Below are 115,343 nucleotides of genomic sequence, written 5' to 3' on the forward strand. Positions count from 1 at the left end.
CAAGTACGGCGTGCCGCATCAATTCTCCGATGCCGCCGCCAAGGAAGCGCAGGCGCTGCCCGACGTGGTGCGCCAGTCGGACCTCGATCACCGCATCGACTTGCGCGATGTGCCGCTGGTCACGATCGACGGCGAGGACGCGCGCGACTTCGACGATGCCGTGTACTGCGAGCCCGTGAAGATCGGTCGCACGAAGGGCTGGCGCCTGATCGTGGCCATCGCGGACGTGTCGCATTACGTGCGTCCGGGCTCGCCGCTCGATGCCGACGCGCTCGATCGCGCGACGTCGGTCTACTTCCCGCGCCGCGTGATTCCGATGCTGCCGGAGAAGCTCTCGAACGGACTGTGCTCGCTCAACCCGCAGGTGGACCGTCTGTGCATGGTCTGCGATGCGGTGATCACGAGCAAGGGCGAGGTCAAGGGCTACCAGTTCTATCCCGCCGTGATGCATTCGGCCGCGCGCCTGACCTATAACGAGGTCTGGGCCGTGCTGTCGAACACTAAGGGCCCCGAGGCCCACAAGCGTGGCGAACTCGTGCCGCATCTGCAGAACCTGTACGAACTGTTCCAGGTCCTGCTGAAGGCGCGCCGCGAGCGCGGCGCGATCGACTTCGACACGACCGAGACCTATATCGTCTGCAACGCGCAGGGCAAGATCGAGCAGATCCTGCCGCGCACGCGCAACGATGCGCACCGCCTGATCGAGGAGTGCATGCTCACGGCCAACGTGTGCGCGGCCGACTTCCTCGAGCGGTTCAAGCATCCGACGCTCTATCGCGTGCATGCGGGGCCGGGCGAGGAGAAGCTCAAGAACCTGCGCGAGTTCCTGAAGACCGCGGGCCTGTCGCTCGGCGGCGGCGACAAGCCGCAGGCGTCCGACTACGCCGAGGTCATGGACAAGATCAAGTCGCGTCCCGATGCGCCGATGCTGCAGACGATGCTGCTGCGCTCGATGCAGCAGGCCGTCTACAGTCCCGACAATATCGGCCACTTCGGCCTCGCGTACGAAGCCTACGCGCACTTCACGAGCCCGATCCGGCGCTATCCGGATCTGCTCGTGCATCGCGCGATCAAGGCGGTGCTCGCGCATACGAAGTACCAGCCGGCCTTTGCGCCGGGCACCGAGTTCAATACCTCGATCTCCCCGAAGGCCCGCCGCATGCAGGCCAAGGATGCCGAGCAGCGTGCCGAGGCCACGGCCGCGCGCGCGCGCCGCAACGAGGCCATCTGGGACGAACTGGGCTTGCACTGCTCGGCCAACGAGCGCCGTGCCGACGAGGCATCGCGCGACGTCGAGGCGTGGCTCAAGTGTTACTTCATGCGCGACAAGCTCGGCAGCGATTTCGCAGGCACGGTCAGCGCCGTCACGTCGTTCGGCATCTTCGTGCAGCTCGACGAGCTGTATGTCGAGGGCCTCGTGCACGTGACCGAACTCGGCAGCGATTACTTCCAGTTCGACGAGGCACGCAACGAGTTGCGCGGCGAACGCACGGGCATCCGTTACCGGCTGACCGATCGCGTGCGCGTGCAGGTGTCGCGCGTGGACCTCGATGCGCGCAAGATCGACTTCCGTCTGGTGCAAGAGCCGTCGGCCAAGTCGCTGCGCGCGCGCGTGCCGGGTCCCGAGGCGCAACCGCGCGTGCCGGCGGCGCATGCGGTGCCGGCGCGCAAGAAGGGGCGCCAGCTTGCGGCACTGCTCGGCGGCACGTCGAAGCCCGAGGAATCGTTCGACGAGACGCTCGATCGCGTGATCGAGGAGCAGCCGGTGTTCGAGGCCGTGATCACGCCGATGAAGCCGAACGTCGCGCATGGCGGCCATGCCACGCACAAGACGCCGGGCGGCAAGCCCGCCAAGCGCGCGGCCAAGCCCAAGCCCGCGCATCTGGAGAAGCCGCGCAAGCCGGCGACCAAGGCCCGCGGCGCCAAGACGGCGACCAAGGGCCCGCGCGCGGCACGCAAGCGCTAGCGTGAGCCCGCTGCCGCGCGGCGCCTTCCTCGAGAGGGCGCCGGCGGCAGCGCGAGTCTCCTGTTGCGGGTGGTCGTTTGCCCGCGGTTTTTTCTTGCGCCCCGGGATATCCCCTACAATCCCGCCATGGCCAAGCAAAAACTCCTGATCGGCTTTCATGCCGTCACTGCACGCCTTCGCCAGGACGCGAAGGGTGTTTCCGATGTCTATATCGAAGCCTCGCGCCGTGACCGGCGCATGCAGGACTTCGTCAAACTCGCCGAAAGCCTCGGCGTGCGGCTCCATCCCGTCGATGCCGACCGCCTGCGTGGCATGGCGGGCACCGACCGTCACCAGGGCGTGGTCGCCCGCGCGGAAGAGGTATCCCTCGCGCTGAACCTCGACGAGCTGCTCGACGGTATCGAGGGCACGCCGCTGCTGCTGATTCTCGATGGCGTGACGGACCCGCATAACCTCGGCGCCTGCCTGCGCGTGGCCGATGGCGCGGGCGCGCACGCCGTGATCGCGCCGAAGGACCGCAGCGTCGGTCTCAACGCGACCGTGGCCAAGGTGGCCAGTGGCGCTGCCGAAACCGTGCCCTATATCACCGTGACCAATCTCGCGCGCACGCTGCGCGAACTGCAGGAACGCGGCATCTGGGTGGTCGGCACCGCCGACGGCACCGACAAGTCGCTGTACGACATCGACTTCAAGGGACCGATGGCGATCGTGATGGGCGCGGAAGGCGAGGGCATGCGCCGCCTGACGCGCGAGACCTGCGACGAGCTGGTCGGCATTCCGATGGCCGGCGGTGTGGAAAGCCTCAACGTGTCCGTCGCCAGCGGCGTGTGCCTGTACGAGGCGGTGCGCCAGCGGCGCTTGCCGAAGTAAGCGTCGAGCACGCGATGGATGCCAACGCGCTGGCCGAGGCGCGCGCGCGGATCGCGCAGGCGCGCAACGTCTTCGTGCTGACCGGGGCGGGGATTTCCGCCGAGTCCGGCGTGCCGACGTTTCGCGATGCGCTGACCGGGCTCTGGGCCCGGTTCGATCCCGAGGAACTCGCTACCGAAGCCGCATACCGGCGCCAGCCGGCGCTCGTATGGCAATGGTACGAGCACCGGCGCGCGCTGGTTGCGGCGACGCATCCCAATCCGGCACACGACGCGCTGGTGTGGCTGGCCGCGCGCAAGCCGGTGACGCTGGTCACGCAGAACGTTGACGGGCTGCACCAGCGGGCCGGCAGCGAGCATGTGGTCGAGCTGCACGGCAACCTCTTCGCCAACAAGTGGCTCGACGGCTGCGGCCGGTGCGATACGGTCGAGCCCACGCCCGGCGAGCCGCCGCGCTGCGCCCTGTGCGGGGCGCTGATGCGGCCCGGCGTGGTGTGGTTCGGCGAAGATCTGCCGCGCGTGGCGCGCTATCGCGCCGAATACGCGGCCGAACACAGCGACCTGTGCCTCGTGGTGGGAACGTCGGGGATGGTTTATCCGGCGGCGGCGCTGCCGGGCGTGGCGAAGGACAACGGTGCCACGGTGATCGTCGTCAATCCGCAGCCATCGGTGCTCGATCAGACCGCGGATATCGTGCTGGCGGGCGCGGCAGGGGAGACCCTGCCGCTGCTGTGGGCGGAATAACGCGTTACTGGCGCGCCATTTCGCCGATCAATGCTTCGAGCTTGACCGCATCGGCCGCGAACAGGCGGATGCCCTCGGCGAGCTTTTCGGTGGCCATCGCATCTTCATTGAGTTGCCAGCGGAACGCGGCCTCGTCGGCGGCGATGCGCGCGATATTTGCCGCATGCGCGTGGCCGACCGAGAGCTTGCGCTCGACCGCCGGGCCTTCCACATTGAGCTGTTCGAGCAGGTCGGGGCTGATGGTCAGCAGGTCGCAGCCCGCGAGCGACAGGATCTGCGCGGTGCTGCGGAAGCTCGCGCCCATCACCTCGGTCTCGTGGCCGAACTTCTTGTAGTACTCGTAGATCTGGCGCACCGATCGCACGCCCGGGTCGTTGTCGCCGCCATTCGCCACGGCATCCCACTTGTCGCCGGCCTGCTTCTTGTACCAGTCGAGAATACGGCCGACGAACGGCGAGATCAGCTGGGCGCCGGCCTCCGCGCATGCCACCGCCTGCGCGAGCGAGAACAGCAGCGTCATGTTGCAGCGGATGCCGTCGCGCTGGAGCACCTCCGCCGCGCGGATGCCTTCCCACGTCGAGGCGATCTTGATCAGCACGCGTTCGCGCGCAATGCCGCGCTGCTCGTACAGCGTGATCAGATGGCGCGCCTTTTCCACGGTGGCGGCGGTGTCGAACGACAGCCGCGCATCGACCTCGGTGGACACGCGGCCCGGCACGATCGCGAGGATCTCGAGCCCGAACGCGATCAGCAACTGGTCCATGACGGCGTCCTTGCCCGAGCCGCCGTGATCGCGCACCGCGGCTTCGAGCAGCGGGCGGTACTCGGGCTTCTGCACGGCCTTCAGGATCAGCGACGGATTCGTCGTCGCGTCCTGCGGCTTGTACTGCTTCATCAGCTGGAAGTCGCCGGTGTCGGCCACCACCGTCGTGAACTGCCTCAGTTGTTCGAGCTGGGTCATGATCGTGCGGGATGAACTGCGGGGTAACGGGCAGGAGCGCATGCGAACCGGCTCCCGGGGAACGGCTCATTGTACCGTCGCGTGACCTCCGTCCAACAGAGGGTGCCGTCCGACACGGGCAGGACTTCGCGATCCGCTACACTACGCGTTTTCCCTCAAGCAACCGGCAGTTGTCATGACTCAGGACGAACTCAAGGCGCTGGTGGCCCAGGCCGCCGCGGATTATGTGAAGCAGGAAGTGCCCGTCGGCGCGGTACTCGGCGTCGGCACCGGTTCCACCGCGAATCTCTTCATCGACGCCGTGGCCGGGTTCAAGGAGCGTTTCTCGGGTGCCGTCTCGAGCTCCGAGGCGTCCACGCGCCGCCTGCAACAGCATGGCTTCGAGGTGCTGGACCTCAACGAGGTCGACGAGATTCCCGTCTACGTCGACGGCGCCGACGAGATCGACGCGTCGGGCGCGATGATCAAGGGCGGTGGCGGCGCGCTCACGCGCGAGAAGATCGTGGCCTCGGTGGCCGCGCGATTCGTGTGCATCGCCGATGGCAGCAAGCTCGTCGAGACGATGGGCACGTTCCCGCTGCCCGTCGAAGTGGTGCCGATGGCACGCGCGGCCGTGGCCCGCAAGCTGGCGGCGCTGGGCGGCCAGCCGCGTCTGCGCATGACCAAGGAAGGCGGCATCTACAAGACCGACAACGGCAACGTGATTCTCGACGTGTCGGGCCTGAAGATCACGCAGCCCAAGGCGCTGGAAGAGCAGATCAACCAGTTGCCCGGCGTGGTCACGGTCGGCCTGTTCGCGCTCCGCGGCGCCGATGTGCTGCTGCTCGGCACCGCGGACGGCGTGCGCCGCACCGATTACTGATCGCAACGTCCGGGTCGGCGCCGCAATCAGCGCGGGTTCAGCGCTGAATCTGCGTTCTCGCGGCGGCCCGGCCTGAAGATCCTTTCGTTTTCCGATCGGCCGAGCGTTTCGTGGCGCGCGACGCCCCGGCGCGCTGGCGATGGCATACGCCCATCTGGTCGGCGAACGACGCCGGCGCCGTCGAGCGTAGCTGATACGCCATCGTGTCGGCCGCCAGCGGCAGGAACACCTGGTCCCGCTGCGGCGTCCACCGCACCCATTGCAGTCCGTTCGCCTCGGCTGGCGCAGCGCCGCCCGGGAGACCCTGCGCGCTATCGGGCAACGTCCGCACGGGCCGGTTGAGATGCCGGTTGCGGACCGATGGTCCCGTCATATCCAGCGTCTCCGTATGCAGCGTGCCGCGATGGACCTGGCCACCGGTTTGCGGATCGAGCCGCATGTTCGGATGCTGGCACCGCCACCGGCCGTCCGGCAGCGCGGCGGGCACATGCTCCGCCGATCGCATGACGACGATGCCCGAGGCGCCATCCGTTGCCGGGAGCGTTGCGCCGTCAGGGCGACCGACATCCCCCATATAGAGCGCGAGGTCGCCGGGTTTGCCCGACACATGGAGCCGGCCCGCGGGCCTGCCGTCGGCGATGACCGTGAAGACGCCCGGCCAGCGGGTCTGGTCCGCGGGCTCCAGCTTTCGCGCGGGTTGGCTCGCCCCTGCCGCAGCCGCGAGGCAGTCCTTGCCCTGGCATTCCCAGATGGCGCCCGACCGCTCGATGCGGAGCTGGCCCGCGTCGAGGCCGCCCGGCGATGTCCGGACCGGCGCCGCCCCTTCGCGATGCCGCACGTAGTAGTAGACCCCGGCAATGGAAGCCACGGCGGGCAGTTCGGTGGCGGCCGATGCGTGCAGCACGCCCGCCAGTCGCGTCCCGCGCGATGTCGCCGTGCCGGCAGCGTCGGCATTGGGCAGGCCGGAGAGTCCGCCGCTGAGCTTGTCCGCGTCACGCGTAAAGCGGAAGGTGACGCCGCGCAGGCGCGCGGTCATGGTCTCTGGCGGCGGCGCGTCGTTGTCGGCCACGAACTGCCGGGCCGTGTATTCGCCGTGCCGGACCGTATAGCTGCCGACGATCGCGCCCCGCAGCCCGGAAGGGGCGTCTTCGAAGCGCACATGGACCTTGCCGGCGCTCGGGGCGTCCACGGTGACCACGGCGGTGCCGCCGAACGACAGCGGACCGCGATAGGTGACGGGCTTTGTTTCGGCGGCGCCCTGCGCCAGGGCAGTGCCTGCGGTGGCCACGGCCGACAGCATTCCCGCAGCGAGTTTCGAGGCTAGCGTCACGTTCGCACTCCTTCATGTGTGGAAAGGAGCGCCAGCGTAGCGAGCGTCAGAGGTTTCTGACCTTGATGTTTCTCAAGAAGCGTAAAGGTCCGGCGTGCCGTCGGAGCGCTTTCGGAAAAGGATGACTTCCGCGTAGGCGGGACATCGCGTTGCGGCCAGAAAATGGCCAAAAAAAGAGGTGTCCGAAGACACCTCTCGTCAGGCGGTGCGCCAGCGGCTTATGCCGACGGCGGCGGCACGTAGCCGACGGCCTGATCGGCGCCGTCGCCGAAGAAATACTTTTCGGTCTGCTTGAGCAGGTATTGGCGCGCGCGCACGTCCGCCATGTTCAGGCGGTTTTCGTTGATCAGCATCGTTTGATGCTTGAGCCAGCCGGCCCAGGCTTCCTTCGAGACACCTTGCCAGATCTTCTTGCCGAGTTCGCCCGGCAGCGGCGGGAAGTCGAGGCCTTCGGCTTCCTTGTTCAGCTTGATGCAATGGACCATGCGGGCCATAAGGGACTCCAGTTTTTTTCGTGTGGCGGTATTGTAGCCAAGGCGGGCGAAGACCGGTCTTGCCCCTGCGCGCCTTACAGTTTCTTCATCAGCACCATCGACTTGCGCTGCCAGTTGTACAGCTTGCGCTTGTCCTCGGGCAGGTCGTCCACGGTGGCATGGACGAAGCCACGCTTGAGGAACCAGTGTTCGGTACGCGTGGTGAGCACGAACAGGCGCTCGAGACCCAGCGCGCGGGCGCGGCGCTCGATGCGCTTGAGCAGGCGCTCGCCGTCGCCGGTGCCCTGGGCTTCGGAGGACACGGTCAGGCATGCCATCTCGCCCATGTTCTCGCGCGGGAATTCGTACAGCGCCGCGCAGCCGAACAGCACGCCATCGTGCTCGATGACCGAGAAGTTGCCGATATCGCGTTCGATCAGGTGGCGGCCGCGCGGTACCAGCGTGCCGTCCGCTTCCAGCGGCGCGATCAGTTGCAGGATGCCGCCGACGTCGTCGAGCGTCGCTTCGCGCAGGCTCTCGAGGTCGGAGTCGGAGATCATCGTGCCCACGCCGTCGTGCAGGAACAGTTCCAGCAGCACCGAGCCGTCCTGCGCGAACGGGATCAGGTGCGCGCGGGGCACGCCGCCCTTGAGCGCCTTGACCAGATGCTGGAGGTAATAGGCGACGTCGGGCGGCAGATGGTTGTTCTGGAGCCGTTCGACGGCCGTGCGCAGCGACATCTCGGGCATCAGCTTGCCGACGGGGTCGGGCACGCCGGGCACCTCGGTGATGAAGATCAGCTTGTCGGCGCGGAGCGCGCTTGCGGTGGCGCTGGCCACGTCTTCCATCGAGAGGTTGAACGCCTGGCCGGTGGGGGAGAAGCCCAGCGGGGAGAGCAGGACGACCTTGCCGTGGGACAGCGACATGCGCATCGATTCGCCGTCTACCTTGCGGACGAGGCCCGTGTGCTGGTAGTCGACGCCGTTGACGATGCCGACGGGGCGCGCGGTGATGAAGTTGCCGGAGATCACCGAGAGTTGGGCACCGGCCATCGGCGTGTTCGGCAGGCCCTGGCTGAAGGCGGCTTCGATGTCGAGCCGCAGTTCGCCGGCGGCTTCCTTCGCGCATTCGAGCGCGGCGTTGTCGGTAATGCGCACGCCATCGGCGTAGCGCGACTCTACGTGGCGCAGCGCGAGTTGCTCCTCGACCTGGGGGCGAGAGCCGAACACGAGCACGATCTGCATGCCCATGGCGTGGAGCAGGGCTACATCGTTGACGAGCGCGGTCAGCACGCCGGCCTTGACCAGTTCGCCGCTGAAGGCGATGACGAAGGTCTTGCCGCGGAACGAGTGGATGTAGGGCGCTACGGCGCGGAGCCAGTCGACGAATTGCTGGCGGTCGGGGCCGGAGGCGTCGGTATCGGCGCTGGCGGCCGATGACGGGATCGGCGTCGCGGGCGCGCTCACGGGCAATACGGGGGACAGCGCGGCGGGGGGCTCTGCGGGGGGCTCCGCTGCGTCGGGGGATGTGTCGGTTCGTGCGTTCATGCGGCGGATTATAATCCCCGCCAATGTCAGCACAACGTCCTGCCCAGCCTCCCGGCAAGCCATCGCAGCCCGGCGGCAAGCCTACTCCTCGAACGACCCGCGAATCGGTGCCCGCGCCGGGGCAAGGGAACGCGCCTCGCAATGCGCCCGAACGGCCGCCGGGGCCGTCCCGCCCGGCACAATCGCCGCCCGCCGCAGGCGCACCGCGCCCGTCCCACGACGGCGAACCCACGCGCGATGGGCAATCCGCCCGCGACGCCCGCCCGCCACGCGAAGGCCAGTCCGCGCGCGATGGGCAGTCCGCCCGCGACGCTCGCCCGCCACGCGAAGGCCAGCCCACACCCGATGGGCAGTCCGCCCACGACGGTCGTCCGCCACGAGAAGGCCAGCCTGCGCGCGATGGGCAGTCCGCCCGCGACGGTCGTCCGGCCCGAGAGGGGCAGCCCGCACGTCAGGCGCAGTCGGCTCGCGAGGGGCAGTCGGCCGATGGCGGCCGTTCGGCACGAGAGGGGCAGGCCGCGCGTGAGGCCCAGTCGGCCCGCGACGGTCGTCCGGCGCGAGACGGGCAGCCCGTGCGCGAGGGGCAGTCCGCCGATGGCGGTCGTCCGGCGCGAGACGGGCAGCCCGTGCGCGAGGGGCAGTCGGCCGATGGCGGCCGTCCGGCGCGAGAGGGGCAGGCCGCGCTAGAGGCGCAGTCCACCGACGGCGGTCGTCCGGCGCGGGACGGGCAGCCCGTGCGCGATGGGCGGTCGGCCGACGGCGGTCGTCCGGCGCGAGGCGGGCAGTTGGGGCGTGAGGCGCAGCCGGGGCGCGAGGCGCAGTCGGGGCGTGAGCCGTCGGCCGGGCGCGACGGTCGGCCCCCGCGGCCGCCGCGGATGGCGAACCCATTGCCGCCCATCACATTCCCGGAAGCGCTACCGGTTTCGGCGCGCCGCGACGAGATCGCCGCCGCGCTGCTGGCCAACCAGGTCGTGATCGTCGCCGGCGAGACCGGCTCGGGCAAGACCACACAGTTGCCCAAGATCTGCCTGTCGATCGGCCGCGGCCCCGTGCGCGCCGGCGACCCCCCGGGCAAGACCGGCGGCCTCATCGGCCACACCCAGCCCCGCCGGATCGCGGCCACCTCCACCGCCAAGCGCATCGCGCAGGAACTCGGCTCGCCAGTCGGCGAGCACGTCGGCTACCAGGTGCGCTTCAACGACACGATGTCCCCCGGCGCGTCCATCAAGCTGATGACCGACGGCATCCTGCTGGCGGAGACGCAGAACGACCCGCTGCTGCGCGCATACGACACGATCATCATCGACGAGGCCCACGAACGCAGCCTCAACATCGACTTCCTGATCGGCTACCTGCGCCAGATCCTGCCGAAGCGTCCCGACCTCAAGATCATCATCACCTCGGCGACGATCGACGCGAAACGCTTCGCCGAGCATTTCGCGCACAACGGCAAGCCCGCGCCGGTCATCGAGGTCAGCGGCCGCCTGTATCCGGTGGAGGTGCGTTACCGCCCGATCCGGGAGGACGCCGCGCCCAACGGGAGCACGCCCCCGACGCCGAAATCCGCACAGGCGAAGGAGCGCGACCTCTACGACGGCATCGTCGATGCCGTCGACGAACTGTGCCGCCTGGGCCCGGGCGACGTGCTCGTATTCCTGCCCGGCGAGCGCGAGATCCGCGAAACCGCCGAGGCGCTGCGCAAGCACCACCCGCCCCACACCGAGATCCTGCCGCTGTTTGCAAGACTGTCCGTGCAGGAGCAGGAGCGCGTGTTCAAGCCCTCGGGCGCGCGCCGCATCGTGCTGGCCACGAACGTCGCCGAGACCTCGCTCACGGTGCCCGGCATCCGCTACGTGGTGGACACGGGCCTCGCGCGCGTCAAGCGCTATTCGTACCGCAACAAGGTCGAGCAACTGCAGATCGAAGCCATCTCGCAGGCCGCGGCCAACCAGCGCGCGGGCCGCTGCGGCCGCGTGGCGGACGGCGTCTGCATCCGCCTGTACGAAGAGAGCGACTTCGCGGGCCGCCCGCGCTTCACCGATCCGGAAATCCTGCGCTCGTCGCTCGCGGCCGTCATCCTGCGCATGAAGGCGCTGCGGCTCACGGACATCGAGTCGTTCCCGTTCATCGAGCCGCCGCTGGGCCGCGCGGTGGCCGACGGCTACCAGCTGCTCCAGGAACTCGGCGCCGTCGATGACGCGAACCAGCTGACCGCCACGGGCCGCCAGCTGGCCAAGCTGCCGCTCGACCCGCGCGTGGCGCGCATGATCCTGGCCGCGCGCGAGCAGCATTGCCTGCGCGAAGTGCTGATCATCGCGAGCGCGCTGTCCGTGCAGGACCCGCGCGACCGTCCGCAGGAGGCGCAGGAAGCCGCCGATCAGGCCCACCGCAAGTTCTTCGACGACCGGTCCGACCTCCCTTCGGAATTCCTCGGCTGGGTCAAGCTGTGGAAGTGGTTCGAGGACGCCGTCGCGCACAAGAAGAGCAACAAGCAGTTGCAGGACCAGTGCCGCGCCAACTTCCTTTCGCATCTGCGGCTGCGCGAATGGCGCGACGTCCATTCGCAGCTGATGACGACGGTGACGGAGCAGGGCTGGCGCCTCAACGAGAGCGAGCCCACGTACGAGCAGGTGCACAAGGCGCTGCTGACGGGCCTGCTCGGCAATATCGGCTGCAAGCTGGACGAAGGCGATTCGCGCGGGCGCGAGTATCTTGGCGCGCGCGGCATCAAGTTCCACCTGTGGCCGGGCTCGCTGATCGCGAAGAAGGTCGGCCGCTGGATCATCGCGGCCGAGCTCGTCGAGACGAGCCGCCTGTTCGCGCGCACGCTCGCGCGCATCGAGCCCGAATGGCTGGAACAGGTGGGCAAGCATCTGCTGAAGGTCAGCTGGAGCGATCCGCACTGGGAGAAGAAGGCCGGCCAGGTGCTCGCGCTCGAGCGCGCCACGCTGTACGGACTCGTCGTCTACCAGCACCGGCGCATCCACTACGGGCCGATGAACCCGGCGGAAGCGCGCGAGCTATTTATCCGGCGCGCCCTCGTGGAAGGGGAGTTCGACACGCGGCTGCCGTTCTACGCGCATAACCAGCGGCTCGTGCGAGAGATCGAGAACCTCGAGCACAAGTCGCGCCGGCAGGACGTGCTGGTCGATGACGAACTGATCTACGCGTTCTACGACCGCGCGGTGCCGGCCGACATCTACAACCAGGTGTCGTTCGAAAAGTGGTACGAAGCCGAGTCCGGGAAGGATCGCAAGCTGCTGTACCTGAACCGCGACGAGCTGATGCGGCACGAGGCCGCCGGCATCACCACGGACCTCTTCCCGAAGACGATGGCGGTCGCGGGCGTGGACATGGGGCTCACCTACCATTTCGAGCCCGGCAGCCATCGCGACGGCGTGACGCTGACCGTGCCGCTGTACGCATTGAACCAGGTACGTCCCGAGCGCGCGGAATGGCTCGTGCCCGGCATGATCAAGGAGAAGGTGCATCTGCTGCTGAAGTCGCTGCCGCAGAAGCTGCGCCGCCATTGCGTGCCACTGCCCGACTATGCGGCGGGCTTCGTCGCGCGCCAGCCCTTCGGCGAGGGCGATCTGCTCGACGTGCTCATTGCCGATATCCGCGAACAGACGGGCACGATGATCAAGCGCGCGGACTTCAAGCTGGAAACGCTGCCCGCGCACCATGCGATGAACTTCAAGGTCATCGACGAACACGGCCGCCAGCTCGACATGGGCCGCAACCTCGCGCAATTGCGCGCGGAGTTCGGCGGGCAGGCGCAGCAGTCGTTCCAGACCATCGCGGCGCGGGATGTGCCGGCGGCCGAAGCCGGCCAGTACGAGAACCTCACGTCATGGTCGTTCGGGGAACTGCCGGAACTGCTCGAGATCCGCAAGGGCAGCCAGACGCTGTTCGGCTACCCCGCGCTCGTCGATCACGGCGATCATTGCGACGTCGAGGTTTTCGACGATCCGCAGGAGGCCGCGCGCGTTCACCATGCGGGCCTGCGCCGGCTGTTCGCGCTGCAGCTGCGCGAGCAGGTCAAGTTCATCGAGAAGAACGTCCCGAACCTGCAGCAGATGGCCATGCAGTACATGACGCTGGGCACGCAGGAACAGTTGCGCGAGCAGATCGTGCAGGTGGCGCTGGACCGCGCGTGCCTGCAGGCGCCGCTGCCGCGCAACGAGGCCGAGTTCAACACGCGCAAGGACGAGGGGCGCGCGCGGCTGTCGCTGCTCGCGCAGGAAATCGCGCGGCTCGTCGGCAGCATCCTGGCCGAGTACGCGGGCCTGCCGCGCAAGCTGCTGCAGGCCAAGCCGTATGGCGCTACCTATCAGGACATGGAGGCGCAGCTCGGGCGATTGATGCACAAATCGTTCGTCATCGATACGCCGTACACGCAGCTCGTGCACTATCCGCGCTACCTGAAAGGCATGGCGATGCGCGTTGACAAGCTCAAGGGCGATGCCGCGCGCGATGCGCAGCGGCTGCAGGAGATGACGCCGCTGATCCAGCAGTGGCAGCGCGCCGAAAAGCAGCTGCGCACGCAGGGCCGCGGCGCCGCCGACGCGCGGCTCGACGAATTCCGGTGGATGCTGGAGGAGTTGCGCATCGCACTTTTTGCGCAGGAATTGCGAACCCCTGTGCCCATGTCGGTCAAACGACTCCAGAAGGTCTGGGAGTCCATGCAGCGCTGAAGCGGCGACAGGGACACGCGATGGTAAGAAATTATGTGGCGTCATCGAAAAGTGGCGCCCAAACGTTAGAATGCGCGATTCGTCATCAGTGAACGGTCTTATGCTCGTCGGAATGCGTCGTGTGACTCGTTGGAGTCGTGGAGTGGCTGGCGCGATTGGCGCCGCGGCCCTCGGTCTGGGTTTGGGACTGGCCCTCGCCGCGCCCGCGCGGGCCGAGGTCGTCGTAGTGCTCAATTCGGGTGACGCTACCGTCACGCTGATCGACAAGGATACGCAAAAGGTCCTCGAGACCTTTCCGGTCGGCAAGGAGCCGCACCACCTGATTGCCACGCCCGACGACAAGTCGCTGATCGTGGCCAACGCGGTCGGCAACGACCTCGTGTTCGTCGATCCGGTCACGGGCAAGGTGCAGCAGCGTGTGCCCAATATCGACGACCCGTATCAGATCGGCTTCTCGCCGGACCAGAAGTGGTTCGTGGCCACGGGCAACCGGCTCGACCGCGTCGATGTCTACCGCTGGGATGGCCACGCGCTCAAGATCGCCAAGCAGTTCCCGCTCGGCCGCACGCCGAGCCATATCGCGTTCACGGCGGACAGCAAGATCGCGTTCATCACGCTGCAGGACTCGAACCAGATTGCCGCGATCGACCTGACCACGCTCAACGTGATGTGGGTCATGGAAGCGGGCTCCGCGCCCGCCGGAGTCTGGGTCACGCCGGACCAGAAATACCTGCTCGTGGGCATGACCGGGGCGGACTATGTCGCCGTCATCGACTGGCATACGCGTACCGTGGTCAAGCAGATCCAGACCGGGAAGGGCGCGCATAACTTCCGCGCGGTGGGCGACCGCCGCCATCTGTTCCTGACCAATCGCGTGTCCGGCACCATCAGCATCATCGACCAGCAGACGCTGTCGAAGGTAGGGGACATCACGGGCCTGCCGCCTGGTCCCGACGACATGGAACTGACCGCCGACGGCAAGACGCTCTGGGTATCGTGCCGCTGGGCGCGTTCGGTGGCCCTCGTCGATGTCGCCACGCGCAAGGTCGTGAAGACGATTCGCGTCGGCAAGTCTCCGCACGGTATCTATTTCCGCACGCGCGCGCCGCTCTACTGAACGAACCATCATGCGCAAGATCCTGACGGTGCTGGCTTCGGCCGTGGCGGTTGCCGCGGGTGCGGCCGCATGGATGGCGGCCGCGCCGGCCATCGCGGCCCCGGCGACAGATAACGCCGCCTGCCGCGCGGGCACGCTGTACCTGACGTTCGACACGGGCAGCATGAGCCAGGCCGAACTCATCGCGCGCACGCTGCGCAAGCACCATATCCGCGCGACGTTCTTCCTGGCCAACGAGCCCACGATCCATCGCGACAGTTCCCTCGACCCGAGCTGGGCGCCATACTGGAAGTCACTGGCGGCCGATGGGCATGTGTTCGGCACGCACACGTTCGATCACGTCTACTTTCGCGCGGTGCGCGACGGCAAGGTGATCATGCGTCCGCAGTTCGGCGCCGAAGGCGGCAGGGACGTGGCGATGACGGCCGAGACGTTCTGCGGGGAACTGCGCCGCAGCGCGCAGGCGTTGCAATCGATGACCGGTCAGCCGATGGCGCCGCTGTGGCGCGCGCCCGGCGGCCATACGTCGCAGCAGACGCTGCAGTGGGCGGAGCAGTGCGGTTTCAAACACGTGGCCTGGGCGCCGGCCGGCTTTCTCGGTGACGAGCTGTCGTCGGAACGCTTCCCGAACGACAAGCTGCTGGCCCGCGCGCTGCGCGACCTGCGCGATGGCGACATCACGATGGCGCACCTCGGTATCTGGTCGCGCAAGGACCCGTGGGCGCCGGCGGTGCTGGAGCCGCTGATCACGGGGCTCGAACAGAAGGGCTTCTGCTTTGCGACGCTGCGCGAGCATCCCGCGTACAAGGCGTGGTTCGCGCAGCAGAAGAAGGAGGGCGCACGCTGATGTGGGACGCGTTCACCAACTGGATGTCGGGCTGGATCGGCCAGATCGAGGGCTCGGTGTTCCAGAACGTCGTGCTGCCCGTGGTCTACGATCTCGGCTTCGGCGGCTACGCGGAAGAGGCGTTCACGGGCACCGAATGGCTGCTCGCGGGCATCGTGCAGATCGCGGTGATGATCCTGATCCTCGGCCCGCTCGAGAAGCTGCGGCCGGTGGAGCCGGTGACGGACCGCCCCGCGGTCCGCGTGGACATCCTGTACACGATGATCCATCGGCTCGGGCTGTTCCGGCTCGCGATGTTCTTCGTGCTCGACCCGCTCAGCGACCTGATCGAAGGGCATCTGCGGCTGCTCGGCTGGCAGCGCATCAACGTCGAGGACTGGTGGCCCGCGGTCACGTCGTCGCCCATCGTCAGCTTCCTGATCTACCTGATGCTGTTCGACCTCGTCGACTACTGGTATCACCGTTTCTCGCACACTTACCGCTGGTGGTGGAGCCTGCATGCGCTGCACCATAGCCAGCGGCAGATGACGCTCTGGAGCGACAACCGCAATCACCTGCTCGACGATATCCTGCGCGACACCGTATTCGCGGTCATCGCGCTGGCGGTCGGCGTGGAACCGTCGCAGTACATCCTGCTGGTGGCGCTGTCGCAGCTGTTGCAGAGCCTCCAGCACGCGAACCTGCGCCTGCACTTTGGCTGGCTCGGCGAGCGGCTGCTGGTGTCGCCGCGCTTCCATCGCACGCATCATGCGGTGGGGCTCGGTCACGAGACGCCGGGCAAGGGCGGCAAGCCCATGCGCCTCGGCGGCTGCAATTTCGGCGTGCTGTTTCCGTGGTGGGACATGATGTTCGGCACGGCCGTGTTCACGGACCGGTACTACCCGACCGGCGTGCGCGACCAGATGCCGCCGCCGGCGGGGAAGAACCGCGACTATGGCCGCGGTTTCCTCGCGCAGCAGTGGTATGGCGTCAAGCGGCTGCTGCGTATCAATTGAGCAGCGGCCTGTGCTAGGCTCCTTGCCATGAACGATATCCTCCGCGCTTTCGGACGCGCCCTCGTCAGTCAGTTCCACCCCCGCATGCTCGCGCTCACCGTGCTGCCGTTCGTGCTGGCCACGGTGCTCTGGGGCGGGCTGCTGTGGTGGGGGTGGGAGCCGATCATGAACACCACGCGCCTGCTGCTGGAAGGCTCGGTGTTCACGAGCTGGATCTACGCGGCGCTCGATTGGCTGAACCTGCAGTCGCTGCGTTCCGTGGTGGCGCCGCTGTTCGTGCTGATGATCGCCGTGCCGCTCGTCATCGCGTCGATGCTGGTCTTTATCAGCCTGTGCTCGGTGCCGGCCGTGGTGCGGCACCTCGAACGCAGCTATCCCGATCTTGCCAAGTCGCACGGCGGCAGTGTGTTCGGCAGCGTCGTCGCGTCGTTCGGCAATACGTTCGTGTTCCTGCTGCTCGTGATCGTCACGCTGCCGCTGTGGCTGGTACCGCCGTTTTTCGCGCTGATTCCGCCGGTGCTATGGGGCTGGCTGACCTACCGCGTGATGACCTACGACGCGCTGGCCGAGCATGCGACGGCCGAGGAGCGCAAGACGCTGATGAAGCGCCATCGCGGCGCGCTGCTGATGATCGGCATCGCCGTCGGCCTGCTGGGCTCCGCGCCCACGCTGCTGTGGGTCTGGTCGGCGATGATCATCTTCCTGTTTCCGGTCGTGCTCGTGGGGACGTTATGGCTCTACGTGCTGATCTTTATCTTCTCGGCATTGTGGTTCGGGCACTTCTGCCTGCGCGCGCTCGCACAGCTGCGCGCGGAGCGGGTGGGCGCGGCCCCGCCGGCGCCGCCGGGCGGCGACATCATCGATCTTGCGCCGTCCGATATCCGGCGCATTGAACCATCCTGAAGCGGGGGCAAACATGGGTTTCGGCCTGATCGTCATCGGTGACGAGATTCTGTCGGGGCGGCGCGAGGACAAGCACATGCGCCGTGCCATCGAGTTCCTGGGCGCGCGGGGCCTGGCGCTGGAGTGGGCCGAGTATATCGGCGACGATCGCGAGCGCATCACGGCCACGCTGCGCCGCACGCTCGCGGGCAGCGACGTGGTGTTCTGCACGGGCGGGATCGGTGCGACCCCCGACGACCATACGCGCCAGTGCGCGGCGGCGGCGCTGGGCGTGCCGCTGGCCCTGCACCCGGAGGCGCGCGAGCTGATCGCGCAACGGATCGTGGAGACGGCCAACGGCGATCCGGTCAAGGCCAACCTCGACCTTCCGGAGAACCGGCACCGGTTCAAGATGGGCGAGTTCCCGGTCGGTGCGCGGATCATCCCGAACAGCTACAACCGCATTCCGGGCTTCTCGGTGGCCGACCATCACTTCATGCCCGGCTTCCCGGTGATGGCGTGGCCGATGATGGAGTGGGTGCTCGACCACTACTACTCGCACCTGTTTCACCTCGCGCGCGAACAGTCACGCGCGTTCTACGTGTTCGAAGCGCCCGAGTCCACGCTGACGCCGCTCATGGAGCAGGTGGAATCGGCGTTCGAGGGCATTCGCGTGTTCAGCCTGCCGTCGGTCGGCGACGTCAGCCGCGGCGACCGCTTTGCGCGGCGCCATATCGACCTGGGCGTCAAGGGCCCCGAGGCACTCGTGGGCCCGGCCTACGCGATGCTGCTGGACGGCGTGCGGGCCATGGGCTTCGAGATCGTGGAGCAGGGCTGATCAGGCGCCGTGCCACGGCAGGCCGCGGAAGCACCAGCCTTCCACGGTCTTGCGGTGATAGTGGTCGTCGCGCGGACCCTCGAACCCTTCCAGCACGTCCATCGCGTATTTGAAACCGGCTTCCGTCGCCACGCGCGCGGCGTGCTTCGAGCGCGCGGCGCTGCGGCACAGAAACAGCACGGGCGTGTCCTCGCCGACGCGGGCGCGCAGTTCGGTCACGAAGTTCGGATTCTGCGTGCCGCCCGGATAAGTGGACCATTCGACATGCGCGAACTGCGCGTCGGGCAGGTCCACGCCACCCACCCAGTCCAGTTCCGCCTGCGTGCGGACGTCGACGAGCACCGCCGTCGGGTCGGCCTGCAGCAGCGCATAGGATTCCTGCGGCGTCAGGGCGCCGAAGTAGGCAAGCTGGTTTTGCTGCTGGCGCGCCTTGGCGGCCTGAAGGAGATCGTCTCGGGTGGTCATCGCGAATGTCGGTGTGGGGGATGAAAGGAAGGGGGGATGAAAGGAATGGGCGCTATTCTAGCGCTCTCGTTCCTCGAAATTGCGGCCACGCATCGTTGCGGTGCATTGGCACCAAACAAGTGCTTTCTCTTGCCTCTTGCACCATGTTGGTGTTTGATGGGTAAGGCGGCGAGACGCCGGGTAGCGGTGCATGAATCGCGCTTGCGGCACTTTGCCGATTGCATGCAATCCGGTATGGCGCGTCGCGGTGCGGGCTCGCGCGCAGGTGCACATTTTTCGGGACTTGCAGGTGCAAAGTTGGTTTTTGTTGGCATGCTTTCTGCTAACATTCCTCGTCCCTTTTGGGGCGGTTTCCACAGGGCTGGCGCGGGACCGTCTCAATAATGGCTTTCTCAGATTGCTGCTCAGATTCAGCCGAATTTCCAGGAGATAGGCATGGCCCAAAGCGTTGCAGATGTAATGAAGCTCGTGAAGGAAAACGACGTCAAGTTCGTCGATTTCCGCTTCACGGATACCAAAGGCAAGGAACAGCACGTCTCGGTGCCGACGTCGCACTTCGATGAAGACAAGTTCGAAAGCGGCCATGCATTCGACGGTTCGTCCATCGCCGGCTGGAAGGGTATCGAAGCTTCGGACATGCTGCTGATGCCGGATTCGAACACCGCTCACATCGATCCGTTCTATGAAGAGCCGACGCTGGTGCTGACCTGCGACGTGATCGAGCCGTCCGACGGCAAGGGTTACGACCGCGACCCGCGTTCGATCGCGCGCCGCGCGGAAGCCTACCTGAAGAGCTCCGGCCTGGGCGACGCCGCCTACTTCGGTCCGGAACCCGAATTCTTCATCTTCGACGGCGTGACCTGGAACGTCGATATGCAAGGCTGCTTCGTGAAGATCCAGTCCGAAGAAGCCCCGTGGTCGGCCGGCAAGGAATTCGAGCACGGCAACAGCGGTCACCGTCCGGGCAAGAAGGGCGGCTACTTCCCGGTTGCCCCGATCGACACGTTCCAGGACATGCGTTCGGAGATGTGCCTGATTCTCGAATCGCTGGGCATCCCCGTCGAAGTGCACCACCACGAAGTGGCTGGCCAGGGCCAGAACGAAATCGGCACGAAGTTCAGCACGCTGGTGCAACGCGCCGACTGGACGCAGCTGCAGAAGTACGTGATCCAGAACGTCGCGCACACCTACGGCAAGACGGCCACGTTCATGCCGAAGCCGGTCGTTGGCGACAACGGTTCGGGCATGCACGTTCACCAGTCCGTGTGGAAGGACGGCCAGAACCTGTTCGCGGGCAACGGCTACGCCGGCCTGTCGGAATTCGCGCTGTACTACATCGGCGGCATCATCAAGCACGCTCGCGCGCTGAACGCGATCACGAACCCGGGTACCAACTCGTACAAGCGTCTGGTGCCGGGCTTCGAAGCTCCGGTGAAGCTGGCCTACTCGGCACGTAACCGTTCGGCGTCGATCCGTATTCCGTATGTCGCGAACCCGAAGGGCCGTCGTATCGAGACCCGTTTCCCGGATCCGCTGTGCAACCCGTACCTGGGCTTCTCGGCGCTGCTGATGGCCGGTCTCGATGGCGTGCAGAACAAGATCCACCCGGGCGAAGCTGCCGACAAGAACCTGTACGATCTGCCGCCGGAAGAAGACGCGAAGATCCCGACCGTCTGCGCGAGCCTCGACCAGGCCCTGGAACACCTCGACAACGATCGCGAGTTCCTGACCCGCGGCGGTGTGTTCTCGAACTCGATGCTGGACGCCTACATCGAGCTCAAGATGGAAGAAGTCACGCGTTTCCGCATGACGACGCACCCGATCGAGTTCGACATGTACTACTCGCTGTAAAGCGAGATCGCTCCGGATTGTGACCTGGCTTGCCGGGTTGTGACCGGACAACAGTAGCACCAGAAAGGGGCGGCCTCGGCTGTCCCTTTTTGTTTGGCGGCGCGGGATGCTCGCTAGAATGGGGCTCTTTTCATAATAACGGGGTCAATGTCCATGAACGATATCTGGGAAGCCGCCGGCGACGACGTCGCGCACCGTGGCGCGGCGCGGTCCGGGCGCGCGGCTACGCACCATCTTCGTGTTGCTTTCCCCATTGTGGGGCTCGCGCTGGTGCTGACGATGTGGAACTCGCCGGCCGCCGCGCAGTCTTCCGACGTGTATGTGTGCACGGGCCCGAACGGCGTGCCCGAGTACCGGAACGGCAATGCGGGCAAGGGCTGCAAGAAGCTGACGCTGCCCGACGTGGTGACGGTGCCCGGTGGCGCGCGTCCGCAGACGAGCCGGGGCACGGCGGGCGCGGCGTCGCCGACGTCGTTCCCGCGCGTGGACGGTGCCACGCAGAAGAGCCGCGACGGCGAGCGCCGCGGCGTGCTGGAGCAGGAGTTGCAGAGCGAAGAGGCCAAGCTGGCGGCCCTGCGCGCCGAGTACAACAACGGCGAGCCGGAACGTCAGGGCAACGAGCGCAACTATCAGAAATATCTCGATCGCACGGCTGCGCTGCGCGACGACATCGCGCGTAGCGAAGCGAATCTCGCGTCGCTGCGCCGCGAGCTATCCAACCTGAAGGACTGATCTCATGCGTCGCCTGATTCGCGGTGTTTCACGGAAGGTAACCGGGGCCGACCGCGCCAAGAACGATCCCGCGGTACAGGATCCCGCGACACAGGCGAGCCCCGAGCAGGCGGCAAACGTGGTACCGCTGGGCGACGTGGCGTTCCACCCCGGGCTGGACGTGATTGCCAACCCGGTGCTGCTCGTGCGCGGGACGGGCCTGCATGTCGTGTACGCCAATCCCGCGTCCGAGGCCGCGTTCGCGATGTCGCGGCGCGCGATGGTCGAGCTGACGCTGCCGGACCTGTTCGGCGAGTCCGAGGAAGTGCGCAGCATGATCGAGAGCGTGACCGCGCGGCAGGTCGATGTGCGGCGCCAGGACCTGCTGCTGCGCCCGCCGTTGCAGGAGCCGCTGCACGCGCACGTGGTCATCGGCGCGATCGAGGGCCATCCGTCCACGGTGCTGGTCGAGCTCATGCACAACGAGCAGAAGCTGCGCAGCGACCGCGAGGAGCGCCTGATCGACCTGACCTCCGCGAACAAGGAACTCATCCGCAATCTCGCGCACGAGATCAAGAACCCGCTGGGCGGCATTCGCGGCGCGGCGCAGTTGCTCGAGTTCGAGCTGCCGGAGCGCTCGCTGCGCGAGTACACGCAGGTGATCATCAAGGAGTCGGACCGGCTGCAGACGCTCGTCGATCGGCTGCTGGAGCCGCATCGCCATCCGCATATCGTGTCCGAGCTCAATATCCACGAGGTGCTCGAGCGCGTGCGCTCGGTGGTGCTGGCCGAGTTTCCGAACGGGCTCGATATCGTGCGGGACTACGACGCGAGTCTGCCCGAGCTGCGTGGCGACATGGAGCAACTGATCCAGGCCGTGCTGAACATCGTTCATAACGCGGCGCAGGCGCTCCACGAGCGCATTGCGCGCGGCGATGCGCAGATCATTTTGCGAACGCGTGTGGCGCGCCAGGTCACGATTGCCAAGCGTCTGTACAAGCTGGCATTGGACTTGCATGTGACAGACAACGGCCCGGGCATCCCCGAGGACATACGCGAACGCATCTTCTATCCGCTGGTATCGGGACGGGATGGCGGCAGCGGACTCGGTCTCACACTCGCTCAAACCTTCGTGCAGCAGCACGAGGGCTTGATCGAATGCGAGAGCCGGCCGGGCTTTACCGACTTCCGTATTCTGCTGCCGCTGCATTAGTCGCCCGTTCGGCGTGTCGTGCGGGCAGAGCGGGTCCAACAACAGGGGCTCGCCAGCAGGGGCCCGCTACCAGCGGGGATACGGGGGACCACATGACACCGAGCAGACAAGCGACGCACATGAAGCCGATCTGGATAGTCGACGACGATCAATCAATCCGCTGGGTCCTGGAAAAGGCCCTTGCCCGTGAAAGCCTGCTCTCCCGCAGTTTTACCAACGTGCGCGACGTGCTCGCGGCGCTGGAGGACGACGAGCCGCAGGTCCTCATCTCCGATATCCGCATGCCGGGCGGCTCCGGCCTCGACCTGCTGCAGGCCATCAAGGCGCGTCATCCGGGCCTGCCCGTGATCGTCATGACCGCGTACTCGGATCTCGACAGCGCGGTGGCGGCGTTCCAGGGCGGCGCGTTCGAATATCTCGCGAAGCCGTTCGACGTGGACAAGGCCGTCGAGCTGATTCGCCGCGCGCTCGAAGAGAGCCTGCGCGAGGAAGAGATGGACGACCGCCTCGTCGATGCACCCGAGATCCTCGGGCAGGCACCGGCAATGCAGGACGTGTTCCGCGCGATCGGCCGTCTTTCGCAATCGAACGTCACGGTGATGATCACCGGCGAGTCGGGCACGGGTAAGGAACTCGTTGCCCGCGCGCTGCACAAGCACAGCCCGCGCGCGAGCGGTCCCTTTATCGCGCTGAACACGGCCGCGATTCCGAAGGACCTGCTCGAGTCCGAACTGTTCGGCCACGAGCGTGGCGCGTTCACGGGCGCGCAGACTATGCGCCGCGGCCGCTTCGAGCAGGCCGAGGGCGGCACGCTGTTCCTCGATGAAATCGGCGATATGCCGTTCGACCTCCAGACGCGCCTGCTGCGCGTGCTGTCGGACGGCAACTTCTATCGCGTGGGCGGCCACAACCCGCTGCGCGCGAACGTGCGCGTGATCGCGGCCACCCACCAGAACCTGGAGACGCGCGTCAAGGAAGGGCTGTTCCGCGAGGACTTGTTCCACCGCCTGAACGTGATTCGCCTGCGCCTGCCGCCGCTGCGCGAACGGCCGGAAGACATCACGCTGCTGGCGCGCCATTTCCTGCAGAAGAGCGCGAAGGAACTCGGCGTGGAGCCGAAGCGCATGTCGGACGAGGCGCTGGCCTATGTCAGCACGCTGCCGTTCCCCGGCAACGTGCGCCAGCTGGAAAACCTCTGCAACTGGCTGACCGTGATGGCGCCCGCGCAGACCATCGAGGTCAAGGACCTGCCGCGCGAGATGATCGGCGGCGGCCTGCCCGAGAGCGGCGCGCCGGCGCGCACGCCGGAGCGCGTGGGTGGGGGCGAGTACGAGGCGATCGAGTCCGGCGACTATGCCATGGGCCTGTCGGGCGACGGCGACACGATGGTGGCCACGCGTCCCGTCAATGTCATGCCGGGCCTCGTCGTGCCGGCGTCGGCCGCGGCGGTCTCGGCCAGCTGGGAAACGCTGCTGGCCGCCGAAGCCAAGGCCATGCTCGAGGCCGGCCAGCCGGACGTGATGGACGCGCTCACGCGCCGGTTCGAGAAGTCCGTACTGGAAGCCGCGCTCGGCGTCACCCGCGGCCGCCGCGTGGAAGCGGCGACGCGCCTTGGCATCGGGCGCAACACGATCACGCGCAAGCTGCAGGAACTGGGCTTCGATTGATCGCGGGCGGGAGGGCGATCGGCGGCGCGCTCAGCGTGCCGCCAGCAGCCGCTCCGCCATCTCCGCGAATCCCTCGCCGCCCGCGGCATCGGTCACGTAGGCCGGTGCGACGGGCAGCGACGGCAGGACCTCGCGCACGTTCGCCACGCCCACCGACAGCGGAAAGTGCCCGAACATCGCGGCGTCATTGGCCGAATCGCCGATGAACAGCCACTCGTCGCGGCCGTCGTCGATATCCCCGCCCAGCAATTCCCGCACGCAGGTCCGGCTCATCGACAGCTTGTCGTGCGCGCCGAACCAGCCATTCACATGGATCGAGCTGACCGTCGCGGTCATGCCGGCCTCGGTCATCATCGCCGCAATCCGGGCCACCGCCTCCGGCGGCAGCTTCGGCACGTCTTCCGCATGATCCACGGCGAGGTCCGCCGCGTGCCAGGCCTGGTCCGAGGCCAGCGCGCAGCCGGGCACCTCGCGCACGATCGCTTCCCCCAGCGCGCGGATGCGCGCGAGATTGCGCGCCCGGGTCTCGGGGTCGTCGAGATAGCGCGTGACCAGCTTGCCCGCGCGCAGATGACAGTAGAACGCGCCGTTCTCGCCGATGATCGCGTCCACGGGCCATAGCCGGGTCAGGATCTCGGCCCACGCGATACAGCGTCCCGTGACCGGAATCACGTGGAGGCCGGCCCGTTTCAGGCGGTCGAGCGCGGCGTAGGTGGCGGCGGGCAGGGCGCCATCGGTGGTCAGCGTGCCGTCGATATCGGTCAGCACGCCACGAACGCGGCGCAGGGCCGCGGCAGACAGGGAGGCGATTGGTTGCATGGCCGCGCATTGTACGCAAACCGTGCGCGCATGGCGCGACCGTTTTTCTGCGGCGTCAAGCGTGCCGTGTCGCAAAAAAGCTGCAATATTTCCGTCACAAACCGGGTTTGTCCGGTTTCCCCCGCGAGGCGACCGGCGTAACATCCCGCTGACACAAAAAATGCATAGATTCAGTCGCTTTTCGCCGATTGATGACAGCCTTAGGAGAGTCGCAGATGTCCTTCCCGCGCAATATCTTGAAGTTCGCTGCCGTGGCCGCAATGGCTGTGGCAGGCACCGCCCATGCCGCCGTGGAAATCCAGTGGTGGCACGCCATGGAGGGTGCCCTCAATGAAAAGGTGAACGATATCGCCAACAAGTTCAACGCGAGCCAGTCCGAGTACAAGGTCGTCCCTGTGAACAAGGGCAACTACGACGAGACGATGGCCGCGGGGATCGCAGCGTTCCGTGCCGGCAGCGCGCCCGCGATCCTGCAGGTGTTCGAAGTGGGCACCGCCACCATGATGAGCGCCAAGGGCGCGATCAAGCCCGTATCGGCAGTGATGAAGGATGCGGGCGAGAAGTTCGACCAGTCCGCCTACATCCCGGCCGTGGCCGGTTACTACACCTCGTCGAAGGGCGAGATGCTGTCGTTCCCGTTCAACAGCTCGACGACGGTGTTCTACTACAACAAGGACGCCTTCAAGAAGGCCGGCCTCGACCATCCGCCCAAGACGTGGCCGGAAGTCATGCAGTTCTCGGCCAAGCTCAAGGCTTCGGGCGTGAATTGCGCGTACACGACCGACTGGCAGGGCTGGGTACACCTGGAGTCGTTCTCGGCCTGGCACAACACGCTGTACGCGACCAAGAACAACGGTTTCGGTGGCACCGATGCACGCTTGGCCTTCAACAGCCCGCTGCACGTGAAGCACATCACGAACCTGCAGGACATGGTCAAGAAGGGCTACTTCAGCTACGGCGGCCGCAAGGCGGAGTCGCAGGCCAAGTTCTATAACGGCGAGTGCGCGATGTTCACGGGTTCGTCGGCATCGCTGGCCAACATCCGCCGCAACGCGAAGTTCCAGTTCGGCGTCTCCACGCTCCCGTACTACCCGGACGTCCAGGGCGCGCCGCAGAACACGATCATCGGCGGCGCCTCGCTGTGGGTGATGGGCGGCAAGAAGGCGGAAGAGTACAAGGGCGTGGCGAAGTTCTTCACGTACCTGTCGCGTCCGGAAATCCAGTCGGACTGGCACCAGGCCACGGGCTACCTGCCGGTGACGATGGCCGCCTACGAGCTGACGAAGAAGTCGGGCTTCTATGACAAGAACCCCGGTGCCGACGTGTCCGTGCAGCAGATGGTCGTGAAGACCACCGACAAGTCGCGCGGCGTGCGCCTCGGCAACCTCGTGCAGATCCGCACGGTGGTCGACGAGGAACTGGAAGCCGTCTGGGCGGGCAAGAAGGAACCGCAGGCGGCGCTCGACAATGCCGTCAAGCGCGGCAACGAGCTCCTCGAACGCTTCCAGAAGACGGTCAAGGAATAAGGTTCCCGTCGTCCTCGCTGTACGGTCGGGCCGCCTCGCGCGGCCCGATTCGCCCTGTTAGTTTCGGTTTCAGATTCAGACTCCCGATGGAAAAACGCGTCGTTTTCCGCTCGCCGTGGCTGCCGTATCTGCTGGTGTTGCCGCAGATCGCCATCACGCTGATCTTCTTCTTCCTCCCCGCCGGCCAGGCGCTGTACCAGTCCATGCTGCAGCAGGATGCCTTCGGCATCAACCTGGAGTTCGTCGGGCTCGACAACTTCATGGTGCTCTGGAACGACCCGCTCTATATCGAGTCGTTCGAGATCACCGCCGTATTCGCGATCGGCGTGACGCTGGTGGGTCTCTCCACGGCACTGCTGCTCGCGTACTTCGCCGATCGCGTGCTGCGCGGCGCCACGGCCTACAAGACACTGCTGATCTGGCCGTACGCGGTAGCCCCCGCCGTGGCCGGCGTGCTGTGGATGTTCATGTTCAACCCCACGCTCGGCATCGTGTCGTACGGCCTGCGCGCGATGGGCGTGAACTGGAACTTCCTGCTCGACGGCCATCAGGCGCTGCTGCTCGTGGTGCTCGCCGCCGCGTGGAAGCAGGTGAGCTACAACTTCCTGTTCTTCCTGGCCGGCCTGCAGAGCATTCCGCGCTCGCTGATCGAGGCGGCCGCGATCGACGGCGCCGGTCCGTGGAAGCGTTTCTGGTCCATCATCTTCCCGCTGCTCTCGCCGACCACGTTCTTCCTGCTCGTGATCAACGTCGTGTACGCGTTCTTCGACACGTTCGCGATCATCGACGCGGTCACGCACGGCGGTCCGTTCAACTCGACGAACACGCTCGTGTACAAGGTGTTCCACGACGGCTTCCGTGGCATGGACATCGGTGGCTCCGCCGCGCAGTCGGTGGTGCTGATGGTGATCGTGATCGCGCTGACGGTAGTGCAGTTCCGCTACGTCGAGCGCAAGGTTCAGTATTGAGGTCGCCATGGTAGAAAGACGCCCCATTCTCGATATCCTGACCCACGTGGTGCTGATCCTCGGCATCGCGGTGGTCGCGTTCCCGGTCTACGTGACGTTCGTCGCATCGACGCTCACGCCGGAACAGGTGCTGGACGCACCGATGACGCTGCTGCCAGGCAGCCACTTCTTCGACAACTACCGCACGGTCCTGTTCTCCGGCGTGGGCGAGTCCGCTTCGCCGGTCACGACCATGATGAAGAACAGCCTGATCATGGCGCTCGGTATCGCGCTCGGCAAGATCGCCATCTCGATCATCTCGGCGTTCGCGATCGTGTACTTCCGCTTTCCGATGCGAAAGCTGTTCTTCTGGCTCATCTTCATCACGCTGATGCTGCCGGTGGAAGTGCGGATCCTGCCGACCTACAAGGTCGTGTCGGACCTCGGCATGCTCGACAGCTACTTCGGCCTGACGATTCCGATCATCGCCTCGGCGACCGCGACGTTCCTGTTCCGCCAGTTCTTCCTGACCATTCCGGACGAGCTGGCCGAGGCCGCGCGCATCGACGGCGCGGGCCCACTGCGTTTCTTCTGGGACGTGGTGCTGCCGCTTTCGCGCACGAGCATCGCGGCGCTGTTCGTCATCCAGTTCATCTACGGCTGGAATCAGTATCTGTGGCCGCTGCTGATCACCACGCAGAAGTCGATGACGCCGGTGGTGGTGGGCGTCACGCAGATGATCTCGCGCTCGGGCGACGCGGCAACCGACTGGAATCTCGTGATGGCGACCGTGATGCTCGCCATGGTGCCGCCGGCACTGGTGGTGCTGCTGATGCAGCGCTGGTTCGTCAAGGGCCTCGTGGAAACCGAGAAATAACATCGCGGCAGGAAATTACTCATGGCAAGTCTGTCCCTTCGTAACGTTCAGAAAACCTATGCCGGCGGCACGCAGGTCGTGCATGGCATCGACATGGAAATCGCCGACGGCGAGTTCATCGTGATCGTCGGCCCGTCGGGCTGCGGCAAGTCCACGCTGCTGCGCATGGTGGCGGGGCTGGAGACGGTGACCGGTGGCGAGATCCACATCGGCAGCAAGGTCGTGAACGACCTGGAACCGGCCGAGCGCGATATCGCGATGGTGTTCCAGAACTACGCGCTGTACCCGCATATGAGCGTGTACGAGAACATGGCCTACGGCCTGCGCATCCGCAAGATGAGCCAGGCCGAGATCGACCAGCGCGTCAAGCACGCCGCGGGCATTCTCGAACTCGCGTCGCTGCTCGATCGCAAGCCGCGCCAGCTGTCCGGCGGCCAGCGCCAGCGTGTGGCGATGGGCCGCGCGATCGTGCGCGAGCCGGCCGTGTTCCTGTTCGACGAACCGCTCTCGAACCTCGATGCCAAGCTGCGCGTGCAGATGCGCCTGGAACTCAAGGACCTGCATCGCCGCCTCGGCACCACGAGCATGTACGTGACGCACGATCAGGTGGAGGCCATGACGCTGGCCGACCGCATGATGGTGCTGAGCGGCGGCAAGGTGGAGCAGATCGGTACGCCGCTCGAGGTATATGCGAAGCCGGCGAGCACGTTCGTGGCCGGCTTTATCGGTTCGCCGCCGATGAACCTGATTCCGGTCACGCGCAACGGCACGGGCGCCGGCACCGACGGCGGCGAGGCGCAGATGCGCGTCACGCCGAAGGAAGGCGCGGGGCAGGGCACGGCCACGCTGGGCCACCTGCCGATGGGCCTGCACCTGCCCGAGCAGGCGCTGATGGGCCTGCGTCCCGAGCATATCGAGCCCTGCGCGGCCCACGAGGCGATTGCCGAGGTGGACGTGCGCGTGGTGGAAGCGCTCGGTGCGGATTCGTTCGCGTACGGCTCGATTGGCGGTCAGCCGCTCGTCGTGCGGCTGGAGAGTCACATGTCCGTGCGCGCCGGCGACAAGCTGCCGATCACGGCATCGGCCGAGCATCTGCACTTCTTCGATATCGCGTCGGGCAAGCGCATCGAGGCGCTGGCATGAGCACGCCCAAGGTCGATTTCGCCAACTGGCCGTATCCGCGCCACGTCGCGCATCGCGGCGCGGGCAAGCTCGCGCCCGAGAACACGCTGGCCGCGTTTCGTCACGGCGCCTCGTTCGGCTACCGGATGTTCGAGTTCGACGTCAAGCTGTCCGGCGACGGCAAGCCCGTGCTCATGCACGACGCCACGCTGGACCGCACGACCTCGGGCCACGGCCGCGTCGATGCGCTGACGCTGGGCGAGATCGCCGCCCTGGACGCCGGCAGCTGGCACAGCCCCGCCTTCGCGGGCGAGCCCGTGCCGACGCTGGCGGCCATCGCGCGCTATACGCGCGCGAACGACCTGCTCGTGAACATCGAGATCAAGCCCGTGCCGGGTGACGAATACCGGACCGGCGCCGCCGTGGCGCTGGACGCGCTGTCCCTGTGGGCGGGCGCGGCGGTGCCGCCGCTGCTGTCCTCGTTCTCCGAAGCGGCGCTGGAAGCCGCGCGGGAGGCCGCGCCGGACCTGCCGCGCGCGCTGCTGGTCAAGACGCTGCCGACCGACTGGCTGGACCGGCTGGCGCGGCTGGGCTGCGTGGGACTCGACGCCAACCACGGCGAACTCGATGCCAACGTCATCCAACAGGCGCATACGGCCGGCTACAAGGTACTTTGCTACACGGTGAACGACCCGGCCCGGGCGGCGGAGCTGTTCGGGTGGGGGCTCGACACCCTGATCACGGACGCGGTGGACCGCATTGCACCGGCCTGATTTTGCATAACGAAAAGTACGCACTGTATGTAGGAGAACGTGCTATTCTTTCGCGAGTGAAGACTTAGGTCCTTCCCCGCACAACTTGTACAGTTGTTTGCAATCCGCTAACCGGTCAAGCCGTGTCGCGGAAGGTTGATGAACCCGCTTAACTCCGGGGTACCCGGAGAATAGTGAGCGCCCCATGATGCAGCAGTATCAGAGCAATTCGTACCTCTTCGGCGGCAACGCCCCTTACGTGGAAGAGCTGTACGAAGCCTACCTCCAGAATCCGAGTTCGGTCCCCGACAACTGGCGCGCGTACTTCGACGCGATGCAGAACGTTCCCGCAGTGGACGGTTCTAACGCCCGTGACATCCCCCACGCCCCGATCGTCGCTTCGTTTGCCGAGCGCGCCAAGCAGGGCCCGATCAAGACCATCGTTGCCTCCGCCGACTCCGACATGGGGCGCAAGCGCGTCGCTGCCACGCAGCTGATCGCCGCTTACCGCAATATCGGTACCTACTGGGCGGACCTCGATCCCCTCAAGCGCCAGGAACGTCCGCCTCTGCCGGATCTGGATCCCGCTTTCTACGGCTTCTCCGAAGCCGATCTCGACATCGTCTTCAACGCCAGCAACACGTACTTCGGCAAGGAGTCGATGAGCCTGCGCGAGCTGCTCAACAACCTGCGTGAAACGTACTGCGGCACGATCGGCGCCGAGTTCATGTACGTGAGCGACCAGGCGCAGAAGCGCTGGTGGCAGGAGCGTCTGGAAACGACGCGTTCCAAGCCCGTGTTCACGCTGGAGAAGAAGAAGCAGATCCTGGACCGCCTGACCGCGGCCGAGGGCCTCGAGCGCTTCCTCCACACCAAGTACGTCGGCCAGAAGCGCTTCTCGCTCGAAGGCGGCGAGAGCTTCATCGCGGCGATGGACGAGATGATCCAGCACTCCGGCAGCAAGGGCGTGCAGGAAATCGTGATCGGCATGGCCCACCGCGGCCGTCTGAACGTGCTGGTCAACACGCTGGGCAAGATGCCCGCCGACCTGTTCGCCGAATTCGAAGGCAAGCACGTTGACGATCTGCCCGCAGGCGACGTCAAGTACCACAAGGGCTTCTCGAGCGACGTCTCGACCGAAGGCGGCCCGGTTCACCTGTCGCTCGCGTTCAACCCGTCGCACCTGGAAATCGTGAACCCGGTGGTCGAAGGTTCGTCGAAGGCGCGCCAGGAACGCCGCGGCGAAGCCGGCCACAAGGAAGTGCTGCCGGTGCAGGTGCACGGCGACGCGGCCTTCGCGGGCCAGGGCGTCGTGATGGAAACGCTGAACCTCGCGCAGACCCGCGGCTACGGCACGGGCGGCACGATGCACATCGTGATCAACAACCAGATCGGCTTCACGACGTCCGACCCGCGCGATGCGCGTTCGACGCTGTATTGCACGGACGTGGTCAAGATGATCGAAGCGCCGGTGCTGCACGTGAACGGTGACGATCCCGAAGCCGTCGTGTACGCGATGCAGCTGGCCGTGGACTTCCGCATGGAGTTCAAGAAGGACGTCGTCGTCGACATCATCTGCTTCCGCAAGCTGGGTCACAACGAGCAGGACACCCCGGCCGTCACGCAGCCGCTGATGTACAAGAAGATTGGTCAGCACCCGGGCACGCGCAAGCTGTACGCCGACAAGCTGGCCGCGCAGAACCTCGTGCCGGCCGACTTCGGCGACGAGAAGGTGAAGGAATACCGCGCCGCGATGGATGCGGGCAAGCACACGGCCGACCCGGTCCTGTCGAACTTCAAGAACAAGTTCGCCGTGGACTGGATGCCGTTCCTGAACCGCAAGTGGACCGACACGGCCGACACCGCCGTGCCCGTCACGGAACTGAAGCGTCTGGCCGAGCGCATCACCACGGTGCCCGAGCACCTGAAGCTCCACCCGCTGGTGGAAAAGGTGGTCAAGGACCGCGCGAACATGGGTCGTGGCGACCAGCCGCTGGACTGGGGCATGGGTGAACACCTGGCCTTCGCCTCGCTGGTGGCTTCGGGCTACCCGGTCCGTATTACGGGCCAGGACGCGGGCCGCGGTACCTTCACGCACCGCCATGCCGTGCTGCACGACCAGGCGCGCGAGCGCTGGGATGCAGGCAGCTACGTGCCGCTGCAGAACGTGTCGGAAAACCAGGCACCGTTCACGGTGATCGACTCGGTGCTGTCGGAAGAAGCGGTGCTCGGTTTCGAGTACGGCTACTCGACCGCCGAGCCGAACGCGCTCGTCATCTGGGAAGCCCAGTTCGGCGACTTCGTCAACGGCGCGCAGGTCGTGATCGACCAGTTCATCTCGTCGGGCGAAGTGAAGTGGGGCCGCGCCTCGGGTCTGACGCTGATGCTGCCGCACGGCTACGAAGGCCAGGGTCCGGAACACAGCTCGGCCCGTATCGAGCGCTTCCTGCAGCTTTGCGCGGACCACAACATGCAGGTCTGCCAGCCGACCACGCCGGCCCAGATCTTCCACCTGCTGCGTCGTCAGATGATCCGTCTGTTCCGCAAGCCGCTGGTGATCATGACGCCGAAGTCGCTGCTGCGTAACAAGGACGCGGTGTCGCCGCTGTCCGATCTGGCCAAGGGTCACTTCGAGACGGTCATCCCCGATCACGAAGAACTGAACGCCAGCAAGGTCAAGCGCGTGATCATGTGCTCGGGCAAGGTCTACTACGACCTGGTCGCCACCCGCAAGGAACGCGGCGCCACCGACACGGCGATCATCCGTCTGGAACAGCTGTATCCGTTCCCGCACAAGGCCGTTGCCGCCGAACTCAAGAAGTACTCGGGCGCGACCGAAATCCTGTGGTGCCAGGACGAGCCGCAGAACCAGGGTGCCTGGTTCTTCGTGCAGCACTACATCATGGAAAACATGACGGAAGGCCAGAAGCTCGGTTATGCGGGTCGTCCCGCGTCGGCATCGCCGGCGGTGGGCTACTACGCAAAGCACAACGAGCAACAGAAGGCACTGCTGGAAGCCGCCTTCTCCAAGCTCAAGGGCTTTGTTCTGACCAAGTAATCCGCGACGGCGGCTCGCGGCGGCACAGGGTGTGCCGCCGCGACCGCCGTCCGTTCAACCCACACGCATACATCGAGGAATTTCCCAACCATGGCTATTGTTGACGTCAAGGTTCCGCAGCTGTCCGAATCGGTCGCCGAAGCGACCATGCTGAACTGGAAGAAGAAGCCTGGCGAAGCTGTCGCCCAGGACGAGATCCTGATTGAAATCGAGACCGACAAGGTCGTGCTCGAAGTGCCCGCACCGTCCGCCGGCGTGCTGTCGCAGATCGTCAAGAACGATGGCGATACCGTCGTGGCCGATGAAATCATCGCCAAGATCGACACCGCAGCCACCGCTGGCGCCGCCGCACCGGCCGCCGCCGCTCCGGCACCGGCCGCCGCTGCCCCCGCACCGGCTGCTGCCGCACCCGCGGCCGCCCCGGCCGCCGCAGGCGCCGTGGCCATGCCGTCGGCTGCCAAGCTGATGGCCGAAGGCGGCCTGTCGGCTGGCCAGGTTGCCGGTACCGGCAAGGATGGCCGCATCACCAAGGGCGACGTGCTGGCCGCCAGCTCGGCACCGGCACCGGCCGCCAAGGCTGCCCCCGCACCGGCAGCGGCCAAGCCCGCGCTGCAGCAGGTGTCGGCGCAGGTGGACTTCGCCGCGCTGGGCGACCGTCCGGAAGAGCGCGTGCCGATGAGCCGCCTGCGTGCCCGTATCGCAGAGCGTCTGGTGCAATCGCAATCGACCAACGCCATCCTCACCACGTTCAACGAAGTGAACATGAAGCCGGTGATGGATCTGCGCAACAAGTACAAGGACCGCTTCGAGAAGGAACACGGCGTGAAGCTCGGCTTCATGTCGTTCTTCGTGAAGGCCGCCGTGCACGCGCTGAAGAAGTATCCGATCATCAACGCTTCGGTCGACGGCAACGACATCGTCTACCACGGCTACTTCGACATCGGTATCGCCGTGGGCTCGCCGCGCGGTCTGGTGGTGCCTATCCTGCGCAATGCCGACCAGATGAGCCTGGCCGACATCGAGAAGAAGATCGCCGAGTTCGGCGCCAAGGCCCGTGACGGCAAGCTGTCGCTGGAAGACCTGACCGGCGGTACGTTCTCGATCTCGAACGGCGGTACGTTCGGTTCGATGCTGTCCACCCCGATCATCAACCCGCCGCAATCGGCCATCCTGGGCGTGCACGCCACCAAGGATCGCGCCGTGGTGGAAGACGGTCAGATCGTGATCCGCCCGATGAACTACCTGGCCATGTCCTATGACCACCGGATCATCGACGGCCGCGAAGCGGTGCTCGGCCTCGTCGCCATGAAGGAAGCGCTGGAAGATCCGGCCCGCCTGCTGCTCGACCTGTAAGCGTCAGTCTCTGTCTATAGCGCCCGCATGAACGCCGGCCGCCTGCACAAGGCGGCCGGGGCGGCGCGCGCAAAAGGAATTTCCATGAGCAAACAATTCGACGTGCTGGTCATTGGCGCCGGCCCTGGCGGCTATATCGCCGCGATTCGCGCTGGCCAGCTCGGTCTGAACGTGGCGTGCTGCGAAGGCAACGCCTATGACGATCCCAAGGGCGAAGCCCGCCTTGGCGGTACCTGCCTGAACGTGGGTTGCATTCCTTCGAAGGCGCTGCTGGCCTCGTCGGAAGAATTCGACAACGCGCAGCATCATCTGGCCGACCACGGCATTACCGTGGGCGACGTCAAGGTGGACGTGGCCAAGATGCTGAAGCGCAAGGACGATATCGTCGGCAAGATGACGAAGGGCATCGAGTTCCTGTTCCGCAAGAACAAGGTCTCGCTGCTCAAGGGCTACGGCAAGTTCGTCGGCAAGACCGCAGAGGGTTTCCAGGTGGAGATCGCCGGCGAAGTCGTGACGGCCAAGCAGGTCATCATCGCCACGGGTTCGAAGGCGCGTCATCTGCCGGGCATCCCCGTCGACAACAAGCTGATCAGCGACAACGAAGGCGCGCTGAAGTTTGACACCGTGCCCAAGAAGCTGGGCGTGATCGGTGCCGGCGTGATCGGCCTGGAGCTCGGCTCGGTATGGCGCCGTCTGGGTGCCGAAGTGACCGTGCTGGAAGCACTGCCGACGTTCCTGGCGGCCGCCGACGAAGGCGTGGCCAAGGAAGCGCAGAAGCTGCTGACCAAGCAGGGCCTGAAGTTCAACTTCGGCGTGAAGGTCAACGAGGTCAAGGCTGGCAAGGACAACGTCACCGTGAACTACACGGACAAGGACGGCGCCGCGCAGACGCTGGACGTCGATCGCCTGATCGTGTCGGTAGGCCGCGTGCCGAACACCGACAACCTCGGCCTCGAAGCCGTGGGCCTGGGCGTGGACCAGCGTGGCTTCATCGAGGTGGACGACCACTGCCAGACCAAGGTGCCGGGCCTGTGGGCCATCGGTGACGTGGTGCGTGGCCCGATGCTCGCGCACAAGGCCGAAGACGAAGGCGTGGCCGTGGCCGAGCGCATCGTCGGCCAGAAGCCGCATATCGATTTCAACACGGTGCCGTGGGTCATCTACACGTTCCCGGAAATCGCATGGGTCGGCAAGACCGAGCAGCAGCTCAAGGCCGAAGGCCGCGAGTACAAGTCGGGTCAGTTCCCGTTCATGGCCAACGGCCGTGCGCTGGGGATGGGCCATGCGGAAGGCTTCGTGAAGATGCTGGCCGATGCCAAGACCGACGAGATCCTCGGCGTGCATATCATCGGCGCCAACGCGTCGGACCTGATCGCCGAAGCCGTGGCCGCGATGGAATTCAAGGCTGCGAGCGAGGATATCGGCCGCGTCTGCCATCCGCACCCGTCGATGTCGGAAGTCCTGCGCGAAGCCGCGCTGGCCGTCGACAAGCGTCAGCTGAACATGTAAGGCACGCGCCTTCCATGTAAAGCCTATCCGGCGCGCCGTATCTGGGGATTCCCGGAGCGGCGCGCCGTTTTCACTTGCAGCGCCGGCACGAGAGTGCGGAGCGCGCCCCGAACAGCATGAACGTCACCGAGTATTACGAGCACGAACTTCAGCAGCGCGGCTACCAGTCGGACGAGGCGCAGCTGCGCGCGGTCGCGCGGCTGCAGCAGTGCTACGACGAATGGGTCGCCTACAAGGCGCGCCGCGGCAATGCACTGAAGAAGCTGCTCGTGCATCCCGATGTGCCCAAGGGCGTCTATCTGTGGGGCGGGGTGGGGCGCGGCAAGTCGTTCCTGATGGACAGCTTCTATACCTGCGTGCCCGTGGTGCGCAAGACGCGGCTCCATTTCCATGAATTCATGCGCGAGGTGCATCGCCAGCTCGAGGAACTGCGCGGCCGCGCCGATCCGCTCGACGAACTGGCCCGGCGCATCGCGCGCAAGTACCGGCTCATCTGCTTCGACGAGTTCCACGTCAGCGACGTGGCCGATGCGATGATGCTGCACCGCCTGCTCGACCAGCTCTTTGCGAACGGCGTGCAGTTCGTCATGACGTCGAACTACCGGCCGGATCTGCTGTATCCGGATGGACTGCATCGCGACCGCGTGCTGCCGGCCATCGCGTTGCTGGAGACGAAGCTCGACGTGCTCAATGTCGATGCCGGGATCGACTACCGCAAGCGCGCGCTCGAGCAGGTGGAGGCCTACCACACGCCGCTGGGTCGCGAAGCGAGCGCCGCGCTGCGCGATGCATTCGTAGCCATTGCGGGCACGGCCGACGAATCGCCGATCCTGCATATCGAGCATCGCGAGCTGAAGGCATTGCGCCGTGCCAACGGCGTGGTGTGGTTCGACTTCGCGACGCTGTGCGGCGGTCCGCGTTCGCAGAACGATTACCTGGAGCTCGCTTCGCAGTTCCATACGGTGATTCTTTCCGACGTGCCGAAGATGACGCCGCGCATGTCGTCGGAAGCGCGCCGGTTCACGTGGCTGATCGACGTGTTCTACGACCACAAGGTCAAGCTGCTGATGTCCGCCGAGGTCCCCGCGGACGAGCTCTATACCGAAGGCCAGATGGCCAACGAGTTCCACCGCACCGTGTCCCGCATCATCGAGATGCAGTCGCGCGAATACCTCGAATCCGCGCGCAGGACGATGGATACGTCTCTGACCTGATACTGATCGCGGAAAGACAGACGCCGATGTTTGCCGCCGGATGAGGGCACACCTCACCGTCGATTGATCTGCATCAAAGTGTGAGGGCGGGGCGCTACCTACTATTCCGTAGGTAAAAGAGCGCCCCATGTCCCTCGCATGCTTTCACTGCGGCCAGCCGGTCGGTTCCGGCGCGCCGCTGTCCCTCTCTCTCGATGGCACGCTGCGGCAATTCTGCTGTGGCGGCTGCATGACCCTTGCCCGCACGCTGCATGCGGCCGGCTTTGGACATTTCTACGCCGATACCGCGCTTGCCGCGGGGAAATTTGCCCGCCCGATCGAAGGCGATGCCCGGCGCGAGGCCGAGCTGGTCTGGGCGGCCTACGACGCGCCGGAACTGCGCGCGCAGTTCGTTCGCGATATCGGTACCGACGAAGCGGAAATCACGCTCGCTCCGGAGAATATCCGCTGCGCCGCGTGCGCATGGCTGATCGAACAGCATCTTCAGCAGTTGCCGGGCGTGGTATCGGCGGTGGCCAACGTGGCCACGCGCCGTGTGGTCGTCCGCTGGCGCGCGGGGGCGCAGCCGGTCGCCGGGCTGCTGGCCGCGCTTGCCGATATCGGCTATCTCGCCTGGCCGTTCGAGGTGGGCCGCGCCGACCGCGCGGACCGCCGCGAGCGCCGGGCGCTGCTGATGCGCATGGCGGTGGCGATGCTCGCGATGATGCAGGTCATGATGTATGCGTGGCCGGTCTACACCTACGAGGCGACCATCGACGCGGGCCTGCTGACGCTGATGCGCTGGGCGAGCTTTGCGCTGACGCTGCCGGTGGTCACCTATTCGGCGTGGCCGATCTTCGCTGGTGCATGGCGCGATCTCCGCGGGGGCCGCGCGGGGATGGACGTGCCGGTAGCGATCGGCGTGGCGGCCGGTTTTCTTGCGAGCACGGTGGCCACCGTGCGCGGCCACGGGGAGGTCTACTTCGACTCCGTCACGATGTTCGTGGCGTTCCTGTTGCTGGCCCGGTATCTGGAGCTGCGCGTACGGCAGGCCTCGCGCAGCGGCGCCGAGATGCTCGCGCGGCAACTGCCGGCTACCTGCGAGCGCGTGGCGGAAGCCGGCGCCGCGAGTGAGCGGATTCCCGTCGCGCGGCTGCGGGTGGGTGACCGCGTGCGGGTGAGAGCGGGCGACGTGGTGCCCGCCGATGGCACGATCGTGCTCGGTGCAAGCGAGTTCGACGAAGCGCTGTTGACAGGTGAGCCGCGGCCGGTGCCGCGGGGGATCGGCGGCACGGTACTCGCGGGCAGCTTCAACAGCGCGAGCCCGGTGGAGCTTCGCGTGACGCGCATCGGTGCCGCGACGCGGCTGGCCGAGATCGTCGCGGTGCTCGACCGCGCGCTGACCGACAAGCCCCGCATCGCGGCGCTCGCCGATCGCGTGGCGGCGTGGTTCGTGGGGACGTTGCTGCTGCTTGCCGCAGTCACGGGCGCGGTCTGGGCGCTGTGGATCGATCCGGCGCGCGCGTTGCCGGTGACCGTCGCGGTGCTCGTGGTGAGCTGCCCCTGCGCGCTGTCGCTGGCCGCGCCCGCGGCACTGGCGGCTGCGGGGGCCGCATTGTCCCGCTGCGGACTGCTGATGACGCGGGGCCATGCCATGGAGACGCTCGCGCGTGTCACCGACGTCGTGCTCGACAAGACCGGTACGCTGACGCAGGGGACGTTCTCGGTGGTGGATACCGACGTGCTCGGCGCGCTGGATGCCTCGCAATGCCGCGCGCTGGCCGCGGCGATGGAGCGCGACAGCGAACACCCCATCGGCCGCGCGCTGCGGGCGGACGCATCCGGCGCGAGCCTGCCCGCGGTGCATGGGCTCCGCAATGTGCCGGGGCAGGGCGTCGAGGCGACGCTGGGAGCGCGGCAACTGCGGCTGGGCCACTACGCGTTCGTGACCGCGGCCCGGGCCTGCGACGCAACGCGCGGCACGACCGGCACGCCCGACACGACCGGCACGTCCAGCACGACCGGCACGACCGGCACGACCGGCACGACCGGCACGACCGGCACGACCGGCACGTCCGGCGCGGACGCTGCGCTTGCCACCCCTATCTGGCTCGGCGACGATCAAGGTCTGCTCGCGCGCTTCGTGCTGGCCGACGTCGCGCGGCCGCAGGCCGGCCTGTTGCTGGCCCGCCTGCATCGCCTCGGCGTGCGTGTGCACCTGCTCTCGGGCGACCACCCGAACGCCGTGCAGGCATGGGCGCAGCGGCTCGATATCGCCCGCGCCGCGGGCGCGCGGACGCCCGAGGGCAAGCGCGACGACGTGGCCGCGCTCCAGCAGTCGGGTGCCGTGGTGCTCGCCGTCGGCGACGGCATCAACGACGCCCCCGTGCTCGCACAGGCCCACGTCTCCATCGCCATCGGCAGCGGTGCCCCGCTCGCCCAGGCGGGCGCCGACGCGGTGCTGATGCACGACGACATTGCCACGATCGCCACCGCGCTGACCGTCGCCCGCCGCGCGCGCCGGGTCATGCGGCAGAACCTCGGCTGGGCATTCGCCTACAACGTCATCGCCATCCCGCTCGCGGCCACCGGCCATGTCACCGCGTGGATGGCCGGCATCGGCATGTCGCTGTCCTCGCTGCTGGTCGTGCTCAACGCCTGGCGGCTGCTACGCGTACCGAAAGAGGCCTGACGATGGACATGCTCTACCTGCTGGTGCCGATGAGCCTCGTACTGGTGGCGCTGATTGCCGGCGCGCTCTGGTGGGCCATGCATGCGGGTCAGTACGACGACCTCGACCGCCCGGCGGAAGCCATCCTGCTCGACAACGACAGCGTGACGCCGCGCAACACCCTCGAAAAAAGTTCATCGCAATTTCCTCAAAGTTGATGGAGGTCAACGCCGGGTCGATGACGCTTCACTAAAGTCGGGTCGTCATCGGGGTTTTTTATCTCACTTTTGCATTGGGGGTCTGAATGGAAGTCACCACCGCTGCGTCTCGCGTGCCGGATCTCGCGAGCACGCGCGCGGATACCCGCGCAGGAACCTTCAACTACGGCGTGGTGCGGCAGTTCGCGATCATGACCGTGGTCTGGGGGATCGTTGGCATGGCTGTCGGCGTCCTGCTGGCGGCGCAACTGATCTGGCCGGATCTCAACTTCAATACACCGTGGCTGTCGTTCGGCCGGCTGCGGCCGCTCCATACCAACGCGGTGATCTTCGCGTTCGGCGGCAGCGCGCTGTTCGCGACCTCGTACTACGTGGTGCAGCGCACGTGCCAGGCTCGCCTGTTCTGCGGCCCGCTGGCCGCGTTCACGTTCTGGGGCTGGCAGGCGGTCATCGTGGCGGCCGTCATCACGCTGCCGATGGGCATCACGAGCTCGAAGGAATACGCCGAGCTCGAATGGCCGATCGACATCCTGATCACGCTGGTATGGGTCGCCTACGCAATCGTGTTCTTCGGCACCATCATCCGCCGCAAGACGCGCCATATCTACGTGGCCAACTGGTTCTTCGGCGCCTACATCCTGACCATCGCGCTGCTGCATATCGTGAACAACATCGAGATGCCGGCGTCGATGTGGAAGTCCTATTCGGCGTACGCGGGCGTGCAGGACGCGATGGTGCAATGGTGGTACGGCCACAATGCGGTCGGGTTCTTCCTCACCACGAGCTTTCTCGGGATGATGTACTACTTCATCCCCAAGCAGGCCGGCCGCCCGATCTACTCTTACCGGCTCTCGATCGTCCACTTCTGGGCGCTCAACTTCACCTACATGTGGGCCGGCCCCCACCATCTGCAATACACGGCGCTGCCCGACTGGGCCCAGTCGCTGGGCATGGTGTTCTCGCTGATCCTGCTCGCGCCGTCGTGGGGCGGCATGATCAACGGGATCATGACGCTGTCGGGCGCCTGGCACAAGCTGCGCACGGACCCGATCCTCAAGTTCCTCGTCGTCGCGCTGTCGTTCTACGGCATGGCCACGTTCGAAGGCTCGATGATGTCCATCAAGACCGTCAATGCGCTGTCGCACTACACGGACTGGACGATCGGCCACGTCCATTCGGGCGCACTGGGCTGGGTCGCGATGATCTCCGTGGGCTCGCTCTACTACCTGATTCCGCGCCTGTTCGGCGAGAAGCAGATGCACAGCGTGCGGCTGATCGAATGGCACTTCTGGATCGCGACGATCGGCGTGGTGCTTTATATCGCGTCGATGTGGATCGCGGGCGTGATGGAGGGCCTGATGTGGCGCGCCACGCAGCCCGACGGCACGCTGACCTACGCATTCGTCGAAGCGGTGAAGGCCAAGTATCCGTTCTATCTGATCCGGTTGCTGGGCGGCCTGTGCTTCCTCTCCGGGATGCTGATCATGGCCTGGAACGTGTACCGCACGATCGCCGGCAAGCGCGCGGTGGACGCGCCCATTCCGGACGGCCTGGCCCCGGCCGCCGCGCACTGATAGGGAAGGATGTCGAAGATGTCAGCACAACAACAGAAGTTCTGGTCCCACGAAACCCTCGAGAAGAACGTCGGCTGGCTGATCGTGGCCACGATCATCGTGGTCAGCATCGCCGGTCTCGTGCAAATCGTGCCGCTGTTCTTCCAGCATTCGACGACGCAGCCCGACCCCGGCATCACGCCGTACTCGCCATTGCGCCTGATGGGCCGCGATATCTATATCCGCGAAGGCTGTGTGGGCTGCCACTCGCAGCAGGTGCGCACGCTGCAGGCGGAGACCGAACGCTACGGCCACTTCTCGACGGCCGGCGAATCGGTGTTCGACCATCCGTTCCTGTGGGGCTCCAAGCGAACCGGTCCGGACCTCGCGCGCGTCGGCGGCCGCTACTCGGACGACTGGCAGCGCGTGCACCTGCGCAATCCGCGCGACGTGGTGCCCGAATCGGTCATGCCGTCATATCCGTGGCTCGAGAAGACGCCGCTCGCCACCGACAGCGTCCAGGCGCGCATGCACGCGCTCAAACGATTAGGGGTGCCTTACACCGAGGACGAGATCGCGCACGCGCCCGAGGCGCTCGCGGGCAAGACCGAGGAGGACGCGATGGTCGCGTATCTGCAGGGCCTCGGCATCAATCGCCGCAACGTGCGCATCGACGGTGCGCCGGCCAAGGAGTAAGGCCATGGCCATGCTGACCGCGATCGCCACCGTCATCTCCATGGTGGTCTTCCTCGGCATCTGCTGGTGGGCGTGGTCCGCGCACCGGCAGGCCGCCAATCTCGAGTCCGCGCTGCTGCCTTTCGCGCTGCCGGACGAAACGACAACGCGCCCCACAACGTCTCCCGACGGGGAGCTTCGATCATGAGCGATTTCACTTCCGGATTCTGGAGCTATTACATCGCCGCCATCGCACTGGTCGGTATCGTGTGGTGTGCGTGGCTGCTGCTGTCGCAACGCCGTATCGCCGCGCAGCAGACCGGCGCCGCCGCCGATACGGGTCATGTCTGGGACGGCGACCTGCGCGAACTGAACAACCCGCTGCCGCGCTGGTGGATGTGGATGTTCCTGCTGTCGTGCGTGTTCGCGCTCGCCTACCTCGTGCTGTACCCCGGGCTCGGCGCGTACCGGGGCGTGCTCGGCTTCTCGACGCAGGGCGAACTCGCGGCGCAGCGGCAGGCGGCCGAGGCGACGCAGCATGCGATCTACGCAAAGTACATGCAGATGGACGTCAAGGCGGTGGCCGCCGATCCCGAGGCGCACGAGATCGGCCAGCGGCTGTTTCTCAATTACTGCGCGCAGTGTCATGGCTCCGATGCGCGGGGCAGCCGCGGCTTTCCGAACCTGACCGATACCGACTGGCTGTATGGCGGCGATCCCGATACCATCCGCCAGACCATCACGAAGGGCCGCAACGGCAAGATGCCGTCGTTCGCTGCCGCTGTCGATGGCAAGCTCGCCGGCGACGTCGCCCAGTATGTGCGATCGCTGTCGGGACTCGCCTACGACCCGATTCGCGCATCGCGCGGCGAAGGCACGTTCAAGACCACCTGTGCGGCCTGCCACGGAAGTTCGGGCAAGGGCAATCAGGCCCTCGGCGCGCCGAATCTCTCGGACAACGTCTGGCTCTATGGCAGCTCGGAGGGCACGATCGTCGAGGCGATTCTCAAGGGTCACGACGGCCATATGCCCGCGCATGAGGAAATTCTGACGCCCGAGCGCATCCAGATGCTGACCGCCTATGTCTGGAGCCTGTCCAATACGGATGGGGCGTCGCGATGAATGACAACAGCTGGCGGCCGATGTCGATGCCCGGTGCGGAGAGTTCCGACGAGGCACTCTACGAGGTGCGGCGCAAGATCTATCCGCGCTCGGTCACCGGCGCCTTCGACCGCTGGCGTGTCTGGCTCGTGATTCTCACGCAGCTGATCTTCTATGGCACGCCATGGCTGCAGTGGAATGGCCGGCAGGCGGTGCTGTTCGATCTGGGCGCGCGCAAGTTCTATATCTTCGGGCTCGTGCTGTGGCCGCAGGACGTGATCTACCTGTCGGTGCTGCTCGTGATCTCGGCGCTCGCGCTGTTCCTGTTCACCGCGATCGCAGGGCGCCTGTTCTGCGGCTACGCGTGTCCGCAGACGGTCTACACGGAGATCTTCCTGTGGATCGAGCGCCGGATAGAAGGCGACCGTTTCGCGCGTATCCGGCTCGACGGCGATCCGTGGTCGCTGCGCAAGCTGCGGCTCAAGGCCACCAAACACGCGTTGTGGATCGTTATCGCGCTGTGGACGGGCTTCACGTTTGTCGGTTTTTTCACACCCATTCGCGCGCTGGGCGGCCAGGTCGCCAGCGCCGGGCTCGGGCCGTGGCAGACGTTCTGGATGCTGTTCTATGCGTTCGCGACGTGGGGCAACGCGGGATTCATGCGCGAGCAGGTGTGCAAGTACATGTGCCCGTACGCGCGTTTCCAGAGCGTGATGGTCGATCGCGACACGTTCGTGGTGACCTATGACGTCGGCCGCGGCGAGCCGCGCGGCAGCCGCGGCCGCAAGGCCGATTACCGTGCCGCGGGCCTCGGCGATTGCGTGAACTGCAGCATCTGCGTGCAGGTCTGCCCGACCGGTATCGATATTCGCGACGGCCTGCAGTATGAGTGCATCGGCTGCGGCGCCTGCATCGATGCCTGCAATCAGGTCATGGACAAGATGGCCTATCCGCGCGGGCTGATTCGCTATACATCCGAGAACGCAATGCGGCAGAGCCTGTCGCCGGAGGCCGCGCGCCGCCGGCTGCTGCGGCCGCGCGTGCTGATCTACTCGACCGTCTGGCTCGCGCTCGTCGCGGGACTGGCGGTATCGATCGCGCTGCGCGCGCCGCTCAAGGTCGACGTGCTGCGCGACCGCGGCGCATTGAGCCGCGAAGTCGAGGGCCGGTGGATCGAGAACGTCTACCGGCTGCAGCTGATCAATACGACCGAAGCGCCCATGCAGGTGCGCGTGCAGGCCAACGGCCACGACCTGGCCGGTATCAGCATCGAATACGACCCCACGGCGGAGGCGCTGGCGCCGGCATCGAACCGGCTCGTGCCGGTCCGCATCCGCGTGCCTATCGAGGCCGCGCGGCCGGGCACGCACAAGATCGATATCGCGGTAACGGCGGAGCAGGGCGGTCATCAGGTGGCCGATGTCCGTCAGGCCACGAGCTTTATCGTGCCGCGCAATCTCTAGGGAACAGGGAGTTCACATGCAGACGCAACAAGGTAGACCGTGGTGGAAGGAACCGTGGCCGTGGCTGCTGATGAGCGGCCCGCTGCTGGCCATGATCGGCTGCGGCGTGACGATCTGGCTCGCCGCGCAGCATGCGGACCGGCCCGTCGCCGACGCCGAGCATCGCGGCCTGGTGGTCAAGGCCGTGCCCGAAGCGAGGCATCCATGAACGGACACACACGTTGGCGCTGGCTGATGTGGGTGTTGTGGCCCGCATTCCTGGTGGCTGGCGTGGCGACGGCGGCGGTGTTCTCGCTCGTCGATCCCAGCGACCTCATGCTGTTCGGCCATCCGCTCGAGGCATCGCGCGAGGCCGTGTACACGGTGGGTTTCCTGTCGGCGTGGATGCTGTGCGCGGTGTCGAGCGGACTCACGCTCTACACGCTGCCCGCACCGCTTGCAGAGACCGACGAACTGGAATGAATGCGGAGTGAGCGACGATGCCGTCAGCAGCTGCGGCTGTAGATCTGCCTGAGACCATCGACGTCAACGAGCTTGACATGGCGCTGACGAATCTGGATGAGTCCGGCCTCGGCGAAGCGCGAGAACAGGCGGCTGACCGTCTCGAGCTTGAGCCCGAGGTAGCTGCCGATTTCCTCGCGGCTCATGCGGAGCACGAACTCGGTAGACGAGTAGCCGCGCGCGGACAGGCGTGTGGAAAGGTTGATCAGGAACGCGGCCAGTCGCTCTTCCGCGCGCATCGAACCGAGCGTCATCAACATGAGCTGGTCCTGCGAGATCTCCCGGCTCATCAGGCGCAGGAACTGCTGTTGCAGAGAAGGCAGTTCGCTGGAGAGTGCGGTGAGGTCGTTGAAGCGGACCACGCAGACTTCGGTGTCCTCGAGCGCCGAAGCATCGGACGCGTGCTGCATCTCGCTGAGGCCATCGAGGCCCACGATCTCGCCGGGCAGATGGAAGCCCGTGATCTGCGAGCGCCCGTCTTCCATCGTGACATGCGTCTTCAGCGTGCCGAAGCGCACCGCGTAGACGGCGGTCAGCGGATCTCCCATGCGATAGAGCGTCTCGCCCTTGTGCACGCGGTAGCGTTCCTGCACGAGCGTATCGATCTTCTCGAGGTCCTGCTTGTTCATGCCGACGGGCAGGCACAGTTGGCCCATCGCACACGTGGAGCAACGGGGGGACATCTCGGTGATCGGGATGGGCGTGAGCAATTGAGACCTGTCGGTGAAGCGCGCTCGCGGGGGCACGATGAATGCATTCTAGCGTGCGCGCCTAGACGAAAGCGAGGAACAGTTGATATTTGAGGTACTTTTCAGTGTCTTCCTATTAGCGTTATTGGGTGGCATTCATTGCGCGGCAATGTGCGGTGGCATTGCGATCGCCGTTTCGCCAGAAGCAAAGGCTGCGGGTTCGCCGGTGCCGCTTATCGCGCGGCAACGCATGCATGCATGGCGGCGCGCGTGGTGGCGCGACACGCTCGCGATGCATGCGGGCCGTGTGTCGACATACATGATGCTCGGCGCCGCGATGGGGGCGATTGGCGCGCTGGCGTGGATGCATGACGTGCTGCCGCTGCAGCGCTCGCTGTTCGCGCTCGGCAGTGCGATGCTGATCGTCGCGGGCGTCTGGCTGATGCGGGGCGGCGCGGTGCGCATGGCATGGCTCGAACGGGTGATGGCGCGCGTGGCCGGCGCAATGCACACAACGGGCGCAATGGGCGCGACAGGTGCGCGCGTGCATGCGATGTGGGGGCGCCTGGGTCCGGTGCCGCGACGCTACGTCACCGGTCTCGCATGGGGGCTCGTCCCGTGCGGCATGGTCTACGGCGCGCTCGGGCTCGCGTTGCTGGCGGGCAACGCCGCCTCGGGTGCGCTGGTGATGGGCGCGTTCGGTCTCGGCACGCTGCCGAATCTGCTCGCGCTGTCCGGCTTCTCGGGCTGGCTGCGGCGCCAGGCGAGGCGCCCTGCGGTGCGGACGCTGGCCGGGCTGGCGGTGGCGGGCTTTGGCGTGGCTGGCATCGCGCGTGCGGCCCTGCTGCCGGAAATGCTGGCCCGGCACGGCTTCTGTCTCGTGCTCTGAGCGCGGGGCGGAGGAAGGGAGCCGGAGGGGGGCGGGAAGGGAGTCGGGAGGGGGCGGGTTGCAGGCGCCCCCGGATATGCCATACAATCGCCGGAACCACGGTATCGCGCACGTAGTCTTTGTGGCGTCCGCGGCATCGTCAGTGTGATGCCCCCCATCAGGGGGGATATCGACGGATCCCATGCTCAGGCGTGACAGATCCACCCCCACGGTATTTCTGGTTCAAAAGATCTGGTTCAAAAGACCGGGCCGCGCCGTGGAGTGGCGATGCCGGCCCCGGGGCGCTTTCCTGCCCGGGCCCGATATCCGTTGATCTTGCCGTTGCAGCGAGCGGTTCGCGGCGACGACGTCCGCCCCTGAGGGAGAAGGCGCGACGCAAGAGGTCCATCGGTCGGCCACGCCGGACGCCGGACAATCTTCTGCCGGAATGACCGGCAAATCGATGCATCAAAACGAAGTGCACGGCTTGAGTGCGACACGCATGCGAGTTGGCTGCGCGACGAGATGGCGGTGGTAATCGGCCGCTGTATCCGAAATCTCCCGTGCTTTCGGGACTTTGTCCGGAAGCAGGTGCAATACAGGCTGCACGCAATCACATGAATACCCAAGAGGCGAAGATCGTCCTCGAGACCGCGCTGATCTGCGCGCAGGAGCCGCTGCGCGTGAACGATCTGCGCAAGCTGTTTGCCGACGATGTCGGTGCCGACACCATCCGCGTGCTGCTCGAAGAGCTACGCCAGGACTGGCTGCAGCGCGGCGTGGAACTGGTTGCGCTCGCAAGCGGCTGGCGATTCCAGAGCCGGCCGGAAATGCGCGAGTACCTCGATCGCCTGAATCCGGAGAAGCCGCCCAAGTATTCGCGCGCAGTGATGGAAACGCTGGCGATCATCGCGTACCGGCAGCCCGTGACGCGTGGCGACATCGAGGAAATTCGCGGTGTGACCGTGAGCACCGAAGTGATCAAGAAGCTCGAGGACCGGAGCTGGATCGAGGTCATCGGGCATCGTGACGTGCCGGGCCGTCCCGCGTTATATGCGACGACCAAGGCGTTCCTCGACGATCTGGGCCTGCGCACGCTCGATGAGCTGCCGCCGCTGGAAGATGCCCAGGCGCAGGTGCAGGCCGCGCTGCTGGACCAGCAGGCGATCGATTTCGAAGAGGTGGCCACGGCCAACCCGCAGGTGAGCGCGAGCGGCGACGAGGAAGCCTTCGCGGAAGCCGCGCCCGAAGAGACGAACGCCGAGACGGTTGCTGAATCGGTCGCCGAGACGAGCGCCGAGACGGACGCCGAGACGGGCGCCGAATCGGTCGCTGAATCGCAACCCGAGCACGCCGAAGCGCAACCCGAAGCCCAGGCAGAGGCGCAACCCGAAGCGGATATCGCGGAGGAAACCGGCGCGGAACCCGAGCCCGCGCCCACGCTTCAAAACGGTCCGGATGACGAGGCGCCTGTGGAACAGGCCCACGGCATCCACGAGGACATCGACGCGTCCGCCGGGGAGGCATCCCCGGCGTCGCCGGACGGCAGCACGCCGCATCCGGCCGAGGACGATGAGCGCGTGTCCAACTGAACAACATGCAACATCCGATAGTGAATATTTTGTCTGATTCCGTTGATCAAGACGTCCGCCAGCCGGACGATGCCGGTGCGCCCGACGCATCCGGCACGGACGGCGCGCCGCGCCGCAAGGGACTGCGCCGTGGCCTGCGCAATCTGGTGGCGTCCCGCCGCCAGTCCGCGCAGGACCGCGAGCCCGGCCGCGCGGAAGGTGGCGAGGGCGATGCGTCCGGCGCGGGCAGCGATGCCGCTGCCGCCGCGCCCCGCGAGCCGCGTGCCCGCGGCCGGCGCAAGCCCGCGGCCCCGGTGGCGGCCGCCGGCGAAGGTGCCGACGGCGATCAGGCCGTGGCGGGCGAGGGTGGCGACGGTGGCGCGCAGGCACAGCCGCAGGGCCAGCCCGGCGGCGGCAATCGCAAGCGCCGCCAGCAGCCGCAACGCAAGGCCGCGCTCGTCGATGGCGAGGCGCGTCCCGCGGCCGGCAATGCACAAGGCAAGCGCGGCAAGGGCGGTAGCCGCGGCCAGGGCGGTCAGCAAGGTAACCAGCAGGGCAATCCGGGTGGGCAGAAGGCCGGCGGCCGTGGCGAGCGTGCCGAACGCGGCGACCGCAAGGGCGAGCGCGCCGGCGGCGCGGGCCGCGGTGGCAAGGGCGGTCAGGGTGCTCAGGGCGGTCAGGGCAGCGAGCTGCTCGTCAAGTCGCCCGCCAAGGCCGCGGCCGGTGCCGAAGACCTGTTCAAGTTCGTGATTTCCGAGCAGTACGACCAGGAAGACATGGTCGTGCCGCGCACCAAGGCCAAGCCCGTGCGCGAGCTCTCGGCCGAAGACGATGCGCCCAAGCTGCACAAGGTGCTCGCCGAGGGTGGCCTCGGCTCGCGCCGCGAGATGGAAGAGCTGATCCTGCAGGGTCGCGTGTCCGTCAACGGACTGCCCGCGCATATCGGCCAGCGCATTCTGCCGACCGATCAGGTGCGCGTGAACGGCAAGCTGATCCATCGCAAGATCTCGACGAAGCCGCCGCGCGTGCTGCTGTATCACAAGCCCGCGGGCGAGATCGTCAGCCAGTCCGATCCGGAAGGCCGTCCGACCGTGTTCGACAGCCTGCCGCGCATCAAGACCGGCAAGTGGGTGGCCGTGGGTCGCCTCGACTTCAATACCGAAGGCCTGCTGATCTTCACGACGTCCGGCGACATCGCCAACCGCTTCATGCATCCGCGCTACGGCGTGGAGCGCGAGTACGCGGTGCGCACGCTGGGCGAGCTCGGCGAGTCCGATCGCCAGCGCCTGCTGCATGGCATCGAGCTCGACGACGGCGAGGCCAACTTCCTGCGTATCGCGGACGGCGGCGGCGAAGGCGTGAACCAGTGGTATCACGTGGCGCTGACCGAAGGCCGTAACCGCGAAGTGCGCCGCATGTTCGAGGCCGTCGGCCTGACCGTGTCGCGCCTGATCCGGACGCGCTACGGCCAGTTCCTGCTGCCGCGCGGCCTCAAGCGCGGCCGCTGGCAGGAGCTGGAAGCCGCGGACGTGCGCACGCTCATGGCCGGCATCGGCCTGAAGGCGCCTGCCAAGGGCGAGCAGCAGCCGAAGGGCGCCAGCAAGGTGAGCGGCCGCAAGGCGCGCACCGAAGCCGCGATCGCCGGCATGCCGATGCCGACGGGCATGGATGGCCTGCCGCGCTTCGAGAAGAGCGGTCCGCGTGGCGGCAGTGGCGCCGGCCGCGGTCAGCCCGATCCGATGCAGACCTCGATGGGCTACATCCCGACCGGCCCCGCGCCGCTGACGTCGCATACGACCAAGTTCGGCGGCGGCCAGGGTGGCCTGCGCGGCGGTCAGGGCGGTATGCGCGGCGGTCAGGGCGGCATGCGCGGTGGCATGGGCGGCGGCGGTGGCGGCACCGGTGGCGGTCTCGGTGGCGGCCGTGGCGGCCGCTCGCAGCCGCCGCGCCGCGGTGGCGGCGATGTGAATGGCAATGTGATGCCGAAGGCCGCGAAGGGTGGTAACGGCGGTGGCAACGGCGGCGGAAATGGCGCCGGCGGTGGCGCGGGCGGCAACAATCGTCGTCAGCGTGGCCGCGGCGGTCACGGCGGCGGCGGCCATGGCGGCAATCGCTGAGCAGCTTGCCGCACGCGGCGCCCGCGAGGGTGTCGCGTGTCGCCCGGGGCCTCGGCCCCTGGCGCGCGGCGTCCAGCAGGCTTTTGCCTTTTGGACATAATCCGCGTATAATCAAAGTCTATTCAAAGTGTCATCCTCCACGTGAGGGTGGGCGAATGATGGGCATTGCGCCCATTTTTTTTTGGTTCGCCCGCTTCAAAAATTTGAAGGTTCTTACTCGGGATTACAGTGCATCTGGCAGATTTGATCGAAACCACCCTGAACGGCATGGGCTACGAATTGGTGGATCTTGAGCGTGCCCCGGCTGGACTACTGCGTGTTTTTATCGATCAGCCGGATACCGGTATCGTCATCGAGGACTGCGAAAAGGTCAGTCGGCAGCTCACGCACGTCTTGACGGTCGAAAATATCGACTACGAGCGCCTGGAAGTCTCCTCGCCGGGGCTGGACCGGCCGCTGAAGAAGCTGGCCGACTATGTCCGCTTCGCCGGTGCCGAAGCGCGCGTCACGCTGCGCCTGCCTGTCAACGGCCAGAAAAATTTCGTCGGCATCCTGCGGGAGCCCACGGGTGAGGCCGGGGCCGAGAAGGTTGGCCTGGAATTCGAAGGCAAGGACGGCCCGGCACTGCTGGAATTCGCCATATCCGATGTCGACCGCGCACGGCTCGTGCCGGTGTTCGACTTCAAAGGAAATCAAAGAAAAGGGAACAAGCAATGAGCCGCGAAGTTCTGTTGCTCGTCGATGCGCTCGCGCGTGAAAAGAACGTCGACAAGGATGTGGTATTTGGCGCGCTGGAAGCGGCACTCGCTTCCGCGACCAAGAAGCGTTTCGAGGAAGATGTCGATATTCGTGTCGCGATCGACCGTGAATCGGGTGAGCACGAGACGTTCCGCCGCTGGCTGGTCGTTCCCGACGAACAAGGCCTGCAGGAGCCGGACAAGCAGATCCTGCTGTTCGAAGCCCGTGAGCAGAATGCCGACGCGCAGCTCGACGATTTCGTCGAGGAGCAGATCGAGTCCGTGGAATTTGGCCGTATCGGCGCGCAGGCTGCCAAGCAGGTGATCCTGCAGCGCATCCGCGATGCCGAGCGCGAGCAGATCCTGAACGACTACCTCGATCGCGGCGAGAAGGTGATGACCGGTACGGTCAAGCGTGCCGACAAGAAGGGTCTGATCGTCGAGTCGGGCCGCGTCGAGGCGCTGCTGGCACGTGACCAGATCATTCCGAAGGAAAACCTGCGCACCGGCGACCGTGTGCGCGCGTATATCCTCAATGTGGACCGCGCCGCGCGTGGCCCGCAGATCGAACTCTCGCGCACGGCGCCCGAGTTCCTGATCAAGCTGTTCGAGAACGAAGTGCCCGAGATGGAACAGGGCCTGCTCGAGATCAAGGCTGCCGCACGGGATCCGGGCGTTCGCGCGAAGATCGCAGTCGTGGCGCACGACAAGCGCATCGATCCGATCGGTACCTGCGTGGGCGTGCGTGGCACGCGCGTGACGGCGGTGCGCAACGAGATCGGCGGCGAGGCGGTGGACATCGTGCTGTGGTCGGAAGATCCGGCGCAGTTCGTGATCGGCGCCCTGGCGCCGGCGCAGGTCCAGTCGATCGTGGTCGATGAGGAAAAGCACAGCATGGACGTGGTGGTGGACGAGGAAAACCTCGCCGTCGCCATTGGCCGCAGCGGTCAGAACGTACGCCTGGCGTCGGAGCTGACCGGCTGGCAGATCAACATCATGACGCAGGAAGAATCGGCGCAGAAGCAGGCCGAGGAAAGCGAAGTGGTGCGCAAGCTGTTCATGGCCAAGCTGGACGTGGACGAGGAAGTGGCGGACATCCTGATCGAGGAAGGCTTCTCGACACTTGAGGAAGTCGCTTACGTCCCCATCAATGAAATGATGGAGATCGAAGCGTTCGACGAGGACACCGTCAACGAGCTGCGCAACCGCGCACGCGATGCGCTGCTGACGATGGAACTGGCCCGGGAAGAAAAGGTGGAAGAGGTGTCGCAGGATCTGCGCTCCCTCGAAGGCCTGACTCCCGAGCTGATCGGCAAACTGGCCGAAGGCAATATCCACACGCGCGACGACCTGGCCGAACTGGCCGTCGACGAGCTGGTCGAGATGATCGGTGTGAGCGAGGACGATGCCCGCGCGCTGATCATGAAGGCACGGGAACATTGGTTCAACTGAGGGACACGGCCGGGACGTGTTCCGGCCGCGCGCTTTCCGCAACAAACTGTCCCGACGTAGAAACCAAGTATTGAAAGGGTTTGAATGGCAAGCACAACAGTTGCCCAACTGGCCGCAGAACTGAGCCGCAGCGCAGCTGCCCTGCTGGAACAATTGCAGGCAGCTGGGGTGGGCAAGGCGACGCCTGAAGACATCATCACCGAATCGGACAAGACCCGGCTGCTCGACTACCTCAAGCGGTCGCATGGTCAGGCCGATGACAGCGCGCGGAAGAAAATCACGCTGACGAAGCGTGAGACGTCCGAGATCCGCCAGGCCGACTCCACCGGCAAGACTCGCACCGTGCAGGTCGAGGTGCGCAAGAAGCGCGTCCTGATTAAGCGCGACGAGTCCTCGGCCGATACGCATGGCGATGGCGGCGATTCGCAGGAATCCGCGGCCGAACAGGCACGCCTCGAGGAAGAGGAGCGCCGCCAGCAGGAAGAACAGCTGGCGCGCCAGGAAGCCGAGCTCAAGGCGCGCCGCGAGGCCGCCGAGCGCGAGGAAGCCGAGCGCCGCGCGAAGCAGGAAGCTCTGGAGGCCGAACAGCGCCGCCAGGCCGAATTGCTGGCCGCCAAGGCGGAGGAAGAAGCCGCGGCAGCACGTGCCGTGGCGGACGCCGCCGAGGAAGCCGCGCGCACGAAGGCCGAGGAAGACAAGACGCGCCTGGCCGCCGAACGCGTGGAAGCGCAGAAGGCCGCCGACAATGCGAAGGCTGCCGCGGATACCGCGCGCGCCGAGCAGCAGGATGCCGCACGCCGCCGCCGCGAAGCCGCGGAAGCGGAAGCGCGCGCGATCCAGCAAATGCTCAATGCGCCCGCACGTGTGCTGAAGGCACCGTCCGAGCGCAAGGCCGAGGAAAAGAAGGCCGAGCAGACCGGTACGCTGCACAAGCCTGTGAAGGCGCCCGGCACCGAAGTCAAGAAGGACGAGAAGAAGGCGCCGGCCACGGCGGGCGCTACCACGACCACGACCACCACGGACAAGAAGGGCAAGGTCGTCAAGGCCGGTACTTCCTCGACGTGGCAGGACGAAGGTTCGCGCAAGAAGGGCAGCGGCCTGAAGACGCGCGGCGATTCGTCGGGTGGCGTCGGCGGCTGGCGCGGCGGTCCGCGTGGCCGCGGCGGCAAGCATCATGCCGACGAGCGCAGCAACTTCCAGGCGCCGACCGAACCGGTGGTGCGTGAAGTGCACGTGCCGGAAACCATTTCCGTGGCCGATCTGGCGCACAAGATGGCGGTGAAGGCGTCCGAGGTCATCAAGCAGATGATGAAGCTCGGCCAGATGGTGACCATCAACCAGGTGCTGGACCAGGAAACCGCCATGATCGTGGTGGAAGAAATGGGCCACAAGGCGTTTGCCGCCAAGCTGGACGATCCGGAAGCGCTGCTCGACATCGGTGGTGAGGAACACACCGACGCCGAACTGCTGCCGCGTCCGCCGGTGGTGACCGTGATGGGTCACGTTGACCACGGCAAGACCTCGCTGCTCGACTACATCCGCCGCACGAAGGTTGCCGCGGGCGAAGCGGGCGGTATCACGCAGCATATCGGTGCCTACCACGTGGAAACCGAGCGCGGCGTGATCACGTTCCTGGACACCCCGGGTCACGAGGCCTTCACGGCCATGCGTGCACGCGGTGCGAAGGCAACCGATATCGTGATTCTGGTGGTGGCCGCCGACGACGGCGTGATGCCGCAGACGAAGGAAGCCATCGCCCACGCGAAGGCGGCCGGCGTGCCCATCGTGGTGGCGATCAACAAGATCGACAAGCCCGAGGCGAACCCGGACCGCGTGAAGCAGGAACTCGTGGCCGAGCAGGTGCTGCCGGAAGAGTACGGTGGCGACTCGCCGTTCGTGCCCGTGTCCGCAAAGACCGGTTTCGGTATCGACGATCTGCTGGAGCAGGTGCTGCTGCAGGCCGAAGTGCTGGAACTGAAGGCACCGGTCGATGCGCCGGCCAAGGGTCTCGTGGTGGAAGCCCAGCTCGACAAGGGCAAGGGTCCGATCGCAACGATCCTGGTGACGAGCGGCACGCTCAAGCGCGGCGACGTCGTGCTGGCCGGCAGTGCTTATGGCCGTGTCCGCGCGATGCTCGACGAGAACAGCAAGCCCGCGAAGGAAGCGGGTCCGTCGATCCCGGTGGAAATCCAGGGTCTGTCGGAAGTGCCCGCCGCGGGCGAGGAAGTGCTGGTGCTGCCGGACGAGCGCAAGGCGCGTGAAATCGCACTGTTCCGTCAGGGCAAGTTCCGCGACGTGAAGCTGGCCAAGCAGCAGGCGGCCAAGCTCGAGACGATGCTGGAGCAGATGAGCGAAGGCGAAGTCCAGTCGCTGCCGCTGATCGTGAAGGCCGACGTGCAGGGTTCGCAGGAAGCACTGGTGCAATCGCTGCAGAAGCTGTCCACGGACGAAGTCCGCGTGCAGATCGTGCACGGTGGCGTGGGTGGCATCTCCGAGTCCGACGTCAACCTGGCGACGGCATCGAAGGCGGTCATCATCGGCTTCAACGTGCGTGCCGACGCTGGCGCGCGCAAGCTGGCCGAGCACAATGGCATCGACATCCGTTACTACAACATCATTTACGATGCGGTAGACGAGATCAAGGCAGCCATGTCGGGCATGCTCGCACCGGAGAAGCGCGAGACCACGATCGGTCAGGTGGAAGTCCGTCAGGTCTTCCGCGTGCCGAAGATCGGCGCGGTGGCCGGCTGTATGGTCACCGACGGCATGGTCAAGCGGAACTCGCTGGTGCGCGTGCTGCGCAACAACGTCGTGATCCACAGCGGCGAGCTCGATTCGCTGAAGCGCTTCAAGGACGATGTCCGCGAGGTGAAGCAGGGCTTCGAGTGCGGTCTGTCGATCAAGAACTTCAACGACGTTCAGGAAGGCGACCAGCTGGAGGTGTACGAGATCACCGAGGTGGCACGTACGCTGTAACAGCGGCAAGGCAGTGGCGGGCATGTCCCGCCACTGTGTTTTTGTAGTAGCTAGACACGCAGAACATTACAGGTTTCGATGGCCAAGAAAGGCACCATCTCTTCCCGCAACATCCGGCTCTCCGACCAGATCCAGAAGGAACTGGCCGCGATGATCCAGCGCGAGATTCGCGATCCGCGCCTGGGGCTGGTCACGCTCCAGTCGGTGGCGCTGACGCCCGATTACGCGCACGCCAAGGTCTATTTCACGGTACTGGGCGCCGAGCCCGAAGTGGCCGCCGCCATTCTCAGGGAGAAGGCCGGCTACCTGCATTCGCTGCTGTTCAAGCGTCTGCATATCCATACCGTTCCCACGCTGCATTTCCATCACGACACGTCGGTCGAGCATGCGATCGAGATGTCGAAGCTGATCAACGAAGCGAACGCCACGCGCGCGAAGGACGACGAGTAAGGCCCTTGCGCCTGCCGTCCTGATTTGCGCGTGCCGCGCGGCACGCACCTCTCCGATGACCGACTCCCAAGAGACCCGACCGGCCGGCCCGCCTCGCCCGCCCCGGCTGCCGCGTCGTGATGTGCACGGCGTGCTGCTGCTCGACAAGCCGCTGGGGCTATCCTCCAACGACGCGCTCGTGCGTGCCAAGCGTCTGCTGCGCGCCAACAAGGCCGGGCATACGGGCACGCTCGATCCGCTGGCGACGGGCCTGCTGCCGCTGTGCTTTGGCGAAGCCACCAAGTTTTCGCAGGATCTGCTCGATGCCGACAAGACCTACGAGGCCGTCGTGCGTCTGGGGCAGACGACCACCACCGGCGATGCCGAGGGCGAAGTGGTGCTGCAACGCGAGGTGCGCGTGGACCGGGCCGCGCTCGATGCGGCGGTTGCGCGCTTTACGGGTGTGATCTCGCAGGTGCCGCCGATGTACTCGGCGCTCAAGAAGGACGGCAAGCCGCTCTACGAATACGCGCGGGCGGGGGAAACCGTCGAGCGCGCGGCGCGGACGGTGACGATCCACGAGATCGGGGTGCTGGCGGTGGCGCTCGACGATGCCGATGCCCCGGGGTTCACCATGCGCGTGACGTGCAGCAAGGGGACGTATATCCGGACGCTGGCCGAGGACATCGGCGAGGCGCTCGGATGTGGCGCGCATCTGACCGCGCTGCGTCGGACGGCGGTGGGGGACCTCACGCTCGATGGCGCGGTGACGCTCGAACAGATCGATGCGATGGGCGATGACGTGCGGCCGTCGATGCTCGCGCCCGTGGATGCATTGCTGCAGCGTTGTGCGCCCGTGCATCTGGACGATGCGGCGATGGGGCGGTTTCTGCAGGGCCAGCGGATTGCGCGACGGGATTTGCCTTCGGATGTGGCGCTTGCCGAGGACGAGCTTGCCCGCGTCTATGGCGGGCAGCCCGCCCGGCTGCTTGGCGTCGCGCGGATGCGCGAGGGGGCGTTGCGGCCGGAGCGGCTGGTCAAGCTGTAAGGGGGCTCCGCCCCCTTTAATGCGCGCCGGCGGCGTCGGCGCCGCCGCCGCCCTGGGCCCGCTTCGTCAGCCAGACGAAAACGATCAGCACGAAGAACAGCACGCCCGAGATCCAGAAGATGTCGTTGGCGCCCAGCATCGACGCCTGTAGCGAGATGTTGCGCTCGATCACGCCCATGGCCTGCGCGCGGGTCATGCCCATGGCCGTCAGGTGGTCGAGTTGCGCGACGTAGGTCGGGTTGTACGGATTGACCTGCTCGATCAGCTGCGCATGGTGGAGCGCCGCGCGGTTTTCCCAGATCGTCGTGGAGATCGACGCGCCAATGGCGCCGAACGTGATGCGCACGAAGTTCGAGAGTCCCGAGGCGGCCGGGATTTTCGCCGGTGGCTGGCCCGAGAGGATGATCGACGTCAGCGGGATGAAGAACATTGCCATCGCAGCGCCCTGGATCAGTGTGGGAATCATCAGCGTGCGCGTGTCCACGCCCGTCGTGAAACCCGAGCGCATGAAGCTGACGATGCCGAACGTGATGAACGCCGCGGTCGCGACCCAGCGGGCGTCGACCTTCGGCAGCACGCGCCCGATGATCGGCGACAGGATGATGGCGAAGATGCCCACGGGCGCCATGACGATGCCCGCATCCGTAGCCGTGTAGCCGACGATGGTCTGCAGCCACAGCGGCAGGATCACGAGGTTGCCGAAGAACAGCCCATAGGCCACGGAGATCGCCACCACGCCCGCCGCGAAATTGCGGCCGCCGAACAGGTGGATATCGACGATCGGATGCTTCTCGTAAAGCTCCCAGACGAGGAAGAACAGAAAGCCGACCACCGCGGTGATCGTCAGGGCGACGATAAACGTGGAGTGGAACCAGTCGAGCTCCTTGCCTTTGTCGAGCATCAGCTGCATCGACCCCACCCAGATGACGAGCAGCGCAAGCCCGATGCGATCGATCGGCAGGATGCGGGTAGGCGTTTCGCGCTCGCGATAGATGGCCCACGTGGCATACGCCGCGCCGAGACCCACCGGGATGTTGATATAGAAGATCCACGGCCACGTCATGTTGTCCGAGATCCAGCCGCCGAGCAGCGGCCCCATGATCGGCGCGACGAGCGTGGTCATGCCCCATAGCGCGAGCGCCATCGAACTCTTGGCCGGCGGATAGCTCGCGAGCAGCAGCGACTGCGACAGCGGAATCATCGGACCCGCGACCGCGCCCTGCAGAATGCGCGCGGCCAGCAGGGTCTCCAGGTTCGGCGCCACGCCGCACAGCCACGACGACAGCACGAACAGCAGGATGGACGTGACGAACAGCCGCACCGCGCCGAAGCGCGTGGTGAGCCAGCCCGTGAGCGGCACGGAGATGGCGTTGGCCACCGCGAACGACGTGATGACCCATGTGCCCTGGTTGGGCGCCACGCCGAGGTCGCCGGAGATCGCCGGAATCGAGACGTTGGCGATGGACGAGTCCAGCACGTTCATGAACGTGGCCAGCGACAGCGCGATGGTGCCGACGATCAGCTTGCCGCCGGTCAGCGGCACCGGCGGTGCGGGCGGGGCGCCTGCCGGAGCGGGCGCGCGGCCGCCGCTGTCATCGGCGTTGGCGGTAAGGGTATCGGCCATGATGCGCGATCAGGCGTGCTTGGCCGACGGGCGCGACGCGTCCGCGGGCGAGGGGCCGCGCGACGGCGCCGGGGCCGGGGCCGCTGCCGGCGCCGCGCCGGCAGTGCGGCCACCGTTGTTGAGCGCGACGATGCGCGCGATGAGCGTATCCGCATCCTGCGCGACCTTGTCGTAGACGTCGGTCTCCATCGGCCCGCGCGTGATGGCGGATACCATCGCGCCGCCATCCTCGTTACGCACGTCGACGCTGACGTTCATCGACAGGCCCACGCGCAGCGGATGGTCCCTGAGCTGCTGTGGATCGAGCGCGATGCGCACGGGCAGGCGCTGCACGACCTTGATCCAGTTGCCGGTGGCGTTCTGCGCGGGCAGCAGCGAGAACGCCGCGCCGGTGCCCGCCGAGAAGCCCTCGACCTTGCCGCGGTACTTCACTTTGGAGCCGTAGACGTCGGCTTCGAGCTCGACCGGCTGGCCGACGCGCATATGCGTGATCTGGACTTCCTTGAAGTTGGCATCGACCCAGACCTGGTCGAGCGGGACCACGGCCATCAGCGGCGTGCCCGGCGCCACGCGCTGGCCCACCTGCACGGAGCGCTTGGCCACGTAGCCCGTGACGGGCGCCGGCAGCGTCGAGCGCGCGAACGCGAGATACGCGGCGCGCAGGTTGGCGGCGGCGCGCTGCACGTTCGGATGTTTCTCGACGGTGGTCTGGTCGGTCAGCGCCTTGTTCGAGGCGAGCTGCTCCTGCGCGGCGAGCAGCGCGGAGTCCGCGGCCTGCAGCGCGGTGCGCGCGTGGGCGATTTCTTCGCTCGATACCGCGCCCGAATTGGCGATGGCCTGGCGGCGCACGAGGTCCTCGCGCGCCTTGGCCACGTCGGCCTGCCGCATGGCCACGTTGGCCGCGAGCGAACCGTTGTTGACGTAGAGCGTGCGGACCTCGCGCACGGCCTGCGCGAGCTGCGCCTCGGCCTGCTCGAGCGAGACCTGCGAGTCCGCGCGGTCCAGCTGGATCAGCGACTGGCCCGCGGTGACGAGCTGCGTGTCGTCGGCGGCGATCGAGACGACGGTGCCGCCCGCAAGCGGGGTCACCTGCACGACGTTGCCGGCGACGTAGGCATCGTCGGTGTTCTCGAAATGGCGGGCGTACAGGCCCCAGTACAGGCCATAGCCGATGCCGGCCACGACCACCGCGGCGGTCAGGGCGATCAGCAGTCGCTTGCGCTTGTTGTTGTTGCCATTGCCATTACCGTTGCCGTTACTGTTGGCGGGTGCGGCGGATTGCGCGTCGGTGCTCATATCGGTCTCTTGCGTGTGCGGTGCGTGTGTGGGTTCGCCGGGATCAGCCATGCGTCGGTTTTGGCGCGGCCTCGGGGGCCGCGTAGCCGCCGCCGAGCGCCTTGACCAGGCCGATCTGGAGGTCGAGCCGGCGTGCCTGCAGGTCTGTGGCAAGGCGGCGCTGCTGCAGCACCGTGCTCTCGGCATTGAGGACCGTGAGCTGCGTGCCGAGGCCCGCCTTGTAGCGCGTGGTGGCGAGCGAATACGCGTGCTCGGCCAGATCCAGCGCCTCGCGCTGCGTGACGATCTGCTGATCGACGCTGCGGATGCTCGTCACCGTGTCCGCGGTTTCGCGCAGCGCATCGACGAGCGTCTGGTTGTAGCTGGCCACCGCGATGTCGTACTGCGCGTAACGGCCCTTGAGGTTCGCGCGCAGCCGGCCGCCCGCGAAGATCGGCAACTGCACCGCGGGGCCGAAGCCGAACGTGCGGCTGATGCCCATCAGCAGGTTGGACGGATCGAGCGATGCCACGCCCGCGTAGGCGCTGAACGTGATGTCCGGCAGGAATTCCTTGCGCGCGACGCTCACGTCGCCGGCCGCGGCTTCCACGCGCCAGCGTGCGGCCACGATGTCGGGACGGCGGCCCAGCAGGCCGATGGCGAGGTCGTCGGGCAGCGTCGGCGTGGCGTGCGCCAGCAGCGTGGGCTTTGCGATCCGCAGGCCGCGGTCGGGGCCCTTGCCGAGCAGCGCCGCGAGCTGGTTGCGCGCGAGCGCGATGTCTTCGTCGATGCGTTGCAGGTCCGTCTGCGCGGCCGCGACCGTGCCGCGCGCCTGGGTGGTTTCCACCTGCGTGTCGAGGCCCGCGGACAGCCGCTGGCGCGACAGTTCGGTCAGGTCGCGGCGCTGGGCGATGGCGCGCTCGGCAACGTCGCGCTGCGCGTACAGCGCGGCCAGCCGGTTGTAGTTGCGTGCGATGGCCGTGGAGAGCAGCAGCCGCGAAGCCTGGCTTTCCGCTTCGGCCGCGCGGTCTTCGGAGAGCGCCGCTTCCAGCGCCGCGCGGTTCTTGCCCCAGAAGTCGAAATCGTAGTCGAGCCCGAACTGCATGCGCGAGGCGTTCTGCCACGAACCCGCGAGGGGCGTGCCCTCGAACAGATCCGTGGACGAGAAGCGCTGGCGCACGATGCTGCCTTCGAAGTCGATGCCCGGGTACAGCGCGGCGCGCGTGGCCATGGCCATCGCGCGCGAGGCCTGCACGCGCGCGAACGCGGCCTGCAGGTTCGGGTTGTCGTGCGTGGCCTCATCGACGAGCGCGCGCAGCTGCGGGTCCTGGAACTGATCGACCCAGTCCTGCGACGGCCACTCGCCATGGCCGGCCGCAAGTACCTGCGACGCGCCTTGCGCGAGCGCGTCCGGCGAGGTCATGGTCTGCGTGCTCTGGGCATCGCCGAATGCGGCGCACCCGGCGACGATCGACACCGCGAGGGCGGCCAGCACCTTCAATGCGGTGGAATGGACTGGCTTCATGATTTGGAGAGGTCCTGATGGTTGTCGATCACGCGCTGGAGCAGGCCGCGCAGCGTTTCGATTTCGGCCGTGGTGAATCCTTCGAAATGGCGCCGGAGCACGCCGCAGTAGATCGCGGGCAGCTTGCCGACGAGGGCCTCGCCTTCCGAAGTCAGCGACAGGTCCACGACGCGGCGGTCGTCGTCCCGGCGTGTGCGGGCAATCAGGCCGCGCTTCTCGAGCCGGCTGAGCAGGCGCGTGACGGAACCGGCATCGGTGCCGAGTTCGCGCCCAAGGTCGGTCACCGTTCGCGCCGCTCCCTTGGCGAGCATCATCAGGCAGCTGGCCTGCGGATGCGTGATATCGAGGTCGCTGACTTCCTGCTCCACGCTATAGGCAAGGTGGCTTTTGGCGCGCGCGAGCACGTAGCCGATACTGCGGCCCATTTCATAGCGGTCGGGATCGAACGGATCGGTCGAGGAGGGGGGAGGTGCCTGAGATGTCATTCATTGCCACGGCAAAGGTTGCCGGGGCAAATGTATGCATGTGATGCGAACGCTGCAATGGCCGCAATTCGATATTGCACGGTTCGCAATAAAATGAACTGACCTGTCTGACAACCGGCGTCTGCACGGGTCCGCAGCGATTCATCGCATTCTTGCGCTGCAACATGCTAGAATGTCGGGTTATTTTTAGAACGCTCCGAATTCGGGGGACGCCTCATGACCCGCGCTATCCGCAACATCGCCATCATCGCTCACGTCGATCATGGCAAGACCACCCTGGTCGACCAACTCCTGCGCCAGGCAGGCACCTTCCGCGAAAACCAGCAAGTCGCGGAACGCGTGATGGATTCGAACGACCTGGAAAAGGAACGCGGGATCACGATCCTCGCGAAGAACTGTGCCGTCGAATACAACGGCACGCACATCAACATCGTCGATACCCCGGGACACGCGGACTTCGGCGGTGAAGTGGAGCGTGTGCTGTCGATGGTCGACGGCGTGCTGCTGCTGGTGGATGCCGTCGAAGGCCCGATGCCGCAGACGCGCTTCGTCACGCGCAAGGCGCTGGCCCTCGGCCTGAAGCCGATCGTCGTGATCAACAAGATCGACCGTCCGGGCGCGCGTCCGGAGTGGGTGATCAACCAGACGTTCGACCTGTTCGACAAGCTCGGCGCGAGCGACGAGCAGCTGGATTTCCCCGTGATCTACGCCTCGGGCCTGAACGGCTACGCGGGCCTGACCGACGCGGTGCGCGAAGGCGACATGAAGCCGCTGTTCGAGACCGTGCTGGACAAGGTGCCCGTGCGCGACGACGATCCGGACGGTCCGCTGCAGCTGCAGATCATCTCGCTCGACTACTCGAGCTACGTCGGCAAGATCGGCGTGGGCCGTATCTCGCGTGGCCGCGCGCGTCCGCTGCAGGACGTGGTGGTCAAGTTCGGTCCGGAAGGCAACCCGATCAAGGGCCGTATCAATCAGGTCCTGAAGTTCGTGGGTCTCGAGCGCGAGATCGTGCCCGAGGCGGAAGCCGGCGACATCGTGCTGATCAACGGCATCGAGGAGCTGGGTATCGGCTGCACCGTGATGGCGCCGGACGCGCAGGACGCGCTGCCGATGCTGAAGGTGGACGAGCCCACGCTGACCATGAACTTCTGCGTCAACACGTCGCCGCTGGCCGGCCGTGAAGGCAAGTTCGTGACGAGCCGCCAGCTGCGCGAGCGTCTGGACCGCGAACTCAAGTCGAACGTGGCGCTGCGCGTGGCCGATACCGGCGACGACACGATCTTCGAAGTGTCGGGCCGCGGCGAACTGCACCTGACCATCCTGCTGGAAAACATGCGCCGCGAAGGCTACGAGCTGGCCGTGTCGCGTCCGCGCGTGGTGTTCAAGGACATCGGCGGCGTCAAGCACGAGCCGTACGAGCTGCTGACCGTGGACGTGGAAGACGGCCACCAGGGTTCGGTGATGGAAGAGCTGGGCCGCCGCAAGGGCGAGCTGCTCGACATGGCATCGGACGGCAAGGGCCGTACGCGTCTGGAGTACCGGATTCCGGCACGCGGCCTGATCGGCTTCCAGGGCGAGTTCCTGACGCTGACGCGCGGTACCGGCCTGATCAGCCATATCTTCGACGACTACGCGCCGCTGCGCGAAGGCGGTCTGGGCGATCGCCACAACGGCGTGCTGATCTCGCAGGACGACGGCGATGCTGTGGCCTACGCACTGTGGAAGCTGCAGGATCGCGGCCGCATGTTCGTGAAGCCGGGCGATGCGCTGTACGAAGGCATGATCATCGGTATCCATAGCCGCGACAACGACCTCGTCGTGAACCCGATCAAGGGCAAGCAGCTGACCAACGTGCGCGCGTCGGGTACCGACGAAGCCGTGCGTCTGGTGCCGCCGATCCAGATGTCGCTCGAGTACGCGGTGGAATTCATCGCCGACGACGAGCTGGTCGAGATCACGCCGAAGAGCATTCGTCTGCGCAAGCGCCATCTGAAGGAGCACGAGCGCAAGCGTGCTTCGCGCGAAGGCGCGTAAGCGATAACAACCCTCTCCGATGGAGAGGGTTTTTTTATGGCCCTTTTTTACGAGAGCGCCAAAGCAAAAAGCCGGAGATCCTTGCGGATTCCGGCTTTTTTAAATTCGCTGGTGGGGCGTGAGTGACTCGAACACTCGACCTACGGATTAAGAGTCCGCTGCTCTACCAACTGAGCTAACGCCCCAACGAAGACAGCGATTATAGCAGCGTCCGAAGAACGCGCAACCCCTCTCGTGCATTTTTTCTGATTACAATGCGCGCCATGCACGCTCGTGTCCTGCGCTATCTCGATGAAGTGGTTCGCCGCGGTTCGATCCGTCAGGCGGCCGTCCATCTGCACGTCGCACCCACAGCGATCAACCGGCAGATCCTCGACCTCGAGGCCGAGCTTGGTGCGCCGTTGTTCGAACGCATCCAGCGGCGGCTCGTGCTGACGCCGCTCGGCGAAATGGTGGTGGCCCACGCACGGCAGACGCTGCGCGAACATGAGGCGCTGCGCGCGCGGATTGCGGACATCCGGCATGCGCGGCGCGGTGTGGTGACGGTCGCGGTCACCGCGGGCCTTGCCGGGGCCTGGATGCCGTCGCTCGTGCACGACTTCCGGCAGCGGCATCCGGGCATCGCGGTGCGCGTGGCCGACCTGCCGGTCGAGAGTATCCTGCGCGCGGTGGAGGAGGGCGACGCCGACATCGGGCTCGGCTACGACCTGCCCGATCTGCCCGCGTTGCGCATCGTCGCCGGCAGCCACTGGCAGATCGGCGCCGTGGTCGCGCCCGGGCATCCGCTGGCGGGGCAGGTCTCCGTGCAGCTGGCCGAGTGCGCGGGATATCCGCTGCTGTTGCCGGCACCATCGCTCTCCATTCGCGCACTGATCGATGGCGCGTTTGCAGCGGCGGCGCTCGAGGTGGTGCCCGGGGTCGAGTCGACGTCGATCGAGCTGTTGCAGCGGCTTGCCGCGGCGGGCAGCGGTGTGGCGTTGCTCAATCCGCTCGATGTGCGCGAGGCGCGGGCGCACGGCGGCGTGGTGTACGTGCCGTTGCGCGATGCGGGGCTGCCGCGGCAGACGCTCCGGCTGGTGACCCGCGCGCGCGGGGTGGCGAGCCCTGCCGCGCAGCTGATGGCTGAAGCGATGGCGGCGGCCATGGCCGTTCTGGAGCGCTGAGGACGACGGGCCGGCCGGCGCGGGAGGTGTGCGCATTTTGTGGACACCTCGCGCGAAAATCGGCGCTTCCTTCGGTGGCGTGCATGGGCCTAGACTGTGGCCATCACTGCCCAGCGAGTTTCGCCATGCCCCTGATTCTGCAAAACGCCGATGTGCTCGTCACGATGGACGCGGAACGCCGCGAGATTCCGCGCGGCGCGCTGGTGACCGATGGACCGTCGATCGTATGGGTCGGCCCCACGGACGCGCTGCCGCGCGAATGGCGCGAGCGTGCCGACGCGGGCGCTGCCGAGGTCATCGACATGACGGGCCACGTGGTGATGCCGGGCCTCGTCAACACGCATCACCACATGTACCAGAGCCTGACGCGCGCGGTGCCCGCCGCGCAGGACGCGGAGCTGTTCTCGTGGCTGACGAACCTGTATATGATCTGGTCGCATCTGACGCCCGAGATGATCGCGGCCTCGACGCGGACGGCGATGGCCGAGCTGATGCTGTCCGGTTGCACGACGACCAGCGACCACCTGTATCTGTATCCGAACGGCGCGCGACTCGATGACGCGATTGGCGCGGCGCACGAAATGGGGATGCGCTTCCATGCGGCGCGCGGTTCGATGAGCGTCGGCCAAAGCCAGGGTGGGCTGCCGCCCGACGTCGTGGTGGAACAGGAGGCCGCGATCCTGCGCGACAGCCAGCGCCTGGTCGAGCAGTATCACGATGCCTCGCGGCACGCGATGCTGCGCGTGGTGCTGGCGCCGTGCTCGCCGTTCTCGGTATCGCGCGACCTGATGCGCGAGTCCGCCGTCATGGCGCGCCACTATGGCGTCTCCCTCCACACGCATCTGGCCGAGAACGACAACGACGTTGCGTACTCGCGCGAGCGCTTTGGCATGACACCGGCCGAATATGCCGAAGACCTCGGCTGGGTCGGCCACGACGTATGGCACGCGCACTGCGTGAAGCTCGACGCGCCTGGTATCGCGCTGTTTGCGCGCACGGGAACCGGCATCGCGCATTGTCCGTGCTCGAACATGCGGCTGGCTTCCGGCATCGCGCCGATTCGCGCGATGCGCGATGCGGGGGTGCCCGTGGGGCTCGGTGTCGATGGCAGTGCCTCGAACGACGGGGCGCATATGCTCGGCGAGGCGCGGCAGGCGATGCTGTTGCAGCGTGTCGGCCATGGGCCGGCGGCAATGAGCGCGCGCGAGGCGCTGGAGATCGCCACGCTGGGCGGTGCACGGGTGCTCGATCGCGACGATATCGGCGCGCTGGCGCCGGGCATGTCGGCCGATGTCGTGGCATTCGACATGTCGGGCGTGGGCTATGCGGGCGCGGGGCACGATCCCGTGGCGGCGCTGGTGTTCTGCACGCCGGGCACGGTGGCGACGAGCGTCATCAACGGCCGGGTCGTGGTGCGGGACGGCGTGTTGCGGACCGCGGACCTGCCTGTGGTGCTCGCCGATCATCGGCGGCTGGCGCGGACGCTGTTCGAGCGTGCGCAGGCGCATTGACGATTGATGTGCGGCAGGAATGCAAAAAGCCGGGACCTTTTCAGGTTCCGGCTTTTTTAAATTCGCTGGTGGGGCGTGAGTGACTCGAACACTCGACCTACGGATTAAGAGTCCGCTGCTCTACCAACTGAGCTAACGCCCCAACGAAGAACGAGATTTTATCATCAATTTTGCGCTTGTCAAATCCCGGGCAGAAAATACACGCGCATCCATGACAACGACACATAGGTATGCAAAGACGACCTGTGATGGCACGTATCGCACGCCCGAACGTCATGCAATCTCGGCGCGAGTTGGGGGTCTTCGCACACGACTTGGGGCGAGCCATGTTAGGATGCTTCTCCACTTGCATATGGAGGGCTGTGATGATGGAAATCAAATTCCAGGAGCAAGAGCGCTACGACATCAATAACGAGGGACTGCTGTTCCATGCGCTCGTCGATGGCGAGCAAGTGACGTGCGTGGTGACGCGCGAAGCGCTGTGGGAAGGCTTCAGTGCCGACCAGGTGCTGTCACTGGAAGAAGCATTCCGCGCAGGTCGCGAGACCATCGAACGCGCGGCGGTAGTACTGATCGAGCAGGGCGTGCCCCAGCCGATCGTCGTGAAACGCGCACACGTGGCGCCGGTGTAAGACGCGCAGTCTTGCGCCGCTGGTGGCGCCGGGTCGTCGTAGCGATTCGGCAGGCACCGACGACGCGACCCTCCTGCGCCGGCATCGGCCCCGGTTCTCTATCGGGCCAGCCGGCGTACCTTCATAGAGGTTTATCCCCCCTGATGTTTTCATCTTCCGACGCACGGTAATCCGGGCCGCCGGGACGGCTTGCGCATTCCTCGAAGATGCGTACGTGGCATTGCGCACAGATCTCGGGTGAAAGCCGGGCAATGATCGTGTGCAGCGCCTGCCGCTTGGTCGGGAACACGTGGTCGGGTCCGAGCTTGTCGGCAAAGCCGGTCTGCGCCCACGTCTCCAGCACCTGCGTGCGTGGCCGGTGGAAGTAGAGATCGCCGCCCGCCGCCCGCCGCTCCGCGAGTTCCGATTCCCACATCTCCGCGCCGGCCAGATCGATAAAGTTCATGCTCTTGGTCATCGCGAGCAGATGCGTCTGACTGGCATCGACCGTGCGCAGCCAGTGCAGGCGGTCGGTCACGTATTGCACGGCGCCGAAGAAGATCGCACCCTCCATGCGCAGCAGCTTGAGCTGCGGGCATTCGGGTTGCGGGCGATGGAGCTCGTCGAGGGGCGTGAAGCGGCGGCCCGGATCGTCGGCATCGGGCACGAGGCTGCGCACCGCGGGGCGCGACGTGCGGTAGAGATAGGCCACGAGCGACAGGATCGTGCCGAGCAGCACGGCCATTTCGAGCCGGATGACGAGCGTGGCGGCGAACGTGCCGATGGCGATCGCGAACTCGATGCGGGACAGCCGCGCGATACGTCGCAGGCGCGCGATATCGAGCAGCCCCCAGGCCACGAGCAGCAGCATCGCGGCGATGGCCGCGTGCGGAATCTGCGCGAGCAGCGGGGCGCTGACGAGCACGAGCACCACGAGCAGCAGCGCCGAGAACACGCTCGCCATCGGCGTCTGCGCGCCGGCTTCGAAGTTCGGCATCGAGCGGTTCAGCGAGCCGCACGAGATATAGCTCGAGAACAGGCCGCCCGCGATATTCGACAGCCCCTGGCCGATGAATTCGCGGTTGGCGTCGATATGCTGGCCCGAGCGCAGCGCCACCGCCTTGGCGATGGAGATCGACTGGCCCAGCGCGACGATCGTCAGCGCGGACGCGATGCCGAGCAGGTCCGGCAGCGTGCGCCAGTTGAGATCCGGCAACTGGAACGGTGGGAAGGCCGATGGGATCGGGCCGATCACGTTCACATGGCGCGGATCGCCCCAGCCGCTCGCATTGAGCGACAGCGCGGCCGCGTAACCCGCGAGCAGGCCGATCAGCATGAACGGCAGGCGGCGCGACACGCGGCGCACCGCGAGCGTGACGCCCAGCGTGATGGCGCCGACCGCCACCGCGTTCCAGTTGATGGTGTCGAGGTTCTCGAACAGGAAGCGGACGACCCCGAACGCGCTCGTGCCGGTGGGCACGGCGAGTCCGAACAGGTCCTTGAGCGCATAGAGCGCGATCAGCGTGGCGGCGCCGCACGTGAAGCCCAGCAGCACCGACGGCGAGATAAAGTTGGCGAGCGAGCCGAGGCGCAGCACGCCCACCGCGAGTTGCAGCAGACCGACGAGGATCGTGACCGCGAGCGCGAGCGCGATATATGCGGGGCTGCCCGCGAAGGCGACGGGACTCAGCATCGCGAACAGGGCGAGCGAGTTCGCGTTGGTCGGCCCCGACATCACGTGCCAGCTGGAGCCGAACAGCGCGGCGACGATGCAGGGCACCACCGCCGTGTAGATGCCGTACTGCGGCGGCAGGCCGGCCAGCGTCGCGAACGCGACCCCCTGCGGCAGCACGAGCACCGCGCCGAGCAGGCCGGCGATGAGGTCCGCGCGCAGCGTCAGCGGCGTGATGCGTCGCGCCCATGGAAACAGGCGGGGGACCACGCCCCGCAGACCGCGATCGCCAGCCGCGGGCATCATGCGAGGTCGAGCGTCGCCACTACCGGCGTATGGTCGGAGGGCTGCTCCCAGCGGCGTGGCTCCTTGTCGATGGCGCACGCGGTGCAACGGCCGGCGAGTTCGGGCGACAGCAGGATATGGTCGATGCGCAGGCCCGCGTTGCGGCGGAAGCCCATCATGCGGTAATCCCACCACGAGAACATCTTCTCGGGCTGCTCGAACATGCGGAACGCATCGACGAGGCCGAGCGCGACCAGCGCCCTGAACGCATCGCGCTCCGGTGGCGAGACGAGGTTCTGGCCTTCCCACTTGGCGGGGTCGTGCACGTCGCGGTCCTCGGGGGCGATATTGAAGTCGCCGAGCAGCGCGAGCTTCGGGTAGCGCGCCATCTCCGACTGGATCCACGGCGTGAGCGCGCGCAGCCAGTCGAGCTTGTAGACGAACTTGTCCGAGTCCAGCGCCTGGCCGTTCGGGAAATAGGCGCTGATCAGCCGCACGTCGCCGTAGGTCGCGGCGACCACGCGCTGCTGCGTGTCCTCGAAGCCGGGGATATTGCGCACGACATCGACGGGACCGGGCATGCTGCCGTCGCGCGCGACGATGGCCACGCCGTTGTAGGTCTTCTGGCCCGTGTACACGCTGTGGAAGCCGGCATTCTCGAGTTCGGCCAGCGGGTACTTGTCGTCGGGGAGTTTCAATTCCTGCAGGCAGAGCGCGTCGATCGGCGTACCGGCCGCGTCCTGCGCGGCGAGCCACTGTAATACCTGGGGCAGACGGACCTTGAGGGAATTGACGTTCCAGCTGGCGATTCGCATGGGTGGGGGGAGTGCGGATGGAATGCCGCGATTGTACTATTCGTGCCCGCCCGAGTCGTTCCCACCCGCACCGTCGCTACCCGCGAGATCGAGGCCGCCCTGTCCGACGAGATCGTAGCCGTCGAGGATGGCGTAGGCGATTTCCGGATGCCGTTCCATGCTGCGGCGGATGGCGGCTGGAATGTTCTGCTTGGTCTTGCGGCAGAGGCCCGGCTGGTCGGCGAGCTGGATATGGATGCCGCGCGTGGTACGGACCTCGCGCGCGCTCGGCGTGATCGTCACGACGATGCCGAGCTGGGCGTGCATGCGTTCTTCCATCTTGCGCAGGTCGGCCAGGCTCGAAAGATTCTCGAGCCTGTCGACGAGGCGCTTCTCTTCCTCGCGCGTGAGTCGCAGGATGCGGAGGTCCGCGTTCGGATCCGCGAGGAGCGCTTCCCGGTCGCACACGCACGCGCCCGGGGGACACTCGGTGCGGATCGGGAAGGGCAGGTTCATGCGCGGAGCATGGGGCGGTTACGCGGAGACGCCCTCGGCCATGCCACCGTGACGCAGCAGCGCGTCGATCTGCGGCGCGCGGCCCCGGAACGCGACGAACGATTCCATCGCCGGGCGGCTGCCGCCCACGGACAGGATCTCGCGGTGGTAGCGCCGGCCCGTTTCGCCGTCGAGCACGCTGCCGGACAGCTGCGCCGCTTCCTCGAACGCCGCATAGACGTCCGCGGACAGCACTTCCGCCCACTTGTAGCTGTAATAGCCCGCCGCGTAGCCGCCCGCGAAGATATGGCTGAACGTGTTCGGCCAGCGCGACAGCGGATGCTGCGGCACCACGTGCACGCGGTTGTTGATCTCGCGCGACAGCTCCAGCACCGTCTTGCCGCCCTGCGGGTCGAAGTCGGTGTGCAGATGCATGTCGAACGACGAGTACACGATCTGGCGCAGCGTCATCATGCCGTTCTGGAAGTTCTTGGCCGCGAGCATGCGATCGAACAGCGCGCGCGGCAGCGGCTCGCCCGTCTCGACATGCTGGGTCATGCCGGACAGTACTTCGTACTCCCAGCAGAAGTTTTCCATGAACTGCGACGGCAGTTCCACGGCATCCCATTCCACGCCGTTGATGCCCGACACGCCGAGGTCGCCCACCTGCGTCAGCATGTGGTGCAGGCCGTGCCCGAACTCGTGGAACAGCGTGATGACTTCATCGTGCGTGAACAGCGCGGGCTTGTCGCCGACCGGCGCGGAGAAATTGCAGGTCAGGTAGGCCACGGGCGTCTGCACGGTGCCGTTGTCGCGCTCCTTGCGGCCGCGCGCGTCGTCCATCCACGCGCCGCCACGCTTGCCTTCGCGCGCGTACAGGTCGACGTAGAACTGCGCGAGCAGCGCGCCCTGCGGATTGACCACGCGGAAGAAACGCACGTCCTTGTGCCAGGTTTGCGCCTGATCGGGTTCGATCCGGACCGTGAACAGTTTCTCGATCACGCCGAACAGGCCCTCGAGCACCTTCTGCTCCGGGAAGTACTGCTTGACCTCGTGCTCCGAGAACGCATAACGCTGCTGGCGCAGCTTTTCGGAGGCATAGGCCACGTCCCACGGCTCGATCGTGTTCAGGCCGAGCTCGCTGGCCGCGAACGCGCGCAGTTCCGCCCAGTCCTTCTCGGCGTACGGGCGGGCCTTGACGCCGAGTTCGTCGAGGAAGCGCAGCACGTCGGCCGGCGATTCGGCCATCTTCGGCACGAGGGAGACCTCGCCATAGTTGGCGTAGCCGAGCATCTGCGCTTCTTCGCGGCGCAGCGCAAGCTGGTCGCGCATGTTCGCGGTGTTGTCCCACTCGTCCTTGCCGCTGCCGTACTTCGCGCCCAGCTCGGACGCGCGCGTGACGCTGGCTTCGTACATGGTCTGGCGCAGCGCGCGGTCGTCCGCGTACTGGAGCACGGGGAAGTACGAGGGGAAATGCAGCGTGAACTTCCAGCCGGGTTTGCCGTCCTTCTGCGCGGCCATGGCCGCGGCTTCCTTCGCGTCCTCGGGAATGCCGGCCAGGCGCGATTCGTCCTCGACGAACAGGCCGTAGGCATTGGTCGCGTCCAGCACGTGGTCCGAAAAGGCCTTGGACAACTGGGCCTGTTCTTCCTGGATCTGCGCGAAGCGGGGCTTGCGGTCCTCCGCCAGCTCGGCGCCGCCCAGGCGGAAGCCGCGCAGCTCGTTCTCGAGCAACTGCTTGCGCGCGGGGCTCAGGCCCGCGAATTCGGGGCCGGCGGCCACGGCCTTGTACTTGTCGTACAGCGCGAGGCTCTGGCCCAGCGACGACCAGAACTCGGTCATGCGCGGCAGGTTGTCGGCATGCGCCTTGCGCAGTTCCGGGGTGTCCGCGACGGCGCTCAGGTGTCCGACGACGCCCCAGGCGCGGCCGAGGGGTTCGGTCGCGGCTTCCAGCGCCTCCACGGCATCGCGCCATGTGGCGGGCGTGGCGGGGTCTTCGGCGCGATCCACGGCGGCCTGGGCCTGCGCGAGCAGCACGTCCAGCGCGGGTCCGATGTGCTCGGGGCGGATCTCGGCGAACCGCGGCAGGTCGGTGAAGTCGGCCAGGGGATTGTCTTGCAGGGAGGTGACGTCTTTTTCCATGGCGGTTCTCACGAATATTCGGTGACGGCGTTGCTTCGGTGAAGGCCGCCTCGGGCGGCGGCACCTATGTGCAAGATGAGGCCTTCGCGGCGAAATTTCCAGTATGCGTTTTCAATCGGGCCGTTAGCCGGCCCGGGGGCGTCAGGCCCGCGCGGCGTCCGCGACGCGTTCGGCGGCTTCCAGCGTGTTGACGAGCAGCATCGTGATCGTCATCGGGCCTACGCCGCCCGGCACCGGCGTGATGTAGCCGGCCACCTCGCGCACGCCCGCGAAATCGACGTCGCCGCACAGCTTGCCGGCATCGTCGCGGTTCATGCCCACATCGATCACGACCGCGCCCGGCTTCACCATGTCCGCAGTCAGGATATTGCGACGGCCCACGGCGGCCACGACCACGTCGGCATCGCGCGTGTGCGCGGCCAGATCGCGCGTCTTGCTGTTGCAGATGGTCACCGTGGCGCCGGCCTGCAGCAGCAGCATGGCCATCGGCTTGCCGACGATGTTCGACGCGCCGATCACGACCGCGCGCGCGCCGCGCAGCGGGTACTGAACGGACTCGAGCATCTTCATGCAGCCATAGGGCGTGCACGGGCGGAACAGCGGGGCGCCGGTCATCAGCGCGCCCGCGTTGGCGACGTGGAAGCCATCGACGTCCTTCTCGGGGGCGATGGCCTCGAGGACCTTGTGGCTGTCGATGTGCTTCGGCAGCGGCAGCTGGACCAGGATGCCGTGGATCTTCGGGTCGCGGTTCAGCGCGTCGATGCGCGCGAGCAGGTCGGCTTCCGAGAGGTCGGCCGGATACCGGTCCAGCGACGAGTGGAAACCGTTGTCCTCGCAGGCCTTCACCTTGTTGCGCACGTAGACCTGGCTGGCCGGGTCCTCGCCGACCAGTACCACGGCGAGGCCGGGCTGGTGACCGCGTTCGGTCAGGCGGGCGGCGCGCTGGGCGGCTTCGGTTCGGATGTGTTTGGCAAGGGCGTTGCCGTCGATCAGTTGAGCGGACATGGATGTGCTGGGCTGCTGAGGGTGAGTCGGGGCGTCGAGCGTCAAGGCGTCTTGGGGGCGACGCGCGGCGCAATGGCCGAATTATAAGGGTTCGCCCGCCCGTCCGTGGCCGTGGCGGGGTCCGGCGCCCGCGGCCCCACGGTCTTTCGAAAATAAACCGGAATGGCGGAGTGTGATTCTTTTAAAAATATTCTCGTCGGGCGCCTGCAAATTTCTGTGAAGAATCGCGGTGGGATCGGGGTTGAACCCGAGAATGACTTCAACGCGCCGGCAGGATTGGCGCGTCGATCGGACGGAATGGCGGTTCGCATTCCTTCCATGGTTGTTAACGAAGACCACTCTGAAACTAGTGAGGATTAGTGATGCATAACGTCAGTCAGATTCGCAAGATGAGCCGCGAACAGGCGCACGGCGTGGTGGGCGGCTACGAAGGTGCCTCGGCACCGGCCGCCAACACGCGTGCCAACTCCACCTCCCGCGCTGGCGCCAACGTGCGCAACACCACGGTCGTGAACGTCTACGTTCGCCGTGGCAAGTGGGGTTGATACGCTTGCGCGCGTCCTGACGCCGGACGGGACGTGGCGGGGAGGGACATGCTAGCGCCTCTCCGCGACACCCGTCCGACAGGGCCGATCCCTCGCGCATGGCGTGAGGGATTGGCGTCAACTGGTCATTGCGACATTGAAAGTGATGCAGATATCTCTCGCGATATCGCTTGGCATGGGAATGACCGGCGAGGCGGTGCAAGGCAGGTTTCGACGCGGTGCCATGTGGGCGCAGGCGCAATTCTGGGCGCGCGCCGATATCGGCCTCGTGATGCGGCTCTGCCGGCTGCCGATGGTGCCCGTCGCGCGCGCCCTCGGCGACCGGCCGCGGGGTGCCATGTGCGAACGTCTGCGCCGAGAGGTGGCGGGCATGCCCGACGGGATCCAGTATCGGGTCGCGATGCGCCGACGCATGGTGCTCGACTCGGCGGTGTGCTGCGCCGCCCCCACGCTGGTACCGATGCTCGAGGCCTGCGCCGCGCAGCTGGAGGCGGCCATATCGCGCGCATCGCGCCGTGGCGGGCCACCTGTCCTGGCGCCGCTGCATATGTGCTCCGATATCACCGCGACGGTCGTGGCCGCGCTGGCCGCGCCGCGGCGCGCGCACGTATTCTCGATCTATGGGCAGGAGCGGATTGGGCTCATGGAGGCCAGTCACCTGCAGGCGCATGGCATGACGGTCATCCAGCATGCTCCGGACGCGCCGCTCGCCGCGCATCGCCGGATCATGCGTGAGCTGCGCGAGCACGCGGCGAACCTCGTGATGTTCCCCGACATCCTGCCGCAGTTCTCCGAAGCGTATCTGGGCTATGCGATGCGCACGCGCTCCGTGCGGCTGTTCGGCCGGGAAGCGCGTCTGCACGTCGGCGCAGAGAGCTTCGCGCGCATGGCGGGCGTCGGCATCCTGCCGTTTTACATCTATTGGCAGGACGACCGGCTGGCAATCCGCATCTTCGATCCCTGCGACGATGTCGACGGCATCGCGCGCTGCATGGAGCAGGCGTTGTGGTCGCATGGCGACCAGTGGCTGCTGTGGCATTTCCCTTCGCTGTTCTACTTCAACGACAGCGCGGAGCGTTGATCATGTCCACACGCACTCCCTCGCGCACGTCGTTTGGCGCCATCGCGGGCCTGCACCCGATCGAACCCGTTTATCAGGGCGAAACGTCCGAGTGCGGGCTGGCCTGCATGGTCATGCTGCTGAAATCGCTGGGGCGGGACGCGACCCTCGCGGACCTGCGCGCGCGCCATGGGGCGCCGCTGCTTGGCATGTCGCTCGCGGATATTGCCGACGCGCTGGCGCAGCACGGCATTGCGGCGGATCCGGTCTGCTTTCCGCGCGACGCGCTGCGGGAGCTGCCGCTGCCCGCGATCGTCCACGTGGGCGGCAATCATTTCGTGCTGGCGATGCGCGGCGGCGGCAATCGCATGCAGGTGTTCGACCCGGCCGTGGGCATGCATGTGATGCACGCCACGGAGCTTGCGAGTGTAGCGTCCGGTTACGCGCTGGTGCTGGACGAAACGGTCCGGCCGCAGCCGCGCACCTCCGAAAGCCGGCGCCGCGCGTGGCCCGACGTGCTTGGCATGGCGGGCGGGGCGCGGCTGGTCGCGCTGATGCTCGGTGCCGGACTGCTGGCGTTCCTGACGCCGCTGTTCGTGGGCATGACGGTCGACTGGATGCTCGACCGCGAGAACCTCGATCTCTACGAGAAGGTTGCGTTCGCATACCTGCTTGCGCTGGCCGGCGCGTTTGCATTCGACCGCCTGACGTCGCGGGCGATGAATCGCCGCTGCGCCGGTATCGGCACGCATGCCATGACCCACGGTTTTGGCCAGTTGCTCGACAATCGCCTGCGCTATTTCTCGCGGCGCAAGCCCGGCGATATCGTGGAGCGGCTCGTGGCCTTTGGCGATGCGGCGCGCGACCGGACGCAGCTTGGCAATGCGATCGTCTGCGCTTCGGCCATCGCCATCCTGACCGTTGCCGTCATGGCATGGCTGCAACCGGCACTCGCGCTCGTGAGCGTGGTGGGGATGATCGTGACCGGACTGCTGACGCAACGCTACGTGATGCAGGCGCAAGTCATTCGCGTGGAGTCGGAGGTCTCCGGCGCGGAACAACGCCAGTTCCTGCTGGAGAGCGTGCAGGGTATCACCGCGCTGAAGTCGGCCAATATCCTGCACGCGCGCGGCATCGCGTTCACGCGGCTGGCGCAGCGCGTGAACGCGTCGTGGCGCGCGGGGGCGGATCTCGAGCTTCGGCAGCGCACCGCGTATGCGTGGATCGGTGGCACGGAGCTCATGATCACACTAGGCATCGCGGGCCGGGCCATCATGGCTGGCGAGCTGACGTTCGGCGGCTTTTATGCGTTCGCCTTCCTGCGGCAAATGGCCATCGGTGCCGTGGGGCAGGTCTATGGCGCATGGCTGGCGATGCGCTCGAACCGCGTGGCCGAAGCGCGCGCGGAAGACATCTTCGAGCACGAGAAGGATCCGCGGACGACCGGCCGGAGCGACGCCGAGCGGGTCGTACCCGAGGTGCTGGCCGTGCGGGGCGTATCGATGCGTCACGATGGCGGCAATGCGGTCCTCGACGATGTGGCGCTGGAGATCCGGCGCGGCGAGAAGATCGCGATCATCGGTTCCTCCGGCGCGGGCAAGACCATGCTGCTGACCGTGCTGTCGGGGCTCGAGCGGCCGGGCGCCGGCGTGCTGCGCATCGACGGCGCGGAAACCGCGGACTGGGGCGCATTGCGCGCCTTTTGCTACTACCAGACCGCATTCGATACGCTGTTCAGCGGCTCGGTTGCCGACAACATCACGATGTTCGCCGCGGCACCGGACCTCGGCCTGTGCGCGCGCACTGCCGAAAACCTCGGGCTGGCCACGCGCCTCGCGGGTCTGCCCGCGGGCCTTGCGACGCTGATCAGCGAAGCCACCGCGTCGCTCTCCGCGGGGGAGCGGCAGCGGCTGCTGGTGGCGCGGGCGCTGTACGCGCGCCTGCCGGTCAGCATCTTCGACGAGCCGACGGCGAACCTCGACGAGGTCAGTGCCGGGCTGGTCATGCGGGCCATTACGTCCTGCGAGGGCGCGGCCGTCGTGGTCACGCACGATCGCAGCCTGCTGCCGCTGTTCGATGCGGTATATGAATTGCGCGACGGGGCGTTGCATCGCATCCACCGGTTTGCGCATCAGCGCGCGTGTTGATGCGCGGCGCCGGAGAACGGACATGTGGTGCGGCGGCGAATACATGATGCGAGCCTTCTGTCGGCCGGCGCTGGGCCGCGCATGGCCCGTCATCGTGACGGTCGCGGTTCTTGCGGTCGCTGCCGTGGCCGGAGCCTTCGTCTGGCACAGGCTGTCGGCCGCCGCGGCGCCCATGCCCTTGGTGGCTGCCACGCGCGGCGATATCGAGGAAACGGTGCTGGCCACTGGGACCATCGTGCCGATGCGGCAGGTCAATGTGGGGGCGCAGGTCAGCGGCCAGCTCAAGACGCTGGCCGTGCGCGTGGGCGATCGCGTCGAACGGGGCCAGTTGCTGGCCGAGATCGATCCCGTGCTGCAGCAGAACGAACTGAAGCGGGCCGAGGCTGCGCTCACGCACGCGGAGGCGCAGCGGACCGCGCAGCTGGCGCAGCTGCGCCAGCATCGGCTGGCATGGAAGCGCGAGCTCGCGATGCGGCAGACCGATGCCAATACCGAGGCCGATCTCGATGCGGCCCGCGCGCAGGCCGAGGCCAGCGCGGCGAACGTGGCGGCGCTCGAGGCCACGGTACGGCAGGCGCGCGTGGCCGTGGAGTCGGCGGCGGCCAGCCTGGCTTATACGCGCATCGTCGCGCCGATGGATGGACAGGTCATTTCGGTCACCGCCGAGGTGGGGCAGACGCTCGTGGCGGTGCAGTCGGCGCCGACCATCCTTGTGCTGGCCGATCTGGACGAGATGCTCGTCAAGGCGCGGATCTCGGAGGCGGACGTGGTGCGGGTGCGTACGGGGCAGAGTGGATGGTTCTCGATTCTGGGGGCGCCGCTGCGCAGGGTTCCGGTCGTGTTGCGGAGCATTTCGCCGGCACCGCCGGGCGGGGATGCGCCACTCGCGATTGGGCAAGGGGGCGCGATCTATTATCACGGCGAGTTTCTGGTGGCCAACGGGGATCATGCGCTGAAGCCATCGATGACGGCCCAGGTGTCCATCGTCACGGGCCGCGCGGCCGGCGCGGTGCGCGTGCCGGCGGCCGCGGTGAACGGTCCGGACGAGCAGGGGCGGCATACGGTGCAGGTGGCGCGGCGGGGCGCGGACGGCAGGCTCGCGGGATGGGAGACCCGCGAGGTGGAGATCGGGTTGAGCGATCACGTCTGGGTGCAGATTCTTCGCGGCGTGGAGGAGGGGGAGGCCGTGATGGTGGAGCCGCAGGCGGGGGGGCAGGCCGAGGCGCGGGCCGAGATGCGGGCCGAGACGCCGACCGAGGCGCCGATCGAGGCGCGAGCCGAGGTGCGGGCTGGCATGCGGGCCGAGATGCAGGCCGAAGTGCGGGCCGAGGCGCGGGCTGAGACGCGGGCTGAGACGCGGGCCGATGTGCGGGCCGGGATGCGAGCCGAGACACGGGCCGGGATGCGGGCCGAGGCGCGAGCCGAGATGCGGGCCGGGATGCAGTCCGATGTGCGGGCCGGAGTGCGGACCGAGACGCGGACCGAGATGCGGGCCGGGATGCAGTCCGATGTGCGGGCCGGGATGCGGGCCGACATGCGGGGCGAGATGCGGGCCGGGACGCGGGCCGACGTGCGGGGCGAGATGCGGGCCGGGATGCAGGCCGATGTGCGAGCCGGGACGCGGGCCGAGGCGCGGACCGAGATGCGGGCGGGAGTGCGGGCCGATGTGCGGGCCGATGTGCGGGCCGGGATGCCGGCCGACGTGCGGGGCGAGATGCGGGCTGGCATGCGGGCCGAGACGCGAGCCGAGACGCGAGCCGAGATGCAGGCCGATGTGCGGGCCGAGATGCGGGTCGACGTGTGGGACGAAATGCGGGCGGACGTGTGGGACGAAATGCGGGCCGACGTGTGGGACGAAATGCGGGCGGACGTGCGGGCCGACGTGCGGGACGAAATGCGGGCCGGGATGTGGGCCGAGGTGCGGGGCGCAGCTCGGGGCGGAGTGTGGGCTGAAGCGCAGGCTGAAGCGCGGGGCGGAGCGCGGCCGGACGTGTGGGGCGGGATGCCGCGGGAGCAGGCGTGACACAGCCGTTGCTGGAACTGCGCGCGGTGTCGCGCGCCTACGAGACCGTGTCGGACCGCGCGGGCAAGGCGGCCGGCGCGCGGACGATGGCGCTGCAGCCGCTCGACCTCGATATCCACGCGGGCGAGATGCTGGCCATCGTCGGCCGGTCCGGATCGGGCAAGACCACGCTGCTCAATCTGCTCGGCTGCCTCGATCGGCCGACCGAAGGCACCTACCGGATCGGCGGACGCGATACGCGCCGGCTCGATGCCGACGCGCTGGCCGCATTGCGCCGCGACACGTTCGGGTTCGTGTTCCAGCGTTACGACCTGCTGCCGGCGCTGACCGCGCTGGAAAATGTCGAGATGCCGGCGATCTATGCGGGCATCCGGGCCGACGTGCGTCGCAAGCGCGCCTGTCAGCTGCTCAGGCGCCTGGGCCTCGGGCAGCGCCTTGCGCATCTGCCGTCGCAGCTGTCGGGCGGGCAGCAGCAACGCGTCAGCATCGCGCGCGCGCTGATCAATGGCGGCTCGGTGATCCTGGCCGACGAGCCGACCGGCGCGCTCGATCGCGCGAGCCACGAGGAGGTGCTCAGGCATCTGCGAGCGTTGCATCGGGAAGGCCATACGATCGTCATCGTGACGCATGACCCCGACGTGGCGGCCGTGGCGGAACGCGTGGTCGAGCTCTGCGACGGCCGCGTGATTGCCGACCGGCGCGTGGCGCCGGGCCCCGCGCTGGCGGCACGCACGGACGGCCCCGCGCGAAACGGCACGATGGCGCCGGTACGCGGGGAATCGCTCATCTCGCTCGCGCGCCTGCGCGTATCGCTGGCCATGGCATGGCGCGCCATGACCAGCCATCGGCTGCGCGCCGCGTTGACGATGCTGGGCATCGTCATGGGCATCGCGGCCGTGATTCTCGTCACCGGCCTCGGCGAAGGCGCCAAGCGGCGCGTGATCGACGACCTGCGCGCACTGGGCGCCCATACCGTCGATATCTTTCCGGGCAAGGACTGGAACGACGACGACGCGGCGGGACGCCGGGTGCTGGGCGAGACCGACCTGCCATTGCTGGCGATGCAGCCCTATGTCGATAGCGTCAGCCCGGTCGTGGCCGGTTCGGCGACGGCGCGCCGCGGCAGCCGGTCCGTGCGCGTGACGCTGAGCGGCGTGGGTGCGCGGTTCTTCCGTGCCTCCGGGGCAACGATGGCGTCCGGCACCGCGTTCTCCGCCAGCGACGTATTCCGGCAGGCGCAGGTCATCGTCATCGACGACACGCTCGCGCGGCGCCTGTTCGGCAAGGATCGCGATCCGGTCGGCGAAACCGTGCTCGTCGATCAGGTGCCGTGCCGCGTGATCGGCGTGGCGCGAACGCGGAAGGCGCTGTTCGCCCCCGAACCCGCGCCCGAGGCGTGGCTGCCGTACACGACGCAGATGTACCGGTTTCAGGCGCGCGACTACTTCGATGCGATCAAGGTCCGGCTCAAGCCCGGGCAGGGCGCGTGGCCGCCGCGCGATCTGGAACGCATCCTCACCAAGCTGCACGGCCGCAAGGATTTCTTCATCATGGTCAGCGACCACTTCGTCAAGAAGGTGGAGGCGATCGCCGGCACGCTGACGCTGCTGGTATCGGCGGTGGCGCTGATCTCGCTGGTCGTCGGCGGCGTGGGCGTCATGAACATCATGCTGGTGGCCGTGAGCGAGCGCACGCGCGAGATCGGTATCCGCATGGCGGTCGGCGCGCGGCGCGCCGACATCCGCCAGCAATTCCTGATCGAGGCCGTGCTGCTGTGCCTGACCGGGGCGCTGGCGGGCGTGGCGTTCGCCTGGTGCATCGGCATGCTGATCGGGCGCCTGCAGAACGAGATCTCGATGGTGTTCTCGCCCTGGGCGGTGGCCGGGGCCTGCGCCACCGCAATTGCCGTTGGCGTGGGATTTGGCTACGTGCCCGCGCGCAATGCGTCGCGGCTGGTGCCGGTCGTGGCGCTCGCGAGGGGATAAGGCGATGCGGCGTTCGGCCCGGCCGCTCAGGCTCGTCGCGCTAGCCCTTGCCATGGCCTGTACGGCCTGTGGGAGTCTGCTGCGCACTCCGTATGAAACGCCTGCATCCACGCTGCCGCCGGCATGGGACGCGCCCGTGCCGGCCGGCGCGACGCAGATGCGCCCCGACGCACGCTGGTGGCGCGCATTCGGCGACGCGCGGCTCGATGCCCTGATCGAGCAGGCACTCGAGCGCAATGCGGATCTGGCGCTCGCCGGCCTGCGCATGTACCGCGCGCGGCTCGAAGCGGGCGCCGAGGACGCGCGCGGCATGCCCTCGCTGGACCTGCGCACCGGCGCGAGCACCAAGCGCAACCTGAAGCACGGCGGCTCGAGCGTGCGTGGCTACGAGGCCGGACTCGCGCTCAGCTACGACGTGGACCTGTGGGGAAAACTGGCGCGCACGCAGGAGGCCGCCGCATGGCGCGCGGCGGCGAGTGCCTTCGATCTGCAGGCGACGAAGCTCGCGCTCGTCGGCGAGGTGTCCACGCTGTACTGGAGCATCGCCGAGCTCAACACGCGCATCGCGCTGGCGCAGGCCGACCTCGCGGACGCGGAGCGGGTGCTCTCGCTGACGCGCGCGCGCAGGCAGGCAGGGGCGGGGAGCGCGATCGAACTCGCGCTGGCGGAGCGCGATACGGCGGCGACATCGGCGGCGCTGGAGCGCCATCTGCGGCAACGCGATACGCAGCGCCTGACGCTGGGCAAGCTGCTGTCGGCACCCGTGGCGGCCGAGGCCGCCGCGGCCTATACCCTGCCGAGCGCCGATCTGCCCGAACTGGCGCCAGGGCTGCCGGCCACGGCGCTCGCGCGGCGGCCGGACGTGGCCGCCGCCGAGACCCGCATGCGCGCGACGCTCAATCTCTACGATGCGAGCATCGCCGATTTCTACCCGAAACTGACGCTGACCGCCGATGCCACGGGCCGCAGCAGCGACCTCGGTCAGCTGTTCTCGAATCCGTTCGGAACGCTCGGAGGCGGCCTGATGATGCCGCTGCTCAAATGGCAGGCATTGCAGATGGCGTCCGATATCGCGCGCGTGAACCACGACGAGAGCGTGACGACGTACCAGAAGACGCTGTACGCGGCGCTCGTGGAGGTGAACGAGGCAATGGTGGAGCGCGAGAGCCTGGGGCGCGAGGCGGGGGAGGTGCGTGCCGCGCTGGACGCGGCCACGCGCGCGGAAGCGCTGAGCATGGCGCGTTATGTGGCGGGCAAGGGAACGTTGCGCGCGGCGCTCGACGATGGGCGTGCGCGCCGCGAGGCGAGCGCCGCGGCGCTGACCACGCGCGTGAACCAGCTACGCGCGCAGATGACGCTGTTCCGCGCGTTGGGGGGCACGGAGGAGATGACGGATCCGCCGGCCGCCGCCGGCTGAGCCGCGGCGGCCGGCAGACCGGCGGATCCCGGGATCAGCTGTTGCGCGAGAGCGCGAGGCGAAGCAGGTCCGCCACCGTGTTCACGTTGAGCTTCTCCATGATGTTGGCGCGGTGCGCCTCCACGGTCTTGATGGAGATGCCAAGGTCGTCGGCGATCTGCTTGTTCAGGCGGCCGGCGACGATGCGCTCGAGCACCTGCTGCTCGCGCGTGGTCAGCTTGCCGAGCAGGTCCTTGGCCGCGCGCTGTTCGCGGGCCGCCGAATGATCGGTACGCGCCTTGGTCAGCATGCGCTCCACGAGCGCGCGCAGTTCCGATTCGTCGAACGGTTTCTCGATGAAATCGATGGCGCCGCGCTTCATCGTGGAGACCGCCATCGGCACGTCGCCGTGGCCGGTAATGAAGACGATGGGGATGTCGATGCCCTCGGCGAGCATGCGCTCCTGCAGCTCGGGGCCGCTCATGCCCGGCATCCGCACGTCGAGGATCAGGCAGGAAACCTGTCCGGCGTCATAGGCCGAAAGAAACTGCTCGGCGCTGTTGAAGCTGCGGACCTGATAGCCATTGCCCTCGAGCAGCCAGGTCAGCGAGTCGCGCATCGCCTCGTCGTCATCGACGATGAAGACGGTCTCGCCGCGGTGAGGCGTTGGGGAAGGCGTTGCTGTCATGAAGTCTCCTGGCAAGGGTCGTTTGGAGCGAAGTGTAACCGGAGTGCGAGGTTGCGCGAAAGCCGTACAACGGAAGTGCCCATGCCGTGATTATTGCTCAGTTGGGGCCGTGTGGATCGGCAATGTGATCTTGAACGTGCAGCCGATGCCATCGGGGTTGTTTTCCACCCAGAGCCGGCCCTGGTGGGATTCGATGATCGACCGGCAGATATTGAGGCCCATGCCCATGCCGTCCGACTTGGTGCTGAAGAACGGCTCGAACAGCCGCTCCTTGGTCGCCTCGTCCACGCCCGGCCCCTGGTCGATCACGTCGATGCAGCAGCACTGGCCGAATTCCATCGGTTCCACCCGCGCGTGCAGGCGCACGACGCCGGCCGCGCGCATGGCCGGCAGGCCCGCCATGGCTTCCACCGCGTTCTTGAGCAGGTTGACGAGCACCTGTTCGATCAGCACCGGATCGACGTACAGCAGCAGCGGCGGGGCGGGCAGGCGCGTGAGGATGGTCACGCGGCGGCGCGTGGCTTCCAGATCGGCCAGTCCGACCGCGTCGGCGACGATGTCGTGCAGCGACGCTTCGCGGCGCTGCGGCTGGCTACGCTTCACGAAGCCCCGGATGCGGCTGATGATGGTGCCCGCGCGTACGGCCTGCGCGGACGTTTTCTCGAGCACCGGAATCAGGTCCTCGGGCGTGCTGCGGCCCGAGTGGAGCCGCGCCACGGCGCCCATGCAGTAGTTGTTGATGGCCGCGAGCGGCTGGTTGAGCTCGTGCGCGAGCGACGACGCCATTTCGCCCATGGTGGTCAGGCGGCTCGTGAACTGCAGGCGCTCTTCGTGCTGGCGCGCCATTTCCTCGGCGGCCTTGCGCATGGTGATGTCCGTGGCGATCTGCATCTGCGCGAGGTGGCCGTCCACCCACTGGATATACCGGCGGCGGACTTCGAACCATTTCTGCATGTCCGGCACGAACACTTCCCGCGCGTCGGACGCGTAGGGCATGAGCTCGGAAGCGGGCAGGCCCGCGTAGGCATCGACGTAGTCGGTGCTGTCGCTCGAGATCTGCTCCTTGTCGAAGTCGTCGCCGGCCAGCTTCAGGTGGCCCTCGGCTTCCCAGCCGAACAGCTGGCGGTAATAGCGGTTGGCGAACAGCAGTTCGGCCTTGTCGGTGGCCAGCACCGACACCGCGGCGTCCAGGCTCTCGAGCACCGTGGTGAAGCGGTCGTGCGCGGCGGCCAGCTCCTCGCGCGCGCGCTTGGGCTCGGTGATGTCCGTCATCGAACTCATCCAGCCCGTATGGCGGCCGCGGCTATCGACGAGCGGCGAGACGTACATGCGCGCGAAGAAGCTGCTGCCGTCGCGGCGCATCACGCGCATCTCGTAGCCGGTGGCCGGCGACTTGCCCTGCAGCGTGAGGTCGATCTGCTTCTGCATCTCCTGCTGGTCGTTGGGCGGCCAGTAGGGGAAAGGGGGCATGCGGCCGACGAGGTCGGCTTCCAGCCAGCCCGTCATGCGGCAGAATGCGGGATTGACGTACGTGATGCGGCCGTTGAGGTCGAGCGCGCGCAGGCCGATCAGCATCGAGTTTTCCATCGCGCGGCGGAACGACGTTTCCGCGAGCAGCGCGCGCTGCGCCTCCGAGCGGCGGCTCGTATGCCGCCACATGCTCCAGAGACTCCACAGCAGGAAGCACGACAGGCCGACCACGAGCCACAACAGCATGTTGTTGGGCAGGTTGGACGGCGGCGGATAGGCATCGGCGCGCAGCGACAGCGAATGGCCGGGCGGATCGAGCAGGACCTCGTACGACAGCGCGTTGCCCGGTACCGGCCGTACCGACGTGCTCGCGCGCGTCTGGTTGTTCTTGTCGATCAGCGAGAAGCGGTAGCGCTCGGTGAGCTCGGGGGGCAGCAGATGGGTCAGGATGCCGTTGATCGAGTACAGCGCGCCGAGCGTGCCGAGGAATTCGTTGTCCCGCACGATCGGCACTTCCATCAGCATGAAGCTGTCGCCGCGGTCGTTGACGAGCGGCCGCGAGTAGACCACGCGCTGCGTTTCGCGCGCGGCGTCGAAGGTATCCAGTACCTCGGGCTCGAGCGGCTGGTCCTGCGACTCGCGCAGGCGGCTCGCGAACTCCGAGGTGGACGGCAGCGACCAGCGTCCGCGCCGCGTGGCGTCGAGCCAGTTGATGAACACGATCTCTGGGTTCTCGCGCAGGATTTCCTGCGCGGCGGTGCGATAGGCGCCCTGGTCGAGCTGCGCGGCCGCGATATCGCGCGCGAGGGAGGCAAGCTGATCCTGGTTGCTCAGCAGGGACAGCCGCACGCGCTGCTGCGCCCACGCCGCGTCGCGATAGAGCGCGTCGCGCTGCTGCTGGCGCTCGGTCTCGTGCAGCGACCAGAGGATGACGCCCATGGCCACCGTGAACAGCACGATCGCCACGAGCGGGATGAACATGAACCAGCTGGTCGCGACGAGGTTGCGCCAGCGCAGCCACCACAGGCCGCGCGGCGCGGCCGCATAGGGGCCCGCGTCGGGATTCGCGTCATGGGTGTCCGGCGCGTCGTGCGCTTCGCCGTGCCGGTGCGCCTGCGCGGGGCCGGGATGCAACGCGTCGTCGCCGGTACGGGCGCCGTGGCCGGAATCGGCGGTAGACGGCGGGAGCATCGCGGTGCGGAAGCTGGAGAGGATTCGTTCGAGGAACTGCATAGAGAGGCGGGGACAACTGACAGGCCAGTGTAGCGGCATTACTTTATCGGCATTACTGCGGTGCGTCGCTTGGGGAAAGCATCTATCGAATGCGCCACTTGGCTGGGCAAATTCCGATTTCCCACGGCTTTTCATGATGCGCTGCAATGCGAATTCTGGTGCACTGCGGCATTATTCCACATTATAAAAAACGAATCCGTAATCTGAAAATTTCGCTTGCAAGCCGCTCCTGTGCTTCCATAGAATCGCTTCGACCCAATAGTGCGGGCGGATTTCACGTGCCTGCCGCATTCTGACCACCCCCCGCGGCCGACCCCCCGCTTACCCGGCGGAGCGGGCAGGAATTTACCCAGGAGACAGTCATGTCAGCTGTACCAGAGCAGATCCTCGGCGCCAGCAGCGCCAACGACGCAGACCCCCAGGAAACGCATGAATGGCTCGATGCCCTGCAGGGTGTCATCGCCGCCGAAGGTCCCGAGCGGGCTGCCTTCCTGATCGACAAGCAGATCGAATACGCACGCGTGAACGGCGTGACCCAGCCGTTCCATGCGGAAACGCAATACATCAACACGATTCCGGTCGAGCTGCAGGCACGCATCCCTGGCGACCAGGACATCGAGCACCGCATCCGTTCGTACACGCGCTGGAACGCGATGGCGATGGTGCTGCGCGCGAACAAGCATACCAACGTCGGCGGCCATATCTCGTCGTTCGCTTCCGCCGCGACGCTCTATGACGTCGGCTACAACCACTTCTGGCGCGCCCCCACCGAAGAACTGGGCGGCGACCTCGTCTTCGTGCAGGGCCACTCGGCGCCGGGCGTCTACTCGCGCGCGTTCCTGCTGGGCCGCCTGACGACCGAGCAGCTCGACAACTTCCGCCAGGAAGTGGACGGCAAGGGTATCTCGTCGTACCCGCATCCGTGGCTGATGCCGGACTTCTGGCAGTTCCCGACCGTGTCGATGGGCCTCGGCCCGATCATGGCCATCTACCAGGCACGCTTCATGAAGTACCTGGACAGCCGCGGCCTGGCCAAGGCCGGCGACCGCAAGGTCTGGGCCTTCCTCGGCGACGGCGAGACCGACGAGCCGGAATCGCTCGGCGCGATCGGCATGGCCGGCCGCGAACGCCTGGACAACCTCGTGTTCGTGATCAACTGCAACCTGCAGCGCCTGGACGGCCCGGTGCGCGGCAACGGCAAGATCATCCAGGAACTGGAGTCGGAATTCCGCGGCGCCGGCTGGAACGTGATCAAGGTGGTGTGGGGCAGCCGCTGGGACCAGCTGCTGGCGCGCGACCACAAGGGCCTGCTGATGAAGCGCATGATGGAATGCGTGGACGGCGAATACCAGACCTTCAAGGCCAAGGATGGCGCCTACGTGCGCGAGCACTTCTTCAATACGCCGGAACTGAAGGCCATGGTGGCCGACTGGTCCGACGACGATATCTGGCGCCTGAACCGCGGCGGCCACGATCCGCACAAGGTGTATGCCGCCTACAAGGCCGCGAGCGACCACAAGGGCCAGCCGACGCTGATCCTCGCCAAGACCATCAAGGGCTATGGCATGGGTGACGCGGGCCAGGCGATGAACGTCGCCCACCAGCAGAAGAAGATGCCGGTGGAGTCGATCCGCAAGTTCCGCGACCAGTTCAACATTCCGGTTGCCGACGACCAGCTCGAGAAGGTGCCGTACCTGACGTTCGACGAAGGTTCGAAGGAACTGGAATACATGCGCGCCCGCCGCATGGAACTCGGCGGTTACCTGCCGGCGCGCCGCAAGCAGGCCGCGCCGCTGGCCGTGCCCGAGCTCAAGGCCTTCGAGGCCCTGCTCAAGGCAACGGGCGAAGGCCGCGAAGTGTCCACGACGATGGCGTTCGTGCGGATCCTGAACACGCTGCTGAAGGACAAGCAGATCGGCAAGCACGTGGTGCCCATCGTGCCGGACGAATCGCGTACGTTCGGCATGGAAGGCCTGTTCCGCCAGGTCGGTATCTGGAACCAGCAGGGTCAGAAGTACGTCCCCGAGGACCATGACCAGCTGATGTTCTACAAGGAATCGGAAACCGGCCAGGTGCTGCAGGAAGGCATCAACGAAGCCGGCGCGATGTGCGACTGGATCGCCGCGGCCACGTCGTATTCGACGCATGGCGTGCAGATGATTCCGTTCTACATCTACTACTCGATGTTCGGCATCCAGCGTATCGGCGACCTGTGCTGGGCCGCCGCGGACATGCGTTCGCGCGGCTTCCTGCTGGGCGGCACGTCGGGCCGCACGACGCTGAACGGCGAAGGCCTGCAGCACGAGGACGGTCACTCGCACGTGTTCCACGCCGCGATTCCGAACTGCATCTCGTACGACCCGACGTTCCAGTACGAACTGGCGGTGGTGATGCAGGACGGCCTGCGCCGCATGTATGCCGAGCAGGAAGACGTCTACTACTACCTGACGGTGATGAACGAGAACTACGAACATCCGGAAATGCCGGCTGGCGTAGAGGGCGACATCGTCAAGGGCATGTACCAGTTCCGCAAGGGCGTGGAGAACAGCAACGCGCCGCGCGTGCAGCTGCTGGGCTCGGGCACGATTTTCCGCGAGGTGATCGCCGCCGCGGACCTGCTGAAGAAGGACTGGGGCGTGGAATCGGACCTGTGGGGCTGCCCGAGCTTCACGGAACTGGCCCGCGAAGGCCAGGACGTCGAGCGCTACAACCTGCTGCACCCGACCGAGACGCCGCGCGAGTCGTTCGTCACGCAGAAGCTCAAGGGCGTGCGCGGTCCGGTCATCGCCTCGACCGACTACGTGCGCGCGTTCGCCGAACAGATTCGTCCGTTCGTGCCGCGCCGCTACGTGGTGCTGGGTACCGATGGCTTCGGCCGCTCGGACACCCGCGAGAAGCTGCGCCACTTCTTCGAAGTGGATCGCCACTGGGTCACGGTGGCCGCGCTGAAGGCGCTGGCCGACGAAGGCGCGATCGGTCGTGAAAAGGTGGCCGAGGCCATCAAGAAGTACAACCTCGACCCGTCCAAGCCGAACCCCATGTCGGTCTGATAGCGCGCATAGCACGCACGAACGCAATAACGACGCACGAAACCCCCGCAGCGCGGCTCCGGCCGCCTTGCGGCGTGGCGACATGACAGATTCTCGCGGTGGGAGTAATCTCGCCCGTTACATTTGTCGTTTGTCGCATGCGCCGGCTGCCCAGGAGAGACACTGAATGAGTCAAGCGATTGAAATCAAGGTGCCGGATATCGGCGACTATGACGCCGTTCCCGTCATCGAAGTGCATGTGAAACCCGGCGACACGATCAACGCCGAGGACGCGCTGGTCACGCTCGAGTCCGACAAGGCCACCATGGACGTGCCGTCGCCGCAGGCCGGCACGGTCAAGGAAGTCCGCATCAAGGTGGGCGACAACGTGAAGGAAGGCTCCGTGCTGGTCATGCTGGAGCCCGCTGGCGCCGCCGCGCCGGCACCGGCTGCCGCGCCCGCGGCGGCTCCGGCGCCGGCACCCGCTCCGGCCCCGGCGGCCGCCGCACCGGCGCCCGCACCGGCTCCGGCCGCCGCGCCCGCTGGCGGTGGCGGCACCATCGAGGTCAAGGTGCCCGATATCGGCGACTACGACGCGGTGCCCGTGATCGAAGTCCACGTGAAGGCCGGCGATACGATCAAGGCCGAAGACGCGCTGGTTACGCTCGAGTCCGACAAGGCCACCATGGATGTGCCGTCGCCGCAGGCCGGCACGGTCAAGGAAGTGAAGGTCAAGATCGGCGACAACGTGAAGGAAGGCGTCGTCCTGCTGATTCTGGAAGGCGCCGGCGGTGCTGCCGCGCCGGCTCCGGCCGCAGCGGCCGCCGCACCGGCACCCGCCGCGGCGGCCCCGGCCCCGGCTGCCGCCGCGCCGGCCCCCGCAGCGGCTCCGGCTCCCGCGCCGGCCGCCGCGCCCGCGCAGGGCGTGACCGGCAAGGCCGCGCACGCGAGCCCGTCGGTGCGCCGCTTCGCGCGCGAACTCGGCGTGGATGTCTCGCGCGTGCCGGGTACCGGTCCGAAGGGCCGCATCACCCAGGAAGACGTGCAGAACTTCGTCAAGGGCGTGATGAGCGGCCAGACCGCGGCGCCTGCCGCGGCCGCTGGCGCTGCCGCCGGCGGCGGTGGCGGTGGCGAACTGAACCTGCTGCCGTGGCCGAAGGTGGACTTCAGCCGCTTTGGCGAGTTCGAAAGCAAGCCGCTGTCGCGCATCAAGAAGATTTCCGGTGCCAACCTGCACCGCAACTGGGTGATGATCCCCCACGTCACGAACAACGACGAGGCCGATATCACCGAGCTGGAAGCCTTCCGCGTGCTGCTGAACAAGGAAAACGAGAAGGCCGGCGTCAAGGTCACGATGCTCGCGTTCCTGATCAAGGCCACGGTCGCGGCGCTGAAGAAGTTCCCGAACTTCAATGCATCGCTGGACGGCGACAACCTCGTCTTCAAGAAGTATTTCAATATCGGCTTCGCGGCCGATACGCCGAACGGGCTCGTCGTGCCGGTGCTCAAGGATGCCGACAAGAAGGGCGTGCTCGAGATCAGCAAGGAGATGGGCGAGCTGGCCAAGGCGGCCCGCGACGGCAAGCTCAAGCCGGACCAGATGCAGGGCGGTTGCTTCTCCATCTCGTCGCTCGGCGGCATTGGCGGCACGCACTTCACGCCGATCATCAATGCCCCGGAAGTGGCGATCATGGGGGCGAGCAAGTCGGCCATGAAGCCGGTCTGGGACGGCAAGCAGTTCGTGCCGCGTCTGATGCTGCCGCTGTCGCTGTCGTACGACCATCGCGTCATCGACGGTGCCGATGCGGCGCGCTTCAACGCGTACATCGGCCAGCTGCTGGCGGATTTCCGCCGCATCATTCTCTGAGCGTGATCTGAGGCAGGGCGGGTACGGCGTCAACGTCCCCGCCCCGGCCTCGCCGCTCTCCCGCAGACACCCGATTCCAGAGGCCAGCCATGACTACATGTGTCGTTGTCAGGAAGGGTGCCGAAGTGGCAATCGCGGCCGACGCGCTGGTGACGTTCGGCGACACGCGGCTCTCGCGCGCCTACGAACGCAACCAGAAGGTCTTTCCGGTGGGCGAGAGCTTTGTCGCGCTGGCCGGGACGACCGCGCACTTTCCGGTCATGCGCAGCCTGCTGCTGGGCATGGGCGAGGAGTGCCGGCTCGGTTCGCGCGACGATGTCTTCCGCACGTTTCTCAAGGTGCACGAGAAGCTCAAGTCCGAGTACTTCATCAACACCAAGGAAGACGATGACGACCCCTACGAGTCGTCGCAGATCGTTTGCCTGATCGCCAATCCGCACGGCATCTTCGGCGTCTATTCGTATCGCGAGGTGTTTTCGTTCGACCGCTTCTGGGGCATCGGATCGGGGCGCAACTATGCGCTCGGCGCGATGCATGCGGTCTACGATCGGCCGGACTTCGGTGCCGGCGATATCGCGCGCGTGGGCGTGGACGCGGGGGTGGAGTTCGACAAGAGTTCGGCGGGACCCATCGACGTGCATGTCGTCTCTCTGCAGGATCCGGCAACCCCGACAACCCAAAATGGAGGCGCGGCCTGAACCCCGCGGGGGCGGCGCGCATTTGAGGAGCAAAGCATGAGTGTGACCGAAGTCAAGGTGCCGGATATCGGCGATTTCGACGCGGTGGAAGTCATTGAAGTCCTGGTCAAGGCCGGCGATACGGTGGAAGAGGAGCAGTCGCTCATCGTCCTCGAGTCCGACAAGGCCAGCATGGACGTGCCGTCGTCGTCCGCCGGCAAGGTGGTCGAGGTACGCGTGAAGGTGGGCGACAAGGTGGCCAAGGGAACCGTGATCTGCACGGTGGAGGCCGCCGCGGGCGCCGCGGCGCCGGCACCGGCCGCTCCCGCCCCGGCACCTGCGGCCGCCCCGGCACCCGCACCCGCGGCAGCACCCGCAGCGGCTCCGGCTGCCGCGCCCGCTGCCGCGACGCACACGGGCGGCGCCGACATCCAGTGCGACATGCTCGTGCTGGGCGCGGGCCCCGGCGGCTATTCGGCCGCGTTCCGCGCGGCGGACCTCGGCATGAACACCGTGATCGTCGAGCGCTACAAGACGCTCGGCGGCGTGTGCCTGAACGTGGGCTGCATTCCGTCGAAGGCGCTGCTGCACAACGCGGCGATCATCGACGAGGCAAAGGCGCTCGCTTCCCATGGCGTGTCGTTCGGCGACGTGAAGATCGACCTGGACAAGCTGCGCGGCTACAAGGAGTCCGTGGTCGGCAAGCTGACCGGCGGCCTCGCGGGCATGGCCAAGATGCGCAAGGTGCAGGTCGTGCGCGGCCTCGGCACGTTCCTCGATCCGCACCATCTGGAAGTGCAGGAAACCGAGGGCGAAGGCCAGGCCACGAGCGGCAAGAAGACCGTCATCCAGTTCAAGCAGGCCATCATCGCGGCCGGCAGCCAGGCCGTGATGCTGCCGTTTATCCCGAAAGATCCGCGTATCGTCGATTCGACGGGCGCGCTCGAGCTGCCGAGCATCCCGGGCAAGATGCTCGTGATCGGCGGCGGCATCATCGGGCTGGAAATGGCCACGGTGTACAGCACGCTGGGCGCGCGCATCGACGTCGTGGAAATGCTCGACGGCCTGATGCAGGGCGCGGACCGTGACCTCGTGAAGGTCTGGGACAAGATGAACAAGCATCGCTTCGACAACGTGATGCTCAAGACGAAGACCGTCGGCGTGGAAGCGAAGCCCGATGGCATCTACGTGAAGTTCGAGGGCGAGGCCGCGCCGGCCGAGCCGCAGCGCTACGACTTCGTGCTGGTCTCCGTGGGCCGTACGCCCAACGGCAAGAAGATCGGCGCCGAGCGCGCCGGCGTTGCCGTGACCGATCGCGGCTTTATCGAGGTCGACAAGCAGATGCGCACGAATGTGCCGCATATCTTCGCGATCGGCGATATCGTCGGCCAGCCGATGCTTGCGCACAAGGCCGTGCACGAAGCGCACGTGGCCGCCGAGGCCGCGCATGGCGAGAAGGCGTACTTCGACGTCAAGCAGATTCCGTCGGTCGCCTACACCGATCCGGAAGTGGCCTGGGCCGGCCTGACCGAGGAGCAGTGCAAGGCGCAGGGCATCAAGTACGGCAAGGGCGTGTTCCCATGGGCCGCCTCGGGCCGCGCGATCGCCAATGGCCGCGACGAAGGCTTCACCAAGCTGATCTTCGACGAAGAGACGCATCGCATCATCGGTGGCGGCATCGTCGGCACGCATGCGGGCGACCTGATCAGCGAGGTCTGCCTCGCGATCGAAATGGGCGCCGATGCCGTGGATATCGGCAAGACGATCCATCCGCACCCGACGCTGGGCGAGTCGATCGGCATGGCTGCCGAGATCTACGAAGGCGTCTGCACGGACGTCCCGCCGCCGCGGAAGAAGTAATCCCGAGCCGTGCGGGCCGGCACCGTGCGCATGCACTGCCGGCTCGCATGCCACGCCTCATCATGGGGCGTGGAACGGTGTCTCGCACCGTTCTTGCGCCGTTGTTGTGCCGTGGGGTGCCGTCACCGTGCGCCCTCGCTGACGCGCAATCCCGTGTCCGGTTCGATCTAACTCCCTGATTCGACGAAAGATTTCCGGTCGTTAAACGCCGGCGACGTGCTTTGGCACGCGGGTTGCTTTATTTGCGTTCAAACTTGGATACAAGATGGAACGCAAAGCAAACATGCCGTCATCCCGCCTTCCCGCGATCGCTACCCTGCTGGCGCAATACGCAAACGGTTCGCTGACTCCCACGCAATGCGTGGACGATGTGCTCGCGCGCATCGAGGCCAGCGACCGCCCCGAGGCCTGGATCCATCGCGTCGATGCCGAAGCGCTGCATGCGCGCGCCGGCGAGCTCGAAGCGCGGCTGGCCAGCGAAGGCGCGGCGCTGCTGACGGCGATGCCGCTGTTCGGCGTGCCGTTCGCGGTCAAGGATAACGTCGATGTCGCGGGCCTGCCGACCACGGCCGCGTGCCCGGCCTTTGCCTACGTTCCCACGGAAACGGCCTTCGCCGTCGAGCAGTTGCTCGCGGCCGGCGCCATCCTGATCGGCAAGACCAACCTCGACCAGTTTGCGACGGGGCTCGTGGGCACGCGCTCGCCGTACGGCGCGGTGCGGCAGATCGACCAGCCCGATCGCGTGTCGGGCGGCTCCAGCTCCGGCTCGGCGGTGGCCGTGGCGGCGGGGTGCGTCGCGTTCTCGCTCGGCACCGATACGGCCGGTTCGGGTCGCATTCCGGCCGGCTTCAACCATCTCGTCGGCCTGAAGCCGACGCTCGGCCTGGTGAGCAAGCGCGGCGTGGTGCCGGCCTGCCGTTCGCTCGACACGCTGTCCATCTTCGCGCACGACGTGGCCGACGCGTGGCGCGTGCTGGCGCAGATTGCCGTGTTCGATGCGCGCGATGGCTATGCGCGCGAAATCCCCGCGCTGGGACTGCCGCGCGGGCCGCTGCGCATGGCGGTGCCCGATATCGCCGCGCGCGCGGAGGGTTTCGATGGCGATGCACTGGCCGCACAGGCCTTCGCGCAGACCATGGACGCCGTGCGCGAGTCCTTGCAGATCGCGCCGTCCACCGTGCCGTTCGCGCCGCTGCAGGAAGCGGCGCTGCTGCTCTATGACGGCCCATGGGTCGCCGAGCGCCGCGCGGCACTGGGCACATTCTTCGATACGCACCACGACGCGCTCGATCCGACCGTGGCCGCCGTGATCGGCAAGGCCGACCGTTACAGCGCGACCGATGCGTTCGAGGCGCAGTACCGCATGGCCGATCTGCGCCGCGAGGCCGAGGCGATGTTCGCGTCGATCGACGTGCTCGTGGTACCGACCGCGCCCACGCATCCGACCATTGCCGCGTTGCGCGACGACCCGATCGGCGTGAACAGCCAGCTCGGGCGCTATACGAACTTCGTCAATCTGCTCGACCTGTGCGCGATTGCCGTGCCGGGCGTGCGCCGGGCCGATGGGCTGCCGGCCGGCATCACGCTGATTGGCCCCGCGGGGGCGGATCAGCGGATCGCCGTGCTGGGCGCGCGCATCGCGGCGCTGTTCGCGGCGCCGGCCGATGGTGCCGATGCCGGCGCCGTCATCGCGGATCTGCCGCTGCCGTTTGCCGAGCCCACCGTCGCGGTGGCCGTGGTCGGCGCACATCTGCGCGGCCAGCCGCTGAACTGGCAGTTGCGTGAAGCGGGCGCGACGCTGCGCGCGAGCACGCGCACCGCGCCGCGGTACCGGCTCTATGCGCTCGCCGGGACCACGCCGCCGAAGCCGGGCCTCGCGCGCGTGGCCGACGCCGATCACGCACACCCGGGTGCCGCCATCGAGGTCGAGGTCTGGGAGTTGCCGCTGCGCACGTTCGGCAAGTTCGTCGCCGATATTCCCGCGCCGCTGGGCATCGGCAACCTCGAACTCGAGGACGGCAGCCACGTGAAGGGCTTTATCTGCGAGCCCCACGCGCTGGCCGAAGGTGCCGGCGCCCGCGATATCACCGCCTTTGGCGGCTGGCGCGCCTACCTGTCCAGCCTCTGATCGAAACGTAAGCCCATCCACTGCCAGAGATCCAACCATGACCCATCGCCGCGACTTCCTCAAGCAAGCCAGCCTGCTGACCCTCGGTTCCGCGCTGCCCCTGCAGACGCTGCTGGCCGCCGAAAAACTGACCATCGGCGTGCTCTACGTCGGTGCCCGCAACGACTTCGGCTACAACCAGGCGCAGGCCGCCGCCACGGCGATCCTGAAAAAGCTGCCCAATGTGAAGGTCGTGGAAGAAGAGAACGTGCCGGAGACCATCGCGGCGCAGAAGACCATGGAGGCGATGATCCAGCAGGATGGCGCCACGCTGATCTTCGCGACGTCGTTCGGTTACTTCGATCCGCACGTGCTCAAGGTTGCGGCCAAATATCCGAAGGTACGCTTCGCCCATTGCGGCGGCCTCTGGAAGGCGGGCAATCCCGCGAACATCTCGAGCTACTTCGGCTACATCGACGAGTGCCAGTACCTCGATGGCGTGGTCGCGGGCCATATGAGCAAGAGCAAGAAGCTCGGCTTCGTCGCCGCCAAGCCGATTCCGCAGGTGCTGCGCAATATCAACGCGTTCACGCTCGGCGCGCAGTCGGTGGACCCGTCCATCACGACCCACGTGATCTTCACGGGTGACTGGTCGATGCCCGTCAAGGAGGCCGAGGCGGCCAACGGCCTGATCGATCAGGGCTGCGACGTGCTCACGTGCCATGTCGATGGGCCCAAGGTCGTGATCGAAACCGCCGAGAAGCGTGGCGCGATGAGCTGCGGCTATCACGCAAGCCAGGCCGCGCTCGCGCCGAAGGGTTACCTGACCGGCGCCGAGTGGGACTGGGCCACGCCGTACAAGTCCCTGACCGCCGACGTGCAGGCCGGCAAGGTGCCGCCCAACGTGCTGCGCGGCGGCCTGCGCGAGGGCTACGTCAAGCCGTCGCCGTACGGCGCGAAGGTGACGCCGGCCGCGAAGCAGGCGGCCGATGCGGTCAAGAGCAAGATGATGGCCGGCCAGTTCGCGATCTTCAAGGGACCGCTGAAGGACAACAAGGGGGGCGTGGCGATTCCGGCCGGCACCAGCCTCGCGCAGACCGACTACGTGCTGGAGAGCATGAACTACCTCGTCGCCGGCGTGGTGGGGCAGGGTTGAAGCGGTACGTCATGAAGCAGGAGCGCCAACATGCCTGATGCCGGCACGCCACGCACGTCGCATAGCGCGGCGACACTTTCCGCGCTGCTCAACGGCGTGCTGCCCGCATTGCCGACCGTGCTTGCGCTGATCGGCACGCTGCTGCTGTTCTCGCTGTTCCTGCTCGTGCAGGGCGCGCCCGCGCTGGAAGCGTTGACACTGATCTATCAGGGCGCCTTCGGCACGTCGTTCGCGTGGCAGAACACGCTGATGCGCGCGGCGCCGCTGATGCTGACCGCGCTGTGCGTGGCATTGCCCGCGCAGGTCGGCCTGATCGTGATCGGCGGCGAGGGCGCGCTGGCGCTCGGCGGCCTGGCCGCCGCCGTGCTGCCGCAATGGCTGCCCGCCGGCACGCCGTGGCCCGTGATGGTGACCGCGATGGGCGCCGTTGCGATGGTGACGGGCGGCGCGTGGATCGGCCTCGCGGGCGCGCTGCGCCACTGGCGCGGCGTCAACGAGACCATCGGCAGCCTGCTGCTGTCGTATATCGCCATCGCGGTGTTCAAGCAGCTGGTGGAAGGGCCGCTGCGCGACCCGGCCAGTCTCAACAAGCCGTCGACGCTGCCGCTGACCGATGCCGCGACGATCGGCACGCTGCCCGGCATGGATGTGCACTGGGGCCTGTTCTGGGGCGTGCTCGCGTGCGTCGCGGCATGGGTGCTCGTGCGTCACGGCACGGCGGGGTTTGCCATGCGCGTGGCCGGCGGCAATCCGCGCGCCGCGCGCATCGTGGGCCTGCCGGTGCGCCGGCTCGCGCTGCTCGCGTGCGTGCTCGGCGGTGCCGCGGCCGGCCTTGCCGGCATGTTCGAAGTGGCGGCCGTGCAGGGCAGCGCCAACGCGGCGCTGCTGGCGGGCTACGGCTACGGCGGCATTCTGGTCGCATTCGCGGCGCGTCAGCATCCGCTCGCGATCGTCGCTTGCGCGCTGCTGATCGGCGGTATCGAGAGCAGCGGCAGCCTGCTGCAACGCCGGCTCGATCTGCCCGATGCCACCACGCTCGTGCTGCAGGGCCTGCTGTTCGCCAACCTGCTGGCATGGGAAGCCCTGGGCGGCCGCATCGCGGCATGGCGCCTGCGCCTGCAGGCACGCATGCAGGCGTCGCGGCCCGGTAGCGAAGGCGCCTCGATGGAGACCCGTCATGTCTGATCTGCAATCGCCATGGGTCGTGCTGGTGCTGTCGCTGGTCAGCGGCGCCATTCGCGTCAGCACGCCGTATCTGTTCGTGAGCCTTGGCGAGTGCCTGACCGAGAAGGGCGGCCGCGTGAACCTCGGCCTGGAAGGCATTCTCGTGTCGGGCGCGATGAGTGGCTACGCGGTGGCCTATCTGTCCGGGTCGCCGTGGACCGGCGTGCTCGCGGCCGCATGCGTGGGGCTGCTGCTCGGCTGCCTGCACGGGCTGGTCTGCTCGCTGCCGCGCGTGTCCGATATCGCGTTTGGTATCGCGCTGATGCTGCTCGGCACCGGCCTTGCATTCTTTATTGGCAAGCCCTTTATCGCGCCGCAGGCGCCGATGCTGCCGTCGCTCGAACTCGGCAAGTGGACCCACATGCCGCAGCTGGAACAGGTGCTGCGCATCAACGTGCTGTTCGTCATCGGCGTGGCGCTGGCCTTCGTGCTGCAATGGGGCATGCGCGCGACGCGCTGGGGCCTGACGCTGCGCATGGTCGGCGATCACGCCGAGACCGCGCGCGCGATGGGCTATCCGCTCACGCGCATCCGCGTGGCCGCCACCGCGATCGGCGGCGCGTTCGCGGGCGTGGGCGGCGCGTATCTGTCGCTGGTCTACCCGGGCAGCTGGAACGAAGGGCTGTCGAGCGGGCAGGGCCTGATGGCCGTGGCGCTCGTGATCTTCGCGCGCTGGCAACCGCTGCGCTGCCTGTGGGCCGCGCTGCTGTTCGGCGCCGCGGGCGCGCTCGGTCCGGCACTGCAGGCCATTGGCGTGACCAGCGGGTATTACCTGTTCAATGCCGCGCCCTATGTGCTGACCCTCGTCATCATGATCATCAACTGCCGTCCCGATCGTGCGCTCGCCGGCGCCCCGGGCGAACTGAGCCTGACGCGCTGACGCATTGACGCGCGGAAGCTCTGCAACGGAGAACACCACCCATGTCCCGCACCATCGAAGCCAAACCTTATCCGTGGCCGTACAACGGCGATCTGCGTCCGGAGAACACGGCGCTCGTCATCATCGACATGCAGACCGACTTCTGCGGTTTTGGCGGCTATGTCGATCGCATGGGCTACGACCTGTCGATGACGCGCGCGCCCATCGAGCCGATTCGCCGCGTGCTCGACACCATGCGCGCGCAGGGCTTCACGATCATCCATACGCGCGAAGGCCATCGGCCCGACCTGTCGGACCTGCCCGCCAACAAGCGCTGGCGCAGCCGCCAGGCCGGCATCGATGGCGTGGGCATCGGCGACGACGGCCCCTGCGGCAAGATCCTCGTGCGCGGCGAGAAAGGCTGGGAGATCATCGACGAACTCGCGCCGCTGCCGGGCGAGGTCGTGATCGACAAGCCCGGCAAGGGCTCGTTCTGCGCGACGGACCTCGAACTGATCCTGCGCACGCGCGGTATCGAGAACCTCGTGCTCACGGGCATCACGACCGATGTGTGCGTGCATACGACGATGCGCGAGGCCAACGACCGTGGCTTCGAATGCACGATCCTCGCCGATTGCTGCGGCGCCACCGATCGCGGCAATCACGAGGCCGCGCTGCATATGGTGACGATGCAGGGCGGGGTGTTCGGCACGGTGTCGGACTCCCACGCGCTGCTGGCGACGCTGGGAGCGTGATCATGGCGGGCGGGCTGGGGCTCGAGGTGGTAGGGGCGTCGAAGTCGTTCGGCACGTTCCGGGCGCTCGACGACGTGTCGATCCGCGTGGCGCCGGGCACCATCCATGCGCTGCTCGGCGAGAACGGCGCGGGCAAGAGCACGCTGGTCAAGGGGCTCGTCGGCTACGGCGTGCTCGATGCGGGGCAGATCGTCGCCGACAACCGCGAGGTGCGCATTGCCTCGCCGCGCGACGCGCAGGCCCTGCGCATCGGCATGGTGTACCAGCATTTCACGCTGGCGGAGGGGTTGTCGGTCGAAGAGAACCTGCTGCTCTCGCGCGGGCGGCTGCCATGGCGCATCGACTGGTCGCGCGAGCGTGCCGCGTTGCGCGACTTCATGGGCCGCATGCCGTTCCGCCTGCCGCTCGATGCGCCGGTGTCCGCGCTCGCGGCCGGAGAGAAACAGAAGCTCGAAATTCTCAAGCAGCTCTATCTGGAGCAGCGCTTCCTGATCCTCGACGAACCGACCTCGGTGCTCACGCCGCAGGAAGCGGACGAGGTACTGGGCCTGATGCGCACGCTGACCTCGCGTGGCGAGCTCACGGTGCTGATGATCACGCACAAGTTCCGCGAGGTGATGGCCTATGCGGACGATGTGACCGTGCTGCGCAAGGGCCGGCAGGTCGGCACCTGCAAGGTGATGGAGGAGGAGACGGATCTGCCTTCGCGGCTCGCCGCCTGGATGATGGGCACCGAGGGCTCCGCGATCGATCGCCGCACGCTCGCGCACGACGGCGGCGATCGCGCCGCGCGCAAGCCCGTGGCCGCCGATGCGCCCGTGCGGTTGCAGATCGACGATGCCACCGTGATCGACGGTCGCGGCCATGCGGCCGTGCGCGATCTCGCGCTCGCGGTCAGGGCCGGCGAGATCCTGGGGATCGCGGGTGTGTCCGGCAACGGCCAGCGCGAACTCGTGGAGGCGCTCACGGGGCAGCGGCCGCTGCGGCAAGGCGCAATGCGCGTGGCCGGACAGCCATATCACGCCACGCGCGAGCAGATGCGCGCGGGCCGCGTGTTCGCGATTCCCGAGGAGCCATTGCGCAACGCGTGCGTGCCGGGCATGAGCATCGCCGACAACCTGGCCCTGCGCGACTTCGATCGCGCGCCATTGCGCCAGCACGGCTGGCGCTTCAACCGCCGCGCCACGCGCGAACGTGCCCGCGCGCGTATCGCGGAGTTCAACGTCAAGCCGCCGGTGCCGGACCGGCCGATCGGTACGCTCTCGGGCGGCAACGTGCAGCGCGCGGTGCTCGCGCGCGAACTGGGTCAGCCCGTCGATGTGCTGATCGTCGCGAACCCCGTGTTCGGGCTCGATTTCGCGGCGGTCGCCGATATTCATGCGCGGCTGCTTGCCGCGCGCGATGCGGGCGCGGCCGTGTTGCTGATCAGCGAAGACCTCGACGAACTGCTTGCGCTGGCGGACCGCATCGCGGTGATCGCGGAGGGGCAGATCGTGTTCGAAGTTCCCGCCGGCACCGCGGACCGTGAAGTGCTCGGCCGGCATATGGCCGGCCAGCATGGCGACGGCGACCGGCCGCTCGCGGCCTGAAGTGTCTTCTCGTTCCGGACATGCCTGACTCGACGTCGCCCACCATGCTTACTGCCGCCGCGCAACCGTCCCCATTCACGTTCGACCCGCGCCATACCGCGCTCGTCGTCATCGACATGCAGCGCGATTTCATCGAGCCGGGCGGCTTCGGCAGCTCGCTCGGCAACGACGTGACGCTGCTCTCGGGCATCGTCCCGACGACCGCGGCGCTGCTTGCGCATGCGCGCGCGTCGGGCTGGTTCGTCGTGCATACGCGCGAGTCCCATGCGCCCGATCTGGCCGATTGCCCGCCCGCCAAGCGCCTGCGCGGATCGCCGGGCATGCGGATCGGGGACCCGGGCCCCATGGGCCGCATCCTGATCCGGGGCGAGCCCGGCAATGCGATCGTCGATGCCGTCGCGCCGGTGGCGGGCGAGCTCGTGATCGACAAGCCGGGCAAGGGCGCGTTCTACGCGACGTACCTCGACGCGGCCCTGCGCGATCGCGAGATCCGCTATCTGGTGTTTGCCGGCGTGACCACCGAAGTCTGCGTGCAGACCTCGATGCGCGAGGCCAACGATCGCGGCTACGACTGCCTGCTGGTCGAGGATGCGACCGCGAGCTACTTCCCGGCCTTCCGCGATGCGACGCTCGCGATGATCCGTTCGCAGGGCGGCATCGTCGGCTGGACCGCGCCACTGGCCGCGCTGGCCGCGGCCGCCTGATCCTCACTTCTTATGTCCAAGACCATGGAAATCAATCGACCCGAAGCGGTCGCGCAAGTCGCGGCCGCGTTCGAAGCCTATGAGCGCGCGCTCGTCGACAACGACATCGCCGCGATGAATGCCTTGTTCTGGGAAACGCCGGAGACCGTGCGCTACGGCATCGCCGAAGTCCAGCTCGGCGGCGCGGCAATTCGCGCATGGCGGGAAACGTGCGAACCGGTGCCGCGTTCGCGGCGGCTCCATCGTACGGTGGTGACGACGTTTGGCGACGACTACGCCACGGTGAGCACCGAGTTCACGAGCGATGCCACGCCGCTGCTCGGGCGGCAGATGCAGACGTGGGCGAGACTCGAGGCGGGATGGAAGATCGTGGCGGCGCATGTGAGCCTGATCGAGCCGCCACAATGAAAGGATAAGAAAGACAAAAAAAACCCGGCCGCCAGATCGGGCGCCGGGTTTCAACGATACCGTTGGAGGTACCGAGGAGACGTGGGTACGGGATGTGTGACATCCCCGTTGGCAAAGCGCACAGTGCGGCGGTGCGCTTTGCCAACGGACCGGCCGAAGCCGGTCGCGGGTCAGGCAGCTACGTCAATCAGACGGTAGCGGCAGCCGACTTCTTGGCAGCAGTGCGGGCCGATGCGCTGGCTTGCTGGGCAGCCTTGCTTGCGGCGGTCGCGGCAACCTGGAAGTTGCTTTCAGCAATTTCCACGGCTTGCTTGGTGGCCTTCTGGACCGACTCGTAGGCGTTGTTCGCCGCCGAGATGGCCGACTTCACGATCGCGACGGTCGATTCCGAACCGGCCGGTGCGTTCTTGGCGAAGTTGTCGACGAGCGCTTGCACGTTCTTCGAGCCTTCGGCCAGTTGCGCTTCGGCGACCTTGGTGAACTCGCTCTGGGTTTCCGAAGCGATTTCGTACAGGTGACGCGTGTAGGCGAGGGTCTTCTCGGCGACCGGCTGAATCAGCGAAGCCTGGATGGCCAGCACTTCCTGCGCATCCTTGGCCGTCAGGGTCTTCTTGGCGTTGTCGACGTTCTCGGCGAAGGTCGCCTTGACCACTTGCAGGTTCAGTTCAACAAGCTTCTCAACGCCTTCGAAGGCTTTGGTGGTCAGACCGAACAGGGTCTCGAGGTTGGCCTTTTGCGCTGCTGCAACTTGTTCCGGGGTAAGGATCATTGCTGGTCTCCAGTGGATGAAGTGGGTGGACTTCAAGGTCTAGCAAAATGAAAGTAGGTCGCCCAGATGTCAGAGCCATGAACCGCGGTCCAGGCCAGCCCGAGCGTACGTTTTGCGTCTGTCGCACCGCCGACCCCCGATGATCGTTCATCGATCATTTTTAGAGGGTTTACCATTGGTGCGCCGCAACAATTCCTATTCTAAGGCTTGTCTCATTGGAGTCAAGCGCTTTTTGTGCATCGCACAAAAGTAACCGGCACAAATCGCGCTACAGGGGCAGGGCTCGCCACCTACGGGGCCTGCTATCAGGGTTTGTCCCTATCAAGAAAGCCGCGCGGCCAATGATGCGGCGCGGGATTTTCGGGCGCGGAAGGCGCCCCGGAGGCCGCTTCCGCGCGGGCAGGGCAGCGGTGCTAACATCGCGCCCTATACTTGCCTGCCCTATGCTTGCCTTCTACGCCGATCACTTCGTCCTTCCGCTTCCACCCGGCCATCGGTTTCCGATGCGCAAATACAGCATGTTGCGGGACGCGGTGGCCGCGGAAGTGCCCGGCATCGTGTTCCGGGAGGCGCCGCGCGCCGATGACGATGCGCTGGCCCTGGCCCATGACGCGACTTATATCGCCGACGTGTCGGCCGGCCAGCTGGACCCCGCGCGCCAGCGTGAAATCGGCTTTCCGTGGTCCATGGAAATGGTGGAGCGCTCGCGCCGCTCGGCCGGCGCGACCATCGAAGCCTGCCGGACCGCGTTCGCCGAGGGCGTGTCGGTCAACCTCGCCGGCGGCACGCACCATGCCTATGCCGACAAGGGCGGCGGCTTCTGCGTGTTCAACGACGCCGCCATCGCCGCGCGCCGGCTGCAGCGCGATGGCCTGGCGCGGCACGTGGCCGTGATCGACCTCGACGTGCATCAGGGCAACGGCACCGCGTCGATCCTGCGCGACGATCCGTCGATCTTCACGCTCTCGCTCCACGGCGAGAAGAACTACCCGTTCCGCAAGGAAGCCAGCGACCTCGACGTCGGCCTGCCCGACGGCTGCGACGACGAGACCTACGCGCAGGCGCTGCAGGGCGCGCTCGACACCTTGTTCGCGCGCTTCGCGCCGGACCTGCTGATCTACCTGGCCGGCGCGGACCCGCACGAGGGAGACCGCCTCGGGCGCTTGAGGCTGACCCTGGCGGGGCTGGCGCGGCGCGATACGCTGGTCTTCGACGCGGCGCTCGCGCGCGGCCTGCCGATCGCCGTGGCCATGGCCGGCGGCTATGGCAACCGCATCGAGGACACGGTTGCCGTGCATCTGCAGACGGTGACGCTCGCGGCGCGCCACCATGCGCAATGGCGGGCACGGCATGCGGGGGCTGGCGTGGGGGTGTCGGCCGGGGTGGCGACCGGGGTGGCGACCGGGGTGGCGACATGAGCGCGGGCGGTAACGTCGCCGTGGCCGGCGTGCCGGAGGCGGCGGGCACGGGCCAGCGCCTCTGGCTCGCGGCCATGCCCTGGCTGTTCGTGGTGCTATGGAGCACGGGCTTTATCGTCGCCAAGTACGGGCTGCCCTATGCGGAGCCGATGACGTTCCTGTTCCTGCGCTTTGCCGGCGTGCTGGTCCTGATGGTGCCGTTCGTCGTGCTCGCGCGTGTGCCGCTGCCGCGCACGGCGCGCGGGGCGATCGACGGGGTCCGCATCGGCCATATCGCGGTGTCGGGTCTGCTGCTGCAGGCCGGCTATCTCGGCGGAGTCTGGGCGGCGATCAAGCTTGGCATGCCCGCGGGCCTGTCCGCGCTGATCGTCGGCATGCAGCCCGTGCTCACGGCGATGGTCGCCACGCGCATGGGCGAGCGGGTACGGTTCCTGCAATGGCTCGGGCTGGTCCTCGGCCTCGTCGGTGTCGGACTGGTGGTATCCAGCAAGCTCAGCACGATCGGGCTGTCGGTGACGAGTCTCGCGCTGGCAGTGGGCGCGCTCGCGTCGATCACGGCCGGCACGCTGTACCAGAAGCACTTCTGCCCGATGTTCGACCTGCGCATGGGCGCGGTCATCCAGTTCGGTGCCTCGGCCGTTGCCTGCCTGCCGTTCATGTTCGCGTTCGAGACGCGCGAGGTGCACTGGAACCTCGCGCTCGCCGGGGCGCTCGCGTGGTCGATCGTGGCGCTGTCGCTCGGCGCGATCTCGCTGCTGTTCCTGCTGATCCGGCGCGGGGCCGCGATGCGCGTCTCGAGCCTCATGTACCTCACGCCGCCGACCACGGCGGTCATGGCGTGGCTGCTGTTCGGCGAGCGGTTCTCGCCCGTGGCGGCCGCGGGCATGGCGGTGGCGGCGGTGGGCGTGGCATTCGTGATCCGCCGCCCGCGATCGTAGTGACTACTCTAGACACAAGGAGACCCGACAGCATGGCCAGCGCAGACAGCGAAGTTACCGACATCCCGGCCGAGGCGGCCATCGTCGACCGCGCGATCGTCACGCGCCGCTCGATCCGCGCGTTTCTGGACACGCCGGTGCCGCGCGAGACCATCGAGGACATTCTCTCGGTGGCCAGCCGTGCGCCGTCGGGCACGAATGCGCAGCCGTGGCGCGTGTACGTACTGGCCGGCGATGCGAAGGTGCGGCTCTGCACGGACGTGCTCGCCGCGTACGACGATCCTGAACGCGATGCCAAGTATCACGAGGAGTATCCGTACTATCCGCGCGAGTGGGTCAACCCGTATCTCGCGCGCCGCCGCAAGGTGGGCTGGGACCTGTACGGGCTGCTGCAGATCGGCAAGGAGGACAAGGCGCGCATGCATGCGCAGCACGCGCGCAATTTCCAGTTTTTCGATGCGCCGGTCGGGATGATCTTCACGATCGACCGGATCATGGAGCAGGGGAGCTGGCTCGACTACGGCATGTTCCTGCAAAGCATCATGGTGGCCGCCCGCGCGCGCGGGCTCGATACCTGCCCGCAGGCGGCCTTCACGCAGTTCCATAGCGTCATTCGCGACCACCTGCGCTTGACGGCGGACGAGATGGTGGTGTGCGGGATGGCGCTGGGTTACGCGAATCCCGAGGCGGTCGAGAATCAATTGATCACGGAACGTGAACCGGTCGAGGGGTTCGCGCGTTTCCTGTCGTGACACGAACGGAGGCTCAGGAAGTGTCGCGCATGGCCGATAAACAGGAATGGCGGTCGGCCCGCGCGGCAGTGGAAGGGCATGAAGGTGATGTATCGATTTCTTTTTCCGTAATACGGAATGTCTGCGAAATCGAACTTTAACGAGCTTCTGTAAGTCTCTAATCTTGCTAAGAATTTCTTTATTTCCTAAACTAGCGCCATTCCTGATGCCGCGTCGCACAGAACAATGTTCCGGACCGATTTCTCCCTATTTCGCCTCTTCAGCCCGGTTGGGCTGAATACGCTTGCAACGGCCGCGCTGGTGTCGCTGGCCGTGCTCGCCGCTCCCGTGGCCGAAGCGGCCACTTCCAAAAATGCCAAATCTGCGCAATCGTCGGGTAAGTCCGCGAAAAAGCCGGTAAAAGCGACTAAGTCTTCTGCCAAGGTTGCCGCCGCGAAGGAATCGGCGGCGCCGTCGCGCAAGACCATCGTGTTGCGGAACGGCAAGCGAACCGTCGTCGCGCAACGCGCCGCGCCGGTCCGCGCGGCCTTCGTGCCGGCCAAGCCGTCGCTCGGTGAAGCGATGGGTCTGCGCGACACCGAGGACGCGCTCGCGCTGCGTTCGTCCGTGGCGCTCGTGATGGACCAGAGCACCAACGAGGTCCTGTTTCAGAAGAACCCGACCGCCGTGCTGCCGATCGCATCGATCACGAAGCTGATGACCGCGCTCGTGGTGATGGACTCGCGCCTGCCGATGGACGAGGTGCTGACGATTGGCGAGGAAGACAAGGACCTCGAGAAGCACAGCAGCTCGCGCCTGCGCTTCGGCACGCAGCTGACGCGGCAGGAACTGCTGCTGCTCGCGCTGATGTCGTCGGAGAACCGCGCCGCGTCGGTGCTGGGCCGCAGCTACCCCGGTGGCCTGCCCGCATTCGTCTCGCAGATGAACCGCAAGGCGCGCGAACTCGGCATGAACGACAGCCACTTCGTGGATTCGAGCGGCCTGTCGAGCAGCAACGTCTCGAGCGCGATGGATCTGGCGCGCCTCGTCAACGCCGCCTATCGCAATCCGACGATTCGCGAGTTCTCGACGCAGACCGAGCATGAAGTGAACGTGCTCGGCCGCACGCAGCATTACGTCAGTACCAACCGCCTCGTACGCGGCGGCAACTGGGAAATCGGCCTGCAGAAGACCGGCTTCATCTCGGAGGCCGGCCAGTGCCTCGTGATGCAGGCGCGCGTCAACGGCCGCAACGTGGTGATGGTGTTCCTGGATTCGGTGGGCAAGCTCTCGCGCTTTGCCGATGCCACGCGCGTGCGCGACTGGCTCGAGCACGCGCCGGCGGCGCAGCAGCCGCACGCGTTCCCGAACTCCCCAAACCTTACGCAGGGCCCTAGCCATCCGCATGCGGTCCTGGTCTCGCAGCAGGCACGCGGCATCTGACCTTTTGCCGCAGCCAACTTGAAAACGCGCCCGGGCGGCAGCCCGCGGCGCGTTTTTTTATGGATGGACGTTTGCATGGAAGCCTCGAACAACGCGACTGTCGCCAGCGTGGGCGACGCACCGCACGATATCGAACGCGCCGCGGCGTCGCTCGTGCTCGCTTTCGATACCGATCCGTTCATGCGCTGGATGTACGACGGCCCGGACGGCTATCTGCGCGGCAGTGCCTCGTTGTTCCGCGTGCTCGTCGCCGATGCGCGGGGCGCGGGCGGCGCGCGGACGATCGCGGTCGATGGGCGCAGCGCGGGCACGGCGTTGTGGCTGCCCCCAGGCGCGGAGGATGACGATGCCGCCATCGACGACGTGGTGCGCCAGACCGTGGAGGCGCCGCTGCGGAAGGTCCTCGGCGAACTGATCGGCCGCGTCTACGAGACGCGGCCCACCGGTCCGCACTGGTATCTGTCGTCGATCGGGATCGATCCCGCATTCCGGGACCGGGGCCTTGGCGGCCGCCTGCTCGCGGAGGGCCTGCAGGCCTGCGACGCGGCGCATCTGCCCGCGTGGCTATGGTCGTCCAATCCGCGCAATCTGGATTTCTACGGCCGCCACGGTTTCGAGGCGCTGGCCACGATTCGTGTGGGAGGCGCGCCGCCGCTGTTTCCGATGCTGCGGACGGCGCGTTGACGTTCAGTGCGCGGTGGCTTCGCCCGCGCCGATGCCCGTTTCCGAACGCAGTTCCTGCGCTTCGAAGCCCGCCTTGTCCACGGCCGCGCGGCGCGACTTGTCGGTGACCGAGAACAGCCAGATCCCCGCGAAGCCGATGGTCATCGAGAACAGCGCCGGCGACGTGTAGGGGAAGGGCGCGCTCTTGAAGTGGAACACGTCCACCCACACGGCCTGCGACAGCACGGTGAGGATCACGGCCGACAGCAGGCCGAGGAAGCCGCCGATCATCGCGCCGCGCGTGGTGCAGCCGCGCCACAGCACCGACATGAACAGCACCGGGAAGTTGGCCGAGGCCGCCACGGCGAACGCGAGCGAGACCATGAACGCGATGTTCTGCTTCTCGAACACGATGCCGAGCACCACGGCGACGAAACCTAGCACGATGGTCGTGAGCTTCGATACGCGCAGCTCCATCGCGCTCGATGCCTGGCCGTGCTTGAAGACCGTCGCATAGAGGTCATGCGAGACGGCCGTGGCGCCGGCCAGCGTCAGGCCCGCCACCACCGCGAGGATCGTCGCGAAGGCCACGGCCGAGATAAAGCCGAGGAACACGTTGCCGCCCACCGCGCTGGCCAGATGCACGGCCGCCATGTTCACGCCGCCCAGGAGCTTGCCGCTGCCGTCCTGGAAGCTCGCATTGGTCCCCACGAGCACGATCGCGCCAAAGCCGATGATGAACGTGAGGATGTAGAAGTAGCCGATCCACGTCGTGGCCCAGAACACCGACTTGCGCGCTTCCTTCGCGTTGGGCACGGTGAAGAAGCGCATCAGGATGTGGGGCAGGCCCGCGGTACCGAACATCAGCGCGATGCCGAACGAGATGGCCGAGATCGGGTCCTTGATGAAGTTGCCCGGGCTCATGATCGATTCTTTCTTCGCGTGGACCTCCACGGCCTTGGCGAACAGCTGCTCGGGGCTGAAGTGGTATTGCGCGAGCACCATGAACGCCATGAACGACGCGCCGCCGAGCAGCAGGCAGGCCTTGATGATCTGCACCCACGTCGTGGCCGTCATGCCGCCGAACAGCACGTACACCATCATCAGCACGCCGACGATGACGACGGCGATCCAGTACTCGAGGCCGAACAGCAGCTTGATGAGCTGTCCCGCGCCGACCATCTGCGCGATGAGGTAGAACGCCACCACGACGAGCGTGCCCGACGCCGCGAACGCGCGGATCGGACCCTGCTTGAAGCGATACGCGGCCACGTCGGCGAACGTGAAGCGGCCGAGATTGCGCAGCCGCTCGGCCATCAGGAACGTGATGATGGGCCAGCCCACGAGGAAGCCGATGGAATAGATCAGCCCGTCATAACCGCTCGTGTAGACCGCGGCGGAAATGCCGAGGAACGAGGCCGCGGACATGAAGTCGCCCGCGATCGCGAGGCCGTTCTGGAAGCCGGAGATGCCGCCGCCCGTGTAGAACGCGGCGGCCGATTTGGTTTTCTTGGCGGCCCACTTGGTGATGAACAGCGTGCCGATGACGAACACCACGAACATGCCGATGGCGGTCCAGTTCGTGGGCTGCTTCACCGCCTGACCGAGGTCTCCGCCCGCCGCGAGGGCGCCAGCCGAGGCAATCATGGCCGCGAGCGCGGCCGCAACGAGGCGGGCGTTCATGCGACCTCCTGCTTGATCTTGTCGGTAAGGTCGTCATACACGCTGTTGGCGTGACGCACGTACAACCCGGTGATCACGACGGTGAAGACGATGACGAACAGGCCGATCGGCATGCCCCATGTCATCACGCCGCTGCCCACGCGCGCGGCGAGGACTTCCTTGTCGAATGCGATCAGCAGCACGTATCCGTAGTACACCACGAGCATCACGGCCGTGAGCATCCAGCTCAGCCGGCCACGACGCCTGATCAACTCCCGATACTGCCGGCTGGCCTTCAGCCTTTCCATCACATCTTGCTGCATGGTGTCTCCTGCATGATCTTTGTCACCGTGTGCGCACGGAATGGTGACAAGGTAATGCGCTCCGCTTACCCAGTTCTTACAGGGTGAGCGGCGCAATGCAGGGGTAAACGCGGGGGATGCGCGCTCTTGTTCCGACCAGAGTCGGATGAACGCGATGCACAACGCTCGTGTGTCTGGGTCTCAGCCCTTTGGCTGAACGACGGACCCGTCGCGAGTGTCAGTTGCCCGTTCCTGGTCACGAGCAATGGCTACGGCATCGCGCAGGTTTGCGCGAAGCATCTCGATGCCGCCGACGTACCCACCAAGCGCTTCGGTGGCACGTGCCTCGATCTCCGCCGCGGATGTCAGGCGCTCTGACACCAGTGAGCGAATATCTTCCCGATCGTTTTCGGCCAAACGGGCGATCTTGCTAACCGCCAGATCGGTCGGGGAGAGGACCCTCACTCGAATTTGCTTGAGACCAAGGTCCACCGGAATGGAGTCCTCCTGGTAGTCCTCGTGCATCAGCGCGAATGTGGGGTTGTAGTTGGTGTCCAGGTAGATCGCCTGGGTAATGCCGTTCTCCAGCTTCACGTCTACGAGCAAGTCCTGCGGCAGCATTACTCGACCAGCAAATTCAGCGTCGACATCGGTTGTCACGCGGCTAGCCGTGTACAGGTGAACAGCCATTCCGCCTGCGAGGTAGACGGTCAACGGCTTCTGCAACGATAGACGTCCTTCGAGTTGGGTCATCAGTTCCCGAAGACCCTCGGCGAGTGCGGTGTGGGTGTAGAAGCCGTCGGGCATATCAAGCGCGGCGCAGTTGCATGGTCAGCATATCGCGGAGACGCGGCACGCTCAGCACCCATCCATTGCGAACCACGTCGCCGCTGGCGACAAGATCGGTGGGGTGCTGGCTGAAGTAGGACTCGCTGGCGGTCAAGAGCCTATCTGCCTCTGACGGCATTCGCGGCCGAAGGATCATCGACGCGAGCCGAAACACGTTCGCCTCGCGTTGGTCGCCGGCACGCGCGAGCTCACCCTTTGCCGCGGCAGCGCAGCGGCTCAACAGGGTTTGCTCAACATCTCTCGACGACATCGCGGGCTCCGTTCACCATTCAAGGCACTTTAACGGTTTATATGGGCAATCTCAAACACGTGAGCATAATCTTCCGTGTTGTAATCCATAAAGCACATTTGGATGATCCGAGCGGTGCGTCGCGGGAGCGGTGCGCAGACCATAGACCAGAGAGTAAGAGTCGTATAAGCCACTTTTAAGTCAGGTCCTTGTGGCACTGATGCAGTGCCGCGTTGGGCGTGGTGTCGCACAGGTACACCCATACGGCACTAGCAAGTTGCCTTTGGAGCGGCATTTCTCAATGCTTACTGCCATGCTGTTGCGGCGAGTCGTCTCCTGCCGGCCACACCCCCTCGAAGCACGGTGTATCGGTATTGCTGGTTTTGGTAAATTTCGGCTCTGTAGGCGTTCCACGAACTGGGCCGGCATTGCGGGGCGAAGCCATACGCGGCTCATGTTGTTCGTCGCGCTGGCGAGCAACCGATTCAGAGAAACGCGCGAGAGCGGTTTGGCCTGCTGTAGCATTATTGCGAAGATGTCTGATCAATGTGACCATCGCCCCATAAACATTTCGAGAAAAATCTATGGACCCATCCGCATCGCTGCCAAAGCCCTCCGACGCTGCGCCGCAGTCGAGCAAAACAGTTGACGAAGCGGCCGTGCTGTCCACCTTGGTTTCATCACTCGCGCCGCTTGATCAAGGCGGGCGCGTTAGACTTTTCAAGACGCTATGCACGTTTTTTGACTTGCCCTTTATAGAGCGCGGTACGTTTGGTCAAGCACCGTCAACGCAGTCGCACGCTGCGGGATCGGGGGTGGTTCACCCACACGGGACGTCGAGTAATTTTTCAGAGGTACGGGCGCCGTCGCCAAAATCATTCTTAATAGAAAAGCGTCCTCAGACAGAGTCGGAGCGGGTTGCATGTCTGGCTTATTACTTTACGCACTATCGGAACGAGCCTCATTTCAAGACGCTTGATCTCAGTAAGCTGAATACTGAAGCCGCACAGATTAAATTCTCTAATCCCGCGCGAGCCGTGGACAATGCCGCAGCGGCAATGTTCCTCATTCCGGCAGGGCAGGGTAAGAAACAGTTGTCGGCTATCGGCGAGCTTTACGTTCAATCGCTCCCGGACCGGGCGGCGGCGCGTCAAGCCACCGCAGACCTTCGGCGCAAGAAGCCTCGTCGCACCGCGAAGAGTAGTGACAGCGAGACCGTACAAGCAGATGTCACCGAGAACGACGTCGATGAATCAGGAAGCCAATAATCCTAGAGGGCCAGCGAAGCGACTTGCCATCTATAACCACAAAGGCGGGGTCGGGAAGACAACGCTGACTGTAAATCTGGCAAGCGCGATGGCGGCGCTCGGACACACTGTCCTATTGGTGGACTCTGATCCTCAATGCAACCTCACCTCTTACCTAATCGAAGATTCGGTCGTAAACGACCTTCTCGACGAGTCGGATGGTGACAACGGACAGACTATTTGGAGCGCGCTCAAGCCAGTTGTCGAGGCGACAGGCCTACCTCGTTCGATTCCGCCTATTCAAGTCGGCCAAAACCTAAGTTTAATTCCGGGAGACGTGCGTCTTGCGGAATTCGAAGCCGAACTTACAAGTTTTTGGGGAGACTGTTTTCAACGAAAGCTCCGGGGATTTCGTGGCACTTCGGCGTTAAGCAACGTGGTTTCTGCTGCCGTCCAGCAGACTGGGGCTACGGTCGTCTTATACGACACTGGGCCGAACATCGGACCTCTGAACCGAATCATTTTATTGGACTGCGATGCCTTCGTTGTCCCTGCGGCCTGCGAGTTGTTCTCGGTTCGCGCAATCAAGACGCTGGGCCATACCTTGGCAAGCTGGATAAGTGATTGGAGCTCAGTTGTTGAGCTTGCGCCTAGTTCAGTGAGCCTTTTGCCGGGCAGACCTCAACCGCTTGGTTATATCCCGCAGCGATTCAGAGTCTACGATTCGCTGCCGTCCAAGACGTTCCTATCGTGGTTGCCAGAGATTGAAAAGACCTTCAAATCCGACCTGTTGAGCCTGCTCGATCGAGTTGACCCATCTCTTGTGCAGACAGCAACTGCTCCACTCAATCTCGGATTTGTTCCCGATTTTGGAAGCAGAGCAGTCGCGGCCCAACGAGAGGGCGTACCTTTGTGGAGAACGGGATACGGTACAACCGTGCAGCGTAACGCAGCGTGGACTTGCTTTAGCCGTTTGGCGAAGACGATACTGGGGCGTTTGGAGGGCGTGGACAACAGGAGGGCATCTTGATTGAACTCGCCGCCGAAGACCTAGAGTTGATTGACTCGCTGGTAGGGCACTATCGGGAAAAGGAGCAACCTCGCGCCTCACGGTTAGCGAAGAATCTTTTTGAGTTGTTTTCCGAAGAGGTTCTTACGCCCTATGTGCATTCAGTCAGGCGCCGCGCCAAGGACCCAGACCACTTACGTGATAAGTTAGCTCGCAAGATGCGGAAAGCCAAAGCAGAGGGCAAGCCCTTTGCAATCACACCGGACAATCTTTTCAACGAGATTAACGACCTTGCCGGCGTGCGTCTGCTCCATTTGCATACCAGTCAGTTTCCGCGTATAGATGCGATCGTTCGCGACCTTCTTCGCAGCGAGGCATACGAGATCGTAGAGGGACCCACAGCCAGAATCTGGGACGATGAGTACAAGGAGATTTTCACGCAGTACGGTATTGAAACGGTCAATAACAGCCGCCTGTACACAAGCGTCCATTACGTGGTCAGTACGGGGGGCGAGCAAGCCCGTACAGCCGAGATTCAAGTGCGAACGCTTGCTGAGGAGCTATGGGGCGAAGTCGATCACACGATTAACTATCCGACCCCATCTGAAATTCAGTCGTGCAAGGAACAGATTAAGGTGCTCGCGAGGTTGACGTCGAGTTGCACTCGGTTGGTTGATTCTATTTTTCTGACCGGAGCTAACTAGACCTCGATGTCTCGGCGTTGAGCTTTAGCCTTGACGCTCGCTCGTCTATGTGACGCTATCCGACTTCGTGCTGGATCACGCTAGCCCCAAGAGAAAGGTGTTGGGGGTGCTAAAGGCGGAAGCTTGTGATGCGCAACTGGCACATGGCATCAAACGTCGGCTGGGGAGACCTTTGAATCAGTGAGGTGTGGAGCAAACGGTGATCACTCGTGTAAAAAGAATCCTGCTAGGAACTCAACGTTTGTTTATTGGGCTCGCGTGCGTAGTGGTTTTACTGCTTGGGATATTCCTGCTGTTCATCGATCGTGTTGCGGCAGGGACAGCATGTCTTTCCGCCAGTGTTGTCCTATTTTTCCTCACGAACATCGAGATGTTCGAGTCAATCAAAGGCCCGGGCGGGGTGGAAGCGAGACTGCGTGTACTTACGGAGCAGGTCACAGAGACGGCGCAGCTAGCCCAGAGGCTCAAGGGGCTTGTCGTCTCGATGGCGGAGCTTTCAGCCACTCTCCTGACTCGATCCGGCTATCTCGCCGATCCAGTCCCCCGCGATGAGTTGCTGCGTAGGATGCGTGAGATGGAAGCGCAATTGACTACTGCTGGTATCACTCAGCCTGAAATGCAGAGAACAATGGCTGATTGGCACAACGGTGTAGTCGGCCAACTTCTGTCGAATGCCTATCGGGCCGTCAATGACTGTATCAAGCAGAGGCAGC

The 115,343-nt window shown here is 66.4% G+C and carries 94 protein-coding genes and 2 tRNA genes (2 of these 96 only partly in view); 71 read left to right on the plus strand and 25 right to left on the minus strand.

The genetic code is table 11. The annotated features are described in order from the left end of the window. The 3 genes from rnr to FOB72_RS04015 form a co-directional block, all read left to right on the plus strand. Window positions 1-1,966, plus strand: the 3' portion of a protein-coding gene (gene rnr, locus FOB72_RS04005) for a ribonuclease R (protein ID WP_150371336.1). It extends 653 nt beyond the left edge of the window; 1,966 of the gene's 2,619 nt are visible here — the last part of the coding sequence; the start codon falls outside the window, past its left edge; it ends in the stop codon at window positions 1,964-1,966. Between the two features lie 126 nt (window positions 1,967-2,092). After that, entirely contained in the window at window positions 2,093-2,836 is a 744-nt protein-coding gene (rlmB, locus tag FOB72_RS04010) for a 23S rRNA (guanosine(2251)-2'-O)-methyltransferase RlmB (RefSeq protein ID WP_150371337.1), read from the plus strand. Window positions 2,837-2,850: 14 nt separating this feature from the next. Then, on the plus strand, window positions 2,851-3,579 hold the full coding sequence (locus FOB72_RS04015) for an SIR2 family NAD-dependent protein deacylase (protein ID WP_150371338.1): 729 nt from the start codon (window positions 2,851-2,853) through the stop codon (window positions 3,577-3,579). A gap of 4 nt (window positions 3,580-3,583) precedes the next feature. On the opposite strand, the gene tal is transcribed toward FOB72_RS04015, so the two are convergent. Further along, complete coding sequence (tal, locus tag FOB72_RS04020) at window positions 3,584-4,540, minus strand: transaldolase (RefSeq protein ID WP_150371339.1); 957 nt, start codon at window positions 4,538-4,540, stop codon at window positions 3,584-3,586. Between the two features lie 175 nt (window positions 4,541-4,715). Here tal and rpiA point away from each other — a divergent pair, with 175 nt between their 5' ends. Continuing rightward, the gene (gene rpiA, locus FOB72_RS04025) at window positions 4,716-5,402 is read left to right on the plus strand and encodes a ribose-5-phosphate isomerase RpiA (RefSeq protein ID WP_150371340.1); all 687 of its coding nucleotides are present in this window, start codon (window positions 4,716-4,718) and stop codon (window positions 5,400-5,402) included. 37 nt (window positions 5,403-5,439) lie between these two features. On the opposite strand, the gene FOB72_RS04030 is transcribed toward rpiA, so the two are convergent. The 3 genes from FOB72_RS04030 to argA form a co-directional block, all read right to left on the minus strand. Beyond that, window positions 5,440-6,732 carry a hypothetical protein gene (locus FOB72_RS04030; protein ID WP_150371341.1) on the minus strand — a complete coding sequence of 431 codons (1,293 nt, stop codon included), beginning with the start codon at window positions 6,730-6,732 and terminating at the stop codon, window positions 5,440-5,442. A 218-nt stretch (window positions 6,733-6,950) separates the two neighbouring features. Further along, window positions 6,951-7,226 (minus strand): oxidative damage protection protein, encoded by a 276-nt coding sequence (locus tag FOB72_RS04035; RefSeq protein ID WP_150371342.1) that lies wholly within the window; start codon window positions 7,224-7,226, stop codon window positions 6,951-6,953. Between the two features lie 74 nt (window positions 7,227-7,300). Beyond that, window positions 7,301-8,752 carry an amino-acid N-acetyltransferase gene (gene argA, locus FOB72_RS04040; protein WP_150371343.1) on the minus strand — a complete coding sequence of 484 codons (1,452 nt, stop codon included), beginning with the start codon at window positions 8,750-8,752 and terminating at the stop codon, window positions 7,301-7,303. Window positions 8,753-9,627: 875 nt separating this feature from the next. Here argA and hrpA point away from each other — a divergent pair. The 6 genes from hrpA (at window position 9,628) to FOB72_RS04070 (ending at window position 18,128) form a co-directional block, all read left to right on the plus strand. Next, window positions 9,628-13,449 carry an ATP-dependent RNA helicase HrpA gene (hrpA, locus tag FOB72_RS04045; RefSeq protein ID WP_150373736.1) on the plus strand — a complete coding sequence of 1,274 codons (3,822 nt, stop codon included), beginning with the start codon at window positions 9,628-9,630 and terminating at the stop codon, window positions 13,447-13,449. A 112-nt stretch (window positions 13,450-13,561) separates the two neighbouring features. Next, window positions 13,562-14,566 carry a cytochrome D1 domain-containing protein gene (locus tag FOB72_RS04050; RefSeq protein WP_150371344.1) on the plus strand — a complete coding sequence of 335 codons (1,005 nt, stop codon included), beginning with the start codon at window positions 13,562-13,564 and terminating at the stop codon, window positions 14,564-14,566. A gap of 10 nt (window positions 14,567-14,576) precedes the next feature. Continuing rightward, the gene (locus FOB72_RS04055) at window positions 14,577-15,413 is read left to right on the plus strand and encodes a polysaccharide deacetylase family protein (RefSeq protein ID WP_150371345.1); all 837 of its coding nucleotides are present in this window, start codon (window positions 14,577-14,579) and stop codon (window positions 15,411-15,413) included. Beyond that, window positions 15,413-16,408, plus strand: a complete 996-nt coding sequence (locus FOB72_RS04060) for a sterol desaturase family protein (protein WP_150371346.1) — start codon at window positions 15,413-15,415, stop codon at window positions 16,406-16,408. Before FOB72_RS04055 ends, FOB72_RS04060 begins: the two co-directional genes overlap by 1 nt. 27 nt (window positions 16,409-16,435) lie before the next feature. Continuing rightward, window positions 16,436-17,311, plus strand: coding sequence for an EI24 domain-containing protein (locus tag FOB72_RS04065; RefSeq protein ID WP_150371347.1), 876 nt, complete (start codon window positions 16,436-16,438; stop codon window positions 17,309-17,311). Between the two features lie 13 nt (window positions 17,312-17,324). Continuing rightward, a complete protein-coding gene (locus FOB72_RS04070) occupies window positions 17,325-18,128 on the plus strand; it encodes a competence/damage-inducible protein A (protein WP_150371348.1) in 804 nt (267 codons plus the stop codon). On the opposite strand, the gene FOB72_RS04075 is transcribed toward FOB72_RS04070, so the two are convergent. After that, window positions 18,129-18,593, minus strand: coding sequence for a rhodanese-like domain-containing protein (locus FOB72_RS04075; RefSeq protein WP_150371349.1), 465 nt, complete (start codon window positions 18,591-18,593; stop codon window positions 18,129-18,131). Window positions 18,594-19,028: 435 nt separating this feature from the next. Here FOB72_RS04075 and FOB72_RS04080 point away from each other — a divergent pair, with 435 nt between their 5' ends. From FOB72_RS04080 to ntrC, 4 genes are all read left to right on the plus strand, one after another. Beyond that, window positions 19,029-20,444, plus strand: coding sequence for a 3-hydroxylaminophenol mutase (locus tag FOB72_RS04080; RefSeq protein ID WP_109580754.1), 1,416 nt, complete (start codon window positions 19,029-19,031; stop codon window positions 20,442-20,444). Window positions 20,445-20,723: 279 nt separating this feature from the next. Next, window positions 20,724-21,176, plus strand: a complete 453-nt coding sequence (locus FOB72_RS04085; protein WP_150373737.1) for a DUF4124 domain-containing protein — start codon at window positions 20,724-20,726, stop codon at window positions 21,174-21,176. Window positions 21,177-21,180: 4 nt separating this feature from the next. Further along, a complete protein-coding gene (glnL, locus tag FOB72_RS04090; RefSeq protein ID WP_150371350.1) occupies window positions 21,181-22,368 on the plus strand; it encodes a nitrogen regulation protein NR(II) in 1,188 nt (395 codons plus the stop codon). A gap of 119 nt (window positions 22,369-22,487) precedes the next feature. Beyond that, window positions 22,488-24,035 carry a nitrogen regulation protein NR(I) gene (gene ntrC, locus FOB72_RS04095; RefSeq protein WP_150371351.1) on the plus strand — a complete coding sequence of 516 codons (1,548 nt, stop codon included), beginning with the start codon at window positions 22,488-22,490 and terminating at the stop codon, window positions 24,033-24,035. A 30-nt stretch (window positions 24,036-24,065) separates the two neighbouring features. Here ntrC and FOB72_RS04100 read toward each other — a convergent pair whose 3' ends face one another. Beyond that, window positions 24,066-24,854 carry an HAD-IIB family hydrolase gene (locus tag FOB72_RS04100; RefSeq protein WP_150371352.1) on the minus strand — a complete coding sequence of 263 codons (789 nt, stop codon included), beginning with the start codon at window positions 24,852-24,854 and terminating at the stop codon, window positions 24,066-24,068. Between the two features lie 215 nt (window positions 24,855-25,069). On the opposite strand from FOB72_RS04100, the gene ugpB reads away from it, so the two are divergent. The 18 genes from ugpB (at window position 25,070) to FOB72_RS04190 (ending at window position 45,334) form a co-directional block, all read left to right on the plus strand. Further along, entirely contained in the window at window positions 25,070-26,380 is a 1,311-nt protein-coding gene (gene ugpB / locus FOB72_RS04105; protein ID WP_150371353.1) for a sn-glycerol-3-phosphate ABC transporter substrate-binding protein UgpB, read from the plus strand. Window positions 26,381-26,466: 86 nt separating this feature from the next. Then, complete coding sequence (gene ugpA / locus FOB72_RS04110) at window positions 26,467-27,348, plus strand: sn-glycerol-3-phosphate ABC transporter permease UgpA (protein ID WP_109580759.1); 882 nt, start codon at window positions 26,467-26,469, stop codon at window positions 27,346-27,348. 7 nt (window positions 27,349-27,355) lie between these two features. Beyond that, window positions 27,356-28,204, plus strand: coding sequence for a sn-glycerol-3-phosphate ABC transporter permease UgpE (ugpE, locus tag FOB72_RS04115; protein WP_150371354.1), 849 nt, complete (start codon window positions 27,356-27,358; stop codon window positions 28,202-28,204). Between the two features lie 21 nt (window positions 28,205-28,225). After that, window positions 28,226-29,347: a sn-glycerol-3-phosphate import ATP-binding protein UgpC gene (locus FOB72_RS04120; RefSeq protein WP_150371355.1), complete on the plus strand. Its 1,122-nt coding sequence runs from the start codon at window positions 28,226-28,228 to the stop codon at window positions 29,345-29,347. Next, window positions 29,344-30,099, plus strand: coding sequence for a glycerophosphodiester phosphodiesterase (gene ugpQ / locus FOB72_RS04125; RefSeq protein ID WP_150371356.1), 756 nt, complete (start codon window positions 29,344-29,346; stop codon window positions 30,097-30,099). The genes FOB72_RS04120 and ugpQ overlap by 4 nt, the downstream gene beginning before the upstream one ends. 184 nt (window positions 30,100-30,283) lie before the next feature. Next, entirely contained in the window at window positions 30,284-33,136 is a 2,853-nt protein-coding gene (locus FOB72_RS04130) for a 2-oxoglutarate dehydrogenase E1 component (RefSeq protein ID WP_150371357.1), read from the plus strand. Between the two features lie 90 nt (window positions 33,137-33,226). Beyond that, a complete protein-coding gene (odhB, locus tag FOB72_RS04135; RefSeq protein WP_150371358.1) occupies window positions 33,227-34,489 on the plus strand; it encodes a 2-oxoglutarate dehydrogenase complex dihydrolipoyllysine-residue succinyltransferase in 1,263 nt (420 codons plus the stop codon). Window positions 34,490-34,573: 84 nt separating this feature from the next. Further along, complete coding sequence (lpdA, locus tag FOB72_RS04140; protein WP_150371359.1) at window positions 34,574-35,998, plus strand: dihydrolipoyl dehydrogenase; 1,425 nt, start codon at window positions 34,574-34,576, stop codon at window positions 35,996-35,998. A 116-nt stretch (window positions 35,999-36,114) separates the two neighbouring features. Beyond that, the gene (gene zapE, locus FOB72_RS04145; RefSeq protein WP_150371360.1) at window positions 36,115-37,212 is read left to right on the plus strand and encodes a cell division protein ZapE; all 1,098 of its coding nucleotides are present in this window, start codon (window positions 36,115-36,117) and stop codon (window positions 37,210-37,212) included. Between the two features lie 127 nt (window positions 37,213-37,339). After that, window positions 37,340-39,883, plus strand: coding sequence for a heavy metal translocating P-type ATPase (locus FOB72_RS04150; RefSeq protein ID WP_150371361.1), 2,544 nt, complete (start codon window positions 37,340-37,342; stop codon window positions 39,881-39,883). Window positions 39,884-39,885: 2 nt separating this feature from the next. After that, window positions 39,886-40,080 carry a cbb3-type cytochrome oxidase assembly protein CcoS gene (gene ccoS, locus FOB72_RS04155; protein ID WP_150371362.1) on the plus strand — a complete coding sequence of 65 codons (195 nt, stop codon included), beginning with the start codon at window positions 39,886-39,888 and terminating at the stop codon, window positions 40,078-40,080. A gap of 191 nt (window positions 40,081-40,271) precedes the next feature. Further along, a complete protein-coding gene (gene ccoN / locus FOB72_RS04160) occupies window positions 40,272-41,654 on the plus strand; it encodes a cytochrome-c oxidase, cbb3-type subunit I (RefSeq protein ID WP_263364772.1) in 1,383 nt (460 codons plus the stop codon). 18 nt (window positions 41,655-41,672) lie between these two features. Then, the gene (ccoO, locus tag FOB72_RS04165) at window positions 41,673-42,329 is read left to right on the plus strand and encodes a cytochrome-c oxidase, cbb3-type subunit II (RefSeq protein WP_150371363.1); all 657 of its coding nucleotides are present in this window, start codon (window positions 41,673-41,675) and stop codon (window positions 42,327-42,329) included. 4 nt (window positions 42,330-42,333) lie between these two features. Then, window positions 42,334-42,516: a cbb3-type cytochrome oxidase subunit 3 gene (locus FOB72_RS04170; protein ID WP_150371364.1), complete on the plus strand. Its 183-nt coding sequence runs from the start codon at window positions 42,334-42,336 to the stop codon at window positions 42,514-42,516. Further along, window positions 42,513-43,430: a cytochrome-c oxidase, cbb3-type subunit III gene (ccoP, locus tag FOB72_RS04175; protein WP_150371365.1), complete on the plus strand. Its 918-nt coding sequence runs from the start codon at window positions 42,513-42,515 to the stop codon at window positions 43,428-43,430. The genes FOB72_RS04170 and ccoP overlap by 4 nt, the downstream gene beginning before the upstream one ends. Beyond that, window positions 43,427-44,872, plus strand: coding sequence for a cytochrome c oxidase accessory protein CcoG (ccoG, locus tag FOB72_RS04180; RefSeq protein WP_150371366.1), 1,446 nt, complete (start codon window positions 43,427-43,429; stop codon window positions 44,870-44,872). The genes ccoP and ccoG overlap by 4 nt, the downstream gene beginning before the upstream one ends. A 16-nt stretch (window positions 44,873-44,888) precedes the next feature. Beyond that, window positions 44,889-45,080, plus strand: coding sequence for a hypothetical protein (locus FOB72_RS04185; protein ID WP_150371367.1), 192 nt, complete (start codon window positions 44,889-44,891; stop codon window positions 45,078-45,080). Then, on the plus strand, window positions 45,077-45,334 hold the full coding sequence (locus tag FOB72_RS04190; protein WP_150371368.1) for a hypothetical protein: 258 nt from the start codon (window positions 45,077-45,079) through the stop codon (window positions 45,332-45,334). The genes FOB72_RS04185 and FOB72_RS04190 overlap by 4 nt, the downstream gene beginning before the upstream one ends. A gap of 23 nt (window positions 45,335-45,357) precedes the next feature. Here FOB72_RS04190 and fnr read toward each other — a convergent pair whose 3' ends face one another. After that, on the minus strand, window positions 45,358-46,083 hold the full coding sequence (fnr, locus tag FOB72_RS04195) for a fumarate/nitrate reduction transcriptional regulator Fnr (RefSeq protein ID WP_150371369.1): 726 nt from the start codon (window positions 46,081-46,083) through the stop codon (window positions 45,358-45,360). Between the two features lie 82 nt (window positions 46,084-46,165). Between fnr and FOB72_RS04200 the strand changes: the two genes are divergently transcribed. The 8 genes from FOB72_RS04200 (at window position 46,166) to truB (ending at window position 57,260) form a co-directional block, all read left to right on the plus strand. Next, on the plus strand, window positions 46,166-46,951 hold the full coding sequence (locus FOB72_RS04200; RefSeq protein ID WP_150371370.1) for a sulfite exporter TauE/SafE family protein: 786 nt from the start codon (window positions 46,166-46,168) through the stop codon (window positions 46,949-46,951). 596 nt (window positions 46,952-47,547) lie between these two features. Beyond that, entirely contained in the window at window positions 47,548-48,522 is a 975-nt protein-coding gene (gene scpB, locus FOB72_RS04205; RefSeq protein ID WP_150371371.1) for an SMC-Scp complex subunit ScpB, read from the plus strand. A gap of 5 nt (window positions 48,523-48,527) precedes the next feature. Next, window positions 48,528-50,618 (plus strand): 23S rRNA pseudouridine(2605) synthase RluB, encoded by a 2,091-nt coding sequence (rluB, locus tag FOB72_RS04210; RefSeq protein ID WP_150371372.1) that lies wholly within the window; start codon window positions 48,528-48,530, stop codon window positions 50,616-50,618. Between the two features lie 228 nt (window positions 50,619-50,846). Beyond that, window positions 50,847-51,335: a ribosome maturation factor RimP gene (rimP, locus tag FOB72_RS04215; RefSeq protein ID WP_150371373.1), complete on the plus strand. Its 489-nt coding sequence runs from the start codon at window positions 50,847-50,849 to the stop codon at window positions 51,333-51,335. Beyond that, window positions 51,332-52,807, plus strand: a complete 1,476-nt coding sequence (nusA, locus tag FOB72_RS04220; protein ID WP_150371374.1) for a transcription termination factor NusA — start codon at window positions 51,332-51,334, stop codon at window positions 52,805-52,807. Before rimP ends, nusA begins: the two co-directional genes overlap by 4 nt. Window positions 52,808-52,891: 84 nt before the next feature. Beyond that, window positions 52,892-55,783 (plus strand): translation initiation factor IF-2, encoded by a 2,892-nt coding sequence (infB, locus tag FOB72_RS04225; protein ID WP_150371375.1) that lies wholly within the window; start codon window positions 52,892-52,894, stop codon window positions 55,781-55,783. A 78-nt stretch (window positions 55,784-55,861) separates the two neighbouring features. After that, on the plus strand, window positions 55,862-56,233 hold the full coding sequence (gene rbfA, locus FOB72_RS04230; protein WP_150371376.1) for a 30S ribosome-binding factor RbfA: 372 nt from the start codon (window positions 55,862-55,864) through the stop codon (window positions 56,231-56,233). A gap of 55 nt (window positions 56,234-56,288) precedes the next feature. After that, window positions 56,289-57,260 carry a tRNA pseudouridine(55) synthase TruB gene (truB, locus tag FOB72_RS04235; protein ID WP_150371377.1) on the plus strand — a complete coding sequence of 324 codons (972 nt, stop codon included), beginning with the start codon at window positions 56,289-56,291 and terminating at the stop codon, window positions 57,258-57,260. A gap of 16 nt (window positions 57,261-57,276) precedes the next feature. On the opposite strand, the gene FOB72_RS04240 is transcribed toward truB, so the two are convergent. Genes FOB72_RS04240 through FOB72_RS04255 form a run of 4 tightly spaced genes read right to left on the minus strand, consistent with a single transcriptional unit; the run spans window position 57,277 to window position 62,169 of the window. Beyond that, window positions 57,277-58,884: a DHA2 family efflux MFS transporter permease subunit gene (locus FOB72_RS04240; protein WP_150371378.1), complete on the minus strand. Its 1,608-nt coding sequence runs from the start codon at window positions 58,882-58,884 to the stop codon at window positions 57,277-57,279. A gap of 9 nt (window positions 58,885-58,893) precedes the next feature. Continuing rightward, entirely contained in the window at window positions 58,894-60,180 is a 1,287-nt protein-coding gene (locus tag FOB72_RS04245) for an HlyD family efflux transporter periplasmic adaptor subunit (protein ID WP_150371379.1), read from the minus strand. A 43-nt stretch (window positions 60,181-60,223) separates the two neighbouring features. After that, complete coding sequence (locus FOB72_RS04250; RefSeq protein WP_150371380.1) at window positions 60,224-61,684, minus strand: efflux transporter outer membrane subunit; 1,461 nt, start codon at window positions 61,682-61,684, stop codon at window positions 60,224-60,226. After that, entirely contained in the window at window positions 61,681-62,169 is a 489-nt protein-coding gene (locus FOB72_RS04255) for a MarR family winged helix-turn-helix transcriptional regulator (protein ID WP_150371381.1), read from the minus strand. The genes FOB72_RS04250 and FOB72_RS04255 overlap by 4 nt, the downstream gene beginning before the upstream one ends. A 216-nt stretch (window positions 62,170-62,385) precedes the next feature. Here FOB72_RS04255 and typA point away from each other — a divergent pair, with 216 nt between their 5' ends. Beyond that, window positions 62,386-64,206, plus strand: coding sequence for a translational GTPase TypA (gene typA, locus FOB72_RS04260; RefSeq protein ID WP_150371382.1), 1,821 nt, complete (start codon window positions 62,386-62,388; stop codon window positions 64,204-64,206). Window positions 64,207-64,315: 109 nt separating this feature from the next. On the opposite strand, the gene FOB72_RS04265 is transcribed toward typA, so the two are convergent. Then, window positions 64,316-64,391, minus strand: a tRNA-Lys gene (locus FOB72_RS04265). Window positions 64,392-64,469: 78 nt separating this feature from the next. Here FOB72_RS04265 and FOB72_RS04270 point away from each other — a divergent pair. After that, a complete protein-coding gene (locus FOB72_RS04270) occupies window positions 64,470-65,369 on the plus strand; it encodes a LysR family transcriptional regulator (protein WP_150371383.1) in 900 nt (299 codons plus the stop codon). Between the two features lie 125 nt (window positions 65,370-65,494). Next, window positions 65,495-66,880 carry an 8-oxoguanine deaminase gene (locus FOB72_RS04275; RefSeq protein WP_150371384.1) on the plus strand — a complete coding sequence of 462 codons (1,386 nt, stop codon included), beginning with the start codon at window positions 65,495-65,497 and terminating at the stop codon, window positions 66,878-66,880. 66 nt (window positions 66,881-66,946) lie between these two features. Here the strand turns inward: FOB72_RS04275 and FOB72_RS04280 are convergent. Then, a tRNA-Lys gene (locus FOB72_RS04280) sits at window positions 66,947-67,022 on the minus strand. Window positions 67,023-67,248: 226 nt separating this feature from the next. On the opposite strand from FOB72_RS04280, the gene FOB72_RS04285 reads away from it, so the two are divergent. Then, on the plus strand, window positions 67,249-67,512 hold the full coding sequence (locus FOB72_RS04285; protein WP_109582625.1) for a DUF1488 domain-containing protein: 264 nt from the start codon (window positions 67,249-67,251) through the stop codon (window positions 67,510-67,512). Window positions 67,513-67,633: 121 nt separating this feature from the next. Here the strand turns inward: FOB72_RS04285 and FOB72_RS04290 are convergent, their stop codons facing one another. From FOB72_RS04290 to folD, 5 genes are all read right to left on the minus strand, one after another. Then, window positions 67,634-69,469 carry a SulP family inorganic anion transporter gene (locus tag FOB72_RS04290; RefSeq protein ID WP_223851408.1) on the minus strand — a complete coding sequence of 612 codons (1,836 nt, stop codon included), beginning with the start codon at window positions 69,467-69,469 and terminating at the stop codon, window positions 67,634-67,636. Next, entirely contained in the window at window positions 69,466-70,263 is a 798-nt protein-coding gene (gene xth, locus FOB72_RS04295) for an exodeoxyribonuclease III (protein WP_150371385.1), read from the minus strand. Before xth ends, FOB72_RS04290 begins: the two co-directional genes overlap by 4 nt. 36 nt (window positions 70,264-70,299) lie before the next feature. Then, the gene (locus FOB72_RS04300; RefSeq protein WP_150371386.1) at window positions 70,300-70,758 is read right to left on the minus strand and encodes a hypothetical protein; all 459 of its coding nucleotides are present in this window, start codon (window positions 70,756-70,758) and stop codon (window positions 70,300-70,302) included. A gap of 18 nt (window positions 70,759-70,776) precedes the next feature. Further along, the gene (locus FOB72_RS04305) at window positions 70,777-72,879 is read right to left on the minus strand and encodes a M3 family metallopeptidase (protein ID WP_150371387.1); all 2,103 of its coding nucleotides are present in this window, start codon (window positions 72,877-72,879) and stop codon (window positions 70,777-70,779) included. A 141-nt stretch (window positions 72,880-73,020) separates the two neighbouring features. Then, entirely contained in the window at window positions 73,021-73,884 is an 864-nt protein-coding gene (gene folD, locus FOB72_RS04310; protein WP_150371388.1) for a bifunctional methylenetetrahydrofolate dehydrogenase/methenyltetrahydrofolate cyclohydrolase FolD, read from the minus strand. Window positions 73,885-74,246: 362 nt separating this feature from the next. On the opposite strand from folD, the gene FOB72_RS04315 reads away from it, so the two are divergent. The 6 genes from FOB72_RS04315 to FOB72_RS04340 all read left to right on the plus strand — a co-directional run bounded on the left by FOB72_RS04315 (window position 74,247) and on the right by FOB72_RS04340 (window position 83,061). Then, the gene (locus FOB72_RS04315; RefSeq protein WP_150371389.1) at window positions 74,247-74,429 is read left to right on the plus strand and encodes a hypothetical protein; all 183 of its coding nucleotides are present in this window, start codon (window positions 74,247-74,249) and stop codon (window positions 74,427-74,429) included. Between the two features lie 223 nt (window positions 74,430-74,652). Next, complete coding sequence (locus FOB72_RS04320) at window positions 74,653-75,510, plus strand: hypothetical protein (protein ID WP_150371390.1); 858 nt, start codon at window positions 74,653-74,655, stop codon at window positions 75,508-75,510. Window positions 75,511-75,512: 2 nt separating this feature from the next. Beyond that, window positions 75,513-77,636 (plus strand): peptidase domain-containing ABC transporter, encoded by a 2,124-nt coding sequence (locus FOB72_RS04325; RefSeq protein WP_150371391.1) that lies wholly within the window; start codon window positions 75,513-75,515, stop codon window positions 77,634-77,636. Between the two features lie 43 nt (window positions 77,637-77,679). Continuing rightward, window positions 77,680-79,659, plus strand: a complete 1,980-nt coding sequence (locus FOB72_RS04330) for an efflux RND transporter periplasmic adaptor subunit (RefSeq protein ID WP_191002185.1) — start codon at window positions 77,680-77,682, stop codon at window positions 79,657-79,659. Continuing rightward, window positions 79,656-81,644: an ABC transporter permease gene (locus FOB72_RS04335; protein WP_150371393.1), complete on the plus strand. Its 1,989-nt coding sequence runs from the start codon at window positions 79,656-79,658 to the stop codon at window positions 81,642-81,644. Before FOB72_RS04330 ends, FOB72_RS04335 begins: the two co-directional genes overlap by 4 nt. A gap of 4 nt (window positions 81,645-81,648) precedes the next feature. Beyond that, on the plus strand, window positions 81,649-83,061 hold the full coding sequence (locus FOB72_RS04340; protein WP_191002186.1) for an efflux transporter outer membrane subunit: 1,413 nt from the start codon (window positions 81,649-81,651) through the stop codon (window positions 83,059-83,061). Window positions 83,062-83,095: 34 nt separating this feature from the next. Here FOB72_RS04340 and FOB72_RS04345 read toward each other — a convergent pair whose 3' ends face one another. Continuing rightward, a complete protein-coding gene (locus FOB72_RS04345) occupies window positions 83,096-83,728 on the minus strand; it encodes a response regulator transcription factor (RefSeq protein WP_109580794.1) in 633 nt (210 codons plus the stop codon). A 90-nt stretch (window positions 83,729-83,818) separates the two neighbouring features. Beyond that, on the minus strand, window positions 83,819-86,431 hold the full coding sequence (locus tag FOB72_RS04350; RefSeq protein WP_150371395.1) for a PAS domain S-box protein: 2,613 nt from the start codon (window positions 86,429-86,431) through the stop codon (window positions 83,819-83,821). A 362-nt stretch (window positions 86,432-86,793) separates the two neighbouring features. Between FOB72_RS04350 and aceE the strand changes: the two genes are divergently transcribed. From aceE to hpxZ, 12 genes are all read left to right on the plus strand, one after another. After that, window positions 86,794-89,481, plus strand: coding sequence for a pyruvate dehydrogenase (acetyl-transferring), homodimeric type (gene aceE / locus FOB72_RS04355; RefSeq protein WP_150371396.1), 2,688 nt, complete (start codon window positions 86,794-86,796; stop codon window positions 89,479-89,481). 166 nt (window positions 89,482-89,647) lie between these two features. Beyond that, complete coding sequence (gene aceF / locus FOB72_RS04360; protein ID WP_150371397.1) at window positions 89,648-91,327, plus strand: dihydrolipoyllysine-residue acetyltransferase; 1,680 nt, start codon at window positions 89,648-89,650, stop codon at window positions 91,325-91,327. A gap of 89 nt (window positions 91,328-91,416) precedes the next feature. After that, window positions 91,417-92,025, plus strand: a complete 609-nt coding sequence (locus FOB72_RS04365) for an MFS transporter (protein WP_150371398.1) — start codon at window positions 91,417-91,419, stop codon at window positions 92,023-92,025. Window positions 92,026-92,061: 36 nt separating this feature from the next. Continuing rightward, window positions 92,062-93,864, plus strand: a complete 1,803-nt coding sequence (gene lpdA / locus FOB72_RS04370; protein ID WP_150371399.1) for a dihydrolipoyl dehydrogenase — start codon at window positions 92,062-92,064, stop codon at window positions 93,862-93,864. 265 nt (window positions 93,865-94,129) lie between these two features. After that, window positions 94,130-95,992 (plus strand): allophanate hydrolase, encoded by a 1,863-nt coding sequence (gene atzF, locus FOB72_RS04375; protein ID WP_223851409.1) that lies wholly within the window; start codon window positions 94,130-94,132, stop codon window positions 95,990-95,992. Window positions 95,993-96,029: 37 nt separating this feature from the next. Further along, window positions 96,030-97,127, plus strand: coding sequence for a BMP family ABC transporter substrate-binding protein (locus FOB72_RS04380; protein WP_150371400.1), 1,098 nt, complete (start codon window positions 96,030-96,032; stop codon window positions 97,125-97,127). A 30-nt stretch (window positions 97,128-97,157) separates the two neighbouring features. Beyond that, entirely contained in the window at window positions 97,158-98,312 is a 1,155-nt protein-coding gene (locus FOB72_RS04385; protein WP_150371401.1) for an ABC transporter permease, read from the plus strand. Then, window positions 98,305-99,231 (plus strand): ABC transporter permease, encoded by a 927-nt coding sequence (locus tag FOB72_RS04390; RefSeq protein WP_150371402.1) that lies wholly within the window; start codon window positions 98,305-98,307, stop codon window positions 99,229-99,231. The genes FOB72_RS04385 and FOB72_RS04390 overlap by 8 nt, the downstream gene beginning before the upstream one ends. A 41-nt stretch (window positions 99,232-99,272) precedes the next feature. Next, entirely contained in the window at window positions 99,273-99,965 is a 693-nt protein-coding gene (locus tag FOB72_RS32405; RefSeq protein WP_150371403.1) for a cysteine hydrolase family protein, read from the plus strand. 2 nt (window positions 99,966-99,967) lie between these two features. Further along, on the plus strand, window positions 99,968-101,554 hold the full coding sequence (locus FOB72_RS04400) for an ABC transporter ATP-binding protein (RefSeq protein ID WP_150371404.1): 1,587 nt from the start codon (window positions 99,968-99,970) through the stop codon (window positions 101,552-101,554). A gap of 20 nt (window positions 101,555-101,574) precedes the next feature. Next, window positions 101,575-102,258, plus strand: coding sequence for a cysteine hydrolase family protein (locus tag FOB72_RS04405; RefSeq protein ID WP_411859810.1), 684 nt, complete (start codon window positions 101,575-101,577; stop codon window positions 102,256-102,258). 24 nt (window positions 102,259-102,282) lie between these two features. Then, the gene (gene hpxZ / locus FOB72_RS04410) at window positions 102,283-102,666 is read left to right on the plus strand and encodes an oxalurate catabolism protein HpxZ (RefSeq protein WP_150371405.1); all 384 of its coding nucleotides are present in this window, start codon (window positions 102,283-102,285) and stop codon (window positions 102,664-102,666) included. 187 nt (window positions 102,667-102,853) lie between these two features. On the opposite strand, the gene phaP1 is transcribed toward hpxZ, so the two are convergent. Then, on the minus strand, window positions 102,854-103,435 hold the full coding sequence (gene phaP1 / locus FOB72_RS04415; RefSeq protein ID WP_150371406.1) for a TIGR01841 family phasin PhaP1: 582 nt from the start codon (window positions 103,433-103,435) through the stop codon (window positions 102,854-102,856). Window positions 103,436-103,878: 443 nt separating this feature from the next. Here phaP1 and FOB72_RS04420 point away from each other — a divergent pair, with 443 nt between their 5' ends. The 5 genes from FOB72_RS04420 to FOB72_RS04440 all read left to right on the plus strand — a co-directional run bounded on the left by FOB72_RS04420 (window position 103,879) and on the right by FOB72_RS04440 (window position 108,649). Beyond that, window positions 103,879-104,853 (plus strand): histone deacetylase, encoded by a 975-nt coding sequence (locus FOB72_RS04420; protein ID WP_150371407.1) that lies wholly within the window; start codon window positions 103,879-103,881, stop codon window positions 104,851-104,853. Window positions 104,854-104,927: 74 nt separating this feature from the next. Next, window positions 104,928-105,791: a DMT family transporter gene (locus tag FOB72_RS04425; protein ID WP_223851473.1), complete on the plus strand. Its 864-nt coding sequence runs from the start codon at window positions 104,928-104,930 to the stop codon at window positions 105,789-105,791. 32 nt (window positions 105,792-105,823) lie between these two features. After that, a complete protein-coding gene (locus tag FOB72_RS04430) occupies window positions 105,824-106,543 on the plus strand; it encodes a nitroreductase (RefSeq protein WP_150371409.1) in 720 nt (239 codons plus the stop codon). Window positions 106,544-106,768: 225 nt separating this feature from the next. Then, window positions 106,769-107,965, plus strand: coding sequence for a D-alanyl-D-alanine endopeptidase (gene pbpG, locus FOB72_RS04435; protein WP_150371410.1), 1,197 nt, complete (start codon window positions 106,769-106,771; stop codon window positions 107,963-107,965). 75 nt (window positions 107,966-108,040) lie between these two features. Next, window positions 108,041-108,649: a GNAT family N-acetyltransferase gene (locus FOB72_RS04440; RefSeq protein WP_191002188.1), complete on the plus strand. Its 609-nt coding sequence runs from the start codon at window positions 108,041-108,043 to the stop codon at window positions 108,647-108,649. A 3-nt stretch (window positions 108,650-108,652) separates the two neighbouring features. Here the strand turns inward: FOB72_RS04440 and FOB72_RS04445 are convergent, their stop codons facing one another. The 4 genes from FOB72_RS04445 to FOB72_RS04460 all read right to left on the minus strand — a co-directional run bounded on the left by FOB72_RS04445 (window position 108,653) and on the right by FOB72_RS04460 (window position 111,691). Next, complete coding sequence (locus tag FOB72_RS04445) at window positions 108,653-110,311, minus strand: cation acetate symporter (protein WP_150371412.1); 1,659 nt, start codon at window positions 110,309-110,311, stop codon at window positions 108,653-108,655. Then, entirely contained in the window at window positions 110,308-110,613 is a 306-nt protein-coding gene (locus FOB72_RS04450) for a DUF485 domain-containing protein (protein WP_150371413.1), read from the minus strand. The genes FOB72_RS04445 and FOB72_RS04450 overlap by 4 nt, the downstream gene beginning before the upstream one ends. 180 nt (window positions 110,614-110,793) lie before the next feature. Continuing rightward, entirely contained in the window at window positions 110,794-111,399 is a 606-nt protein-coding gene (locus FOB72_RS04455) for a DUF6036 family nucleotidyltransferase (protein WP_150371414.1), read from the minus strand. 1 nt (window position 111,400) lies between these two features. Then, a complete protein-coding gene (locus FOB72_RS04460; RefSeq protein WP_150371415.1) occupies window positions 111,401-111,691 on the minus strand; it encodes a hypothetical protein in 291 nt (96 codons plus the stop codon). 563 nt (window positions 111,692-112,254) lie between these two features. Between FOB72_RS04460 and FOB72_RS32120 the strand changes: the two genes are divergently transcribed. The 4 genes from FOB72_RS32120 to FOB72_RS04475 all read left to right on the plus strand — a co-directional run. Beyond that, a complete protein-coding gene (locus FOB72_RS32120; RefSeq protein ID WP_191002189.1) occupies window positions 112,255-112,938 on the plus strand; it encodes a hypothetical protein in 684 nt (227 codons plus the stop codon). Continuing rightward, window positions 112,919-113,947 carry a ParA family protein gene (locus tag FOB72_RS04465; protein ID WP_191002190.1) on the plus strand — a complete coding sequence of 343 codons (1,029 nt, stop codon included), beginning with the start codon at window positions 112,919-112,921 and terminating at the stop codon, window positions 113,945-113,947. The genes FOB72_RS32120 and FOB72_RS04465 overlap by 20 nt, the downstream gene beginning before the upstream one ends. After that, window positions 113,944-114,630, plus strand: coding sequence for a RelA/SpoT domain-containing protein (locus FOB72_RS04470; protein ID WP_150371417.1), 687 nt, complete (start codon window positions 113,944-113,946; stop codon window positions 114,628-114,630). The genes FOB72_RS04465 and FOB72_RS04470 overlap by 4 nt, the downstream gene beginning before the upstream one ends. 199 nt (window positions 114,631-114,829) lie before the next feature. Then, a protein-coding gene (locus FOB72_RS04475) for a hypothetical protein (RefSeq protein WP_150371418.1) crosses the window boundary here: on the plus strand, window positions 114,830-115,343 show its 5' portion. Its footprint extends 305 nt past the window's final position; only the first 514 of its 819 coding nucleotides appear in the window; it begins with the start codon at window positions 114,830-114,832; the stop codon falls past the right edge of the window.

Source organism: Cupriavidus pauculus, from assembly GCF_008693385.1.
GTDB lineage: Bacteria > Pseudomonadota > Gammaproteobacteria > Burkholderiales > Burkholderiaceae > Cupriavidus > Cupriavidus pauculus_D.

Excerpts from the sequence above, each read along its gene's own strand:
- rlmB (WP_150371337.1), top strand. The coding sequence starts at position 2,093 with ATGGCCAAGCAAAAACTCCTGATCGGCTTTCATGCCGTCACTGCACGC.
- FOB72_RS04015 (WP_150371338.1), top strand. The coding sequence starts at position 2,851 with ATGGATGCCAACGCGCTGGCCGAGGCGCGCGCGCGGATCGCGCAGGCG.
- tal (WP_150371339.1), bottom strand. The coding sequence starts at position 4,540 with ATGACCCAGCTCGAACAACTGAGGCAGTTCACGACGGTGGTGGCCGAC.
- rpiA (WP_150371340.1), top strand. The coding sequence starts at position 4,716 with ATGACTCAGGACGAACTCAAGGCGCTGGTGGCCCAGGCCGCCGCGGAT.
- FOB72_RS04035 (WP_150371342.1), bottom strand. The coding sequence starts at position 7,226 with ATGGCCCGCATGGTCCATTGCATCAAGCTGAACAAGGAAGCCGAAGGC.
- argA (WP_150371343.1), bottom strand. The coding sequence starts at position 8,752 with ATGAACGCACGAACCGACACATCCCCCGACGCAGCGGAGCCCCCCGCA.
- hrpA (WP_150373736.1), top strand. The coding sequence starts at position 9,628 with ATGGCGAACCCATTGCCGCCCATCACATTCCCGGAAGCGCTACCGGTT.
- FOB72_RS04050 (WP_150371344.1), top strand. The coding sequence starts at position 13,562 with ATGCGTCGTGTGACTCGTTGGAGTCGTGGAGTGGCTGGCGCGATTGGC.
- FOB72_RS04055 (WP_150371345.1), top strand. The coding sequence starts at position 14,577 with ATGCGCAAGATCCTGACGGTGCTGGCTTCGGCCGTGGCGGTTGCCGCG.
- FOB72_RS04060 (WP_150371346.1), top strand. The coding sequence starts at position 15,413 with ATGTGGGACGCGTTCACCAACTGGATGTCGGGCTGGATCGGCCAGATC.
- FOB72_RS04065 (WP_150371347.1), top strand. The coding sequence starts at position 16,436 with ATGAACGATATCCTCCGCGCTTTCGGACGCGCCCTCGTCAGTCAGTTC.
- FOB72_RS04070 (WP_150371348.1), top strand. The coding sequence starts at position 17,325 with ATGGGTTTCGGCCTGATCGTCATCGGTGACGAGATTCTGTCGGGGCGG.
- FOB72_RS04075 (WP_150371349.1), bottom strand. The coding sequence starts at position 18,593 with ATGACCACCCGAGACGATCTCCTTCAGGCCGCCAAGGCGCGCCAGCAG.
- FOB72_RS04080 (WP_109580754.1), top strand. The coding sequence starts at position 19,029 with ATGGCCCAAAGCGTTGCAGATGTAATGAAGCTCGTGAAGGAAAACGAC.
- FOB72_RS04085 (WP_150373737.1), top strand. The coding sequence starts at position 20,724 with ATGTGGAACTCGCCGGCCGCCGCGCAGTCTTCCGACGTGTATGTGTGC.
- glnL (WP_150371350.1), top strand. The coding sequence starts at position 21,181 with ATGCGTCGCCTGATTCGCGGTGTTTCACGGAAGGTAACCGGGGCCGAC.
- ntrC (WP_150371351.1), top strand. The coding sequence starts at position 22,488 with ATGAAGCCGATCTGGATAGTCGACGACGATCAATCAATCCGCTGGGTC.
- FOB72_RS04100 (WP_150371352.1), bottom strand. The coding sequence starts at position 24,854 with ATGCAACCAATCGCCTCCCTGTCTGCCGCGGCCCTGCGCCGCGTTCGT.
- ugpB (WP_150371353.1), top strand. The coding sequence starts at position 25,070 with ATGTCCTTCCCGCGCAATATCTTGAAGTTCGCTGCCGTGGCCGCAATG.
- ugpA (WP_109580759.1), top strand. The coding sequence starts at position 26,467 with ATGGAAAAACGCGTCGTTTTCCGCTCGCCGTGGCTGCCGTATCTGCTG.
- ugpE (WP_150371354.1), top strand. The coding sequence starts at position 27,356 with ATGGTAGAAAGACGCCCCATTCTCGATATCCTGACCCACGTGGTGCTG.
- FOB72_RS04120 (WP_150371355.1), top strand. The coding sequence starts at position 28,226 with ATGGCAAGTCTGTCCCTTCGTAACGTTCAGAAAACCTATGCCGGCGGC.
- ugpQ (WP_150371356.1), top strand. The coding sequence starts at position 29,344 with ATGAGCACGCCCAAGGTCGATTTCGCCAACTGGCCGTATCCGCGCCAC.
- FOB72_RS04130 (WP_150371357.1), top strand. The coding sequence starts at position 30,284 with ATGATGCAGCAGTATCAGAGCAATTCGTACCTCTTCGGCGGCAACGCC.
- odhB (WP_150371358.1), top strand. The coding sequence starts at position 33,227 with ATGGCTATTGTTGACGTCAAGGTTCCGCAGCTGTCCGAATCGGTCGCC.
- lpdA (WP_150371359.1), top strand. The coding sequence starts at position 34,574 with ATGAGCAAACAATTCGACGTGCTGGTCATTGGCGCCGGCCCTGGCGGC.
- zapE (WP_150371360.1), top strand. The coding sequence starts at position 36,115 with ATGAACGTCACCGAGTATTACGAGCACGAACTTCAGCAGCGCGGCTAC.
- FOB72_RS04150 (WP_150371361.1), top strand. The coding sequence starts at position 37,340 with ATGTCCCTCGCATGCTTTCACTGCGGCCAGCCGGTCGGTTCCGGCGCG.
- ccoS (WP_150371362.1), top strand. The coding sequence starts at position 39,886 with ATGGACATGCTCTACCTGCTGGTGCCGATGAGCCTCGTACTGGTGGCG.
- ccoN (WP_263364772.1), top strand. The coding sequence starts at position 40,272 with ATGACCGTGGTCTGGGGGATCGTTGGCATGGCTGTCGGCGTCCTGCTG.
- ccoO (WP_150371363.1), top strand. The coding sequence starts at position 41,673 with ATGTCAGCACAACAACAGAAGTTCTGGTCCCACGAAACCCTCGAGAAG.
- FOB72_RS04170 (WP_150371364.1), top strand. The coding sequence starts at position 42,334 with ATGGCCATGCTGACCGCGATCGCCACCGTCATCTCCATGGTGGTCTTC.
- ccoP (WP_150371365.1), top strand. The coding sequence starts at position 42,513 with ATGAGCGATTTCACTTCCGGATTCTGGAGCTATTACATCGCCGCCATC.
- ccoG (WP_150371366.1), top strand. The coding sequence starts at position 43,427 with ATGAATGACAACAGCTGGCGGCCGATGTCGATGCCCGGTGCGGAGAGT.
- FOB72_RS04185 (WP_150371367.1), top strand. The coding sequence starts at position 44,889 with ATGCAGACGCAACAAGGTAGACCGTGGTGGAAGGAACCGTGGCCGTGG.
- FOB72_RS04190 (WP_150371368.1), top strand. The coding sequence starts at position 45,077 with ATGAACGGACACACACGTTGGCGCTGGCTGATGTGGGTGTTGTGGCCC.
- scpB (WP_150371371.1), top strand. The coding sequence starts at position 47,548 with ATGAATACCCAAGAGGCGAAGATCGTCCTCGAGACCGCGCTGATCTGC.
- rluB (WP_150371372.1), top strand. The coding sequence starts at position 48,528 with ATGCAACATCCGATAGTGAATATTTTGTCTGATTCCGTTGATCAAGAC.
- nusA (WP_150371374.1), top strand. The coding sequence starts at position 51,332 with ATGAGCCGCGAAGTTCTGTTGCTCGTCGATGCGCTCGCGCGTGAAAAG.
- infB (WP_150371375.1), top strand. The coding sequence starts at position 52,892 with ATGGCAAGCACAACAGTTGCCCAACTGGCCGCAGAACTGAGCCGCAGC.
- rbfA (WP_150371376.1), top strand. The coding sequence starts at position 55,862 with ATGGCCAAGAAAGGCACCATCTCTTCCCGCAACATCCGGCTCTCCGAC.
- truB (WP_150371377.1), top strand. The coding sequence starts at position 56,289 with ATGACCGACTCCCAAGAGACCCGACCGGCCGGCCCGCCTCGCCCGCCC.
- FOB72_RS04240 (WP_150371378.1), bottom strand. The coding sequence starts at position 58,884 with ATGGCCGATACCCTTACCGCCAACGCCGATGACAGCGGCGGCCGCGCG.
- FOB72_RS04245 (WP_150371379.1), bottom strand. The coding sequence starts at position 60,180 with ATGAGCACCGACGCGCAATCCGCCGCACCCGCCAACAGTAACGGCAAC.
- FOB72_RS04250 (WP_150371380.1), bottom strand. The coding sequence starts at position 61,684 with ATGAAGCCAGTCCATTCCACCGCATTGAAGGTGCTGGCCGCCCTCGCG.
- FOB72_RS04255 (WP_150371381.1), bottom strand. The coding sequence starts at position 62,169 with ATGACATCTCAGGCACCTCCCCCCTCCTCGACCGATCCGTTCGATCCC.
- typA (WP_150371382.1), top strand. The coding sequence starts at position 62,386 with ATGACCCGCGCTATCCGCAACATCGCCATCATCGCTCACGTCGATCAT.
- FOB72_RS04270 (WP_150371383.1), top strand. The coding sequence starts at position 64,470 with ATGCACGCTCGTGTCCTGCGCTATCTCGATGAAGTGGTTCGCCGCGGT.
- FOB72_RS04275 (WP_150371384.1), top strand. The coding sequence starts at position 65,495 with ATGCCCCTGATTCTGCAAAACGCCGATGTGCTCGTCACGATGGACGCG.
- FOB72_RS04285 (WP_109582625.1), top strand. The coding sequence starts at position 67,249 with ATGGAAATCAAATTCCAGGAGCAAGAGCGCTACGACATCAATAACGAG.
- FOB72_RS04290 (WP_223851408.1), bottom strand. The coding sequence starts at position 69,469 with ATGATGCCCGCGGCTGGCGATCGCGGTCTGCGGGGCGTGGTCCCCCGC.
- xth (WP_150371385.1), bottom strand. The coding sequence starts at position 70,263 with ATGCGAATCGCCAGCTGGAACGTCAATTCCCTCAAGGTCCGTCTGCCC.
- FOB72_RS04300 (WP_150371386.1), bottom strand. The coding sequence starts at position 70,758 with ATGAACCTGCCCTTCCCGATCCGCACCGAGTGTCCCCCGGGCGCGTGC.
- FOB72_RS04305 (WP_150371387.1), bottom strand. The coding sequence starts at position 72,879 with ATGGAAAAAGACGTCACCTCCCTGCAAGACAATCCCCTGGCCGACTTC.
- folD (WP_150371388.1), bottom strand. The coding sequence starts at position 73,884 with ATGTCCGCTCAACTGATCGACGGCAACGCCCTTGCCAAACACATCCGA.
- FOB72_RS04315 (WP_150371389.1), top strand. The coding sequence starts at position 74,247 with ATGCATAACGTCAGTCAGATTCGCAAGATGAGCCGCGAACAGGCGCAC.
- FOB72_RS04320 (WP_150371390.1), top strand. The coding sequence starts at position 74,653 with ATGTGGGCGCAGGCGCAATTCTGGGCGCGCGCCGATATCGGCCTCGTG.
- FOB72_RS04325 (WP_150371391.1), top strand. The coding sequence starts at position 75,513 with ATGTCCACACGCACTCCCTCGCGCACGTCGTTTGGCGCCATCGCGGGC.
- FOB72_RS04330 (WP_191002185.1), top strand. The coding sequence starts at position 77,680 with ATGATGCGAGCCTTCTGTCGGCCGGCGCTGGGCCGCGCATGGCCCGTC.
- FOB72_RS04340 (WP_191002186.1), top strand. The coding sequence starts at position 81,649 with ATGCGGCGTTCGGCCCGGCCGCTCAGGCTCGTCGCGCTAGCCCTTGCC.
- FOB72_RS04345 (WP_109580794.1), bottom strand. The coding sequence starts at position 83,728 with ATGACAGCAACGCCTTCCCCAACGCCTCACCGCGGCGAGACCGTCTTC.
- FOB72_RS04350 (WP_150371395.1), bottom strand. The coding sequence starts at position 86,431 with ATGCAGTTCCTCGAACGAATCCTCTCCAGCTTCCGCACCGCGATGCTC.
- aceE (WP_150371396.1), top strand. The coding sequence starts at position 86,794 with ATGTCAGCTGTACCAGAGCAGATCCTCGGCGCCAGCAGCGCCAACGAC.
- aceF (WP_150371397.1), top strand. The coding sequence starts at position 89,648 with ATGAGTCAAGCGATTGAAATCAAGGTGCCGGATATCGGCGACTATGAC.
- FOB72_RS04365 (WP_150371398.1), top strand. The coding sequence starts at position 91,417 with ATGACTACATGTGTCGTTGTCAGGAAGGGTGCCGAAGTGGCAATCGCG.
- lpdA (WP_150371399.1), top strand. The coding sequence starts at position 92,062 with ATGAGTGTGACCGAAGTCAAGGTGCCGGATATCGGCGATTTCGACGCG.
- atzF (WP_223851409.1), top strand. The coding sequence starts at position 94,130 with ATGGAACGCAAAGCAAACATGCCGTCATCCCGCCTTCCCGCGATCGCT.
- FOB72_RS04380 (WP_150371400.1), top strand. The coding sequence starts at position 96,030 with ATGACCCATCGCCGCGACTTCCTCAAGCAAGCCAGCCTGCTGACCCTC.
- FOB72_RS04385 (WP_150371401.1), top strand. The coding sequence starts at position 97,158 with ATGCCTGATGCCGGCACGCCACGCACGTCGCATAGCGCGGCGACACTT.
- FOB72_RS04390 (WP_150371402.1), top strand. The coding sequence starts at position 98,305 with ATGTCTGATCTGCAATCGCCATGGGTCGTGCTGGTGCTGTCGCTGGTC.
- FOB72_RS32405 (WP_150371403.1), top strand. The coding sequence starts at position 99,273 with ATGTCCCGCACCATCGAAGCCAAACCTTATCCGTGGCCGTACAACGGC.
- FOB72_RS04400 (WP_150371404.1), top strand. The coding sequence starts at position 99,968 with ATGGCGGGCGGGCTGGGGCTCGAGGTGGTAGGGGCGTCGAAGTCGTTC.
- FOB72_RS04405 (WP_411859810.1), top strand. The coding sequence starts at position 101,575 with ATGCCTGACTCGACGTCGCCCACCATGCTTACTGCCGCCGCGCAACCG.
- hpxZ (WP_150371405.1), top strand. The coding sequence starts at position 102,283 with ATGGAAATCAATCGACCCGAAGCGGTCGCGCAAGTCGCGGCCGCGTTC.
- phaP1 (WP_150371406.1), bottom strand. The coding sequence starts at position 103,435 with ATGATCCTTACCCCGGAACAAGTTGCAGCAGCGCAAAAGGCCAACCTC.
- FOB72_RS04420 (WP_150371407.1), top strand. The coding sequence starts at position 103,879 with ATGCTTGCCTTCTACGCCGATCACTTCGTCCTTCCGCTTCCACCCGGC.
- FOB72_RS04425 (WP_223851473.1), top strand. The coding sequence starts at position 104,928 with ATGCCCTGGCTGTTCGTGGTGCTATGGAGCACGGGCTTTATCGTCGCC.
- FOB72_RS04430 (WP_150371409.1), top strand. The coding sequence starts at position 105,824 with ATGGCCAGCGCAGACAGCGAAGTTACCGACATCCCGGCCGAGGCGGCC.
- pbpG (WP_150371410.1), top strand. The coding sequence starts at position 106,769 with ATGTTCCGGACCGATTTCTCCCTATTTCGCCTCTTCAGCCCGGTTGGG.
- FOB72_RS04440 (WP_191002188.1), top strand. The coding sequence starts at position 108,041 with ATGGAAGCCTCGAACAACGCGACTGTCGCCAGCGTGGGCGACGCACCG.
- FOB72_RS04445 (WP_150371412.1), bottom strand. The coding sequence starts at position 110,311 with ATGAACGCCCGCCTCGTTGCGGCCGCGCTCGCGGCCATGATTGCCTCG.
- FOB72_RS04450 (WP_150371413.1), bottom strand. The coding sequence starts at position 110,613 with ATGCAGCAAGATGTGATGGAAAGGCTGAAGGCCAGCCGGCAGTATCGG.
- FOB72_RS04455 (WP_150371414.1), bottom strand. The coding sequence starts at position 111,399 with ATGCCCGACGGCTTCTACACCCACACCGCACTCGCCGAGGGTCTTCGG.
- FOB72_RS04460 (WP_150371415.1), bottom strand. The coding sequence starts at position 111,691 with ATGTCGTCGAGAGATGTTGAGCAAACCCTGTTGAGCCGCTGCGCTGCC.
- FOB72_RS32120 (WP_191002189.1), top strand. The coding sequence starts at position 112,255 with ATGGACCCATCCGCATCGCTGCCAAAGCCCTCCGACGCTGCGCCGCAG.
- FOB72_RS04465 (WP_191002190.1), top strand. The coding sequence starts at position 112,919 with ATGAATCAGGAAGCCAATAATCCTAGAGGGCCAGCGAAGCGACTTGCC.